This window comes from Vibrio sp. FF145 (assembly GCF_041439075.1).
GTDB lineage: Bacteria > Pseudomonadota > Gammaproteobacteria > Enterobacterales > Vibrionaceae > Vibrio > Vibrio tasmaniensis_A.
The window spans coordinates 1-90,257 of record NZ_JBGONH010000014.1; the positions used below are offsets into that span (position 1 = coordinate 1).

Annotated in this window: 91 protein-coding genes; 44 read left to right on the plus strand and 47 right to left on the minus strand. The window is 45.1% G+C overall.

Annotated elements, in window-relative coordinates; all coding sequences use genetic code 11:
- Positions 1-144: 144 nt before the first annotated feature.
- Genes hemG through ACED42_RS07245 form a run of 3 tightly spaced genes read right to left on the minus strand, consistent with a single transcriptional unit; the run spans position 145 to position 2,797 of the window.
- The gene (gene hemG / locus ACED42_RS07235) at positions 145-672 is read right to left on the minus strand and encodes a menaquinone-dependent protoporphyrinogen IX dehydrogenase (RefSeq protein ID WP_269337150.1); all 528 of its coding nucleotides are present in this window, start codon (positions 670-672) and stop codon (positions 145-147) included.
- Between the two features lie 9 nt (positions 673-681).
- Positions 682-2,139: a TrkH family potassium uptake protein gene (locus ACED42_RS07240; protein WP_009848169.1), complete on the minus strand. Its 1,458-nt coding sequence runs from the start codon at positions 2,137-2,139 to the stop codon at positions 682-684.
- Positions 2,140-2,173: 34 nt separating this feature from the next.
- Positions 2,174-2,797 carry a YigZ family protein gene (locus tag ACED42_RS07245; RefSeq protein ID WP_371702000.1) on the minus strand — a complete coding sequence of 208 codons (624 nt, stop codon included), beginning with the start codon at positions 2,795-2,797 and terminating at the stop codon, positions 2,174-2,176.
- A gap of 227 nt (positions 2,798-3,024) precedes the next feature.
- On the opposite strand from ACED42_RS07245, the gene fadB reads away from it, so the two are divergent.
- The 3 genes from fadB (at position 3,025) to ACED42_RS07260 (ending at position 7,610) form a co-directional block, all read left to right on the plus strand.
- The gene (gene fadB / locus ACED42_RS07250; RefSeq protein WP_371702002.1) at positions 3,025-5,196 is read left to right on the plus strand and encodes a fatty acid oxidation complex subunit alpha FadB; all 2,172 of its coding nucleotides are present in this window, start codon (positions 3,025-3,027) and stop codon (positions 5,194-5,196) included.
- A gap of 26 nt (positions 5,197-5,222) precedes the next feature.
- Entirely contained in the window at positions 5,223-6,386 is a 1,164-nt protein-coding gene (gene fadA / locus ACED42_RS07255) for an acetyl-CoA C-acyltransferase FadA (protein WP_009848166.1), read from the plus strand.
- Positions 6,387-6,629: 243 nt separating this feature from the next.
- Complete coding sequence (locus ACED42_RS07260) at positions 6,630-7,610, plus strand: MDR family oxidoreductase (protein WP_371702004.1); 981 nt, start codon at positions 6,630-6,632, stop codon at positions 7,608-7,610.
- Positions 7,611-7,713: 103 nt separating this feature from the next.
- On the opposite strand, the gene ACED42_RS07265 is transcribed toward ACED42_RS07260, so the two are convergent.
- A complete protein-coding gene (locus ACED42_RS07265; protein ID WP_012602956.1) occupies positions 7,714-8,655 on the minus strand; it encodes a LysR family transcriptional regulator in 942 nt (313 codons plus the stop codon).
- 156 nt (positions 8,656-8,811) lie between these two features.
- Positions 8,812-8,997: a hypothetical protein gene (locus ACED42_RS07270; RefSeq protein WP_371702006.1), complete on the minus strand. Its 186-nt coding sequence runs from the start codon at positions 8,995-8,997 to the stop codon at positions 8,812-8,814.
- A 149-nt stretch (positions 8,998-9,146) separates the two neighbouring features.
- Here ACED42_RS07270 and tusA point away from each other — a divergent pair, with 149 nt between their 5' ends.
- On the plus strand, positions 9,147-9,398 hold the full coding sequence (gene tusA, locus ACED42_RS07275) for a sulfurtransferase TusA (protein WP_017055492.1): 252 nt from the start codon (positions 9,147-9,149) through the stop codon (positions 9,396-9,398).
- An 83-nt stretch (positions 9,399-9,481) separates the two neighbouring features.
- On the opposite strand, the gene ACED42_RS07280 is transcribed toward tusA, so the two are convergent.
- Positions 9,482-9,736 (minus strand): hypothetical protein, encoded by a 255-nt coding sequence (locus tag ACED42_RS07280; protein WP_016767550.1) that lies wholly within the window; start codon positions 9,734-9,736, stop codon positions 9,482-9,484.
- A gap of 151 nt (positions 9,737-9,887) precedes the next feature.
- The gene (locus ACED42_RS07285; protein ID WP_054548330.1) at positions 9,888-10,442 is read right to left on the minus strand and encodes a TMEM165/GDT1 family protein; all 555 of its coding nucleotides are present in this window, start codon (positions 10,440-10,442) and stop codon (positions 9,888-9,890) included.
- 420 nt (positions 10,443-10,862) lie between these two features.
- Here ACED42_RS07285 and glyQ point away from each other — a divergent pair, with 420 nt between their 5' ends.
- The 4 genes from glyQ (at position 10,863) to ACED42_RS07305 (ending at position 16,021) form a co-directional block, all read left to right on the plus strand.
- Complete coding sequence (gene glyQ, locus ACED42_RS07290) at positions 10,863-11,777, plus strand: glycine--tRNA ligase subunit alpha (protein WP_009848159.1); 915 nt, start codon at positions 10,863-10,865, stop codon at positions 11,775-11,777.
- A 2-nt stretch (positions 11,778-11,779) separates the two neighbouring features.
- Entirely contained in the window at positions 11,780-13,846 is a 2,067-nt protein-coding gene (glyS, locus tag ACED42_RS07295; protein WP_371702009.1) for a glycine--tRNA ligase subunit beta, read from the plus strand.
- A gap of 110 nt (positions 13,847-13,956) precedes the next feature.
- The gene (locus tag ACED42_RS07300; protein WP_009848157.1) at positions 13,957-14,637 is read left to right on the plus strand and encodes a response regulator transcription factor; all 681 of its coding nucleotides are present in this window, start codon (positions 13,957-13,959) and stop codon (positions 14,635-14,637) included.
- 1 nt (position 14,638) lies between these two features.
- Positions 14,639-16,021, plus strand: coding sequence for a sensor histidine kinase (locus ACED42_RS07305; RefSeq protein ID WP_012602953.1), 1,383 nt, complete (start codon positions 14,639-14,641; stop codon positions 16,019-16,021).
- 15 nt (positions 16,022-16,036) lie between these two features.
- On the opposite strand, the gene ACED42_RS07310 is transcribed toward ACED42_RS07305, so the two are convergent.
- The 14 genes from ACED42_RS07310 to ACED42_RS07375 are packed head-to-tail and all read right to left on the minus strand — an operon-like array spanning position 16,037 to position 27,531.
- Positions 16,037-16,678 (minus strand): OmpA family protein, encoded by a 642-nt coding sequence (locus ACED42_RS07310; RefSeq protein WP_371702011.1) that lies wholly within the window; start codon positions 16,676-16,678, stop codon positions 16,037-16,039.
- A 49-nt stretch (positions 16,679-16,727) separates the two neighbouring features.
- On the minus strand, positions 16,728-18,035 hold the full coding sequence (locus tag ACED42_RS07315) for a TadE/TadG family type IV pilus assembly protein (protein ID WP_017096594.1): 1,308 nt from the start codon (positions 18,033-18,035) through the stop codon (positions 16,728-16,730).
- Positions 18,036-18,051: 16 nt separating this feature from the next.
- Positions 18,052-18,630, minus strand: coding sequence for a tight adherence pilus pseudopilin TadF (gene tadF, locus ACED42_RS07320; protein WP_371702013.1), 579 nt, complete (start codon positions 18,628-18,630; stop codon positions 18,052-18,054).
- Positions 18,605-19,090 carry a TadE/TadG family type IV pilus assembly protein gene (locus ACED42_RS07325; RefSeq protein WP_009848152.1) on the minus strand — a complete coding sequence of 162 codons (486 nt, stop codon included), beginning with the start codon at positions 19,088-19,090 and terminating at the stop codon, positions 18,605-18,607. The genes tadF and ACED42_RS07325 overlap by 26 nt, the downstream gene beginning before the upstream one ends.
- Positions 19,080-19,862 carry a lipopolysaccharide assembly protein LapB gene (locus ACED42_RS07330; protein WP_009848151.1) on the minus strand — a complete coding sequence of 261 codons (783 nt, stop codon included), beginning with the start codon at positions 19,860-19,862 and terminating at the stop codon, positions 19,080-19,082. The genes ACED42_RS07325 and ACED42_RS07330 overlap by 11 nt, the downstream gene beginning before the upstream one ends.
- A complete protein-coding gene (locus ACED42_RS07335) occupies positions 19,855-20,760 on the minus strand; it encodes a type II secretion system F family protein (protein ID WP_012602950.1) in 906 nt (301 codons plus the stop codon). Before ACED42_RS07335 ends, ACED42_RS07330 begins: the two co-directional genes overlap by 8 nt.
- The gene (locus tag ACED42_RS07340; protein ID WP_371702016.1) at positions 20,760-21,680 is read right to left on the minus strand and encodes a type II secretion system F family protein; all 921 of its coding nucleotides are present in this window, start codon (positions 21,678-21,680) and stop codon (positions 20,760-20,762) included. Before ACED42_RS07340 ends, ACED42_RS07335 begins: the two co-directional genes overlap by 1 nt.
- A gap of 9 nt (positions 21,681-21,689) precedes the next feature.
- Positions 21,690-22,973 (minus strand): CpaF family protein, encoded by a 1,284-nt coding sequence (locus tag ACED42_RS07345; RefSeq protein ID WP_102249193.1) that lies wholly within the window; start codon positions 22,971-22,973, stop codon positions 21,690-21,692.
- A 9-nt stretch (positions 22,974-22,982) separates the two neighbouring features.
- Positions 22,983-24,206 carry a P-loop NTPase gene (locus tag ACED42_RS07350; protein WP_371702018.1) on the minus strand — a complete coding sequence of 408 codons (1,224 nt, stop codon included), beginning with the start codon at positions 24,204-24,206 and terminating at the stop codon, positions 22,983-22,985.
- A 24-nt stretch (positions 24,207-24,230) separates the two neighbouring features.
- Complete coding sequence (locus ACED42_RS07355; RefSeq protein WP_371702019.1) at positions 24,231-24,749, minus strand: hypothetical protein; 519 nt, start codon at positions 24,747-24,749, stop codon at positions 24,231-24,233.
- Positions 24,746-26,065: a type II and III secretion system protein family protein gene (locus ACED42_RS07360; RefSeq protein ID WP_371702021.1), complete on the minus strand. Its 1,320-nt coding sequence runs from the start codon at positions 26,063-26,065 to the stop codon at positions 24,746-24,748. Before ACED42_RS07360 ends, ACED42_RS07355 begins: the two co-directional genes overlap by 4 nt.
- 10 nt (positions 26,066-26,075) lie before the next feature.
- On the minus strand, positions 26,076-26,864 hold the full coding sequence (locus ACED42_RS07365; protein WP_017103126.1) for an RcpC/CpaB family pilus assembly protein: 789 nt from the start codon (positions 26,862-26,864) through the stop codon (positions 26,076-26,078).
- A 7-nt stretch (positions 26,865-26,871) separates the two neighbouring features.
- Positions 26,872-27,309: a prepilin peptidase gene (locus tag ACED42_RS07370; RefSeq protein ID WP_017103127.1), complete on the minus strand. Its 438-nt coding sequence runs from the start codon at positions 27,307-27,309 to the stop codon at positions 26,872-26,874.
- 3 nt (positions 27,310-27,312) lie between these two features.
- A complete protein-coding gene (locus ACED42_RS07375; RefSeq protein WP_009848142.1) occupies positions 27,313-27,531 on the minus strand; it encodes a Flp family type IVb pilin in 219 nt (72 codons plus the stop codon).
- Between the two features lie 331 nt (positions 27,532-27,862).
- Here ACED42_RS07375 and ACED42_RS07380 point away from each other — a divergent pair, with 331 nt between their 5' ends.
- Positions 27,863-29,113 (plus strand): valine--pyruvate transaminase, encoded by a 1,251-nt coding sequence (locus ACED42_RS07380; protein ID WP_371702023.1) that lies wholly within the window; start codon positions 27,863-27,865, stop codon positions 29,111-29,113.
- Between the two features lie 230 nt (positions 29,114-29,343).
- On the opposite strand, the gene ACED42_RS07385 is transcribed toward ACED42_RS07380, so the two are convergent.
- From ACED42_RS07385 to dnaA, 5 genes are all read right to left on the minus strand, one after another.
- Positions 29,344-29,778 carry an Hsp20 family protein gene (locus ACED42_RS07385; protein ID WP_009848140.1) on the minus strand — a complete coding sequence of 145 codons (435 nt, stop codon included), beginning with the start codon at positions 29,776-29,778 and terminating at the stop codon, positions 29,344-29,346.
- Positions 29,779-30,282: 504 nt separating this feature from the next.
- Positions 30,283-32,700 (minus strand): DNA topoisomerase (ATP-hydrolyzing) subunit B, encoded by a 2,418-nt coding sequence (gyrB, locus tag ACED42_RS07390; RefSeq protein ID WP_371702025.1) that lies wholly within the window; start codon positions 32,698-32,700, stop codon positions 30,283-30,285.
- Between the two features lie 17 nt (positions 32,701-32,717).
- Complete coding sequence (recF, locus tag ACED42_RS07395) at positions 32,718-33,797, minus strand: DNA replication/repair protein RecF (protein ID WP_135445414.1); 1,080 nt, start codon at positions 33,795-33,797, stop codon at positions 32,718-32,720.
- A gap of 74 nt (positions 33,798-33,871) precedes the next feature.
- The gene (gene dnaN, locus ACED42_RS07400) at positions 33,872-34,972 is read right to left on the minus strand and encodes a DNA polymerase III subunit beta (RefSeq protein WP_009848137.1); all 1,101 of its coding nucleotides are present in this window, start codon (positions 34,970-34,972) and stop codon (positions 33,872-33,874) included.
- Positions 34,973-35,053: 81 nt separating this feature from the next.
- Entirely contained in the window at positions 35,054-36,475 is a 1,422-nt protein-coding gene (gene dnaA, locus ACED42_RS07405; RefSeq protein ID WP_009848136.1) for a chromosomal replication initiator protein DnaA, read from the minus strand.
- Positions 36,476-36,784: 309 nt separating this feature from the next.
- On the opposite strand from dnaA, the gene ACED42_RS07410 reads away from it, so the two are divergent.
- The 23 genes from ACED42_RS07410 to glmU all read left to right on the plus strand — a co-directional run bounded on the left by ACED42_RS07410 (position 36,785) and on the right by glmU (position 56,975).
- Positions 36,785-37,534, plus strand: a complete 750-nt coding sequence (locus ACED42_RS07410) for an amino acid ABC transporter substrate-binding protein (protein WP_029223762.1) — start codon at positions 36,785-36,787, stop codon at positions 37,532-37,534.
- Positions 37,535-37,668: 134 nt separating this feature from the next.
- A complete protein-coding gene (locus ACED42_RS07415) occupies positions 37,669-38,340 on the plus strand; it encodes an amino acid ABC transporter permease (RefSeq protein WP_009848134.1) in 672 nt (223 codons plus the stop codon).
- On the plus strand, positions 38,337-39,086 hold the full coding sequence (locus ACED42_RS07420) for an amino acid ABC transporter ATP-binding protein (protein ID WP_135445416.1): 750 nt from the start codon (positions 38,337-38,339) through the stop codon (positions 39,084-39,086). Before ACED42_RS07415 ends, ACED42_RS07420 begins: the two co-directional genes overlap by 4 nt.
- Positions 39,087-39,280: 194 nt before the next feature.
- On the plus strand, positions 39,281-39,415 hold the full coding sequence (gene rpmH / locus ACED42_RS07425; RefSeq protein ID WP_004735800.1) for a 50S ribosomal protein L34: 135 nt from the start codon (positions 39,281-39,283) through the stop codon (positions 39,413-39,415).
- A 45-nt stretch (positions 39,416-39,460) separates the two neighbouring features.
- Entirely contained in the window at positions 39,461-39,784 is a 324-nt protein-coding gene (gene rnpA / locus ACED42_RS07430) for a ribonuclease P protein component (protein WP_029223763.1), read from the plus strand.
- Complete coding sequence (gene yidD, locus ACED42_RS07435) at positions 39,751-40,008, plus strand: membrane protein insertion efficiency factor YidD (RefSeq protein ID WP_004735802.1); 258 nt, start codon at positions 39,751-39,753, stop codon at positions 40,006-40,008. Before rnpA ends, yidD begins: the two co-directional genes overlap by 34 nt.
- A gap of 2 nt (positions 40,009-40,010) precedes the next feature.
- A complete protein-coding gene (gene yidC, locus ACED42_RS07440) occupies positions 40,011-41,630 on the plus strand; it encodes a membrane protein insertase YidC (protein ID WP_371702029.1) in 1,620 nt (539 codons plus the stop codon).
- A 129-nt stretch (positions 41,631-41,759) separates the two neighbouring features.
- On the plus strand, positions 41,760-43,121 hold the full coding sequence (gene mnmE, locus ACED42_RS07445) for a tRNA uridine-5-carboxymethylaminomethyl(34) synthesis GTPase MnmE (RefSeq protein ID WP_029225326.1): 1,362 nt from the start codon (positions 41,760-41,762) through the stop codon (positions 43,119-43,121).
- 50 nt (positions 43,122-43,171) lie between these two features.
- Positions 43,172-43,606, plus strand: a complete 435-nt coding sequence (mioC, locus tag ACED42_RS07450) for an FMN-binding protein MioC (RefSeq protein ID WP_029225327.1) — start codon at positions 43,172-43,174, stop codon at positions 43,604-43,606.
- A gap of 480 nt (positions 43,607-44,086) precedes the next feature.
- Positions 44,087-45,982 (plus strand): tRNA uridine-5-carboxymethylaminomethyl(34) synthesis enzyme MnmG, encoded by a 1,896-nt coding sequence (gene mnmG / locus ACED42_RS07455; protein ID WP_012605106.1) that lies wholly within the window; start codon positions 44,087-44,089, stop codon positions 45,980-45,982.
- Positions 45,982-46,614 carry a 16S rRNA (guanine(527)-N(7))-methyltransferase RsmG gene (gene rsmG / locus ACED42_RS07460; RefSeq protein ID WP_009848127.1) on the plus strand — a complete coding sequence of 211 codons (633 nt, stop codon included), beginning with the start codon at positions 45,982-45,984 and terminating at the stop codon, positions 46,612-46,614. The genes mnmG and rsmG overlap by 1 nt, the downstream gene beginning before the upstream one ends.
- Before the next feature lie 14 nt (positions 46,615-46,628).
- Positions 46,629-47,402, plus strand: coding sequence for a ParA family protein (locus tag ACED42_RS07465; RefSeq protein WP_009848126.1), 774 nt, complete (start codon positions 46,629-46,631; stop codon positions 47,400-47,402).
- A 23-nt stretch (positions 47,403-47,425) separates the two neighbouring features.
- Positions 47,426-48,307 carry a ParB/RepB/Spo0J family partition protein gene (locus ACED42_RS07470; protein WP_012605105.1) on the plus strand — a complete coding sequence of 294 codons (882 nt, stop codon included), beginning with the start codon at positions 47,426-47,428 and terminating at the stop codon, positions 48,305-48,307.
- Between the two features lie 192 nt (positions 48,308-48,499).
- Positions 48,500-48,889 (plus strand): F0F1 ATP synthase subunit I, encoded by a 390-nt coding sequence (locus ACED42_RS07475; RefSeq protein WP_008221392.1) that lies wholly within the window; start codon positions 48,500-48,502, stop codon positions 48,887-48,889.
- A gap of 8 nt (positions 48,890-48,897) precedes the next feature.
- Entirely contained in the window at positions 48,898-49,695 is a 798-nt protein-coding gene (gene atpB / locus ACED42_RS07480) for a F0F1 ATP synthase subunit A (protein WP_009848124.1), read from the plus strand.
- A 49-nt stretch (positions 49,696-49,744) separates the two neighbouring features.
- Positions 49,745-50,002: a F0F1 ATP synthase subunit C gene (gene atpE, locus ACED42_RS07485; protein WP_004411110.1), complete on the plus strand. Its 258-nt coding sequence runs from the start codon at positions 49,745-49,747 to the stop codon at positions 50,000-50,002.
- A gap of 59 nt (positions 50,003-50,061) precedes the next feature.
- Complete coding sequence (gene atpF / locus ACED42_RS07490) at positions 50,062-50,532, plus strand: F0F1 ATP synthase subunit B (RefSeq protein WP_010433231.1); 471 nt, start codon at positions 50,062-50,064, stop codon at positions 50,530-50,532.
- A gap of 15 nt (positions 50,533-50,547) precedes the next feature.
- Positions 50,548-51,081, plus strand: coding sequence for a F0F1 ATP synthase subunit delta (gene atpH / locus ACED42_RS07495; RefSeq protein WP_009848122.1), 534 nt, complete (start codon positions 50,548-50,550; stop codon positions 51,079-51,081).
- Positions 51,082-51,094: 13 nt separating this feature from the next.
- A complete protein-coding gene (gene atpA, locus ACED42_RS07500) occupies positions 51,095-52,636 on the plus strand; it encodes a F0F1 ATP synthase subunit alpha (protein WP_009848121.1) in 1,542 nt (513 codons plus the stop codon).
- 48 nt (positions 52,637-52,684) lie between these two features.
- On the plus strand, positions 52,685-53,551 hold the full coding sequence (gene atpG, locus ACED42_RS07505; RefSeq protein WP_009848120.1) for a F0F1 ATP synthase subunit gamma: 867 nt from the start codon (positions 52,685-52,687) through the stop codon (positions 53,549-53,551).
- A gap of 34 nt (positions 53,552-53,585) precedes the next feature.
- Entirely contained in the window at positions 53,586-54,989 is a 1,404-nt protein-coding gene (gene atpD, locus ACED42_RS07510; RefSeq protein ID WP_009848119.1) for a F0F1 ATP synthase subunit beta, read from the plus strand.
- Positions 54,990-55,007: 18 nt separating this feature from the next.
- On the plus strand, positions 55,008-55,430 hold the full coding sequence (locus tag ACED42_RS07515; RefSeq protein ID WP_004735742.1) for a F0F1 ATP synthase subunit epsilon: 423 nt from the start codon (positions 55,008-55,010) through the stop codon (positions 55,428-55,430).
- 183 nt (positions 55,431-55,613) lie between these two features.
- The gene (gene glmU, locus ACED42_RS07520) at positions 55,614-56,975 is read left to right on the plus strand and encodes a bifunctional UDP-N-acetylglucosamine diphosphorylase/glucosamine-1-phosphate N-acetyltransferase GlmU (RefSeq protein ID WP_029222948.1); all 1,362 of its coding nucleotides are present in this window, start codon (positions 55,614-55,616) and stop codon (positions 56,973-56,975) included.
- Between the two features lie 123 nt (positions 56,976-57,098).
- Here the strand turns inward: glmU and punC are convergent, their stop codons facing one another.
- Positions 57,099-58,310: a purine nucleoside transporter PunC gene (punC, locus tag ACED42_RS07525; RefSeq protein ID WP_017099678.1), complete on the minus strand. Its 1,212-nt coding sequence runs from the start codon at positions 58,308-58,310 to the stop codon at positions 57,099-57,101.
- 163 nt (positions 58,311-58,473) lie between these two features.
- Between punC and punR the strand changes: the two genes are divergently transcribed.
- Positions 58,474-59,388, plus strand: a complete 915-nt coding sequence (punR, locus tag ACED42_RS07530; protein WP_012605101.1) for a DNA-binding transcriptional activator PunR — start codon at positions 58,474-58,476, stop codon at positions 59,386-59,388.
- A 96-nt stretch (positions 59,389-59,484) separates the two neighbouring features.
- On the opposite strand, the gene ilvA is transcribed toward punR, so the two are convergent.
- From ilvA to ilvG, 5 genes are read right to left on the minus strand one after another with little or no spacing between them, the layout of a single operon-like run.
- A complete protein-coding gene (gene ilvA / locus ACED42_RS07535; RefSeq protein ID WP_017099679.1) occupies positions 59,485-61,029 on the minus strand; it encodes a threonine ammonia-lyase, biosynthetic in 1,545 nt (514 codons plus the stop codon).
- A 2-nt stretch (positions 61,030-61,031) separates the two neighbouring features.
- Positions 61,032-62,873: a dihydroxy-acid dehydratase gene (ilvD, locus tag ACED42_RS07540; protein WP_009848114.1), complete on the minus strand. Its 1,842-nt coding sequence runs from the start codon at positions 62,871-62,873 to the stop codon at positions 61,032-61,034.
- A 33-nt stretch (positions 62,874-62,906) separates the two neighbouring features.
- Positions 62,907-63,875, minus strand: a complete 969-nt coding sequence (locus tag ACED42_RS07545; protein WP_017103133.1) for a branched-chain amino acid transaminase — start codon at positions 63,873-63,875, stop codon at positions 62,907-62,909.
- 12 nt (positions 63,876-63,887) lie between these two features.
- A complete protein-coding gene (gene ilvM / locus ACED42_RS07550) occupies positions 63,888-64,172 on the minus strand; it encodes an acetolactate synthase 2 small subunit (protein ID WP_009848112.1) in 285 nt (94 codons plus the stop codon).
- Position 64,173: 1 nt separating this feature from the next.
- Positions 64,174-65,820: an acetolactate synthase 2 catalytic subunit gene (gene ilvG / locus ACED42_RS07555; protein ID WP_017096608.1), complete on the minus strand. Its 1,647-nt coding sequence runs from the start codon at positions 65,818-65,820 to the stop codon at positions 64,174-64,176.
- A 471-nt stretch (positions 65,821-66,291) separates the two neighbouring features.
- Here ilvG and ACED42_RS07560 point away from each other — a divergent pair, with 471 nt between their 5' ends.
- Positions 66,292-67,815, plus strand: coding sequence for a YifB family Mg chelatase-like AAA ATPase (locus tag ACED42_RS07560; RefSeq protein ID WP_371702031.1), 1,524 nt, complete (start codon positions 66,292-66,294; stop codon positions 67,813-67,815).
- A gap of 141 nt (positions 67,816-67,956) precedes the next feature.
- Here ACED42_RS07560 and ACED42_RS07565 read toward each other — a convergent pair whose 3' ends face one another.
- From ACED42_RS07565 to ACED42_RS07590, 6 genes are all read right to left on the minus strand, one after another.
- Entirely contained in the window at positions 67,957-68,910 is a 954-nt protein-coding gene (locus ACED42_RS07565) for a DUF2860 domain-containing protein (RefSeq protein WP_371702033.1), read from the minus strand.
- 139 nt (positions 68,911-69,049) lie between these two features.
- Positions 69,050-69,649, minus strand: coding sequence for a thiol:disulfide interchange protein DsbA/DsbL (locus tag ACED42_RS07570; RefSeq protein ID WP_371702035.1), 600 nt, complete (start codon positions 69,647-69,649; stop codon positions 69,050-69,052).
- 53 nt (positions 69,650-69,702) lie between these two features.
- Complete coding sequence (locus ACED42_RS07575) at positions 69,703-70,689, minus strand: serine/threonine protein kinase (RefSeq protein ID WP_009848107.1); 987 nt, start codon at positions 70,687-70,689, stop codon at positions 69,703-69,705.
- Positions 70,690-70,763: 74 nt separating this feature from the next.
- Positions 70,764-72,182, minus strand: a complete 1,419-nt coding sequence (gene ccoG, locus ACED42_RS07580) for a cytochrome c oxidase accessory protein CcoG (protein ID WP_017098109.1) — start codon at positions 72,180-72,182, stop codon at positions 70,764-70,766.
- Positions 72,183-72,508: 326 nt separating this feature from the next.
- Complete coding sequence (locus tag ACED42_RS07585) at positions 72,509-72,772, minus strand: YihD family protein (RefSeq protein ID WP_009848104.1); 264 nt, start codon at positions 72,770-72,772, stop codon at positions 72,509-72,511.
- A 131-nt stretch (positions 72,773-72,903) separates the two neighbouring features.
- Entirely contained in the window at positions 72,904-73,071 is a 168-nt protein-coding gene (locus tag ACED42_RS07590) for a hypothetical protein (RefSeq protein WP_009848103.1), read from the minus strand.
- A 283-nt stretch (positions 73,072-73,354) separates the two neighbouring features.
- On the opposite strand from ACED42_RS07590, the gene ACED42_RS07595 reads away from it, so the two are divergent.
- Both ACED42_RS07595 and ACED42_RS07600 read left to right on the plus strand, forming a co-directional pair.
- Entirely contained in the window at positions 73,355-74,146 is a 792-nt protein-coding gene (locus tag ACED42_RS07595; RefSeq protein ID WP_371702037.1) for a sporulation protein, read from the plus strand.
- Positions 74,147-74,319: 173 nt separating this feature from the next.
- Positions 74,320-74,973, plus strand: coding sequence for a hemolysin III family protein (locus ACED42_RS07600; protein ID WP_009848101.1), 654 nt, complete (start codon positions 74,320-74,322; stop codon positions 74,971-74,973).
- Between the two features lie 22 nt (positions 74,974-74,995).
- On the opposite strand, the gene ACED42_RS07605 is transcribed toward ACED42_RS07600, so the two are convergent.
- From ACED42_RS07605 to def, 6 genes are all read right to left on the minus strand, one after another.
- Complete coding sequence (locus tag ACED42_RS07605) at positions 74,996-75,550, minus strand: DUF3157 family protein (RefSeq protein ID WP_371702039.1); 555 nt, start codon at positions 75,548-75,550, stop codon at positions 74,996-74,998.
- 26 nt (positions 75,551-75,576) lie between these two features.
- On the minus strand, positions 75,577-77,022 hold the full coding sequence (locus ACED42_RS07610; RefSeq protein WP_017077319.1) for a TrkH family potassium uptake protein: 1,446 nt from the start codon (positions 77,020-77,022) through the stop codon (positions 75,577-75,579).
- Positions 77,023-77,118: 96 nt separating this feature from the next.
- Complete coding sequence (gene trkA / locus ACED42_RS07615) at positions 77,119-78,525, minus strand: Trk system potassium transporter TrkA (RefSeq protein ID WP_371695413.1); 1,407 nt, start codon at positions 78,523-78,525, stop codon at positions 77,119-77,121.
- A gap of 80 nt (positions 78,526-78,605) precedes the next feature.
- Positions 78,606-79,886, minus strand: a complete 1,281-nt coding sequence (gene rsmB / locus ACED42_RS07620) for a 16S rRNA (cytosine(967)-C(5))-methyltransferase RsmB (protein WP_371695391.1) — start codon at positions 79,884-79,886, stop codon at positions 78,606-78,608.
- Positions 79,887-80,005: 119 nt separating this feature from the next.
- Positions 80,006-80,971, minus strand: a complete 966-nt coding sequence (gene fmt, locus ACED42_RS07625) for a methionyl-tRNA formyltransferase (protein ID WP_017103142.1) — start codon at positions 80,969-80,971, stop codon at positions 80,006-80,008.
- Between the two features lie 38 nt (positions 80,972-81,009).
- Positions 81,010-81,522, minus strand: a complete 513-nt coding sequence (def, locus tag ACED42_RS07630) for a peptide deformylase (RefSeq protein WP_004735769.1) — start codon at positions 81,520-81,522, stop codon at positions 81,010-81,012.
- 140 nt (positions 81,523-81,662) lie between these two features.
- On the opposite strand from def, the gene ACED42_RS07635 reads away from it, so the two are divergent.
- The 4 genes from ACED42_RS07635 to ACED42_RS07650 are packed head-to-tail and all read left to right on the plus strand — an operon-like array spanning position 81,663 to position 84,925.
- Positions 81,663-82,754 carry a LysM peptidoglycan-binding domain-containing protein gene (locus ACED42_RS07635; protein ID WP_371695390.1) on the plus strand — a complete coding sequence of 364 codons (1,092 nt, stop codon included), beginning with the start codon at positions 81,663-81,665 and terminating at the stop codon, positions 82,752-82,754.
- Complete coding sequence (dprA, locus tag ACED42_RS07640; RefSeq protein ID WP_004735773.1) at positions 82,751-83,863, plus strand: DNA-processing protein DprA; 1,113 nt, start codon at positions 82,751-82,753, stop codon at positions 83,861-83,863. Before ACED42_RS07635 ends, dprA begins: the two co-directional genes overlap by 4 nt.
- A gap of 3 nt (positions 83,864-83,866) precedes the next feature.
- Positions 83,867-84,343, plus strand: coding sequence for a DUF494 family protein (locus ACED42_RS07645; protein ID WP_059022081.1), 477 nt, complete (start codon positions 83,867-83,869; stop codon positions 84,341-84,343).
- Between the two features lie 12 nt (positions 84,344-84,355).
- Positions 84,356-84,925: a type I DNA topoisomerase gene (locus ACED42_RS07650; protein ID WP_371695389.1), complete on the plus strand. Its 570-nt coding sequence runs from the start codon at positions 84,356-84,358 to the stop codon at positions 84,923-84,925.
- Between the two features lie 87 nt (positions 84,926-85,012).
- Here ACED42_RS07650 and ACED42_RS07655 read toward each other — a convergent pair whose 3' ends face one another.
- Together ACED42_RS07655 and purE are read right to left on the minus strand one after the other, a co-directional pair.
- Positions 85,013-86,143 carry a 5-(carboxyamino)imidazole ribonucleotide synthase gene (locus ACED42_RS07655; protein WP_371695388.1) on the minus strand — a complete coding sequence of 377 codons (1,131 nt, stop codon included), beginning with the start codon at positions 86,141-86,143 and terminating at the stop codon, positions 85,013-85,015.
- Between the two features lie 5 nt (positions 86,144-86,148).
- Positions 86,149-86,634, minus strand: a complete 486-nt coding sequence (purE, locus tag ACED42_RS07660; RefSeq protein ID WP_004735777.1) for a 5-(carboxyamino)imidazole ribonucleotide mutase — start codon at positions 86,632-86,634, stop codon at positions 86,149-86,151.
- Positions 86,635-86,829: 195 nt separating this feature from the next.
- Between purE and ACED42_RS07665 the strand changes: the two genes are divergently transcribed.
- From ACED42_RS07665 to ACED42_RS07680, 4 genes are all read left to right on the plus strand, one after another.
- On the plus strand, positions 86,830-87,387 hold the full coding sequence (locus ACED42_RS07665) for an L-threonylcarbamoyladenylate synthase (protein ID WP_029223376.1): 558 nt from the start codon (positions 86,830-86,832) through the stop codon (positions 87,385-87,387).
- A 19-nt stretch (positions 87,388-87,406) separates the two neighbouring features.
- Positions 87,407-88,324, plus strand: coding sequence for an oxygen-dependent coproporphyrinogen oxidase (hemF, locus tag ACED42_RS07670; RefSeq protein WP_269337194.1), 918 nt, complete (start codon positions 87,407-87,409; stop codon positions 88,322-88,324).
- 77 nt (positions 88,325-88,401) lie between these two features.
- Complete coding sequence (gene aroE, locus ACED42_RS07675; protein WP_371702041.1) at positions 88,402-89,232, plus strand: shikimate dehydrogenase; 831 nt, start codon at positions 88,402-88,404, stop codon at positions 89,230-89,232.
- A 17-nt stretch (positions 89,233-89,249) separates the two neighbouring features.
- A complete protein-coding gene (locus ACED42_RS07680; protein WP_371702043.1) occupies positions 89,250-89,519 on the plus strand; it encodes a DUF1488 domain-containing protein in 270 nt (89 codons plus the stop codon).
- Here ACED42_RS07680 and ACED42_RS07685 read toward each other — a convergent pair.
- The gene (locus tag ACED42_RS07685) at positions 89,516-90,061 is read right to left on the minus strand and encodes a gamma carbonic anhydrase family protein (protein WP_371702045.1); all 546 of its coding nucleotides are present in this window, start codon (positions 90,059-90,061) and stop codon (positions 89,516-89,518) included. The two genes, ACED42_RS07680 and ACED42_RS07685, sit on opposite strands and share 4 nt — an antisense overlap.
- Positions 90,062-90,257: the final 196 nt, after the last annotated feature.

The following is a 90,257-nucleotide window of genomic DNA, read 5'->3' on the forward strand; positions in this document are numbered from 1 at the left end:
GGTTTCTTACGAAGCCATCCCGTGTCAGCGAGGTGGCATTATAGAGATTTCGATCACACTGGCAAGCCCTTTTTGAAGTTTTTCTCGTTTTTTTATTCATTCGATTAAAAAGAACTCAAAACGCCTCAAAAGTAGGCTTTTCTCTTACATCTCTTGTAGTTTCTTAGAGAATAAAGAGACTTTTTCCCAGTTTGTGTACTCAACTTCCTTGGTTGTATCCGTTTCTCCACCTGTCATATTCATAATGAATCGAATCATGGTTTTATCGAACCAGTTATAACGAGGATAATAGAGGGCTCCAGCAAACACACCGATCAAAGTGGGTTGCCACGGGGACTTAAGAAGGAACTTCTTAATATAGGCGCTACCTTCAGGAGTATCTTTGCCTTGGTCTTCTTTACGAGCCGTTAAGTTAACGCAAAAGAAAGCAACCTTATTTGATCGCAGCTGAGCAAGGTTGGCATCAATGAACTGATATAGCTTCTTATTGAGGTGCCCATAGCGAATAGATGCGCCAATCAAAACTCGGTCGTATTGAGCAAAGTCGACATTACCAATGGTGTGCAGATCTTGAAGCTCACATTCGAACTCATTCATTTCTTCTTTTATATAGTTCAAGATTTTCTTGGTCTGCCCTTCACGGCTTGAATACAAAAATAGAGCTTTTGCCACAATATGTCCTTAGCTACGCCAAAACGTAGGGGTCAATAAAATTAATAAGGTGAATATCTCTAAACGGCCAAACAGCATGGATACGATCAACACCCATTTAGCCTTGTCATTCACATCGCCGAAGTGCATTGCCACTTCACCTAAGCCTGGACCAAGGTTATTCAATGTTGCCGCTACAGCAGAGAAAGCACTCAGCTCATCCATCCCCGTAGCAATAAGAGCCAACATACAAACCACAAAAACCAATGCGTATGCAGAGAAGAAGCCCCAAACCGCATCAACGACACGTTGTGGTAGAGCCGAACCACCAACCTTGATGGTATAGACAGCACGCGGGTGGACAAGACGCTTCATTTCACGAGCACCCTGTAGAGTAAGTAGTAATATTCGAATGACTTTCATACCGCCACCCGTTGAACCTGCACACCCACCTATAAAAGAAGAGAACAGAAGCAGTACAGGTAAGAATAACGGCCATTCAGAAAAACCGGTGGTGGTGAAGCCTGCGGTTGTTGAAATTGATACTGTCTGGAACAACGCCTGATCGAAAGCATCATAATACGAATCGTAAGAGTGATGATTCAGTAGTAACAAGAAACAAACTAAGAACAGGACGACTTGAATAAAGATAAAAGCGCGGAACTCAGGATCTTTCCAGTAATACTTAGGATGCACACCACCTGAAGCAAATGCTGCAAAGTGCAGAGAATAGTTACACGCAGATATAAGAAGGAACACGACCGTAATCATATTGATAGCAGGGCTATTGAAATACCCCATACTCGCATCGTGAGTCGAGAAGCCACCAATCGCAATAGTTGAAAAGCTATGACTGATGGCATCAAAGAAACTCATGCCTGCAAGCCAAAACGCGACCGCACAAGCAATAGTTAAGCTTAAATAGATGTACCAGAGCGCTTTTGCCGTTTCAGCAATACGCGGAGTCATCTTGCTGTCTTTTACTGGACCCGGGATTTCAGCACGATATAGCTGCATACCACCGATACCCAGAACAGGAAGGATGGCTACCGCCAATACGATGATACCCATACCACCAAACCATTGCAGGAATTGGCGGTAAAATAGAATTGCTTTAGGTAAGTCATCGAGGCCAACAATTACGGTTGCACCTGTCGTTGTTAATGCAGAAAACGATTCGAAAAAGGCATCAGTAACGGAAACGCTCGGATTATCCGCGATCAAAAACGGCAGCGCACCAGCACTGCCGATTACCGTCCAGAACAACACCACAATGAGAAAGCCATCTCGCGCCTTCAATTCATGTTTATAGCGTCGGTTTGGAAACCAGCAAGTTGCTCCAAAAAATAATAGAACAAAGAAAGTCGTCACAAATGGCACACCCGCACCATCTCGATAGATCAGTGCGACGAGCGCAGGTGCGAGCATTGATACACTAAAAAGTGCTAATAATAATCCGACGATTCGAATAATTGAGCGAAATTGCATGAGCTATTGAACGAAGCGAAATGCTTCACACTTCCTAGTTGTCTTTGACTTTCGTTACCAGTGCCTTAGCACCGCTTTTATTGATCATGGTTTGGGTAAACGAATCTACCTGAAGGAGCTCTATTTCAATAATAAGCTCAACTTGCACACCATAATCCGCTTGGACTTCAACAGCCTGATGCTGAGCCATAATGGATTGCGCAATTGGCACAAAGCCATAGTCTAACTCTAGCCGTAATTTTGTGGTTATTTTTTTCTCGATAGTTTGAAGCAGCTTGAGAGCTTGTTGCACTCCACCACCGTAAGCCTTTACTAGGCCACCCGTTCCAAGCTTGATTCCGCCAGAATAACGAGTAACAACAGCTGTCAGTTCACCAACACCAGAACCAGACAGTTGCGCCAAGATAGGCTTACCCGCAGTACCAGATGGCTCTCCATCGTCACTAAAGCCCCATTGCATTGAGTCTTCAGGTCGCCCTACAGCAAAGCCCCAACAATTATGTCGCGCTGATGAATGCTCTTTTTTTACCTGTTCTACGAACTGTTTAGCAGCTTCTACACTTGGAGTATGAGCAAGATGAGTAATGAAGACGCTCTTCTTGATCTCTTCTTCAAACAGAGCCGACGCTGACGGTATTAAATAGGGCAGTTCATTCATATCGTTAACTTAATTAATAAGAGCGGCGAAGTGTATCACGCGTGAATAATAAGGGTTAGAGGATCTGTGCTATCGCACAATGTTAAACAATTGTTTAAAAAATGTATTGAAATTCACCAAGCAGAGGTACAGACTAGAACAACTGGTCTTACCAGGTATTCTACAATAATAGAAAGATAACAAGATTCTCTCAAACAATCGTGGATTGTATGTCATGGAGATAGACAATGATTTACCAAGCTAACACCTTACAGGTAAAGGAATTACAAGATGGTATTGCAGAACTTAGCTTCTGTGCTCCGGCCTCTGTAAACAAACTCGACCTTGCTACTTTAGAATCACTAGATAAAGCGTTAGATGCTCTTAATGCTCACGCTGGATTACGTGGTTTAATCTTAACTTCAAACAAAGACGCGTTCATCGTAGGCGCAGACATCACTGAATTTCTTGGCCTATTTGCTAAGCCAGAAGCAGAACTTGATGAATGGTTAAGATTCGCTAATTCAATTTTCAGCAAGCTCGAAGACCTTCCTGTCCCAACTCTTTCAATGATGCGTGGCCATGCCCTTGGCGGCGGCTGTGAATGTGTACTCGCTACCGATTTCCGTATCGGTGACAAGACCACCAGCATAGGCCTACCAGAAACCAAACTTGGCATCATGCCTGGCTTTGGTGGTTGTGTACGTCTGCCACGTGTTATCGGTGCTGACAGTGCAATGGAAATTATCACGCAAGGCAAAGCATACCGTGCAGATGAAGCACTTAAAGTTGGCTTGTTAGATGCGATTGTTGAAACAGACCAACTATTAGAATCAGCGATTAACACTGTTTCTCTAGCAGCCAATGAAAAACTCGATTGGCAGCTACGTCGTAAACAAAAAACATCAGCGCTTTCACTAAGCAAACTAGAAGCGATGATGAGCTTTACCATGGCTAAGGGCTTAGTGGCTCAAAAAGCAGGGCCTCATTACCCAGCACCAATCACTTCGGTGATTGCTATCGAAGAAGCAGCACGTAGCGATCGTGATGCTGCATTGGATATAGAGCGTAAACACTTCGTTAAGCTAGCAAAATCTGAAGAAGCGAAAGCATTGGTCGGCTTATTCCTTAATGACCAATACATCAAAGGCCTAGCGAAACAAGCTGGTAAGTCTGCGAATAAGGCAACTGAACGCGCAGCGGTGCTTGGTGCTGGCATCATGGGTGGCGGTATTGCTTACCAGTCAGCATTGAAAGGCGTGCCAGTGATGATGAAAGACATCGCACAAGCATCGCTTGATCTTGGTATGAACGAAGCTTCTAAGTTGTTGAATAAACGCTTATCACGCGGTCGCCTCGATGGATTCAAGATGGCAGGCATTCTGTCTTCTATTACTCCAAGCCTGCATTATGCAGGTGTTGAGCAATCAGATGTGATTGTGGAAGCGGTTGTAGAGAATCCTAAAGTAAAAGCAGCGGTACTGAGCGAAGTGGAAGGTTTGGTTGGTGAAGACACGGTTCTAACATCAAATACCTCAACAATTCCGATTAACCTGTTAGCGAAATCTTTGAAGCGCCCAGAGAACTTCTGTGGCATGCACTTCTTTAACCCAGTACACCGCATGCCTTTGGTTGAGATAATCCGTGGCGAGCATACTTCAGAAGAAACCATTAATCGCGTGGTTGCTTACGCAGCGAAGATGGGTAAATCTCCTATCGTTGTTAACGACTGCCCAGGCTTCTTCGTTAACCGTGTACTTTTCCCTTACTTTGGCGGTTTCAGCATGTTGCTACGTGATGGTGCTGACTTCACGAAGATCGATAAAGTCATGGAGCGTAAGTTCGGTTGGCCAATGGGCCCTGCTTACTTGCTAGACGTTGTAGGTTTAGACACAGCACACCATGCACAAGCAGTAATGGCGCAAGGTTTCCCAGAACGTATGGGTAAAGAAGGTCGTGATGCAATTGACGCACTTTACGTCGCTGAAAAATACGGCCAGAAGAACGGCAGCGGTTTCTACACATACAGCGTAGACAAACGTGGTCGCCCGAAGAAAACCTTCTCTGAAGACATTCTTCCTATTTTGGCTGACGTATGCCAACAGCCACAAGACTTTGATGACCAGACAATTATCCAACGTGTGATGATTCCTATGATCAACGAAGTGGTGCTTTGTTTAGAAGAAGGCATCATCGCGACACCGCAAGAAGCGGATATGGCACTGGTTTACGGTTTAGGCTTCCCTCCATTCAGAGGCGGCGTATTCCGCTACTTAGACAGTGTGGGTATTGGTAACTTCGTTGAAATGGCGAAGAGCTACCAAGACTTAGGTGCAATGTACCAAGTTCCTCAACTATTGCTTGATATGGCAGCGAAAGGCGAAAGCTTTTACGACGGCCAACAAGCCAGTTCTCTGTAACCCACATTTGGAAAAGGAATAGCAAAATGAATAATGTAGTTGTTGTTGATTGCCTTCGTACCCCAATGGGACGTTCCAAAGGTGGAGCTTTCCGTCACACTCGTGCTGAAGATCTATCGGCACATTTGATGAAAGGCATTTTAGAGCGCAACCCAGAAGTAAACCCTGTCGAAATTGAAGACATTTACTGGGGTTGTGTACAACAAACGCTAGAGCAAGGCTTCAACGTGGCTCGTAACGCCGCTTTGCTTGCTGGCCTACCGATTGAGATTGGTGCGGTAACGGTCAACCGTTTATGTGGTTCATCTATGCAAGCTTTGCATGATGCAACTCGCTCTATCATGGTTGGCGATGCTGAAATCTGCCTGATCGGTGGTGTCGAACACATGGGTCACGTACCAATGAACCATGGTGTTGATTTTCACCCTGGCATGTCTAAACACGTAGCGAAAGCTGCCGGTATGATGGGCCTAACCGCTGAGATGCTAGGCAAAATGCACGGTATTAGCCGTGAAGACCAAGATGCCTTCGCCGCTCGTTCACATGCTAGAGCACAAGCAGCAACAGTAGAAGGTCGTTTCAAGAACGAAATCCTACCAACCGAAGCTCACGCAGCAGACGGTTCACTGTTCACTCTGGATTACGACGAAGTCATTCGTCCAGAAACTACGGTTGAAGGCTTGTCTCAACTTCGCCCAGTATTCGACCCAGCAAACGGAACGGTAACAGCAGGTACTTCATCAGCACTGTCTGATGGTGCATCGGCAATGCTGATCATGAGCGAAGAGAAAGCCAACGCACTTGGCCTGAAGATTCGCGCTCGCGTGAAGTCGATGGCTATCGCTGGCTGCGATCCTTCAATCATGGGTTACGGCCCGGTACCAGCAACTCAAAAAGCACTGAAACGTGCAGGCCTAACCATCGAAGATATGGGTGTGATCGAGCTAAACGAAGCGTTTGCTGCTCAATCTCTTCCATGTGCTAAAGATCTCGGTCTATTGGATGTAGTTGACGAGAAAGTTAACCTTAACGGCGGTGCGATTGCTCTTGGTCACCCACTAGGCTGTTCTGGTTCTCGTATCTCGACGACGCTAATCAACCTGATGGAAGCGCAAGACGTGAAATACGGCTTGGCGACCATGTGTATTGGTTTAGGCCAAGGTATTGCAACGGTATTTGAACGCCCATAGCGATCACTGGTTGTAATACTTGTAGGGTAATCTTTTGTGCAGCTATATTTATATAGCTGCACTTTTTATTACTTGGCATCCAACAATGCATCGATTGCGTTCAGCGAACTCAGCGAGAGAAAAGCCAACACTGACATCTATGCACAAAACGCATATATTCAATGTTGATGTTTCATTATTTTTTCTCGGATGATTCAACTAAAGTTACTTCAGTTTCCTAATATTCCTCCTACGGAGCAGATCATGTTTAAAGCACTTGTACTAAACCAAGAAGACAAAAAAACTATCGCATCAGTTTATCAAATTGATGAGTCTCAATTACCAGAAGGTAACGTGAAGGTTGATGTGAGCTACTCTTCTTTGAACTACAAAGATGGTTTGGCGATAACAGGTAAAGGGCGCATTGTTCGCAACTTCCCTATGGTTCCTGGTATCGACCTTTCTGGTGTGGTTTCACAATCTGATGACCCGCGCTACAAAGCAGGCGACGAAGTTGTTCTGACGGGTTGGGGTGTTGGTGAAGGCCACTGGGGCGGTATGGCTGAGAAAGCGAGCCTAAATGGTGACTGGTTAGTGCCAATGCCTGCAGGTCTAGATGCGAAGAAAGTCATGGCGATTGGTACAGCTGGTTTCACAGCAATGCTTTGTGTGCAAGCTATCGTAGATGCAGGCATCAAACCAGAAGACGGTGAAATCCTAGTAACGGGTGCAAGTGGCGGCGTAGGTAGCGTATCTATCACTCTACTAAACCAACTGGGCTACAAAGTGGCAGCAGTGACTGGCCGTGCTTCTGTAAACGGTGAGCTACTTAAATCACTAGGCGCGACACGCATTGTAGAACGTGCAGAACTAGAAGAACCGGCGAAACCACTTGAGAAACAACTGTGGGCTGGTGCTATCGATACAGTAGGTAGCAAAGTACTTGCTAAAGTACTGGCGCAAATTGATTACAACGGCGCGGTTGCAATGTGTGGTCTAGCAGGCGGTTTTGACTTACCAACCACGGTAATGCCATTCATTCTACGTAACGTTCGCCTACAAGGTGTGGATTCAGTAATGTGTCCTCGTGAGAAACGTATTAAAGCGTGGGAACAACTGGCTGAATTACTGCCTGAGTCTTTCTACGGCCAAGCGACTAAAGAAGTGTCTTTAGATGGCGCAATTCAAGCTGCAGAAGACATCACTAACGGTCAAATCACTGGTCGCGTAGTTATTAAACTGTAATTGCGAATTAAACTTCCGTAACCCAGAATAACAAAGGGCTGATAGTAATCAGCCCTTTTGCGTTTTTGTTATTCGGGTCAAGTGAGCCCAGACTCAGTCCTAGTTAACCCAAACCGACATCCGCAATTCGTTTTTGAATCAACTCACCACACTCCTCTTTTACCACCCTTCTCAACCATTGTTGCGAGGCAGAAGAATCGCAGCGCGAGTGCCAGATCAATGAGTAATCAAACGGCATAAACTCGAATGGCAGCGGTTTAACGACTAAGTCATAACGCTCAGCCACCAAGTAAGCTAAATCAGCAGGCACTGTGATCACCAACGGCATTCTATCTACAATCGCCAATGCGGCTTCAAGGTGATAAGCACGCAGCACCATTTTTCGTGGTTGTTGATTGGCTAAGGCATTGTCTAGTAAAGCCTTAACACCATCACTGATCGCAATCATCGCGTGCGGGAGTGATACATAGTCTTCAAGGCTTAAAGGCTTATCGGCTAATGGGTGATTCTTAGACAACAGACACGACACACCGACCGGCCCCAATACCTCTTGATGAAGTGGTGCAATGCTGCCACTCGGGCGACAAATCGCCATATCCACACGTTCGGTGCTGAGTTGTTTAAACAAATGCTCATGCTGCAACGGAGCAAACTCCAAAGATATATTTGGTGCTTGCTCATAAATCTTAGGCAACGCATAAGGCAAGATGGTTTGCATCGCGTAGTCAGTAGTCGCAATTAAAAAACGCTCACTGCAATAGTAAGGATCGAAATCACTCGGACTAAGCAACTGACGGAATGATTCTAAAGGCTGATCAATGCGCTGGCTGATCTCGAGAGCTTTCTTGGTGGGAATAAGGTGCTGACCTTGGCGTGTAAACAGGGGATCGTTGAGTAGTTCTCTTAAGCGGCCTAATACTCGGCTGGTTGCCGATTGGCTTAGGTTAAGACGAAGCGCGGCTTGACTAACACTGCCCTCTTCAATCAATACCTTTAAGGCGACCAGTAAATTCAGGTCTCTACGATAGATGTCTTCTAATTCCACGCCACTTACCTAGCTGTATACAATTATCATTGGTCACTAAGTTGTTTATAGCATGCTTTAGATAAAAAAAATCCCGCAATTACGCGGGGAAGCCCAAGAAAATCTGGGGATAGTGTCGGAATGTTGTCGTATTGGAATTTGCTTGCTGTATTCGGGTTAGTTCTCTTGCTCCTCGGCTATGCCTTGCCAACGGCGCATCTCTACCCAAATACCAATAATCGTTGCTACTATGCCAAAAATTGGCATTAAAGAGGTCTCTGTCGATGAGCGTAGTACTAACGCGCAAAAAGAAATAAAACAGAGAACTGAATAAATTGTTAATCTATCTAATCCTGTCAACATCGCCACTCCTTAGCTAGTTGCCTTTGTTTCAATTTGTTATCAACTTGTTAACTAAGTTATAGGAAATGATTCTGTTTGCCAAGCACTTATTGCATATTTTTTCTGCAGACGTATTATTCACTCGTTAGATAGAAATAGAGATACAAACCATGACATTCAAACCTGAACTGGCAACCCATACTTTAGAAGCTGAAGGCCTACGTTGCCCAGAGCCAGTAATGATGGTCAGGAAGACAATTAGAAACATGCAGGATGGCGATGTGTTACTGGTAAAAGCTGACGACCCTTCGACAACTCGCGATATTCCGAGCTTTTGTCGTTTTATGGATCATCAGTTAGTCGGCCAAGCGACTGAAGCTTTGCCTTACCAATATTTGATAAGAAAAGGGTTGGAGGCATAAGCCTCACCTAAATATCAAGCATCAAAAAAGCCGCTCGTACCTTATGTTCTTCAACAGAACTCAGAGTACGAGCGGCTTTTTGTTTATTCGTTTCTAGATTTATTTTGCAGATGCTCAAGCTGATGCTGAATTTCTCGGATATCTTTTCGCATAGGAATAATATGCGCGACCCGAATCCAAGCTTCTACCGCAAGCGCAGTCATGATGATGGCACCCGCGACCATTGGCAGCCACATATCCGTCAACACCATGCCTAGTAGTGTAAGTGCAAGACCAAAGGTAAATAGATAACTTTGGCTTTGTGGAGTAATACCCATATAACGCGTCAACATAATCATGCCCTCGTGTTCTTAACTCACAAGGTTAAAATATCATGACAAGTATGACAGTTACATGTCCATTCGCTCGATAAACCCCACAATACTGTAAGAGTATGACCTACAACACATTACTCCACTGGTTGAGTATAATAAAACTCAATACTACCGCTTAATAGAAAGCCGCTGCGATAGCCAAACCTACGAATAACAAGGCCGTGATCTTGCGAATCAGATCAAGAGGCATCTTGTCTGCCGATAACTTACCAATGATCACTACAGGTACATTCGCCAGCAACATTCCGATCGTTGTGCCAAGAATTACCCACGTTAATGCATCCGAATATTGAGCCCCTAGAATGGAGGTCGCTATCTGGGTCTTATCACCAATTTCAGCAATGAAGAAAGCGATAAAACTGGCGACAAACGGCCCTCGGTTCGAGATCTGCTCATCGTCGTCTAATTTATCCGGAATGAGAATCCAACCTGCCATCGCAATGAAACTGACCACCAGCACCCACTTAAGTACTTCAGGAGATAAATAATCGGCGATCACAACACCTAACCACGCAGCAAGGGCATGGTTGGCAATAGTGGCAAAGAAAATAGCCGCAATGATAGGTAACGGTTTTCGATATCGACTGGCTAATAAAAGGGATAGCAACTGAGTCTTATCACCGATCTCGGCTAAGGCGACAGTTGTAATTGAAATTGCTAAAACGCTCACGACATGCTCATTTGGGACGGAGATTATTATATTTAACCAAAGACAAACCTCGCGCCCCATCCCGGTTCACGATGCTTGTCTAAGGTCTTGCTAAGCGCCACCAAGGTGGTGGTTGCCTCGAACGCCATGATGATTTTGCATCAATTATGTTGACGAACGAACTCATTCAATAGGATATGAATAAGCAAGCTACTCCCCAAAGACTGCGAGATTTTAATCACCCGCGCTTTCAAACACAAGTGTCAAAGTTATCAAAATATCTACTTGTACCGAAAAACAAACATTAAAGGCAAAAAAATCCACTAAACGACATTTTAGACCACTAATTAAACAAGATTACCCCTACTCGCTTTACCAATATCTCGGTATACTCAGAGGTTATTTTTATCATTCATTTAAAAGAATCGCGCGAACCTGACTATGCAAAAATACGATATCAAAACCTTCCAGGGAATGATCCTCGCGCTGCAGGATTACTGGGCACAAAACGGTTGTACCATTGTTCAACCACTAGATATGGAAGTAGGTGCTGGCACCTCTCACCCAATGACATGTCTACGTGCACTTGGCCCAGAGCCAATGTCTACGGCATACGTTCAACCTTCTCGTCGTCCGACCGATGGTCGTTACGGTGAAAACCCGAACCGCCTGCAGCACTACTATCAATTCCAAGTAGCTCTAAAACCTTCTCCAGATAACATCCAGGAGTTGTACTTAGGCTCACTTGAAGTTCTTGGTGTCGACCCACTTGTTCACGATATTCGTTTCGTAGAAGACAACTGGGAAAACCCAACGCTAGGCGCATGGGGTCTTGGTTGGGAAGTGTGGCTAAACGGTATGGAAGTGACTCAATTCACTTACTTCCAACAAGTTGGCGGTCTTGAGTGTAAGCCTGTTACGGGTGAAATCACTTACGGTATCGAACGTCTAGCAATGTACATCCAAGAAGTAGACTCTGTTTACGACCTTGTATGGAACGTAGCACCAGACGGTTCTAACGTGACTTACGGTGACATCTTCCACCAAAACGAAGTCGAGCAATCAACATACAACTTCGAGCACGCAGACGTAGATTTCCTATTCACTTTCTTCGACCAGTGCGAAAAAGAGTGTAAAGAGCTACTTGAGCTTGAGAAGCCACTGCCGCTTCCTGCTTACGAGCGCATTCTAAAAGCAGGTCATGCATTCAACATTCTTGATGCGCGCAAAGCTATCTCTGTAACAGAGCGTCAACGTTACATCCTTCGTATCCGCAACCTGACTAAAGCTGTTGCAGAGGCGTACTACGCGTCACGTGAAGCGCTTGGCTTCCCAATGTGTAAGAAGGATAAATAATCATGGCGAAGAATTTTCTAATTGAACTAGGTACGGAAGAGCTTCCACCAACAGCACTTCGTTCTCTAGCAGAAGCCTTTGCTTCTAACTTTGAAGCGGGTCTTAAAACGGCTGAGCTTTCTCACGAAGGCATCAAGTGGTACGCAGCACCTCGTCGTCTAGCACTTAAAGTGACTGCACTGGCTGAAGGCCAAGCAGACAAAGTGGTTGAGAAGCGCGGTCCTGCAATTTCTGTCGCATTCGATGCCGAAGGCAACGCGACTAAAGCTGCACAAGGTTGGGCTCGTGGTAACGGTATTACTGTTGAGCAAGCTGACCGCCTGAAAACAGACAAAGGCGAGTGGCTTCTTTTCAAACAAGAAGTGGCTGGCAAACCTGTTCAAGAATTGGTGATGGACATCGCTGCGAAAGCTCTCGCTGGCCTACCAATACCTAAAGCAATGCGCTGGGGTAACTCAGACATTCAATTTATCCGTCCAGTGAAAACACTGACAGTACTACTAGGTGATGAGCTTGTTGAAGGCAAAATCCTAGGCGTAGCTTCTGCTCGTACTATCCGTGGCCACCGTTTCATGGGCGAACAAGAGTTCACTATCGACTCTGCTGACCAATACCCTGCGATCTTAGAAGAGCGCGGTAAAGTAATGGCAGATTACGATGCGCGTAAAGCGATCATCCTTGCTGATGCTAAAAAAGCAGCTGACGCAGTTGGTGGTATTGCTGACCTAGAAGATGACCTTGTTGAAGAAGTTACCTCTTTGGTTGAATGGCCTGTGGTGCTTACTGCTAAGTTTGAGCAAGAGTTCCTAAAAGTGCCTTCTGAAGCTTTGGTTTACACCATGAAAGGCGACCAGAAGTACTTCCCAGTGTATGACGCTGATAAGAACCTTCTGCCAAACTTCATCTTCGTTTCGAACATCGAGTCTAAAGAGCCTCGTCACGTTATCGAAGGTAACGAGAAGGTTGTACGTCCACGTCTTGCTGATGCTGAGTTCTTCTTCAATACAGACCGTAAGCGTCCGCTTATCGACCGTCTTGCTGAACTAGACCAAGCTATCTTCCAGAAGCAATTAGGTACTATCAAAGACAAAACCGATCGCATCACAGAGCTTGCTGGCTACATTGCTGAGCAAATCGATGCTGACGTTGAAAAATCTAAGCGTGCAGGCCTATTGGCTAAGTGTGACCTAATGACATCTATGGTATTCGAATTTACGGATACTCAAGGTGTGATGGGCATGCACTACGCGACTCACGATGGTGAAGACGATCAAGTAGCACTAGCACTTTACGAGCAGTACATGCCTCGTTTCGCGGGTGACACACTACCAAGCACTGGTATTTCATCTGCAGTCGCAATGGCAGACAAGCTAGACACTATCGTAGGTATCTTCGGTATTGGCCAAGCTCCAAAAGGTTCTGACCCATTCGCTCTACGTCGTGCATCACTAGGTGTGCTACGTATCATCGTTGAAAACGGCTACAACCTAGACCTAACCGATCTAATCGGTAAAGCGAAAGAGCTACTAGGCGACAAGCTAACTAACGACAATGTTGAAGCTGACGTTATCGACTTCATGCTAGGTCGTTTCCGCGCATGGTACCAAGATGCTGGTTTCAGCGTTGATATCATCCAAGCGGTACTAGCACGTCGTCCAACTAAGCCAGCTGACTTTGACCAACGTGTTAAAGCGGTTTCTCACTTCCGTGAACTGGAAGCAGCAGAAGCACTAGCAGCAGCGAACAAGCGTGTAGGTAACATCCTTGCTAAATTCGATGGCGAGCTACCTGCTGAAATCGATCTTGCTCTTCTTCAAGAAGACGCAGAGAAAGCACTGGCTGAAAACGTTGAAGTAATGACAGAAGCATTAGAACCAGCATTCGCAACAGGCAACTACCAAGAAGCCCTAAGCAAGCTTGCTGATCTACGTGAACCTGTTGATGCATTCTTCGATAACGTAATGGTTATGGCTGATGACGAAACGCTTAAGAAGAACCGTCTAACGCTACTGAACAACCTACGTAACCTGTTCCTACAGATTGCTGATATTTCTTTACTACAGAAGTAAAACCAATTTGGAATAAATATTAAGGGGGAAGCTTTGGCTTCTCCCTTTTTTTTATCCAAAGCTAGTGTAAGCTCTATCTGGTTGAATATTATTGTAGATAGGGATATTACATGCTGGTTGTTTTGGTTGAAGATAATGAAATATTGAATCACCACCTATCTTCTCAGCTCAGTGAGCAAGGACATACTGTCCATGCAGATAGAACAGCTTCTGCATGTTTACAAACGATTCAAAAACAGTCCAATACAGATGTGATGATCATTGACCTTGGCCTCCCTGACTTTGATGGCATTACGCTGATCAAGCAAATACGTCGTAAAGAAATTGCAGTCCCAATATTAATCTTAACCGCACGTGGCAACTGGCAAGATAAAGTAGAAGGGCTTAACTCCGGGGCTGATGATTACCTTACCAAGCCCTTCCAATTTGAAGAGCTACACGCTCGCCTTGAGGCGCTTGTTCGTCGCAATCAAGGGTTTTCCGCTTCCCAAATCAAAGCGCAATCGCTCACCTTAGACACTCAAGCCAAACGTATCAGTTACGATGATGCTCTGATTGAACTTACAGCCTTAGAATTTCAAATATTCGAGTACTTAATTCGCCATTGCTTACAAATCGTATCTAAACAACAAATCGCAGACTCCCTTTATGCGCAGGGTGAAAATGTTCAGCTAAACAATATTGAGGTTATCGTTTCACGCTTACGTAAAAAGTTAACGCAATACACTCAAGCTAAGCTGATCAGCACCATTCGCGGGCAAGGTTATCGTTTTGAACTAGAAGCCAAGTAGTATGAAAAGACTGTACAAAACTCAGTTCAGACGTCGGACATTCGCCGTTGCTGCTTCCATTATGATTTCAATGGTACTCACTAGCGCCTGGTTCTACTACAACAGTCAAAAACACCAACTTTTTGAGTACTACTCGAAAAATACCCTTCGAGAATTGCCTGCTGTAATCAATGAACTGCTGTCTTCTGGGGAAATACCGCCATTGACGGAGTGGGATAGGTTCTATGCGAAAGAGTCTCCCAACACTAGCGTCACTCTATGTGATCACAACAATCAACAAGTATGGACATCAGTAAATATTGAAAGACGAGCTAAGCTGCTATCAGAGATAGGCGTCAGCCAATCTCAAGTCAACGAACTGTGTCATGATCTAAATTTCCCCATAGATACTATTCGTTTGGTTGAAAGACCGAATGGCGCCGCTTTTATTGTCCACACAATTCTCTGGAAAGGTTTCCAGGAAAAAAAAGATGGCAGAGTTATCTTTACCCAAAGGGTCGAAGAGAAAATAGAACCCATACATCAGTTAAAATACACCGCGGTTGGAGTGTTAGTGGTTGCGCTTGCTTTGATCAGTGCTCTACTTTTGGTTTTTTATCGTATTAGTTTTGCGCCGTTTACTCGACTAGAGAATGAACTGAATGACATAAAGCAGGGTAAACAAAACCAATTAGCCCAGTCATACCCTGAAGATTTACATAGCGTCACCAGTGCATTGAACGAATTGCTATACCAACAAAAAGAAAATCAGGAGCGTTATAAGCGTTCTCTCAATGATCTCGCCCATAGTTTGAAGACTCGCGTGACAGTTTCTCAAGCATTACTTGATGAAGACTCATCCAAAACAAAGAATGACCAAATCAACCAACAACTGTTAGAAATGGATAGCTTAATTCAGGCACAACTCAAAAGGGCTTCGCTAGGCGTTAAAGGTATAACGACTTCATCGACACCGATAAAACCAATCCTCGACAGCCTAGTAGGCATGTTTACGAAAATCCATGCCGACAAAAAGATCCAATTCATCACTCAGTTTGACGACCAACAGACAGTGCCTCTTAATAAAGATGATCTTATGGAAGTGCTCGGTAACCTATTAGAAAATACTTATCGGTTCGCACAAACCTCTATCGAATTCAAAGCCACTCAAAGCGAACAGCAGATCCTGATTGAGATCTATAATGATGGGCCAGTAATAGATAGCTCGATCAGCCAAACCTTATTTCAACGTGGCGTAAGAGCCGATCAGAAGACCCATGGTACGGGGTTAGGTTTGGCGCTATGTGATGAGATACTCCATAGCTACAAAGGGACAATCTGGTTTGAGCAATCAGATAACCCATCCGTGGGTGTCGTTTTAAAAATACTGCTCCCAACAAGTTAAATTTGTAGGGCAGGGTTAAGAGTGAATATCAACCCTGCGATTGTTATGGCGACCGGATTCAGTCTCGTTACTCTGCACTGGGGTCGCCTCACCTTGTGAACTCACTGTCAGGTCTTCAATACTTACGCCTTGCTCTTTCAAATACCTAACAACAGCATTCGAGCGCTGTAAGCCTAAGCTTAAGTTGTAACTATCACTACCTTTTGAGTCGGTATTCCCCATAACAATAAATTCGGGAGTTTGATGTTCAAGTTTAGCTATAAGTTTTAACAATAAATAACGAGATTTTTGATTCAGTTCATCGTCATCGAAATCAAAAGTCACGCGAGCCAACACCTCACGAGCCAACTTACCTTCTACAAATTTAGTTCGACTTAGTAAGTATTGTGCGCAATCAGCACTTTCTGATACTTGAGTTAACTTATCTTGAATCAGATTTTTAATCGCTTGATTAGCTGTGCTTGCGTTCACTTGCATGAACGGGCCTTGGTGATACATCACTTTCTTCCCCTGACCGATCGTTACCGTCTTCTCAAGTTCAGAGTCGCCCATATGGCAGTAATGATAAAGTAGTTCGTTGGTATCTGGTTTTAAAGGGGCTGCCAGTATAGAAAACGACAGAGTAAATAAAGACATAACAGATATAAGCGTTTTCATTTTTGCTCTCTTAATAATATTCAGTTAATAAAAAGGATGTCACATACCTCTATTGCGCTAAGTGACCCACTTCTTCCGTAATTAATCCCAAAATTTTATTGAGAATGTCTTCCTTGTTTTCAGCCTTATAAACATTATCTCGGCCAACGCAATTACGCAGACCCACGTTTTTATTAAGTTCATAATCGAAACCAATCACTGCCATGCGCGCGTTCATTCGTTCACCATCAGGTGTCATCATTCCTTGGCTTACCCCGCCAATTACCTCTATGTCATCATGCGTATTATCTGCCGAAACTTTGCCGCCGTTGACCATATTAAGAATGTTGCTACACATACCTTTCGACACAAGCTTATTGGTTTGCCCTGCGTAGTGATTCCAATCTTCCCCATCAGACAGAATAATGATCAGCTGCTTTTGGTTCTTCGACATTGAAGTCACAATTTGCCCTGCACGAATAATGCCTTGCAGTGAAGCAGTGCCTCCCCCAGCTTTGAATTTCTTGACCTTTTTAGTGAAGGATGAAAAGTCGGTGGTAAAATAGAGGTCGTAGAACCGTGCATCATCATCGCCATTAGGCACACGCGAGGCTTCTCCTTTAACGATAAATTGTTGAGCTATCGTTTTGTTAAAATTCACCGTATCGTCTTTATCGTATTCACCTTCTCTTGAAACTACCCGCTGATCGCGAACTACTAAGTTATCATTCTTATCTTTATTGATGGTTCGGCGATTAAAACCGGTAAGTGCAACCCGATGAGGGTGCTCTGGATATAGATCGTTATACGCGCCGAGTTCATCAGCCACATCTTCAATAATGTCTTTCAGATCATTTAGCTTAGAATGCCGACCACCACTCCACGAGTCATTCATAGATTCTGAAAAATCGACGATAAAAGTAATGTCTATCGGCTGGCTTTGATAGCGTCGTGCTTTCGATGATCCCGTCACATTGAAGCTATCACCAAAGCCAGAAATCACATCGTTACCAGGAAACCAGGACTTGTGCAGTGTTTGACCCGCAACACGATATTCAAAGTAGCGTGCTTCGCCTCTTTCCGTAGCAGCAATACATTCAGGTATTTCATCACACCCTAGCTTCTTAACTTCAATATCTAGGATCGAGTCCATGTCATATAGATAATGCTGAATATAGCGCTCCGCCAATTGGTGGTCTTGCTCATCTTTTGCTGATACCGCTAGAACAGCCGCTTCTGAAGCTTCCTCTAATCGAGCTTTGGTTTGTAATGCGCGGGCACCATCAGAACCAAGCATAAACACTCCAAACAAAGCTGGGATCATAATGGCAAACAGCATAGCTGCATGGCCAGACTGCTTACGCATAGCGTGTTTCATAACCTTTCTCTTCGCTCTACCTGCCGATCACGACAGAATCAGACATCACGTGAGTAAACTCACGCCCCAAAATACCACCAATCCAATTATCCGATTCATAACAAACCGTCACTCGGTACAGGGGCATTTCTCGACCTCGGTTAGTCACTACCGTCATGGACTCTAATGAATCAATGGTTTGCTTTATTCTGCAGGCAACAACACCGCGTTTTTCACTGATCGCGGGGTTGGGTGTACCCACTTGTTTGAAGCTCAACTCTTCCACCAACAACCCATAGTGTTCCCGTTCAAAATGACCAAAGGTACGCAGTAAGGAATGCTGAGCAATGATATAGATATCATCGACTTCTTTAGTTGTAAGCTGATAATCAGTATCATAAAGTTGGGTTCTCTCTTTAAGTACATTGACCAGTGAATAAGAGAGTCGATCGAGTTTTCCTTTCAATGAAAGCTTGATGATCACGTCACCACTGAAAGCAATCAATAAGCTGAAAAATACAGCGACCATGGCAAACTCAATACTAAAAACCCCCTGCTGCTTACTCTTCAAATTCCCATGCTTTAGGGTTCTAAATTTCAAATTTTGACCTTTCATATTCCTGCACAACAATCATCTCTCTGCTCATTAAATTCTGAGTCGTGAAGAAGTAGCTAAAGATAGGTGAAAAACGGTAGTTAATTCGATAAATGGCAAGCGCTGCGTTATCAGCATCACCACACTCTTTAAATTTTTGACTACCAGAAATACTGCATTGGTCTGTAATACTAGCTAACTCACTCAGGTTTTTAGAGTAGTGAATCGTGACTTGAAAATTGTCGCCATTAACAACCTGATTCCAGATACTGCCTTCTCGGTGCAAAACCTTATCTACCGTATCGAGATAATTTCCTGAGCCCTTTTTAGCTGTGCGAGCCACCTCTGAAACCGCCAAGTCGTTGATCGCCGAAATGTACGAGATATAGCTCATCTCAACCCACGCCATACACATCAACCAAAAAGCAAAAAAGCCCACCGCAAACTCTATGCTCGCGACACCCTTTTGCTTATATCGCATTACCCGCCTCCTCCGATAACGAAAGACCACTGACTGCCAGCGTTTGGCTCTCTAATGAATAAGGAGTGTGGTGGCGCAACGCCTGATAAATTTTTTGGATTTGGTGCTTGCTGTATCTTTCACTCAACACACTTTCGACAAACGGGTAGTGGCCCAACTTAGCCATACTCAACGTCAAGTTTGCCATCATCTGTTCGTTCATCTGACCGCGCTTATACAATGGTAATAAACGCTCCATAGCTGCTTGATAATGCTCTTGCGTAATATCGAGCACAGCCAAATTATTATTCACTGATACCGAGTCATAAAAATGCTCGCGCGCGCGTTCAAAATACCGACGAGATAGATCAAACTGATAGCTGTAACCATAAAACGTTCCCAGTAAATTCTCGGCTGCCGCATGTGTAGCATTTTCCACTAATACTTGTTTAGCACTACTGATCGCTGCTGGGTACTGACCTAATTCACCGTATGCTTTCGCTTGCATCAATAAACTGTTCACACTGGGTTGTGGTTTTTGAGTAACAGGGGCAATGTAAAACAGAGCCGACTCAGCATCGCCCATAGCTAAATATGTATTCGAGAGTTTTTCTCTCACTTCATCAGCGTCGTATTGCTGCAGCTGATTTTTATACAAACGGGTTAACTGAACGTAATTATGTGTTTTTTGATAGATAGCCTCTTTTGACTCATCTTTCTGCCAACTCGCTTGAGTTGAACTGCATGCCGCCAACATTAAAACTAACGTTAGCGCGATTATTTTCTTAAACATTAAGCATCATCCTCATTACCCCCGGAGCGGCAATTACGAATACAATTGGGATCAAGATAAACACGATCAGTGGAATCGACATCTTGGCAGCTAACTTCCCTATTTCTTCTTCCAGCTCTAGCATTTGCACTTCTCGAATATCGCCTGCCAACGTCGTTAACACGTTATAAATCGAGGATCCATGTTGAATGCTCTGCGTCAGCGTCATCACAAAACTACGAACTTCTGGAGATGGAACCTTGCGATACAACTCCTCTAAGGCATTTTCCATTCCGACCAAACGAGCCCGTTGGTTTGTCACCTCCAACAAGCTAGAAAGCTCTTTATCAAAGCTTTTCATTTCAATGGAGAGGTATTTCATTGATGCTTCGATTGTCATGCCGGTTTGGACGCAAATCGCCATTAGGTCAATCAGGTACGGCATTTGACGAGAGATTCGACGTTGACGGTTTTTAGCCATCGAGCTCAAGACTAGGTCAGGCATCACAATAACCACCATAGCCCACCCCGCAGCTATCGCGATCCATGATTCAGACGAAACCTCAAAAAACCAACACACGCCTGCAACAACCACTTGCCCGATAAACAACGCACTGTACTTCAGTGGCATAAACCATTGAGCCCACCGGATGTCACTCACGCCTGCATTAGCAAAGCGCACTGCAATATCACTTTCGGAGGTGACGAAAATAGTCGACATGGGCGTCAACCAACGATTCAGTTTTATTTCTGCCTCTTTTGACTGATCGGCCAATCGATGATGTTTCGCTAAGGCTGCGATACGGTGTTTTTTCTGAGTACACACGACTAACCAATAAAATATGAGCAACAAGCCAAATGCTACGCCGGCCCAGGCGAAAAATAGCCCAACGTTCGAGAAGTTTATTGAAGAAGCCATTACTTCACCTTTTTCATTAACGCCCAGATGATCAGCATGCCGATACTTTCACTTGTGATGAGGTAGTAAAGAATCGGTCTCCCTTCTGGGTGGTGCATTACGAACTCAAAATTTTCAGGACTAAGAAACTGCAAAATAAACAGAAAGAAGAATGGTGTTGCTCCTACAATTTTTGCGGAGATACGAGCCTCTGAAGTAAGAGCAAACTTTTTTCTTTCTACAGCTCTCGCTTCGAACATTTGTCGATTCAGACGTGACATCACCTCTTTTAATTGCCCCCCTCTTTGCATGTTAGCTCGCAAGGTAATGACAAAAAAATGAAACGACGGATACGGAAAGCGACGACAAGATTTACGAAACACATCATCAATCGGCTCGCCTAAATTGAGGCGCTCGCTCATCAGCTTAAACTCTTTACCTACCTCATCTTCAAGTTTCTTCCCTACATACCCAATGCCTCGCCCTATGCTTTCACCCGCACTAAGGGAACTTGCCAGCATGTTCAACGCATCAGGGAAGGTTTCTTCAAAGCGTTTTTTCTCTCGTTTCTGTAAATGGAGATAACCCAAAAACCAAGCGGTAATGAGAGTCAAAGGCAAAATTTCGAACCAAGGTAAGCGCAGTGACATTTGATTAAGAGTGCCGATCGCAAGCAGTGCTACAACAGAAAAAATGACGACCTTACCTAATGCCATTTTTCCAAGTTGGCGCTGTAAGTTATCCCAACGCACATGAAGTTTCTGTTTGAAGTTACGATCAGAAAGACTGGCAAAATTAACCGCTTGTTGCGTAAAACTCAGATCGCTTTTCAGATTACCTTTCGCTTGCTGTGATAAATACTCATCAACAGAGGGAGCTCTATTCGGCTTAAGCGCGACAATCATGAGTATTGCCCCACCCAAAATAATCAACCAATACATGTCTCACTCCTATTGATTGAGTGTCATAGACTCAATCACTTGAGTTAACTTCTGCTCTACACCAAAGAAACGGGCTTTTTCATAAAGCGCAGAACGAGCCATAACACCAGATGTCACATAACTACCTCGAATGCGACCATCAGGGCTGTGAGGTGAAGTTTGGAAAGAGAACAGCTCTTCTAACACCACGTTGCTTCCCTCAATACCGACCACTTCAGTGATATTCATGATCTTTCGAGAACCATCATGCAATCGGCTGACCTGAACGACTAAATCGACCGCGCTTACAATTGAGCGGCGGATCGCTTCTAAGGGCAAATTATTGGTCGCCATCATCACCATTGATTCGACACGAGCCAAAGCATCTCGTGGTGTATTGGCGTGCAACGTAGACATTGAACCATCGTGCCCAGTATTCATGGCTTGCAGCATTTCAAATGCTTCACCACCACGGCATTCACCCACAATAATTCGGTCTGGGCGCATTCGCAGTGAATTAATCACTAAATCTCGAGCGGTAATAGCCCCCGTCCCTTCAATGCCCTCATGACGAGTTTCCATTCGAACAACATGTGACTGCTGAAGCCTTAACTCAGCGGTATCTTCAATAGTGACGGTTCGTTCACCCTCTGATATATGCTGTGATAAAGCATTAAGTAACGTTGTTTTTCCCGATCCCGTACCACCAGATACAAGAATATTGAGTCGGCAACGTGCAGCTAATTGAAGTAAACCTGCCATCTCGGGAGTAAGAGACCCAAATTCAACTAATTCTTCAAAACCAATACTTTGCTTTTGAAACTTACGAATCGAGATTGACGTCCCTTCCAATGTGATAGGAGGAATGACAATATTCACACGGCTACCATCATCTAACCGGGCATCACAAGTAGGAGAAGACTCATCGACCCTGCGCCCAACACGACTAGCGATGCGCTTAGCAATATCAAGCAACTGCTTCTCATCGATAAATCGAACAGGTGCTTTCTCGACTAAGCCATGACGCTCAATATAAACCTGTTGTGGGCCATTGATCATGATGTCGGTGATCGAGTCATCATCCATCAACACCTGCAAAGGCCCGAGGCCAACTAACTCATGTACCATGCTGGTGACATATTCTGATTTTGCCAGTGATGAAATAGATAACTGATCTCGACTCACTAGCATATCAACTGCGCTAGCTAACTGAGCTTCTAACTCTAGACGCGGTAAGCTTTCAATAACACTGGCATCAAGTGCATCAAATATCTGCTTACGCAGTTGTAAATAAATGCGCTGTGCATGTTCCATATCGTCCCCTTACCGTTTTAACCACTGGAAGAATGAAAATGCTGTTTTTTCCGCAACTCTCTCTCCCATCAATAAGGCAACTAACGTTTGCAGTCCGTATTTCATTTCAGAACGTGATTCACTAAGCAGCTCACCTTGAAGTAGGTATTGATTAGCTTTGAAATCAAACACTAAATTCGCGTCTGCCTCTCGACCAAAATACTTAACTACATCCGCCTCACTAATTGACGCTGCGTTATGTGGTCGAGAGCGGTTCATTACCGTCAGTACGACAAGGTTGGGATAATGCACGTCGATTTCAGAACGAATTCGATTCAGCTCTCTTAATGACGATACTGTTGCATCAAATACCAAGACTAAAGCATCTAGTTTCCCCACCGCTTGTCTAAACTCTTCATTGGTTGTCGCAGTGTGAGAATAGTCTTCCACGACAAAAGCATGACTTGAAATCATCTGCTTCTTTAAAGACTGGGTGTATTGGAATAACTCATCACGGCCAAACTCATCTGATTCCACCGCAAGAAGTGACAAATTTTTTTCAATATTTTGTACCAAGCTTGTCGCGATATCATTATCCACTCCTGTAGTAAGGGTGCCTTTTTGAACACTGCGCTTAGTAAACTTCTTAAGCCCTAACATCACGTCAATATTGCTGCCAGTGTAGGTATAGTCGACTAGCAAAGTACTCGCATTTTGATGCTTGGCCAAACGGCGAGATATCTCACACGCTACAAGTGAAGTACCGACCCCACCTTTCACGCCCATGACTGCTATTTGCTTGGCTTTACGATTTGTACTCACGCCTTGTTGTGCTGCGTGGTTACGGGAAACGTTGTGATAAAAATCGATCGTTTCCGCTTCACCCGCTGGCCAAAACAAGTAATAGAAACCCAACTGTCTTAAGGCTCGAATGATGGATATGGTATCTTCACTGCCAATAATGATCACTGACACATGAGGAGGTAAGGTATGAGTCAATAACTGAGCATCAGCGACAATATCTTGGCTTTGATTTAATTCAACAAATACCACTTCAACATCTGGGTATTGCTCTAATCTAGTCACATTTGTGTCTTGGCTGGCGAACGAGCTAGGCTCAATCAACCCTTCAAATCTGAACGATTTTTGGATGAAGTCGCGGCATATCTCGGTTTGGAAAAGCATCGCACAACGATTCTGTTTCTCCGTTTTTTTAGGTTCCGCACTGTTTAGTTTATTCACTAAATCAAACATCTGAAATTCTCTAACAGTTAGTAATTAGATTGCTTTGTGCGGGTTGACCATTGACTGCCAACGGCTCGTGTCCACATTGCACCCTAAGCTTCCATTCCCATACTCGCCGACCCGTTCCTGGCGGCAAATTTCTAGTTTGGTCTTATATGTTGTGACTGAAAGACTTAAGTCAAAGCGACTCTCTAGTGGTAACGGATCTGATGCGCTTGAGTTATGCTCATTTGGGCTATAACCTATTTGACTGTATTCAATCTGACTCGACATAACACCAGCTTGGATTAACTGGCTCACAACCTCTTTATAAAGCGCCTGATTCCCGTTCCCTTTGGTACGTATTTTCCATTGCGCCACCTTTACATTTTTAGGGTAACCCAAGATAAACTCACTCACTTTTCTGGTCACCAACAGGGGTTGGTCAGAGCGAAGTTTAAGCTGATAAGTCACAGGAAAAACTTCAACTTCCGTTCCGCGAGGCTCCGATATACGGTCAACACACCCTGTAATAATGACGGCGGTAAACAAAGTAACCATCAATGATTTCATTGGCTAAACCCTCCAGCAGACAAAACTTCATCAGCCCACTTTTGTTGTGATTGTTCATAGCCACTGCCTAGTCCAAAAAAGCGCTTGAGCGTGCTAGTCTTTTTCATCGTCGGTAATTGGATCTGCTCCGCTTTGACTGGTTGAACTAAATTAACGGTCGCTACAATGACTAACTCAGTTTTACTACGTTCGGTTCCTGTATGGCGAAACAAAGCACCGATAATAGGTATATCACCAATGTAGGGAATTCGAGTCAGTGACTCTTTCTCTTCACTGTTAAGCAACCCACCAAGAACGAAGCTTTGTCCATCCCCCAGTTCCACGGTTGTCTGGGCGCGTCGTGTTCTTAATGCTGGTAAATCAAAGTTGTCACTGCTGTAACTACCATCTAGGGAGCTAACCTCTGGTGTCAGTGCTAGCTTAATTTTGTCATCTCGAAGCACCTTAGTCAGTAATTCCAGTCGCACACCGAATTCCTTATATTCAACGTTGGTTGCACCATCTATAACCGTCACAACGGGCAGTTCTCCACCCACTAAGAAACTCGCTTTCTCACCTGAAATCACCGACAAATTAGGTTCAGCTAGAACTTGACCAACGCTATCGGTACCTAAAGCTGAAATAACAGAGACAATATCGCTAGCACTAAAATGAGTAAGTTGATCCACAAATATGCCGGGCGTACCATTGCTGCCCATCTTGATGCCGAAGTCTTGCATAAAAGAGTGCGATACCTCTGCAATGGTCAACTTAACGTTCACCTGCTTAGTCGCTGATATTTCGATATTATTCACGACGCCTGCGTAATTAAGTTGAGTCATAAAACCCACATCAATGTCGTCACTCTCTTCATCACTCATTTGAAAAGAGGTTGAGTTCGCTGTTTTCCCCAAAAGCTCACCCACCAACTGGTGAATGTTATCCTTTTCCTGTTCATTAGCGACGACACCACTCAGAACAACGTTCTCACCGATGCCTGCTACAAACACTTCCGCATCGGGAAATAACACATCAATTTGTTGCTCTATTTCGCGATAACTTTTATTCACCAACAATAAGCGGTTAAATAATTCACGTCCTTTCGCATCAAATGCGATAAACGAGGCAGATCCTATATTCTTCCCAAACACCACGACCTTATTACTATCAATCACTTGGTAATCTGCAATATTCTTCCCTGAGATAAAAACAGAAGCGATTTCCCCTCGAATCGAAAAGGTTTTAGCTTCTCCCTGAGCTAAATTAGTCGAGCCTTGAGCCAAAACCTCGAATGGAAGCAGCAGAACCAATACTAAAGTCAACATTGTTGTTTTCATGGTTAACGCCCTACTCAAAACGGTATTCACGAATTCCACCAGTGCCGCCACTGCTTGGAATGATGTCTGAAGAATCAGCTTCTAGATCATCAGAAAATTCCTTACCCAATGATTTATGCACGGCCACTTCTGCAATCCGCTGTGCCACCGTGAGTTGTGCCAGTTGTTGATTGGTCACTTGTAAGATCAATGTCACCTGAGTCTCTTTTTCCAACGTTAACGTGCTCACTGCTTTTTCTGACGTCACCATGTCCAAAACCGGTATTTGGGCCAGTAATGGCACCATAGTGAGATGTTGAATATCTGACACCGTATCCTCACTTGATAAGTTCTGATCCGGCGTTGAAAGAACAGATATATCGACTAAATCTCCGACTGCGATGGTGCCACCTAGTACATCTCTTCCCGGTACCGTAACGTTATAAGGCACAAATCCAGGGCGGATCACCGCCTGTAAGTACTGACTGTCTCCGGGAGATGTCAACATATTCAAGTCCACCAGCTCATATGCGGCAATGTCATGCACTGCGAATTGAGGAGCATTCCAATCTAACTCAATGTTTCGATCGATTCCCAATAGCGCTGCACGAGCTTCAGGCAAGTACTCTATAACGAAGTCGCTACGCTTCAGCTGCTGACCTTTCACTGCCGGGTGAGTTAATTTCCATACCTTAAAAGTCACTTCTATAATGGGTTCTTCAGGCTGAACGGGGAAAGTATCCATCGGTACATTCACCACACCATAGAGGCCTATAGATATAGCGAGAAACGCTAAGCCAAGAATGATTTTGGAGTTCATGATTCACCTATAACGATGCAGCTATACCTAGTAGGCTTCCTAGACAAATAGGTACCCCATAAGGAACGCCTCTATTTATCCACTCAGAATTACCAGTTGTTTTTCCTAATACCCACTGAGTAATCGCTAGGGTTCCACCTGCAAATAAAATCACATTAACCGCCAACAACATCATATTGGGCGATACCATTAAACTGAACACAGCCAATAATTTACTGTCTCCAGCAGCTATAACATTGAAATAAAATAAAACTGCGCCGACGGCTAACACTATGAAAAAATTATAAAACTGCTCAAACTTTTCGGTTTGACAGATATAAAAAACACCCAAGAGAGCAACAGCTACCACCACTCCATTAGGTATTATTCGGTATCGGATATCTTGATAACTGACGATTGCAGCCATGGTGGCTAAGGGAATTAACCACCACAGTTTATGAGGCATTAATTAACCTACACTTGGCGACGAATTAGCGGCTTCAATATTATTAGTGATGGTTGTGATGGCACCTTCTAAAGCTTCACGAAGAGAGTCGTTAAATACAGCCAATACGATTGCTGACATACACACACCTAGGATTGCGTATTCAATCGCTGTAACACCACGTTGATCATTATTAAAAGATTGAATAAATAGCTGAGTTCTAACAAATAAATTAGTTAACATTCGTTTCTCCAAAAGATAGATAGGTTGTTTTTTCTTCGGAGGAAATAATATTCAGTGCGCTATTTTTGAGCAATCCAAGAGTGACCTTCCTCACATTGCTCTGACATTTGCCGTCGTTCTATTCAGTTTGAGTTCAGTTTAAAGTGAAAAAAGTGATTAAACGGGAGTGGTGAGAAGAGAAGTTTTTTCCGTGTGAGGGCAATTCGTGCTTTGCGCCGCAAAAACATTGCGGTATGTTCAAAGATTACCCACTGTAACCCGCCACGCTCGGGTTCATAAGATTGATCATAATCTACGAATAATAATCACAATGAATTAGGTATACGAAGCAATGCAATTCTCAAAGTTTGGTGAAAAGTTTAATCGATACTCTGGAATCACTCGTTTAATGGATGATTTAAATGATGGCCTGCGCACTCCTGGTGCAATCATGCTCGGTGGTGGTAACCCAGCCGCTATCCCAGCCATGCTCGATTACTTTAACCAAGCCAGTGCCGACATGCTCGCCAGTGGAGAACTCATCGCCGCCCTCGCCAACTACGATGGTCCGCAGGGCAAAGACAGCTTCATTAAGTCGTTAGCGGCGATGCTGAAAGAGACCTATGGTTGGGACATCAGCGAGAAGAACATCAGCCTGACTAATGGCAGTCAGAGTGGCTTCTTTTACCTATTCAACCTGTTAGCGGGTCAACAGCCAGACGGTTCACACAAGAAAATCCTACTGCCGATCGCACCGGAATACATCGGCTACGGCGATGCGGGCATTGATGACGATATTTTTATCTCTTACCACCCAGAGATCGAACTACTTGAAAACAGACAGTTCAAATACCACGTCGATTTTGAACAGCTAAAAGTTGATGACTCGGTCGCGGCTATCTGTGCCTCTCGCCCAACCAACCCAACCGGTAACGTACTGACCGACGAAGAAGTGCGTAAACTGGATAAACTAGCGCGTGAAAACAACATCCCGCTACTGATCGATAATGCTTACGGCCTGCCGTTTCCAAACATCATCTTTGAAGATGTGGAACCGTTCTGGAATGAAAACACCATTCTGTGCATGAGCTTATCTAAGCTTGGTTTGCCGGGTGTACGTTGCGGTATCGTGATTGCGAGCGAAGAAGTAACCCAAGCTCTGACTAACATGAATGGCATTATCAGCTTAGCGCCGAGCAGTGTTGGGCCGGCAATTGCCAATCATATGATTGAAAAAGGCGATTTATTGCGATTGAGCAGTGAAGTAATCAAACCTTTCTATAAAGACAAATCTCTACGTGCGGTTGAGCTTTTACAAGAAGCGATCGACGACCCTCGCTTCCGTATCCACAAGCCTGAAGGCGCGATTTTCTTATGGCTATGGTTTGATGAACTGCCGATTACCACCATGGAGCTGTACGACCGCCTCAAAGCTCGTGGCGTATTGATTGTTCCGGGTGAATACTTCTTTATCGGCCAAGAAGACGAGTGGGATCATGCTCACCAGTGCTTACGCATGAACTACGTACAAGATGATGAGGCGATGCAAAAAGGCATTTCAATCATTGCTGAAGAAGTGAAAAAGGCTTACTCAGAACAGTAATCTGAGCTTTTAGCTTACTGTAACCCAAATACAAAAAGAGCACCGACCTTCTTCAAGGTACTGGTGCTCTTTCACTTCTACTTCCCGATAATGTTTGTCACTTGAATACCCTAAATAATTGGGGGTTCAGCTAGGCGACTAGAAAATTCAGCCCTATGAGCATAGGGAACCTATGTAATTAGGGGGAATTTACGACGTCAACAACGCTGTAGCTTCAAGTATGACGGGTATTAGCCTTCTAGTAGGCTATTACCGTTGATAGCAATCTTACGTGGTTGCATCGCTTCTGGAATTTCGCGTTCTAGGTCGATGTGAAGAAGACCATTTTCCATGCTTGCCCCTACCACTTTTACGTAGTCTGCCAGTTGGAATTTACGCTCGAAATCACGCTCTGCGATACCTTGGTATACGAAGGTTTTCTCTGCTTCTGCTTTACGCTCACCTTTAACAATTAGCATGTTCTCTTTCTGAGTAAGATCTAATTGGTCATCAGCAAAACCAGCAACGGCCATAGTAATACGGTAGTTGTTCTCGTCTTTTTGCTCGATGTTGTATGGAGGGTAACCGCCAGAAGAGTTCTTCGATGTGTTCGCTTCCATCATGTTGAATAGACGATCGAAGCCGATTGCGTTGCGGTAAAGTGGAGTGAAATCTACAGTTCTCATAATGCTATCCTTTTAGTAAGCAATAGTCTTAGCTGTAATTTTTACTGAGATCGAACCTGTGAATGATTCAGTAAACAGCTAAGGGATTCAGTTCGCATTCCACGGGTTTCACCTCGTTTGATGACAACTCTGGGACATGACAATAAATCAATTTTTAAATTGTGTGCTGCCAAAGTTATCCTCTATTGAGCGATACTCTAGCAACGATTATGAAGGTTCTGTTTCTTCTCTTGTAGAGCAAGACAGTCATTCTCTTCACAACTAGATATGTGGATTGAGCAAATCAGTTTCAAGCGCTTATTTTCAATTATTTTTCCAATCCAATATTTTTCAATCACTTAAAAACAAAAAAGACCGCCATTTTTGGCAGTCTTTTTAACAACAAATTTAGTTTTTTGAGACGAAGCTATTTCGTTTTAGTTCAAAGAAGAGGCGCGGAGCATACGAATGTATGTGAGCACCTCTGACACAGAAATTAAGCGAAAGAGCGAAGTATCAAAGATACTAAACGTCTAGATTTGCTACTTTAAGTGCGTTTTCTTCGATGAAGTTACGACGCGGTTCTACTTGGTCGCCCATCAATGTTGTAAACAACAGATCAGCACCAACAGCATCTTCAATCGTTACTTGCATCATACGACGAGTTTCAGGATCCATTGTCGTTTCCCAAAGTTGATCAGGGTTCATCTCACCTAGACCTTTGTATCGTTGTAGGCTTAGACCACGACGAGACTCTTTCACTAACCAGTTCAGAGCTTCAACGAAACTAGACACTTCTTGAGTACGCTCGCCACGCTTAATGTAAGCACCTTCTTCAATCAGGCCATCAAGTGCTTCAGAAAGATCCGCTAGCTTGCCAAACTCTTTCGAGTTAATCAGATCAATGCTCAGCACGTGCTCATGAGTTACACCATGAGTACGAACCACAATCTTAGGAACGCTTAAATCTAGCTCTTCGTGCTTTTCAACTTCAAGGCTGTATTGGCTTGCACCCGCTTCTTTACCGTTTAGCTGCTCTACTAGCTGCTTACCCCAAGCTTCAACCACCGCATCATCATGACACTGCTCAGCGGTTAGGCGAGGAACGTAAATCAGTTCGTGAACCAATGCGCGTGGGTAGCGGCGGCTCATACGATCAACGAGCTTGATGCCTGCATTGTATTGCTGAACAAGCTTCTCTAAGCCTTCACCGGCAAACGCAGGTGCTTCAGGGTTTACGTGCAGTTCTGCATTGTCTAAAGCCAAAGATACTTGATACTGGTTCATCGCATCTTCATCTTTGATGTACTGCTCTTGCTTACCCTTCTTCACTTTGTAAAGTGGCGGTTGAGCAATGTAGATGTAACCACGTTCAATCAGCTCAGGCATTTGACGGTAGAAGAACGTCAGTAGCAGTGTACGGATGTGAGAACCATCGACATCGGCATCGGTCATGATGATGATGTTGTGGTAACGCAGTTTATCTGGGTTGTATTCATCACGGCCAATACCACAACCAAGGGCTGTGATTAGCGTTGCGACTTCTTGAGAAGACAGCATTTTATCGAAACGCGCTTTCTCTACGTTAAGGATTTTACCTTTAAGCGGTAGGATTGCTTGGTTCTTACGGTTACGCCCCTGCTTGGCTGATCCGCCAGCAGAGTCTCCTTCCACAATGTATAGTTCAGACTGAGCAGGATCTTTTTCCTGACAGTCAGCTAGTTTACCTGGAAGACCGGCTAAATCTAATGCGCCTTTACGACGAGTCATCTCACGAGCTTTACGCGCTGCATCACGAGCACGCGCTGCATCGATAATTTTAGAACAAACGATTTTCGCTTCACCTGGGTTCTCAATTAGGAACTCAGATAGCTTCTCACCCATCGTAGACTCAACGGCAGACTTCACTTCTGAAGAAACCAGCTTGTCTTTCGTTTGGCTTGAGAACTTAGGATCTGGCACTTTCACCGAAACAATCGCCGTCAAACCTTCACGAGCATCATCACCTGATGTTGAAGTCTTCGCTTTCTTCGAGAAGCCTTCTTTATCCATGAAGCTGTTCAGAGTACGCGTTAGTGCAGCACGGAAACCCGCTAAGTGAGCACCACCATCGCGTTGAGGGATGTTGTTAGTGAAACAGTAGATGTTTTCTTGGTAACCATCGTTCCACTGCATTGCAACTTCAACGGTAATGCCGTCATCACGCTCTGAATCAAAGTGGAAAATCTTTTGGATGATTGGTGTTTTATTGGTATTAAGGTGTTCAACAAACGCTTGGATACCGCCTTCGTATTCGAAGTGATCCATTTTGTCTTCTTCACGCTTATCAATTAGCTTAATTGATACACCTGAGTTCAAGAATGATAGCTCACGTAGACGCTTAGCTAAAATGTCGTAATGGAACTCGATGTTAGTGAAGGTTTCTTCACTCGGCCAGAAACGAATCTCTGTACCGGTTTTATCCGTATCACCGATAACCGCTAGTGGCGCTTGAGGCTCACCGTGGCTGTAAGTTTGAGTGTGGATTTTGCCACCGCGGTGGATAGTAAGAGTAACTTGCTTAGAAAGTGCGTTAACTACTGAAACACCAACACCGTGCAGACCACCAGATACCTTGTACGAGTTATCATCGAACTTACCACCAGCGTGAAGAACCGTCATGATTACTTCTGCTGCTGATACTTTTTCTTCTGGGTGCAATTCTGTTGGAATACCACGGCCGTCATCGCTTACAGACACTGAGCTATCTTCATGGATAGTTACAATGATGTCATTACAGTGACCAGCTAGCGCTTCATCAATAGAGTTATCTACCACCTCAAAAACCATGTGGTGCAGACCGGTACCATCATCCGTGTCGCCAATGTACATTCCAGGACGCTTACGTACCGCATCCAGACCCTTCAGTACTTTAATACTCGATGAATCGTAATTATCTGACATAGTTACTCTCTGACTAATTATCCTTGCTCTATTTTGCCATGTTCCACATGAAACATCCTGCTATTTTCGTCATGCATATCTGCAATCTGATCAGCGGTAATAGAGCTTACAAAAACTTGAGCCTGGGTCGCCTTTAAACACTCAGCAAGACGTGCTCGGCGTTGGCTATCTAATTCGGAAGCAAAGTCATCTATCAAATAGATGCACTGCTTACCTGTCATTTGAGTGAGGTGTTGCCCTTGTGCTACTCGCAGCGCGCACACCATCAACTTCAATTGACCTCGTGACAAGACATCTTCCACTGGAGTGCCGTTCACTTTTATCTTCAGATCCGCTTTGTTTGGCCCACTAAAGGTGTAACCAAGCTGCTGATCCCTTTCAAAATTCTTTTCTAAAATATCGGCATATGGGGTGTCTTTGTCCCAACCACGATAATAGTTAATCTTTATCTCAAACTCAGGAAGGAAGGTCGCACAGATTTCTTCGGCGACTTCTTTAAGCTGTTCAACGTAAGTGGCACGCCACTGGCTGATACTTTCCGCTAAACGGGCCAACTCTTGGTCCCAATAGCTCAGTTCTCGATAGTTTGTTGCCGTTTTCAATAAGGCGTTTCGCTGCTTATTGAGGCGCTTTACCCTGCCCCATGCATCATAAAAGCCGGACTCACTGTGGAAGACTCCCCAATCAATAAATGCGCGGCGATGCTTAGGTCCATCGGTTAGTAAATCAAACCCTTCCGGGTGAATCAACTGCAAAGGTAAAACCTGAGCTAACTGAGCCAATTTTTGCCCAGTTTGACCGCTTATTTTAACCTCTGTTGTGCCATCGCGCTGCTTATTAATGCCAATTGGCAGCTCAAATTGATCCGAGGTCATAAAACGGCCATGTACAAACAGCTCACTGCACTCGTTTTGTATGATACGGCCGGTGAGTGAACTCTTAAATGAGCGACCATGTCCGAGCAGATATACCGCTTCAAGGACACTGGTTTTTCCGCTCCCGTTAGCCCCTATAAGAAAGTTAAAGCCTGATGACGGTTGAATGTCACAGGCTTCTATATTTCTAAACTGCTTAACGATTAAGCGCGATAAAGGCATAACGTCTTCATATTAATCTTCAATCACGACTCGATAGGTAAACGTTGTTGATCAGTAAACATCACAAACAACGCTTATAAGCGAATAGGCATAACAACGTACATCGCGCTGTCGTCTTGTGCGTTCTCGATAAGAGCACTCGCATTGGCGTCTGACATTGAGATGCGAACTTGCTCACAACGTAGTGTGTTCAGAACATCCAACACGTAGCTTACGTTGAAACCAATCTCTAGTGCATCACCATCAAAGGTTACGTCTAGCACTTCTTCCGCTTCTTCTTGCTCTGGGTTGTTCGCGGTAATACGCATCTCGCTATCTACAAGATTAACGCGAACACCACGGAATTTTTCATTCGACAGAATCGCAGCACGAGAAAATGCTGAACGTAATTCATCACAACCAGCTTCAAGTGTCTTGGTAGTATTTTGCGGCATTACGCGGCGATAATCAGGGAAACGACCATCAACCAGCTTAGAAGTGAAGACATAGTTGTTCACTTCAGCACGCACATTAGAGTTACCAATCTGCAGCGTTACCGGTTGCTCTGGTGCATCCAGTAGCTTCACTAACTCTTGCACACCTTTACGAGGAACAATGATCTGCTTCTGAGCAAAATCGGCACCCAATTGTGCTTGAGATACCGCCATACGGTGACCATCAGTTGCGACACTTCGTAGGATTGAACCTTCAATCTCAAACAACATACCGTTGAGGTAATAACGAACATCTTGGTTCGCCATTGAGAATTGGGTTTTCTCGATAAGACCGCGTAGCTCAGCTTGTGTCACTGACACTTCAACTTCACTGCTCCAGTCTTCAATGTTTGGAAAATCTGCCGCAGGTAATGTTGCTAATGAGAAGCGGCTACGACCAGAACGAACCTGAATACGGTCGCCATCCAATACCACAGTGATCACTGAGCTGTCTGGCAAGCCACGACAGATATCTAGGAATTTACGTGAAGGTACAGTAATGCTGCCCGCTTCGAAATCACCTTCAAGCGTTACACGGCTGATCAGTTCAACTTCTAGATCCGTTGCTGTCATCGACAACACGTTATCTTCTACTTTAATCAGTAGATTTCCTAGAATTGGAAGCGTTGGCCTGCCACCGAGTGCGCCAGATACTTGTTGTAATGGCTTAATCAGGTGACTACGTTCAATGGTAAATTTCATATCTTGCTCTTACGGTCTAAATGGCACTGCGTAATAGTACGTGGCCAAGATTCTGCTTATTAAGGTTAAGAATACTGTGTATTAAGAAGAAAGGGTACGAATCAAGTTCGAATAATCTTCTTTAATGTCGTGGCTCTCTTCACGCAACTGAGCAATCTTACGACAAGCATGCAGTACGGTCGTGTGGTCACGGCCACCGAATGCATCGCCAATCTCAGGCAAGCTGTGGTTAGTTAATTCTTTAGCCAGTGCCATCGCCAGTTGGCGTGGACGAGCAACAGAACGAGAACGACGTTTAGATAATAGATCAGCAACTTTGATTTTGTAGTATTCAGCGACTGTCTTTTGAATATTATCAATAGTGACCAGTTTTTCTTGCAAGGCAAGTAAGTCACGCAGTGCTTCACGCACGAAATCGATCGTGATCGGACGGCCAGTGAAGTTTGCATTCGCAATAACACGGTTCAATGCGCCTTCTAGCTCACGAACGTTAGAGCGTAAACGCTTAGCAATAAAGAATGCCACTTCATCCGCAAGGTGAATTTGGTGGTCTTCGGCTTTCTTCATTAAGATCGCAACACGAGTCTCAAGCTCAGGAGGCTCAATCGCTACCGTCAAACCCCAGCCGAAGCGAGATTTAAGACGATCCTCTACCCCGTTGATCTCTTTTGGATAACGGTCAGAGGTTAGGATGATCTGTTGGTTGCCTTCAAGCAGCGCATTAAAGGTATGGAAGAACTCTTCTTGAGAGCGCTCTTTATTTGCGAAAAATTGGATATCATCGATAAGCAAAGCATCAACACTACGGTAGTAGCGCTTAAATTCTTCAATCGCGTTATTTTGTAACGCCTTCACCATATCCTGAACAAAACGCTCAGAATGCATGTAAACCACTTTCGCATTCGGCTTATTATCAACAATGGCATTACCCACCGCATGCAACAAGTGTGTCTTACCTAAACCGGTGCCACCGTATAAAAACAACGGGTTATAGGCTGTTCCTGGATTATCAGAAACCTGACGTGCCGCCGCTAAACCCAATTGGTTTGATTTACCCTCAACAAAGTTATTGAACTTATGTTTTGGGTTTACGTTTGAACGGTGGTTAAGATCAACCGCTACAGGCTCTTCATCACGCCAGATATTGTGAACAGGCTTACGAGCTTGTAACTGCGCAGGTGCTGACGATTCAGCGGCCACATCAGCGGCTGTGCGGGTACGAGCTGGGGCGATAGTCTCAGATTTTGGAGCCGTAACTCGTTTGTTCCCAATTTCAAAATGAAGATGCGGGATATCATTACCACAATATTCTTGTAGCAAACGGTTAATGCTATTTAGGTACTTATCGCGCACCCAATCGAGTACAAATCGGTTTGGTGCAAATAGAGTTAGAGTATTACCATTGAGCTCCGCTTGTAACGGACGTACCCACATACTGAACTCTGTAGCTGGTAACTCTTCTTGAAGCTGTTGCAAGCATTGCAACCAAAGCGAAGATGACACGGTGCCCCACTCTATTTAAGTTATATGAAATGACCGTTAATTTTACCTGTTGATAAGTCAGATCACCAGCAATTGATCACAGATCCAGTGAATAAGATCCAAGTTATTCACAATAAATTTGTAAATAATCGGTGGATCCACACATCTTGCCCCAAATTTACTCACACAATGATCCACTTATGCCCGGATCCTTGCTAGTTATCCCCAAATCGAGAATGCGATCTGGTTATGGTTAATAACATCTGGTTATTTATTCTATTGAGCATTTTCCCAGTAACATCCAACCCTATAAATATAAGGAGTTACCAAATGAATAACTGGATTAAGGCTGCAATTGCGGCTATCGCACTCTCTGCTGCTACTGTTCAAGCCGCGACTGAAGTTAAAGTCGGCATGTCTGGTCGCTACTTCCCGTTTACGTTCGTTAAACAAGACCAACTACAAGGTTTTGAAGTGGATTTATGGGATGAGATCGGTAAGCGTAACGATTACAAGGTTGAATACGTAACGGCAAACTTCTCTGGTCTGTTTGGTCTTCTTGAAACGGGTCGTATCGATACCATTTCAAACCAAATTACAATGACGGATGCACGTAAAGCGAAATACCTATTCGCAGACCCATACGTAGTAGACGGTGCACAAATTACCGTTCGTAAAGGTAATGACAGCATTAAGGGTATCGAAGACCTTGATGGCAAGACGGTTGCGGTAAACCTAGGTTCAAACTTTGAACAACTGCTTCGCAGCTACGATAAAGATGGCAAGATCAATGTTAAAACCTACGATACAGGTATTGAGCATGATGTCGCTCTTGGTCGTGCCGATGCATTCGTAATGGATCGCCTATCAGCACTAGAGCTTATCAAGAAGACGGGTCTACCATTACAGCTAGCAGGTCAGCCATTCGAAACCATTGAAAACGCTTGGCCTTTCGTGGACAACGACAACGGTAAAAAACTGCAAGCAGAAGTAAACCAAGCATTAGCAGCAATGCGCGCAGATGGTACGCTAGAAAGTATCTCTCAGAAATGGTTTGGTGCGGACATTACTCAGAAGTAATCACTCACTATCTCCATTCGAGGCCCACTGCTTTACACGGCGGTGGGCTTTTTGCTTTTGTGCACTGATTAAAAGCCTGATAGAACAGTATTTCCAAATAGAACAACACTTCCAATATTAATACGAGATAGATTATGGGATTTGACTTTAATTACATGCTAGAGCTGTTGCCAATACTACTGAAGTATTTAGGCACCACGATGGAGATGGCGACTTGGGGCTTGTTCTTTGCTCTGATCCTGTCTCTGATACTGGCGAATATTCGTGTATTCAAAATCCCAGTACTCGACCAACTGAGCCAGCTGTACATTAGCTTCTTTCGAGGCACACCTCTGTTGGTACAGCTTTTCCTCCTTTATTACGGCTTACCACAAGTATTCCCTTGGATGGTTGGGTTGGATGCTTTCAGCGCCGCTGTAATTGGCTTAACCCTGCACTTTGCCGCGTATATGGCAGAAAGTATTCGTGCCGCGATTATCGGTATTGATCGTAGCCAGATGGAAGCCAGCCTCTCAGTCGGTATGACAACCAGTCAAGCGATGCGCCGAGTGATCTTGCCGCAAGCAACCCGCGTAGCACTGCCTTCTTTAATGAACTATTTCATCGACATGATCAAGTCGACTTCACTTGCATTCACCTTAGGTGTCGCCGAAATCATGGCTAAAGCTCAGATGGAAGCTTCTTCAAGTTTCCGCTTCTTCGAGGCTTTCTTAGCAGTCGCGCTGATTTACTGGGGTGTAGTGGTTATCCTCACTCGTATTCAAATTTGGGCCGAAGTGAAACTGAATAAGGCGTATGTACGATGATCAAATTACAAAATATCCACAAGCAGTTTGGTGACACCGAAGTTTTGAAAGGGATCGACCTAGAAATCAAACAAGGTGAGATAATTGTCATCATAGGTTCAAGTGGTACGGGTAAGTCTACCCTGCTGCGTTGTGTGAATTTTCTAGAGCAAGCCGATCAAGGCATTATTTCGATTGATGATATTAAGGTTGATGCTCAGAAACACACCAAAGCAGAGGTGCTTGCACTGCGTCGTAAGACTGGTTTTGTATTCCAAAACTATGCACTATTTGCTCACCAAACCGCGAGACAGAATATAGCTGAAGGTTTGATTACCGTTCGTGGTTGGAAAAAGAAGCAAGCCCATGAAAAAGCACAACAAATACTCGACGACATTGGCTTAGGAGAGAAAGCTGATAGCTACCCAGCCGCGCTCTCTGGTGGCCAGCAGCAACGGGTTGGTATTGGCCGTGCAATGGCTCTACAACCAGAGCTTTTACTGTTTGATGAGCCGACTTCAGCGCTTGATCCTGAATGGGTTGGCGAAGTGCTTAACCTAATGAAAAAACTAGCAAATCAGCATCAAACCATGCTGGTGGTTACTCACGAAATGCAGTTCGCTAGAGAGGTCGCAGACCGAGTGATCTTCATGGCTGATGGCCACATTGTCGAACAGGGATCTCCACAGGATATTTTTGGTAATCCACAGGATCCTAAATTAAAGAAATTCTTAAATAAGGTCGGGATCGACGAAGGATCCTTGTGATTTTAGTTATTCTACGTATAATCCCCCGACCGGAATTTTAGTTAACCCAATCATTGACACTTTTTGTGACAGTGATTACAATTCCGCCTCTTTGTTGAGAGGCGTCGGTTTTCCTTTCTTATATAAAGAAGAGAAAAAATGCCCACGCCGGGTTTAACAAAAACCTAAAACTACTGATCAGTAAGGTAATTACAATGAAACGCACTTTTCAACCTACAGTTCTAAAGCGTAAGCGTACACACGGTTTCCGTGCTCGCATGGCTACTAAGAACGGTCGCGCAACAATCAATGCACGTCGTGCAAAAGGCCGTAAGCGTCTTTCTAAGTAATCTTTGATTATTTTGAATAAGCTAGCCTTCGGTCGGGAGTTACGCTTGTTAACTCCCGAACATTATCAGAATGTCTTCAAGCAAGCTCATCGAGCAGGCTCCCCTCATTTCACCATCATTGCCCGAAATAACTCTCTTTCAAATCCTCGCCTTGGATTAGCCGTTCCGAAAAAGCAGATTAAAACCGCCGTGGGTCGTAATCGATTCAAGCGTCTTACTCGTGAAAGCTTTCGTAACACTCAACACAAACTTCCTAACAAAGATTATGTTGTAATCGCTAAGAAGAGCGCGCAAGATTTAAGCAATGAAGAAATGTTCAAGCTACTCGACAAATTATGGCTTCGCCTGTCTCGCCCTTCGCGTGGATAGCGCTAATACCCATCTATTTTTATAGATGGTTTATTAGTCCACTCATCGGCCCACGCTGCCGATTTACTCCAACCTGCTCTTTATATGCGATAGAAGCGTTGAAAGCTCACGGTTTTGTAAAAGGGTGTTGGTTATCAGGCAAACGTCTATTAAAATGCCATCCTTTGAACGAAGGGGGCTTTGACCCCGTTCCACCAGTCCAAAAACAAGACAGAGATAAATAACGATGGATTCTCAACGTAATATCCTGTTAATCGCATTGGCTTTGGTTTCTTTCCTACTGTTCCAACAATGGAACGTAGCTCAGAACCCAGCTCCACAAGCGGTTGAGCAGGCACAATCTGGCAGCACCCTACCAGCGCCATCTTATGCAGATGATCTAGACCCGGCTCCTGGTCAAGTTGCTTCTGCTAAAACTATCACAGTAACAACTGATGTTCTGACTCTGTCAATTGATACGGTTGGTGGTGATGTCGTTACAGCAAACCTAAACGATTACTCTGCTGAGTTCGATTCTGAAGATACTTTTGTTCTTCTTAAAAACGAGCCTGGTCACCAATTTATCGCTCAAAGCGGTCTAGTGGGTCCTCAAGGTATCGATTTAAGCAGCACTAACCGCCCTAGCTACACGGTTTCAGCAGACAGCTTCACGTTGGCTGAAGGTCAAGATGAACTACGCATCCCAATGACTTACCAAGCAAACGGCCTGGATTACACAAAAACATTCGTCCTTAAGCGCGACAGCTACGCGATTGACGTTGAATACGATGTAGTCAACAACTCTGGCAATAACGCAACATTCGGCATGTACGCTCACCTACGTCAAAACGTTATGGATGACGGTGGTAGCCTAACAATGCCAACTTACCGTGGTGGTGCTTACTCTACGGAAGATACGCGTTACAAAAAATACAGCTTCGACGACATGCAAGATCGCAACCTTTCTCTTAACCTAGCAAACGGTCAAGGTTGGGCAGCGATGATTCAACACTACTTTGCAAGTGCTTGGATTCCACGCGACGAAGCAGGCAGCAACCTTTACACTCGTGTAATTGGTAACCTTGGCGACATCGGTGTTCGCATGCCGAACAAAACCATCGCTACTGGCGACGAAGCAAGCTTCAAAGCAACGCTTTGGGTTGGTCCTAAACTTCAAGACCAAATGGCTGCTGTTGCACCAAACCTAGACCTAGTAGTTGACTACGGTTGGTTATGGTTCATTGCTAAACCACTTCATACTCTGCTTTCATTTATTCAAGGCATCGTTGTGAACTGGGGTCTGGCAATCATCTGTCTAACTTTCATCGTTCGTGGTGCTATGTACCCACTAACGAAAGCTCAGTACACGTCTATGGCGAAAATGCGTATGCTTCAGCCTAAGCTGACTGCAATGCGTGAGCGTATTGGCGACGACCGTCAACGCATGAGTCAAGAAATGATGGAGCTTTACAAGAAAGAGAAAGTAAACCCACTAGGTGGCTGTTTACCTATCCTTCTTCAAATGCCTATCTTCATTTCGCTATACTGGGCACTAATGGAGTCTGTTGAACTGCGTCACTCACCGTTCTTCGGTTGGATTACTGACCTTTCAGCACAAGACCCATACTACATCTTGCCACTTCTGATGGGTGCTTCAATGTTCCTAATCCAGAAGATGAGCCCGACAACTGTAACGGATCCAATGCAGCAGAAGATCATGACCTTTATGCCGGTTATGTTCACATTCTTCTTCCTGTTCTTCCCTTCAGGTCTGGTTCTTTACTGGCTAGTATCGAACATCGTAACTCTAATTCAGCAAACGCTTATCTACCGCGCACTGGAAAAGAAAGGCTTACATTCTAAGTAAGTTCGATAATAGAAAGAGATAAAGAAAGGCGACCAAAAGGTCGCCTTTTTGTTTTTAGCTGATTACAATTCAGCTAATTGATTAATCGTGAATGCCCTCTTTGGCTTTCACATGCTAGCAGGCACACCTATGACTACAGATACGATTGTTGCTCAAGCGACCGCGCCAGGCCGTGGTGGCGTCGGTATTATCCGCGTTTCCGGCCCATTGGCGACTCAGGTTGCCCTAGAAGTAACAGGAAAAACACTTAAGCCTCGCTACGCTGAGTACCTGCCGTTTAAATCTCACGATGGCATCGAACTCGACCAAGGTATCGCGCTTTTCTTCCCTAACCCACATTCGTTTACTGGCGAAGACGTGTTAGAGCTGCAAGGCCACGGCGGTCCGGTGGTGATGGATATGCTAATCAAACGAATCCTCGCGATCTCAGGCGTGCGTGCTGCGCGTCCAGGTGAGTTTTCAGAGCGTGCCTTCTTAAACGACAAGATGGATTTAACTCAAGCCGAAGCGATTGCTGACCTGATTGACGCAAGCTCAGAAGAAGCGGCGAAATCTGCACTACAATCCCTGCAAGGTGAATTCTCAAAGCGTATTAATACACTGGTAGATTCCCTGATTTACCTAAGAATCTACGTTGAAGCGGCTATCGACTTCCCTGAAGAAGAAATTGATTTCCTTGCTGACGGTAAAGTAAGTGCTGACTTACAGGCTATCATGGACAATCTCGAAGCTGTGCGCCAAGAAGCCAATCAAGGTGCCATCATGCGTGAAGGTATGAAAGTCGTGATTGCAGGTCGCCCAAATGCGGGTAAATCGAGCCTATTAAATGCATTGTCAGGCAAAGAATCTGCCATTGTGACTGATATTGCCGGCACTACGCGTGATGTACTGCGTGAACATATCCATATTGATGGCATGCCACTGCATATTATTGATACCGCAGGCCTACGTGAGGCCTCTGATGAAGTAGAAAAGATAGGTATTGAACGTGCTTGGGAAGAAATAGCTCAGGCAGACCGAGTTTTATTTATGGTTGATGGCACAACAACAGACGCAACCGACCCGAAAGATATCTGGCCAGATTTCGTTGATCGTCTACCAGACAACATCGGAATGACAGTAATTCGTAATAAAGCGGATCAAACCAGTGAAGAGTTAGGCATTTGTCATGTTAACGATCCAACCCTGATTCGCTTATCAGCCAAAACAGGCCAAGGTGTCGACGCTCTGCGTAGTCATCTAAAGGATTGTATGGGCTTTGCTGGTGGTCATGAAGGTGGCTTTATGGCACGTCGTCGTCACTTAGATGCCCTAGAACGAGCATCAGAACACCTAGATATCGGCCAACAGCAGCTTGAAGGCTACATGGCGGGTGAGATTTTAGCGGAAGAGCTTCGAATTACTCAGCAGCACCTCAATGAGATCACGGGTGAGTTCAGTTCAGACGATCTTTTAGGTCGCATCTTCTCTTCATTCTGTATTGGTAAATAACCTTAAAAGGCCGGCTCATGCTGGCCTTCTTCTTTAGTAAGGACAGCTTAATGATCCACATTATTACAGGTAGCACCTTAGGTGGTGCAGAGTACGTTGGCGATCACCTTAATGATCTTCTTGAAGAGCAAGGTCATGAAATAACCCTTCATAATCAACCTGAATACGATGATATCCCCCAACAAGGCTTTTGGTTGTTGGTCACTTCAACTCATGGTGCCGGTGAATTTCCAGATAATATTAAGCCGTTTATCGACGCATTGACCCAGCAATCTCCAGATTTAAGCCGGGTTCGCTTTGCTGTAGTGGCGCTTGGAGATTCGAGCTACGATACCTTCTGTTTGGCAGGTAAATCAGTCCACAGCCAACTAAACGAGCTCGGTGCTCAAGCTATTTCTGGCTGTTTTACCATCGATGTTCTTGAAACACCGGTCCCAGAAGATGCTGCAGAGGAATGGTTTAACGATCATAGTGACCAGTTTTAACACCTCAATCTTCTAAAAAGCGGCTTATGCCGCTTTTTTTGTCTCTGAAAATCGTGATTGTGAATAACTTTTTTGAAAATAAATCGAAATACATGTCCTTTTTTTCAATTTTCTCTGTGGATAAGATCATACATATACGGTGATCAACCTATAGTTATCCAAATAACAACTTTCTAGGTAATTTCTCCTTGTGTATAAGTAGCCATTTTGATCCCAGCTAATCCTCATTGTGATCAAAGTTAGATCACACCCTTTGATCCAAAAAAGATCCATGATCTTGTTGATCATTTTCTACTTATCCACAGACACCCTCGATCCTAATAATAGATCTAATAAAAGATCTCTCTAAAGATCTTATCTATATTAATTAAAAACAGCTTTTTCGAAAAATTCCAAAAACGTTTTCTCAAGCTATGAAAACAGGTAGAATATCGCTCCTTTTTATCAATCTAGAAACGTTTGAGTACCTGAGGTCGGTTCATGCTTTATCACGAAAAATTTGACGTCATCGTTGTTGGTGGTGGCCATGCAGGAACGGAAGCCGCACTCGCATCTGCACGTACTGGTCAAAGTACGTTATTACTAACTCATAATATCGATACGTTGGGACAGATGTCTTGTAACCCAGCCATTGGTGGGATCGGTAAGGGCCACTTGGTAAAAGAGGTCGATGCTATGGGTGGATTAATGGCGCAAGCTATTGATCATGCAGGTATTCAGTTCAGAACATTAAACGCATCAAAAGGCCCTGCGGTACGTGCAACTCGTGCACAAGCTGACCGCGCACTTTACAAAGCCTTTGTCCGTAATGTTCTTGAAAACACACCAAACCTAACTCTGTTCCAACAGTCGGTTGATGACTTGATCGTTGAACAAGATCAAGTGGTGGGTGTGGTTACACAAATGGGCCTCAAATTCCGCGCTAATGCTGTGGTCTTAACGGTAGGCACATTCCTAGGCGGTAAGATTCATATTGGTATGGAAAGTTCATCGGGTGGACGTGCTGGTGATCCACCATCGATCGCGCTCGCTGACCGTCTTCGTGATCTTCCATTTCGTGTTGATCGCCTGAAAACGGGTACACCTCCTCGCATCGATGCACGCAGCGTTGATTTTTCTGAGCTTGAGGTTCAACACGGCGATAATCCGACTCCGGTTTTCTCATTCATGGGTAACCGAGCTCAGCAGCCGCGTCAGATTCCATGTTACATCACACACACTAACGAAAATACGCATGACGTTATTCGTGCCAATCTCGATCGCAGCCCGATGTACGCAGGTGTGATTGAAGGTATTGGCCCTCGTTACTGTCCGTCGATTGAAGATAAAGTGATGCGCTTTGCTGATAAAAACAGTCACCAAATTTTCATTGAGCCTGAAGGCCTAACGACGCACGAGTTATACCCGAATGGTATTTCAACCAGTTTGCCGTTTGATGTTCAGGTAAAAATCGTTCACTCAATGAAAGGTTTTGAGAACGCACACATCGTCCGTCCTGGCTACGCGATTGAGTACGACTTCTTTGACCCTCGCGATCTTAAACTGACTTACGAGACCAAGTTTATTAAGGGTCTGTTCTTTGCGGGGCAAATCAATGGCACCACCGGCTACGAAGAAGCTGCAGCACAAGGCTTAATGGCCGGTTTGAATGCGAGTTTGTTTACGCAAGGCAAAGAGGGCTGGAGCCCACGCCGCGATCAAGCTTACATGGGTGTACTTATCGATGACTTGTCGACGATGGGTACTAAAGAACCGTACCGAATGTTTACATCTCGCGCGGAGTACCGCTTGTTGCTTCGTGAAGACAACGCTGATATCCGTTTGACTGAAAAGTCACGTGAACTTGGCTTGGTCGACGATGCTCGTTGGACGCGATTCAACGAGAAGATGGAAAACATGGAGAAAGAGCGTCAACGTCTTAAAGAAACATGGATTAATCCAAAATCTGAAGATATTGATCAATTGAACCAGATCCTGAAAACACCAATGTCTCGTGAAGCGAGTGGTGAAGATCTTCTTCGTCGTCCTGAAATGACTTATTCACAGCTAACGTCGTTGGATCGTTTTGGTCCTGCACTGGAAGATCAACAAGCGTCTGAGCAAGTTGAGATCCAAGTGAAGTACGATGGCTATATCCAACGTCAACAAGATGAAATTGAAAAATCACTGCGTCATGAAAACACCAAACTGCCGGCTGACATCGATTACAGTAAGGTAAAAGGGCTTTCTAACGAAGTGGTTCTTAAACTAACTACCGCTAAACCAGACTCAATTGGTATTGCATCGCGAATCTCAGGTATCACACCTGCTGCAATTTCAATTCTGTTGGTTTACTTGAAAAAACACGGCCTGTTGAAAAAAGGTGAGGAAGCATAATGAGCGCATTACGCGAAAAACTGGATCACCTGATTGGCCAGACTGAACTTGAAGTATCTGAAAAGCAACGCAGCCAATTGGTTGGCTACGTTGAGTTACTAAACAAGTGGAACAAAGCATACAATCTGACGTCAGTTCGTGATCCGCAAGAAATGATGGTGAAACATATCTTAGATAGCATCATTGTTAGCACTCACTTACAAGGCAAGCGCTTTATTGACGTTGGCACAGGCCCTGGTCTTCCTGGGATTCCGCTCTCAATCATGAATCCTGACTGCGAGTTTTACTTGCTAGACAGCTTGGGTAAGCGTATTCGTTTTATCAAGCAAGTGATTCATGAGCTGGGTATCGACAACGTGGTGCCGATTCAAAGTCGCGTTGAAGAATTTCAACCAGAAGAAAAGTTTGATGCCGTGCTCAGTCGCGCATTTGCATCAATGACAGACATGGTAGAGTGGTGTCATCATTTACCTAAAGAGCAATCCGGTGTATTTTTGGCTCTTAAGGGACAACATCCTAGAGACGAAATCGACCTGTTACCTGAATGGTGTTCAGTGACAGACATTAAAGCTTTGCAAGTGCCAGAGCTTGATGGAGAGCGTCATCTAGTTACTTTATCGCGTCAGGGATAATCAGCGAGGCCATAGTGGGTAAAATCGTAGCAATTGCCAACCAGAAGGGTGGCGTAGGAAAAACAACAACTTGCATTAACTTAGCAGCATCAATGGCGGCAACAAAGCGCAAGATATTGGTTGTTGACCTCGATCCTCAAGGTAATGCCACGATGGCGAGCGGTGTTGACAAGTATCAGGTTGAAGCAACTGCTTACGATTTGCTAGTTGAAGACACCCCATTTGATGAGGTAGTTTGCCGAAGTACATCTGGCAATTATGACCTTATCGCCGCAAATGGTGATGTTACAGCGGCAGAAATCAAATTGATGGAAGTGTTTGCTCGTGAAGTTCGCCTAAAGAACGCGTTGGCATCCATTCGTAATAACTATGATTTCATCTTTATCGATTGCCCACCGTCATTAAATCTTCTTACAATTAATGCGATGGCTGCGGCCGATTCCGTATTGGTTCCTATGCAATGTGAATACTTTGCTCTGGAAGGTTTGACTGCGTTGATGGATACCATTAGCAAGCTCGCTGCGGTGGTCAATGAGAATCTGAAGATTGAAGGTCTTCTGCGTACTATGTACGACCCTCGTAACCGCTTATCGAACGAAGTATCTGATCAACTCAAAAAGCACTTCGGTAGCAAAGTCTATCGAACTGTGATCCCTAGAAATGTGCGTCTGGCAGAAGCGCCGAGTCATGGCAAGCCAGCAATGTACTACGACAAATATTCTGCAGGAGCTAAGGCATATCTTGCTCTTGCTGGCGAAATGTTACGTCGTGAAGAAGTCCCAGTATAGGTCCAACCAAAGGAATTCGCTCAATGTCTAAGCGTGGTTTAGGAAAGGGGCTAGATGCATTGCTTGCAACTAGCTCATTAGCTCGTGAAAAGCAGCAAGTTGCTTCTTATAGTCAGGCGTTGTCGGCTGATGGTGAGCTTATCGAATTGGCTGTTGGTTGCTTAAAGCCAGGTGTATATCAACCGCGTAAGGATATTGCGCCGGAAGCGCTAGAAGAGCTGGCAGCATCAATCCAATCTCAAGGTATTATTCAGCCAATCGTTGTACGCCCCTTAGCACACGACCAGTTTGAGATTATTGCTGGCGAACGTCGTTGGAGAGCTGCTCGTCAAGCTGGCCTTAAGCAAGTGCCATGTCTAATTAAGAGAGTCGAAGACAAGGCCGCGATTGCGATGGCGTTGATCGAGAACATTCAGCGTGAAGACTTGAATGCTATAGAAGAAGCACAAGCGTTAGAGCGCTTGCAGAACGAATTTGAGCTGACACATCAACAAGTTGCTGAAGTGATCGGTAAATCGAGAGCAACGGTTAGTAACTTATTACGTCTAAATCAGCTCGAAAATGAAGTAAAAGGTTTAGTTTCCAACAAACACCTGGAAATGGGGCATGCTAGAGCATTGCTTGCGCTCGAAGGCGATACCCAGGTTGAGGCAGCAAACACTGCGGCAACCAAAAAAATGACCGTGCGTCAAACTGAGCAGCTTGTTAAAAAGTGCTTAAAGCCAGACGTTGAATCAGAATCGAAGCAAGAAGACACTGAAGCTATCGAACTTTCACGAAGACTCACGGAAAAATTGCAAGCAAACGTTTCAGTTACTCGTTCTGTTAGTGGGAAGTCAAAAGTGACAATTACTCTTGATGAGCCTCACAAATTAGATCAACTTATTGCTAAATTAGAGTACTAAGTGAGATAATTGATTTAGGTCAATTATGTAATGAACAAGTGATTTCGTACAAAAGTTGTCGGTTTGTATACAAAAATGTAAATGATTGCTGCATTCTTATTGCAATCAATTTGGCTGAACGTATAATTTTCGCCAATTTATCAGCACGCTTTTAAGCGAGTATCAAAGTAGGCTTAAAAGAGGAACGAATACATGGTAGCGGCGTTAGCAAGACCAGGACGAGTGCTTGCAAAGCAAATGTTATTGATCGAGCTTAGCGCGGTTATATTAGTGGCGATAGGGTTAGGTTTAGCTGTTAATCCTGATTGGGGTTTTGCTGCATTAATCGGTGGCGGTATTTTTGTCATCGCGAATGTAGTTTTTTGTGTGTGTGCTTTTCTATTTTGTGGAGCTCGCGCAACTAAGTTAGTTGCGGCGTCGTTCTATGCAGGTGAAGCGCTCAAAATCTTAATCACAGTTCTACTATTCTCTATCGTCTACATGTATATGCAGGTGGAATTAATTCCCCTCAAACTGACCTATTTACTGGTTCTAGGTATTAATATCTTTGCGCCAGTGCTTTTCATTAACAATAAAAAATAGGATGAGTTATGGCTGCGCCAACAGCATCCGGATACATTGAACACCATTTACAAAACCTTTCTTTAGCTAAGTTTGGTCTTGTAGAGGAGACAAGTTTCTGGAACGTACATATAGACAGTCTGTTTTTTTCGGTGTTGACAGGGATGTTATTCCTTTGGGTTTTTCGCTCAGTCGCTAAGAAAGCAACAGTAGGTGTACCTGGTAAGCTTCAGTGTTTTGTTGAAATGGTAGTGGAATTCGTTGGTGACAACGTTAAAGAAACTTTCCATGGCCGCAACCCTCTGATTGCCCCACTAGCACTGACTATATTCTGCTGGATTATCATTATGAACTTGATGGACTTAGTGCCTATCGATTTCTTACCATATCCTGCAGAGCATTGGCTAGGTATCCCTTACTTGAAAGTGGTTCCTACAGCTGATGTTAATATAACAATGGCAATGGCTTTAGGTGTTTTTGCTCTGATGATCTACTACAGCATCAAAGTGAAAGGTCTAGGCGGATTTGCTAAAGAATTGGCACTGCATCCATTTAATCACCCAATCATGATTCCATTTAACTTGGTACTTGAGGTAATTTCGTTATTAGCGAAGCCACTATCTCTAGGTATGCGTTTATTTGGTAATATGTTTGCGGGTGAGGTGGTGTTTATTCTTATCGCGGCAATGCTACCGTGGTACTTACAATGGGTAGGTGCACTACCTTGGGCTATCTTCCATATCTTGGTTATTTTGATTCAAGCGTTTGTTTTCATGATGTTGACAATCGTTTACTTATCAATGGCTCATGAAGATAGTGATCACTAAAAAATTTTTAAGCTTTATTCTAACTATTAATGTTAATCGGAGAACGTAAATGGAAACTGTACTAAGTTTTTCAGCAATCGCTGTTGCTATCATTGTTGGTCTTTGTGCCGTAGGTACTGCAATTGGTTTTGCTATTCTTGGTGGTAAATTCCTAGAAGGCGCTGCGCGTCAACCTGAAATGGCTCCAATGCTACAAGTTAAGATGTTCATCATCGCTGGTCTATTGGATGCTGTTCCAATGATCGGTATCGTAATCGCACTACTATTCACGTTTGCTAACCCATTTGTTGGTCAACTAGCAGGCTAATTAACTTCTAAATAGTTAATTAAATTTTTGTAGTTGATTCTTAACGAGGGGTAGCTGTTGTGAATATGAACGCAACTCTGCTAGGTCAAGCAATTGCTTTTTCACTGTTTGTTTGGTTCTGCATGAAATATGTATGGCCACCAATCATGCAAGCAATTGAAGAACGTCAGAAAAAAATTGCTGACGGTCTGGTAGCCGCTGAACGCGCTGCTAAAGACTTGAACCTGGCACAAGCCAACGCTTCTGAGCAAATGAAAGAAGCAAAGCGCACTGCAACTGAGGTTATTGATCAGGCAAACAAACGTAAAGCTCAAATTATTGATGAAGCACGCGAAGAGGCTCAGGCAGAACGCCAGAAGATCTTAGCGCAAGCTGAAGCAGAAATTGAAGCAGAGCGTACACGTGCCCGTGATGACCTGCGCAAACAAGTCGCAACTCTGGCTATAGCTGGTGCTGAGAAAATCCTTGAACGTACAATCGATAAAGATGTACACGATGATCTTCTTAACAACATTACTGCAAAACTTTAAAGCAAGGGGCTGTATATGTCTGATTTGACTACAATCGCACGCCCCTATGCTAAAGCAGCGTTTGACTTTGCGGTAGATAAAGGTGAGCTAGACCAATGGGGTCAAATGCTTACTTTTGCTGCCGAAGTGGCACAAAATGATGATGTTCACAATTTATTAAGCGGTTCTATGACTGCTGAAAAATTAGCTGAAGTATTCATTGTAATTTGTGGCGAACAATTTGATGAATTCGGTCAGAACTTAATTAAAGTGATGGCAGAGAATGGCCGCTTAATGGCTTTTCCTGATGTTTGTAAAGAGTTCTTTATACTCAAAAAAGAGTATGAGAAAGAGATCGACGTTGAAGTAACTTCAGCGGTAGAACTTTCTGAAGAGCAACGTGCAGAGATTAGCAGCAAATTGGAACAGCGCTTAGCGCGCAAAGTTCAGCTGAATTGCAGTATAGATGAGACTCTACTTAGTGGAGTTATTATTCGAGCCGGAGACCTAGTCATCGATAACTCAGCGCGCAGTCGTTTAGACCGCCTGAGCGATGCATTGCAGTCTTAATGGGGATTGGAGCATGCAACTTAATTCCACTGAAATTAGCGATCTAATTAAACAACGTATTGAATCTTTCGACGTTGTTAGTGAAGCTCGCAATGAAGGTACTATCGTTTCTGTAAGCGATGGCATCCTTAGCATCCACGGCCTAGCGGACGTGATGCAAGGTGAAATGATCGAACTACCGGGTGGCCGTTACGCGCTAGCACTAAACTTGAACCGTGATTCGGTTGGTGCTGTTGTAATGGGCCCGTATGCTGACCTACAGGAAGGCATGAAAGTTACAGGTACTGGTCGTATTCTAGAAGTACCAGTAGGTCCTGAAATGCTTGGTCGTGTTGTAAACACACTAGGTGAGCCAATTGATGGTAAAGGTCCAATCGAAGCTAAATTGACTTCGCCTGTAGAAATTATCGCACCAGGTGTAATCGACCGTAAATCGGTAGATCAACCTGTTCAAACTGGTTACAAGTCTGTTGACTCAATGATCCCTATCGGTCGTGGTCAACGTGAACTAGTAATCGGTGACCGTCAGACTGGTAAAACAGCAATGGCGATCGATGCGATTATTAACCAAAAAGATTCTGGTATTTTCTCTATCTATGTAGCTATCGGCCAAAAAGCGTCGACTATTGCTAACGTAGTTCGCAAACTAGAAGAGCACGGCGCACTAGCAAACACTGTTGTTGTTGTTGCATCGGCTTCTGAATCTGCAGCGCTGCAATACCTTGCACCGTATGCTGGTTGTGCGATGGGCGAATACTTCCGTGATCGCGGTGAAGATGCACTGATTGTTTATGATGATCTATCTAAGCAAGCTGTCGCTTACCGTCAAATCTCGCTACTACTTAAGCGTCCACCAGGTCGTGAAGCGTTCCCAGGTGATGTTTTCTACCTTCACTCTCGTCTACTAGAGCGTGCAGCTCGTGTAAGCGAAGCATACGTAGAAAAATTCACTAACGGCGAAGTGACAGGCAAGACTGGTTCTTTAACAGCTCTTCCTATCATCGAAACGCAAGCTGGTGACGTATCTGCATTCGTACCAACGAACGTAATCTCGATTACTGATGGTCAGATCTTCCTACAAACTGAGCTATTCAACGCGGGCGTACGTCCAGCTGTTGACCCAGGTATCTCAGTTTCTCGTGTAGGTGGTTCGGCGCAGACTAAAATCATCAAGAAGCTATCTGGCGGTATCCGTACTGCTCTAGCTCAATACCGTGAACTTGCAGCATTTGCTCAGTTCTCTTCGGATCTTGATGAAGCGACTAAGAAGCAGCTAGACCACGGTCAAAAAGTTACAGAACTGATGAAGCAGAAGCAATACGCTCCTATGTCTGTATTTGACCAAGCTCTAGTAATCTTCGCTGCAGAGCGTGGATACCTTCAAGACGTTGAACTTTCTAAAGTTCTAGACTTTGAAGCTGCTTTACTGTCGTTTGCTCGTGGTCAATACGCTGATCTAGTAACACAGATCGACGCAACGGGTGCTTTCAACAAAGAAATCGAAGCTGAGCTGAAGAAGCTTGTTGACGATTTCAAGGCAACCCAGACCTGGTAATTGGTAGGTGGTCTTAGGGCCACCTCATACCATTAACGGAGAGTAACGATGGCCGGCGCAAAAGAGATACGTAATAAAATCGGTAGTGTTAAAAGCACACAGAAGATTACGAAAGCAATGGAAATGGTAGCAGCTTCAAAAATGCGTCGTTCTCAAGACGCAATGGAAGCTACTCGTCCATATGCAGAAACAATGCGTAAAGTGATCGGTCATTTGGCTAATGGTAGCCTCGAGTATAAGCATCCTTATCTTGAGGAACGTGAAGCCAAACGTGTTGGTTACATCATCGTTTCTACAGACCGTGGTCTTTGTGGTGGTTTGAACATTAACTTGTTCAAGAAAGCCATGAACGACATGAAAGATTGGTCTGAGAAAGGTGCTGATGTTGAGCTTGCAATTGTAGGCTCTAAAGCAACAGCATTTTTCAACAACAGCGGCGCGAAAGTAGCAGCTCAAGTTTCTGGTCTGGGCGATCGTCCAAGCCTTGAAGACTTGATTGGCTCTGTGAGCGTTATGCTGAAGAAATATGATGAAGGCGAACTAGATCGCCTGTTCGTAGTGTTCAACAAGTTTGAAAACACTATGGTTCAAGAACCAACGATCGATCAATTACTTCCTTTGCCTAAATCAGACAGCGAAGAAATGAAACGCAGTCATTCTTGGGACTACATTTATGAGCCCGAGCCAAAGCCACTACTAGATGCACTATTGGTTCGCTATGTCGAATCTCAAGTGTACCAAGGTGTGGTCGAGAACCTTGCTTGTGAGCAAGCGGCTCGAATGATTGCAATGAAATCAGCAACAGATAATGCTGGTGACATTATTGATGACTTAGAACTTGTGTATAACAAAGCCCGTCAATCGGCGATTACACAAGAACTTTCTGAGATCGTTTCAGGCGCAGCTGCGGTTTAAGCTTAGGTAAAACTAAATAGTTAGAGGATTAACGATGGCTACAGGTAAGATCGTACAGATCATCGGTGCGGTAGTCGACGTAGAGTTCCCACAGGGCGAAGTACCTCGTGTATACGATGCTCTGAATGTTAATGAAGTGAAAGAGCGTCTAGTTCTTGAAGTTCAGCAACAACTTGGCGGTGGCGTAGTTCGCGCAATCGTAATGGGTAGCTCTGATGGTTTACGTCGTGGTTTGACAGTTGAAAATACTGGCGCTCCAATCTCAGTACCAGTAGGTACTAAGACATTGGGTCGTATCATGAATGTCCTAGGTGACGCGATTGATGAGTGTGGCGAGATTGGTGCTGAAGAGCATTACGCCATTCACCGTGAAGCTCCAAGCTACGAAGAGCAGTCTAACGAGACAGCTCTTCTAGAAACTGGTGTTAAAGTAATCGACTTGATTTGTCCATTCGCTAAGGGTGGTAAAATCGGTCTATTCGGTGGTGCTGGTGTAGGTAAGACCGTTAACATGATGGAACTTATCAACAACATCGCACTTCAACACTCAGGCCTATCTGTATTTGCAGGTGTAGGTGAGCGTACTCGTGAAGGTAACGATTTCTACTTTGAGATGCAGGAAGCAGGTGTTGTAAACATCGAAAAACCTGAAGAATCAAAAGTAGCGATGGTTTACGGCCAGATGAACGAGCCACCAGGTAACCGTCTACGTGTTGCACTGACTGGTCTAACAATGGCAGAGCGTTTCCGTGACGAAGGTCGTGACGTTCTACTGTTCGTTGATAACATCTACCGTTACACACTAGCAGGTACTGAAGTATCAGCACTTCTAGGTCGTATGCCTTCTGCGGTAGGTTACCAACCTACACTAGCTGAAGAAATGGGTGTTCTACAAGAGCGTATCACGTCAACTAAAGCTGGTTCTATCACGTCTGTACAGGCGGTATACGTACCTGCGGATGACTTGACTGACCCGTCTCCAGCAACAACGTTCGCTCACTTGGATGCAACGGTTGTACTTAACCGTAACATCGCATCTATGGGTCTATACCCAGCGATCGACCCGCTAGATTCTACTTCACGTCAACTGGATCCATTGGTAGTTGGACAAGAACACTACGACATCGCTCGTGGCGTTCAGTCTACTCTTCAGCGCTATAAAGAGCTGAAAGATATCATTGCTATCCTAGGTATGGACGAGCTATCTGAAGAAGATAAGCAAGTTGTATCTCGTGCTCGTAAGATTGAGAAGTTCCTAACTCAGCCTTACCACGTAGCGGAAGTATTTACAGGTGACCCAGGCGTTTACGTACCTCTTAAAGAGACTCTACGTGGCTTCCAAGGTCTTCTATCTGGTGAATACGATGACATTCCAGAGCAAGCGTTCATGTACTGTGGTGCAATTGACGAAGCTATCGAGAATGCTAAGAAGCTATAAGGCTAACTAGGAGGCGATATGGCAGCAATAACCTTTCACCTAGACGTTGTAAGTGCCGAGAAACAAATTTTCTCTGGTCTTGTTGAGACGTTTCAGGTGACCGGTAGTGAGGGTGAGCTTGGTATTTTCCATGGTCACACTCCACTGCTGACCGCTATCAAGCCTGGTATGGTGCGTATTGTTAAGCAGCACGGCCACGAAGAAATTATTTATGTTTCTGGTGGTATGGTAGAAGTTCAGCCTGGTACAGCGACTGTACTGGCTGATACAGCTATCCGTGGTGAAGAGCTAGACGCAGCAAAGGCGGAAGAAGCTAAACGCAAGGCTGTGGAGAATATCCAAAATCAGCATGGCGACATAGACTTCGCACAAGCGGCCGGTGAACTGGCTAAAGCCATTGCTCAGTTACGAGTTATCGAACTGACAAAACAGCGTCGTTAATCTTTTTTAAGATTATAGACTCTGAGATAAAGGCGACCTAAGGGTCGCCTTTTTGCATTTTTAGGTTCTGAAAAATGCATCTTTTAAGCATCACTACTGGTTAAATGGTTATTGTGATTTAATTTTTCGGCCAAAAACGGTTACAATATCGGCTTAATAAAAATACTGTTGGATAGGTTTACAATGAAGTTTAGCGCAGTGATTCTCGCGGCGGGCAAAGGCACTCGCATGTATTCAAACACACCAAAGGTTCTGCACACGCTTGCGGGTAAGCCAATGGTGAAGCATGTTATCGATACATGTAATGGTTTAGGCGCTCAAAATATCAACCTGGTTTACGGCCACGGTGGTGATCAGATGAAGGCTACTCTAGCTGAAGAGTCTGTAAATTGGGCACTGCAAGCTGAGCAGTTGGGTACTGGCCACGCTGTGGATCAGGCATCTGCACATTTCGCTGATGATGAAAAAGTACTAGTGCTATACGGTGATGTTCCGCTTATCTCGCCAGAAACCATTGAAAACCTATTAGACGCTCAACCAAACGGTGGTATCGCATTACTAACGGTCGTGTTAGACAACCCGATGGGCTACGGTCGTATCATTCGTCGCAATGGCCCGGTTGTCGCTATCGTTGAGCAAAAAGATGCAACCGATGAGCAGAAGCTTATCAAAGAGATTAACACTGGTGTTATGGTGGCTACTGGTGGCGATCTGAAGCGTTGGTTGTCTGGCCTAAGCAACGATAACGCACAGGGTGAATACTACCTGACTGACGTTATTGCAGCGGCTCACGATGAAGGTCGTGCGGTTGAGGCTGTACATCCAGTAAGCCCCATTGAAGTTGAAGGCGTGAACGACCGCTCACAACTGGCTCGTCTAGAGCGCGCTTACCAAGCTGAACAAGCAGACAAGCTATTGAAGCAAGGCGTAATGTTACGTGACCCAAGCCGCTTTGACCTACGTGGTGAGCTTCAATGTGGTATGGATGTTGAGATTGATACCAACGTAATCATTGAAGGCAGCGTAAGCATTGGTGATAACGTGGTTATCGGCACTGGTTGTGTACTTAAAGACTGTGAGATTGATGACAACACTATCGTTCGCCCATACAGCGTAATCGAAGGTGCGACAATTGGTGAAGACTGTACGGTTGGTCCTTTCACTCGCTTACGTCCAGGAGCTGACATGCGTAACAATTCGCATGTAGGTAACTTTGTTGAAGTGAAGAACACTCGTCTTGGTGAGGGTTCTAAAGCGAATCACCTTACTTACCTAGGTGATGCTGAGATCGGTCAACGTGTAAATGTGGGTGCGGGTGCTATCACTTGTAACTACGATGGCGCGAACAAGTTTAAGACCATCATTGGCGATGACGTATTTGTTGGCTCAGACAGCCAATTAATCGCACCTGTTACTATTGGCAACGGCGCAACTGTCGGTGCGGGCTCTACAGTAACGCGCGATGTTTCTGAAAATGAGCTAGTTATCAGCCGTGCGAAAGAGCGCAAGATTGCCAACTGGCAGCGTCCGACTAAGAAAAAGTAGTCTCAACTATAAATCAGATGACTGCGATAGAGCTAATAGCACTGCTATTGGTTTTTCTTAGATATCTAGATATAAAAAAAGAGCGATTAATCTCGCTCTTTTTTGTTTTCTTTAACCTAGAAACTAGTCTTGTTTCTCGTCAGCGACCACTCGAGAGTTGTCTGGTGTCGCGAAGTGTTCAGAAAGCTCTTTGTTCGAAACAATATAGCCAACCCACAATGCACCCAAACAAATCACAACCGCGATACCCGTTGCGCTTAGTGCTTGGCTAGCCATTGCCGCGACCAATGCACTTGATAGGCCACTGATACTGATTTGCAGGCTGTTTTGTAGGCCAGCAGCTGTTGCTGGGCTTTGCTTAGCACTTGATAGAGCACGGTTTACTACTATTGGGTAAAGTGCACCGTTTGCTACAGCAATCAAACAGAAAGGCGCAAGCAGAGGCCAGATTGACGTCAGCTCCCACTGTGACGCAATGAAGATAAGCATCGCTGCAACGCTGAACAAACCGATAAGATTTCTTAGTACAACGCCATCGCCATATTTCTTCACCGCTTGCTTACCGAAATAACCACCCGCCATGAACGCGATTGTCTGTGGGATAAAGCTCAAACCGATGTCTTTTGCTTCATAACCTAGCTGAGCCATTATCTCTGGCATACCCGTTAGGTAAGCGAAGAACGCTGCAGATGCCGAAGCAAACATTAAAACATTACCCATGTAAGGTTTTGATTTTATCAACATCTTGATGTCTGTCTTAATCGATGTCTGTTTTACTTCAGGCGCTTCTTTTGGTTGAGCCATTGTTGTTGCAATTAGTAGTGCGCCCATCAAAGTCAATGTAATGAAGATACTGTGCCAGCCAAAGCTGTCTGCTAGCAACACACCCAGTTGAGGTGCTAATGCTGGAGATAGCGCTACTAGAGGCATGATAGTAGCAAAAATTTGCTGGCTACTGCTCTGAGAGTAACGCTTGATAACCATGGCTTGCCAAATTACCGCAGGCGCACATACACCGATCGCTTGAATGAAGCGCAGTGTCAGTAGATGCCATACTTCGGTACTGAATGCTAAGCCAAATGAAGCTGCGGTGAATATTACTAGACCGACTGCCAGCGTGTTGCGGTGACCATACTTGTCACTTGCGAGACCCCAAAGAAGCTGACCTAGTGCCATACCACCAAGGAATACAGTTAGAGACAGAGCAATTTGCTCTGGGCCAGTTGCGAAATCAACTTCCATTGCCTTAAATGCAGGAAGGTACATATCAGTCGCAATAAAGCCAAGCATTGAAAGAACTGCAAGGTAGACTAATTGAAATTTAGAAATATTCATAAGATGCCATTAAACTAAAGGTAATGATGTTTTTATCATCAAAAAAATTGTTTGATATACAGAAGTGAAAGCCCCTGTTTATTTATGCTGACATTCTATTTTTCAGACCTGATAAAATAAAACGCTAAAATATGTGGTTATCAATCAAAAAATTTGAAGGCTTATGTTCTCTAAATCCTCGTTAGAAATGCTCGACACTGTGGCGCGCTTGGGTAGTTTTACCGCAGCTGCTGAACAGTTGCACAAAGTGCCCTCAGCGATCAGCTATGGGGTTAGGCAGGTAGAGCAAGAGCTTGATGTTCTACTTTTCAGACGCTTACCAAGAAAAGTAGAGCTGACACCTGCAGGAGAGCTGTTTATTGAAGAGGCTCGTCAACTGCTGAGACAGATGGAAGAACTCAGTGCCCAGACTCGCCGAGCAGCGCGTGGTTGGAAGAAAACCTTGCGCCTAACGCTTGATAACGTGGTTAAGCTCGACAAGATGAAGCCTATGATTGAAGAGTTTTATCAAACCTTTGAGTTCGCTGAGCTGCAGATTAACATGGAAGTGTTTAACGGCTCTTGGGAAGCCATTGCACAGGGCAGGGCGGATGTCGTGATTGGTGCAACCTCGGCGATTCCGGTTGGTGGTGACTTTGAAGTTAAGGATATGGGGCGGTTAGATTGGGCATTTGTGATGTCACCCAGTCACCCGTGTGTGCGAGAGCAAAACCTTAATGAAGCCTTTGTCAGTCAATACCCAGCAATATGTTTGGATGATACCTCCAGCGTGCTGCCTAAGCGTCACACTGGCCATTATGCAAGTCAGAGACGTCTACTATTGCCTAATTGGTACAGCGCAATAGAATGCCTTAAAAATGGTGTAGGGGTGGGTTACATGCCAAGGCATATCGCCGCACCTATTATTGAGCAAGGTTTGCTGGTAGAAAAAATATTACCTGAGCCAAGCCCGCAGAGTCATTGCTGCTTAGTGTGGCGTAAAGACGACAACCATAAGTTGATCGAGTGGATGGTTAAGTATTTAGGATCGAGTGAACAGCTTCACCAAGATTGGTTGGATCATCGCAAAGCGATCTAATGATGTGATCCGTTGAAGATCATTCGGGTTAGGTTTTAGTCTCGCCCATAAAAAGAGCGAGTAAATACTCGCTCTTTTTGATTCGGTCGTTAACTCTTATGACAAGAAGAACTTGTAGGAAGGGTTATCGGTTTCATCTTTGCATTGGTAGCCGAGTTCTTCTAAGTGCGTAGAGAACTGAGCCAAATCGTCATCACCAAGCTCAAAACCACACAGCACGCGACCGTAATCAGCACCATGGTTACGATAGTTGAACAAGCTGATATTCCAGTGAGTCCCTAAGGTATCAAGGAATTTAATCAATGCCCCTGGGTATTCAGGGAACTCAAAGCTGTAAAGACGTTCTTTCAATGGCTTCGATGGTTTACCGCCAATCATGTAACGAATGTGCAGCTTTGCCATCTCGTCATCAGACAAGTCGACAACTGGGTAGCCGCCCTCACGTAGGTCATTGATGATGTGTTCGAGTTCTTCTTGTCCACCTTGTAGACGTACACCAACGAAGATATTCGCGAGGCTTTCGTCGTTGTGGCGGTAGTTAAACTCAGTCACCGCTCGACCACCAATAATGTTACAGAACTCTAGGAACGCACCTTGTCGTTCTGGAATAGTCACCGCAAGTAGACCTTCTCGCTTCTCACCCAATTCACAACGCTCAGAGACATAACGCAGACCGTGGAAGTTGGTGTTCGCACCAGAAAGTACCGTTGCTAGTTGCTTATTTTGCAGTTGGTTTTGTTCTGCAAACTTCTTAAGGCCTGCCAGAGCAAGCGCTCCTGAAGGCTCAGCAATTGCACGGGTGTCTTCAAATATGTCCTTTACCGCAGAGCAGATTTCATCGCTAGAGACTGTAATATGACCATCAATGTACTGTTGGCAAAGACGGAAGGTTTCTTCACCAATGCGTTTAACCGCAACACCATCAGCAAACATGCTGACCTGATCCAGTACCACTGGTTCACCCGCATCCAGTGCTGCTTTCAAGCAAGCTGAGTCTTCAGGCTCTACCGCAATCACTTTAATCTCTGGCATCAGTTGTTTGATAAGCACTGCAACACCAGCGGCTAAGCCACCACCACCAACCGGCACAAAGATATAATCCATGTGACCGTTTTGCTGCAGCATCTCCATGCCCATAGTACCTTGCCCTGCAATCACCAGTGGGTGATCGAAAGGAGGTACAAAGGTGAAGCCATGTTCAGCCGATAGGCGTTCCGCTTCCGCTTTTGCTTCATCGAAATTACTGCCGTGCAGAACCACGTTACCACCAAATCCGCGTACCGCATCAACCTTGATATCCGGCGTCGTTTTTGGCATCACAATCGTGGTCTGAATACCAAGCTTAGAACCGGACAGCGCCATACCTTGAGCATGGTTACCTGCCGATGCAGCAATCACACCTGCGGCTTTCTGTTGTTCAGAAAGGCTTGATACCATGTTGTAGGCACCACGTAGCTTGAACGAGTGCACCGGCTGACGGTCTTCTCGTTTAAGCTGAACCTGATTACCAATGCGCGCGCTTAAACGTGGCATATCCTGCAGAGGTGTCACGATTGCCGCTTCGTAAACCGGCGCTCTCAGGATCTGACGCAGATAATCTGCGCCAGTTTGTTTTTGGGGGCTGGAGGTGTCATCACTCATAGTTAGCCCTCAAGTTTAGACTTATCACGTACAGCGCCTTTGTCGGCACTGGTCGCCATGCTTGCATAAGCTTTCAGTGCGAAAGACACTTCACGCTGACGGTTTTCTGGTTTCCAGCCTAGTGCATCTTGTTTAACGCGACGTGCTTCAAGCTCTGCTTCTGGCACATCAAGTGTGATTGAGCGGCTAGGGATGTCGATAGTGATGATATCGCCAGTGTTTACTAGACCTATCACACCGCCACTTGCAGCTTCTGGAGATGCGTGACCGATAGACAGGCCTGATGTACCACCAGAGAAACGTCCGTCAGTTAGAAGCGCACACGACTTTCCTAGCCCCATAGATTTTAGGTAAGTCGTTGGGTAGAGCATCTCTTGCATACCCGGACCACCTTTAGGACCTTCGTAACGAATAACAACCACTTCGCCGGCTTTTACTTTACCCGCTAAGATGCCGTCTACTGCCGTATCTTGGCTTTCGAATACGATAGCAGGGCCTTGGAATTTAAGGTTTTCTTCATCAACACCCGCGGTCTTAACGATACAACCATCAACCGCGATGTTACCTGAAAGTACCGCTAGGCCGCCTTCTTGGCTGAATGCGTTTTCTTTAGTGCGAATACAACCTTCTTTGCGATCGTCATCAAGGCGATCCCAACGGCAATCTTGTGAGAAAGCTTTAGTTGTACGGATGCCCGCAGGGCCAGCACGGAAGAACTTAAGCACGGCTTCGTCTTCTGTCTGCATGATGTCGTACTGAGCAAGTTGCTCTTGCATGCTTAGACCAAGCACAGTGCGAGTTTGGTTGTTCAATAGACCTGCACGGTCAAGTTCACCAAGGATAGCCATTACGCCACCAGCACGGTGAACGTCTTCCATGTGGTACTTCGGTGTTGAAGGTGCCACTTTACATAGGTGTGGTACACGGCGAGACATCGCATCGATATCATCCATATCGAAATCAATGTCGCCTTCTTGAGCGGCTGCTAAAAGGTGAAGAACGGTGTTACTAGAACCACCCATTGCGATATCAAGCGCCATCGCATTATCGAAAGCAGCGCGGTTTGCGATGTTGCGTGGCAGTGCTGACTCGTCGTCTTGCTCGTAGTAACGCTTGGTTAGATCAACGATGCGCTTACCGGCATTGATGAACAGTTCTTCGCGGTCTGCGTGCGTCGCCAGCATTGAACCGTTACCCGGCTGAGATAGGCCAAGTGCTTCTGTTAGACAGTTCATTGAGTTTGCTGTGAACATACCTGAACATGAACCACAGGTTGGACATGCAGAACGTTCTACTTGCTCACTTTGCTCGTCTGAAATCGTTGGATCGGCGCCTTGAATCATCGCATCAACAAGGTCGAGCTTGATGATTTGATCTGAAAGCTTGGTTTTACCTGCTTCCATTGGACCGCCTGATACAAAGATCACTGGGATGTTAAGGCGCATTGCTGCCATCATCATTCCCGGAGTGATTTTGTCACAGTTAGAGATACACACCATCGCATCTGCACAGTGTGCATTGACCATGTACTCTACCGAGTCTGCGATAAGCTCACGTGATGGCAGTGAGTACAGCATACCGCCGTGGCCCATTGCGATACCATCATCGACTGCGATGGTGTTGAATTCTTTAGCGATACCGCCGGCTTTCTCGATTTCACCCGCAACCAGTTGACCCATGTCTTTAAGGTGAACGTGGCCTGGTACAAATTGAGTGAACGAGTTTACAACCGCGATGATCGGCTTACCGAAGTCATCATCTTTAACGCCAGTTGCACGCCATAAAGCGCGCGCACCAGCCATGTTGCGTCCGTGGGTAGTCGTTGCTGAACGATAGATTGGCATTGCTTAAATCCTTATAAAATATTTGGCTGTTGCTTACTTAGTTGTTTGCGTTTGGTTTGCTGAAGTTTGGTCTGCTGGGTAAACATAATCTAACCAGCCCCACTTATCTTCAGTCGTGCCATTGAATAAACCAAAGTAAGCCGCTTGAACTTTTTCAGTGATAGGACCGCGTTTGCCTTCACCTACTGTAATTTTGTCTACGCTGCGAACCGGAACGATTTCGGCAGCTGTGCCTGTCATGAATACTTCATCGGCAAGGTATAGTGCTTCACGAGCAATGTTCTCCTCACGGATCTCATAACCCATGTCTTTTGCTAGTGTCATGATCGAATCACGAGTGATACCCGGCAGAATTGCGCTGGTCGCTGGTGGCGTTGATAGTACGCCGTTACGTACCACAAAGATGTTCTCACCTGCACCCTCTGAAAGGTAACCATCAACACTCAGTGCGATGCCTTCATCGTAACCATGACGGCGAGCTTCACCACCAACCAGTAGTGAAGATAGGTAGTTACCACCGGCTTTTGCTGCGGTTGGGATAGTGTTTGGAGCGGCACGGTTCCAGCTAGAAATCATCGCATCAACGCCGTTTTCTAGCGCTTCTTCGCCTAGGTAAGAACCCCAAGGGAAAGCAGCGATGATCAGATCCATCTCTGTGTTTTCAGGCGGGCAAACACCTAAGCCAACGTTACCGACAAAGCCGAGAGGGCGGATGTACGCTGACTCTAGCTTATTTTGGCGTAGCGTTTCGCGAGTCGCATCCATAATTTCTTCCTCAGTGTAAGGAATAGGGAAGCGGTAGATTTTTGCTGAGTCTTTTAGGCGCTTAGCATGCTCTGGGTGACGGAAGATAACCGGACCCTTTGGTGTGTTGTAGCAACGAACACCTTCAAACACAGAAGTACCGTAGTGCATTGCGTGAGTCAGGACGTGAACGTTCGCCTCTGCCCAAGGAACCATCTCACCATTAAACCAAATATAGTCTGCTGTTTTAGCTGTCATGTTAGCGGTTCCTTATGCGTTTATCTTTTGTTGTAAGTTGTTGTTTGGCAATTCATTACGGCTGATCGAGATAACGTCAACGGTACGCACATCCCACAGTTTTTCGATTTGGTTTACCAAGAAAGAGATCGGACGCTCACTGTCGACAATGATCTCAACACTCGCCACTTTGCTTTCGTGGTTTTGAGTGCCAGCTACTTGCTTAACAATAAAGCCACGGTGGCGGATAACACGAAGAACACGCTCTAGTAGTACAGGCTTATCATCGGCTTTGATGTCTAATAGGTATCTTTTCATGTTATGTGTTCTCCAACATCTCACTGTTTGAAGCACCTGGCGGTACTAGTGGCCATACGTTCTCTTCTTCATCGATAAGAACATGAAGTAGGTAAGCGGTTTTGCTCTCTAGCATCTCTTTCAGTGCTGGTTCTACTTCTTCTTTACGCGTGATGGTTTTGCCCGGGATATCAAATGCTTTCGCTAGCATGACGAAATCCGGGTTGTCATCCAAGATGGTTTCACTGTGTCGGCCATCAAAGAACAGCGATTGCCATTGGCGAACCATGCCTAAGCGCGAGTTGTTAAGCAGCACCATTTTTACTGGGATTTGGCGACGCTTCAGCGTACCAAGCTCTTGAATGTTCATCATGAACGAGCCGTCACCTGAGATAAGTATAGATTGGTCATTAGGACGACCAACCGATGCACCCATGGCTGCAGGTAGGCCAAAGCCCATAGTGCCTAAGCCCGCTGAAGTGATGAAGTTTTGTGGATCGCGTGGCTGAATGTGTTGAGCTGCCCACATCTGATGTTGGCCAACATCGGTCGAAACCATAGAACTCGCAGGCATCATGTCTGACAGTTGTTTCAACAACAGAGGTGCGAAGATAAGGTCGCCAGGGTGGTCGTAACGCCATTTGAATGAGCTACGAAGGCCTTCGGAGTGATGAACCCAAGAAGAGATGTCTTGGCTTAGCTCCAGTTGAGGCATGATCTTGTTGATGTCACCACGAATTGGTGCATCGGCAAGACGTAGTTTACTGAACTCTGCCGCATCGATATCAATATGGATAACTTTAGCGTGCGGTGCAAAGGTGTCGAGCTTGCCGGTTACTCGGTCATCAAAACGAGCGCCAACAACAATCAACAGGTCACTTTCTTGAACCACTAGGTTAGCGGCTTTGGTGCCGTGCATACCCAGCATACCCAAGTAGTGTGGGTCGTCACGTTCAATGGTGCCTAAGCCTTTTAGTGTGCTTACTGCAGGCATTGGGTTTAGACGTAAAAACTCACGAACAGCATCGGTTGCTTTCGCCAGTTGAACGCCACCACCTACGTATAAAACAGGACGAGTCGCTTGAGACAAGAAGTACTGAGCTTGCTCAATAGCATCCGTTGTCACTACAGGAATTGCGGGGGGTGTAAATTCAGGAAGAATTTTTACAGGGGACTCTGCTAGTTGAACATCTTTAGCGATATCGACAATAACCGGACCGGGACGCCCTGCTTTTGCAACGATAAATGCTTCAGCCAATGTCGGCGCAAGATCTTCAATATCGGTAACAAGGTAGCTGTGTTTAGTACATGACAGAGACATACCAATCACATCCATTTCTTGGAATGCATCGGTACCAATGTGGGAACTAGCAACTTGACCAGTGATCGCTACGAGTGGGATGGAATCCATAAAAGCATCAGCAAGACCTGTGACTAGGTTAGTTGCACCCGGGCCTGAGGTTGCCATACAAACAGCGACGTCTTGCGTTGCTCGAGCCATACCGATAGCGGCCATTGCAGCGCCTTGCTCATGGCGACATAGGATATGTTCAACCCCGCCGTCATAGAGTGCATCGTAGATTGGCATGATGGCACCGCCAGGGTAACCAAATACGGTCTCAATGCCTTGTTGCTTGAGTGCGGATACGACCAGTTCTGCGCCTTTCATCGTAATTCCTCCGTATTACCTTTGTTTTGGTAATTGTTTCCATTGTCTCTGCACATCTTGTGCTCCCATTCTTCCTGTAAATCGGCAAAGCCGAAAATGTTTCAAAATATAAAATCGAATGTCTAAATTAGAAAAAACCCCCGGACTTTTCAGTGCGGGGGTTTTTTCTAATTCGTGGTTACTTTTTTCCCACTCGCCCCCGCGCAGTCTCAATAATGACTACGATAATCAGGTTAATCAGTGCGTAAATGCGAGCGTTAAATGTCATAAAGTTCGAGTTTTCTCGTTTATTGTCTTAAGTAAATGTCTACATCTCTAGTGTTATCACACAAATCTGCTGCATGACAAGGAAAATGTCATTCTTTTTTCACATTAAAACACCATTCCACCACGCTATATAACAACCTTATGGCTTTGGTGAGCAATGAATATCCAGAGTGAATACTTTTAAATCAAAGACAAAGGAAAGTTATGGGACTCGCAATAATTCATAGCCGAGCTAGTGTGGGTGTAGAGGCACCAGAAGTGACTGTGGAAGTGCATATTAGCAACGGAATGCCCGGTTTTACGCTGGTGGGTCTACCTGAAACGACGGTCAAGGAATCTAAAGATCGAGTAAGGAGTGCCATCATCAATTCTCGCTTTGAATTTCCATCGAAAAGAATCACGGTCAACCTTGCACCTGCAGATTTACCCAAAGAGGGAGGACGTTTCGATCTGCCAATTGCGCTTGGGATTTTGGTGGCGTCCGATCAGCTTCCTACATCAAAAATAGTTCAACATGAATTTATCGGTGAGTTGGCGTTGTCCGGAGAGTTGCGTTCAGTAAAGGGCGTGTTGCCAGCGACGTTAGCCGCCGATAGCGTTGAACGATGCTTAGTGGTTCCGCACCATAACGGTGATCAGGCGGCCTTAGTTGGCAAGGGAGCGCATAAATCTGCACAAACCTTGTTGGAGGTTTGCGCTGATATGTGTGGCCAGGCTCAGCTTGGTTTATATCGAACCGAGCATCATCATGTAGATGTGTCTGATAATCGTGACTTACAAGATATTATTGGCCAGCAACAAGGTAAGCGAGCACTGGAGATCGCCGCAGCGGGCAACCATAACCTGCTTTTTCTCGGCCCGCCCGGAACTGGAAAAACCATGTTGGCGTCTCGATTGCGCGATTTGTTGCCCGAAATGAGTGACGGCGAGGCGATGGAAACCGCGTCGGTAGCCTCTTTAACGCAGCAAGAGATCAATCAATACAACTGGAAGCAACGACCTTTCCGTTCCCCACACCATTCGAGTTCGATGGCAGCATTGGTCGGTGGTGGCTCGATACCTCGCCCCGGAGAGATCTCTTTGGCGCATAACGGCTTATTGTTTCTTGATGAGATGCCAGAGTTTGAGCGTAAGGTGCTTGATTCACTGCGAGAGCCACTAGAGTCGGGTGAAATCATTATCTCCCGTGTTGCGGGTAAAACTCGCTTTCCTGCTCGCTTTCAATTAGTTGGTGCACTTAACCCTAGCCCAACAGGTTATTACGAAGGCAATCAAGCGCGAGCTAATTCGCAGATCATATTGCGCTATCTCAATCGATTATCGGGGCCATTACTGGATAGGTTCGATATGTCATTAGAGATCCCTCTGTTGCCTAAAGGGATGTTAGCCGAAGGTGGTGACCGTGGTGAAACCACTCAAGTCGTTAAGCAAAGGGTTAAGCAGGCTCGCGAGTTGATGTTATCTCGAAACCATAAATCGAATGCACTGTTAGGTAGCCGAGAAATTGAAAAGTACTGCCCATTGAGGCGTGAGGATGCAGAATTTCTGGAAACGGCTCTGCATCGATTAGGTTTATCAATTCGTGCTTATCATCGAATCATCAAGGTAGCGCGAACCATTGCAGACCTAGACGGTAACGAACAGATTGAAAAGAAGCACTTATCGGAAGCGCTTGGCTACCGAGCAATGGATCGATTGTTGAAGCAACTTACGGCTCAAGCGGTGTAGTCATACCAATCGTAGTAAACAACGGGTCATTTATTTACTGTGATTGGTATAGAAACAAGAAAGCCTGCTTTTTACGTAGGCTTTCGTTGTTATGAACCAGTTGTTATGAACTAATGGTTATTAGCGATCAGTGATGCCTAACTAGAACTTGTAGTTCAGGCCGACTGAGACGATGTATTGCGACTCATCGTAGAAAGTAATGTTCGAATCGCTGACACCATAACCGGCTAGAGAAATAAACGACCAGTTTTCCCAATCCATGAATTGCTCATACTCATAGGCGGCAAAAAGGTTGATATTATCGTCGCTGCGTTTTTTATTATAGATTGGGTTACTTGCGTCGTAAGAACGTTGATTATAACCCGCTGTCAGAGCGTACTGGTGGCGGCCTATGCCACCAAATAGACTCACTTCACCACCAAACTGTTCGTAAGACTCAGCGTTACCGTCGGCATCCCTTGATTGGTAAATCAATGATGGTACTAACATCATGGTGCGATTGATTGGTTGACGGTACTGACCTTTCAGGTAGAAAGTATTGGCATCACGCTGTAATTCTTCTCTAACCCGATCATCTTCCACATCTTTGGTGGCGTAGGCCATGTCTAACGAGAAAGCAGACCCCGCAATGCTACTTAGTTTCACACGAAAGGCATTGCCTGTTTCATCCGTTTTGGTGCGACCTGAAGTGGTGTTGTACGGATCGGCCCAAGTCTCACCAGACATGACAGTCGGCAGAAGTGAAGCGTCGATGGTCATGCCTGACTCTAGTTGGTATTTATAACCCAATTCAAGCACCACAGTACCTGTTGCTACGTCATCACGAGTTGTACCTGTGTATACCTGGTGATTTAATTTTTCGCCAAAGGTGTAAGCAATACTACCCAAAGGAGCGATAAGAAATGAGCTCTCAGATGAGGCTTTCTGGTTAATGGACGAAATGGTGCTATCTGCATCGGTATTAAAGTTTGAGGTGGAAGAGGTAACCCCTGTATTAATCGATATTTCACCACTGAAACCTTGTTCGTCTGCAAGCTTGGCAAAAGCAGGAGAGGCTGCAATGCTCAGTGCCAAAAGCGTTATTTTTATTTTCATTCAAAGGCTCCTTGCCTACCAGTTCTTAGGACTGGATATTAATATCAGTAAAGCACAACGTTTTCAGGATGATTGTTTATCTATGAATATTTTTGAACTAGTGCAAAAAAGGAAGCCGAAGCTTCCTTTAATCAATACGTTACTTCTTAAGTAGGAAGTTAACGAGCTCGAAGTATTCATCGAGAGAGCTGATACCTTGAGCGTCGACTAGGTAGCGGTTGTTAACGACGACCGCAGGAACACCAGAAAGACCGCTGTCTTTGAATGCTTTGTCGAAGCGGCGAACCATAGAGTCGACTGCAAAGCCGTTGTATGCCGCATCGAATTTCTTAGCATCAACGCCTTCGTCTAGGAAGATTTGACGCAATTCTTCTTCATCGCGTGGTGGCTTGTTCATGGTGTGGATGCGGTTAAACATCACTGGCACCATTTTATCTTCAACTTTCAGGGCAATCATGGTTGCGTAAGCTTTGCTCATTGGCAGACCCATGTTGCCACCCATGAATGAAACATGGTTCTTCTGTAGCTTAGCGTTTTTTGGTAGCTGTTGTTTTAGCTGCTGGATGATTGGTTCAAAGCTATTACAGTGTGGGCAGTAGAAAGAGAAGAACTCTGTCACCATTGGTTTTTTTGATGCTTCTAGATCGAGAACTTTGTAGTGTTCACCTTCGTTAAATTTCGCAGCGTGAGCTGAAAGGCTCAACATGATCAATGAGAAAAATGCGAATAGCTTTTTCATTTATCCAATCTCCATTATGTTTGAATTTTTATCTAGTTGTGTTGCGATTGCTGTTACCACTGAGGCATTAACGAAAGTGGTGGCTCTTGCAGGGTAGCAATTTGCTCTTTACAAGCAAGTACTTGTTGCTCCCAATATTTTGGATCATTAAACCATGGGAAGGCTAGAGGAAATGCAGGATCGTTCCATCGTTTCGCCAACCATGCCATGTAATGCACCATACGTAGACCGCGTAGTGGTTCGATTAGTTTCAGTTGCGCGGTATTAAAATCGCAAAATTCTTGATAGCTCTCTAGCAGAATATCCAGTTGCATTAGCTTATCTTGACGCTCGCCGTTAAGCAGCATCCACAAATCTTGTATCGCAGGGCCGTTACGTGCGTCATCAAGATCGACGAACATTGGCCCGTCACGCCATAAGATATTGCCAGGGTGGCAGTCACCATGCAGGCGGATATTTTCAATATTGCTTGGCCACTGGCTCTCTAGCTCTTTGATCAGAAGGTCGACATCATTGAAGAACGCGTTCTCTAGGTGTGTCGGGATAAACTGAGAGTTCTCTAGAATTTTACGTGGTTGATAAAGGTATTCGTCTAAGCTGATGGTCGGGCGATGCTGGAATGTTCTTCCTGCGCTGGCTTTATGAATACGCCCAAGAAAACGTCCAACGCCTTCCAATTGGTCTAGATTGTCGACTTCGTACTGTCTGCCACCAACACTTTCAAATAAGGCAAATAGGTAGCCTTGATATTCATGTAAGGTTGCGCCATTGATTCGCATTGGAGGTGCAACTGGCATCTCTTGTTCGATAAGCTCGAGTGCGAAGTCATGCTCTTCTTGGATCTGTGCTTTGTTCCAGCGCTGCGGACGATAAAACTTAACGACGTAGCGTTTACGGTCTTCATCGGTGAATTGATACACTCGATTTTCGTAACTGTTGAGAGCGAGAAGCCCGGATTCAGCACGGACTCCAATACTCTCCAGTGCGTACCACATGAAGTCAGGAGTCAGGTTATCAAAGTTAAAGGCTTGCATCGTCATAGAATAAAAAAGGCTCATTACTGAGCCTTTTTCCATTTATTGGGTTGTTATACCTAGCACTAAGGTGACTGGTATCAGAGCTTTTTGATAAAGCGGCTTTCGACTTTCATCGTAAACTCTTCATTATCCGAGAGTATAAACTGAATTGTCGAAACTGGTGAGCTCAGTTTTTCTGGATCGACGCCCAAACTGATAGGAAGGTTTAAAACCTCACCTGGGTCTACGGTAATCGTTTGTTTACCGTACCAGATAGAATCCGGCAGCCCGCTGACATCAAGTTTGTACTCTTGCTCTTGCTGAGTCTTGTTGATGACTTTTAAGTTGTAAGTATTTTCGACAAGCCCTTGGCTATTGATTCTAAATAGTTGGTTTCTATCGCGCAGAACGCTTAAGCCTGCAGGATCAACACTCGCGATTTGTGCGAAAAACAGCCCCAACATAACGATCAGTATTACGCCATAGCCCAAGAGCTTAGGACGCATCACCTTGGTTGAGTGCCCCTCAAGCCTATGTTCGGTGGTGTAGTTGATCAGACCTTTCTCATAACCCATACGTTCCATGGTGTTGTCACAAGCATCAATACACGCGCCACAGTTAATACACTCGTATTGCAGACCGTCACGAATATCGATACCCGTTGGGCACACTTGAACGCATAAATTACAGTCAATACAGTCGCCTAGACCAAGTTCTTTTGGATCGGCTTTACGAGAGCGAGGGCCGCGGCTTTCACCTCGTTCAGTGTCGTAACCCACGATGAAGGTATCTTTATCGAACATTGCCGATTGGAAACGCGCGTAAGGACACATGTGCAGACAAACAATAGAACGCATCCATCCGGCATTCGCATAAGTACACCCAGCAAAGAACAATACCCAAAACACTGGCCAGAAAGTCGAGTTAAAGGTAAAGAAGCCAACCACCAGCTCTTTGATTGGGATGAAATAACCGACAAAGGTTAAGCCCGTCGCAATCGCAATCGCCCACCACGCGATGTGCTTGATAGTTTTTCTGAGAATTAAATTGCTCGTCAGTTTGCCTGAGTCTTGTTTTCTTCGCTTATTGGCAGCACCTTCCAGTTTCTCTTCGAACCAGATGTACATGAAGGTCCAGACGGTTTGCGGGCATAAATAACCACACCAGACTCGCCCTAAGAAGGTGGTTATGAAGAACAAGCCAAACGCCGCAATCATGAAGAGGATAGCGAGTAGCGTTAGATCTTGTGGGTATAGCGTGGTGCCAAAGAAGTTGAACTGCTGGCTACCTATATCGAGCAAGATCGCTTGTCGTTCACCAAATGGGATCCATGGGATAAGCGCAAAAAGTAAAAGTAAGAACCAACCTCCGTAACGACGAAGTTGTTGGAATTTACCTTTGCTTTCTCGAACATAGATTCGGTTACTTGGGTTAAATCGATCTCCATTACCTTTATGTGTTTTTGGGTTAAAGGTTTTAGGAGTCACATCTTTGATATCGATTTTATCCTGACTCATGGACTATCCTTTTTGTGGCTTGTTTGCCCGGTTAACTCGAGCATGACGACATTACTTGAAAGTATGGTTTAGAGAACCTGTAGAAATTGAGCTTGGTGCATTTGTTGGTATCGCACTCACTCTTATTATTTTAGAAGATTCTTATGGATGGCGATTATAGCGACAATCTTGTTCTCATTTCTTTAACGCTATCAACCTTTAACAACAAAAGTCATAACAGTTGTGACGAAAAAATAGCGAACAGAAACAAAAAAGCGACCGAGTGGTCGCTTTTAAACATTGAGTGTTTTATCTATACGGCAATTGAGCCCTAAATAAATAGGCGACTAAAGAAGGCCACGCGCTTTTAGAATTGCGGTTTTGAAATCATCTTCTTGGTCTTTTTTAAGGCCTGGGATCATTTCATCTTTTTCGCTATTACGCATTTTTAGATGGTAGATAAGAACATCGTCAGTTAGCTCTTCAAGCTTACCTTGGTAGCCCGCTTCTTTTGATAGCTTAATGATGAACTCTAATAGGTTAAGCTCTTGATCTTTCTGCCACTCAGGCTCCATCAGTTCAAGCAGTTCTTCAATGCGGTGGCACTTCATACTTTATTTCTCCACAAATTTTATAATGATTTGTGGCTAAGGTATCAAATCGGGTAGGGAATACCAATGTGTAAACACATTTCAAGATGGGAGCGGGCAAGAAAAAAGCGCAGTAAAAACTGCGCTTTTTGTTAAGCGGCTTTAATTACTTTTGTTGCAGTCGGTGCTAATAAAGCAGCCTTCTCAACGAGAGTCATTGTAGGAGCCAATTTCTTAGCCGTTGGAGCAGCAACAAAGCCACTACGACGACGCATCGCACTACGGTTGGTGTGCGAGAACCTGACAGCTGTTGGGCGCATTAATTTACCTAACGGTCAGGCATATCCATTGCCAATCTAATGGCCTGATTTATCATGAGCTCCGCCTCAATTGCTTGAAGAGTCACTCGTCTGGCTTTCGCCAATCCGAAAAATAAATCAGGATAATGATATGCATGCATATCAAGGGTTAGATTATCACTATCTAAGTTATCGATCGACGCCTGAGTGATAATTAAACGATATTAGAGCTAAAATAGTGTGAGCAGTATATTTGAGTTTGAACCTCTTTCAGGCTTAAGATGATGCTTTAAAGGAGGTGCATATGTCGTTCTTAAAGAAAACGTTAGCAAGTTTTGGAATTGGATCTGCCAAGGTGGATTCTGTATTGCAACAGGAAGTGCTTTATCCAGGTAAGAAGGCGAGCATTATTGTACATGTCTACGGAGGCGCTCAGCCGCAGGAGATCGATAACATTGATCTCAACTTATGCTGTCGCTACGTCAAAGAAGTTACCGCGAACTCGCAAGGGCAAGAGGGCGGTCATAAACGCCGAATGCACCAGACATACTCGCTGGCAAAATGGAGCTTGCCGTATGCCTTTGTGATTCAACCGGGTGAAACCCGTGACTTTGAATGTGAGTTTGATGTGCCACTGAACACACCGGTTACGATTGGTGATTCAAAGGTATGGCTGGAAACCGGGTTGGATATTGCGATGGCGATTGACCCATCGGATAAAGACACCTTAACGGTTCGTCCCGACCCACTGCTCGATGGTATTTTTGACGAGCTTGAAGCTCAAGGCCTGCGTATTCGTCAAGTGGAATGTGAAGCGGTCAAAGGCTTTGAACTGCCGTTTGTACAAGAGTTTGAGTTTGTGCCGACGACGGGTCCTTATCATGGCCGTTGGCGTGAATTGGAAGTGGTGGCTCATCGTGATGAAACAGAGCTGAAGTTGTGGTTCGAGATTGATAGAAATCGCGATGGTGCAAAAGGCATGTTAGCTAGCTTGCTAGGCGTTGGTAAGCTACAGCGTCAATTGAGTGTGCCACTGGATACCTCACCACAAGATGCTGGCAAGATGGTACTTGAATATCTAGATAACGCCTCTTAGTTCCTATAATCCTTTATTTAACTCTTTGGTTATTTAGTTTTGGATCTTTTAGCCTCATTTCATATTTCAGGCGTTATTAGTGTCATAAAAGGTGTCATAAAAATTTAAGCTTACACGTGTAAGCTTAATGTGCAATACTGGGTCAATCGAACATTTACTCTAGTAGGATATTCATGTCTGCATCATCAGCCAGCGAATACAGTGACATCGAAGAACGCGCTAATGCAATAACCCATGGCTTGGGCGTTGTGCTCGGCGTGGTTGGTCTGATCTTGCTGCTTATTCGTGCGTTTGATTACCAAGCCGACATGCTAACTGTTGCTAGTATGGCGGTGTATGGCAGCAGTATTATTCTGCTCTTTATCGCCTCCACGTTATACCACTCGATCACCACTGAGAAAACCAAGCGCTTACTCAAAACCCTTGACCACTGTGCGATTTATTTGTTGATTGCAGGCAGTTACACGCCGTTTCTCTTAGTGGGCTTAAGAACCCCATTGGCTATGGGTTTGATGGCGGTGATCTGGGGGATTGCGCTGGTGGGCATCATCATGAAGATAGCCTTCGTTTATCGATTCAAGCGTTTATCGCTGTTCATTTACCTAGCGATGGGTTGGCTATCTTTGATAGTTGTTTATCAATTAGCGATGAATATCGATATAGGTGGTTTGGTGTTACTGGCAGTTGGCGGAGTGATTTACTCGCTGGGTGTGATTTTCTATGTGGCAAAACGCATCCCTTATAACCATGCCATCTGGCACTTGTTTGTATTGGCGGGCTGCGCTTGCCATTTCTTCGCTATCTATCTGTTTGTGACACCAGTTTAGTTTTGATTGAACCGGTATGCCCCTAACGGGTAGAAACGTCAGTGATCTCCACGTCTATTTTATATTCAGGATACTTATCAACATCGATCGCTAAGTATTTACCTTCTGCCGAAGTTTGTGGTCGAAGGTAGGTATCAGCAAGGCGCTTAATGGATTGCCAAGTGTTGATACTGCCTTGATGCAGCAGTTCACCCGTTGGTGAGTAGACTGTGATATTTAGCGTAACTAGCACAACGGCTTCTGTGCTTTGGTTAGTGACTGAAATAGGTAAGATTAGCTGTTCATTCTCGTAGAGTCCTGCCCCAATCAAAACGTCCACACCTGATTTGGAAAGCTGCAAGCTTGGCTTGGTGTCTCCAATCTTGATTGTGGTACCGCGTGTGTTTTTGGCTACAGGAATACTCGTCAATGCTGACTCTGCATTCGATGATGCGTTACTCACATACTGCCAAGTAAAATCGTCTTTTAGTAACACTTGCTTACCATCAGACAATGTGACCATTTGATCAGCAAAGGCAGAACTTGCGAATACTGAGTTTGCGAGCAATGCGCTAGCGAGAAGTACGTATGATTTCATCTGTGTTTCCTTAAATATTCGCGGAATTAGCGTCGCCAAAAGGCTGGGAAAAATAGAACAATGAGCGTCAGTATCTCGAGTCGTCCCATTAGCATGCCTAAACTTAGCAACCATTTAGCGGCGTCTGGCAGTGGAGCAAAATTCCCGGTTGGACCGATCACGCTGCCCATACCAGGACCAACGTTGGCAACGGCTGTGATAGCGCCAGATATACTGGTCACGGGATCAAGCCCCATTGCGCTCAAGCCACCTGCAATTAAGATAATCGTAATAAAGAACATCAAACCAAATGCGACCAGTGAACGCACAATGTCGTCATTTACGGGTCTTTGGTTATAGCGTTGAACAAACACACCCGACGGGTGGATCAGTTTCATCATTTGCTTATGAAGCATGGTCATCGCAATCTGGAAACGGAAGATTTTAATACCGCCAGAGGTTGAACCCGAGCAAGCTCCCGCCATCATTAGGAATGCAAACAAGGTGGTTGGCAGCGCACCCCAGGCGGTGAAGTCTTCTAGGCCAAAACCGGTTGTGGTGACGACTGATACGATGTTGAACATCGAAACACGCATCGCATCCATAACAGTGTAGCCATCTCTAACCACCAACCATGTTGATATTACGGCGCTGGTGACCAAGAACAGGTACGTGAAACCTCTCACTTGCGCGTCTTTGTAGAGGATTGAGAGTTTTCGGCCTCGCAGTGCGCTAACAAACAGTAAGAACGGCAGGCCGCCAAGGAACATGAACAGGGTTCCCACCCAGTGAGCACTGTTGGAGAAGTGGTTCATCGATCCATCTGAGGTTGAGTAACCCCCCGTCGACAGTGTTGTGAACGCGTGATTGATCGCGTCAAAGATGCCCATGCCTGCAAACAAATAGCTAATGATGCATAAACCAGTCAGAACCAGATAAACCGCCACGATGTTCTTCGCGACTGTTTTCGCTCGTGGGCTACTTTTATCTGACCAATCGGATGATTCAGTTTGGAACAGGCGCATACCACCAACGTTGAGCATTGGTAGAACCGCTACCGCCATCACGATAAAGCCGATACCGCCTAACCATTGCAGTATAGAACGCCACAACAGAATACTTGGTGCCATGCTGTCTAAGCCGCTTAATACGGTTGAACCCGTCGTGGTGATACCAGACATGGTTTCGAAGTAGGCGTCCGTAAAGCTGATGTGGTTGATGAAGACAAACGGCAGTGCAGCAAAGGCACTGGCAATGGTCCAAACCAAAGAGGTGATAAGGAACATGTCCCGCACCCCAAGTCGGAACTTAGCGGAGCGGCCCAAGCTCAAGCAGATGAACGCCACAATGTGCGTGATCACTACCGATTGACCAAACTCGAGAAAGCCACCGGTGCCAGTAAAGAAGGCAACCAATGTGGGGATGTACATGAAAAGGGCGAGTTTTGATAACACTAACCCTATCACTAATAATATCGGACGAAAGTTGACCATAGCTTAATAGACCATAGCTTAAATAGATTACAGCTTTGTGCTGGAGCGTCGTTCTCACAAAAAGAAAGTTGCGAGAAGAAGCTTACGAGAACAAGGCTATAAGAAGAACGGGCTCGGTTGGAATAGAGACTCAACATCAGGTACGTATTTCTTGTCCACTAGGAACATCACTACGTGGTCATCTTGTTCGATTACGGTTCTATCGTGCGCGATAAGCACTTCTTCTCCGCGAACAATCGCACCAATAGTGGTACCCGGTGGTAGTTTGATATCGCCAATCGCTCGGCCAACAACTTTAGAGGTGGTTTCGTCACCGTGAGCAATCGCTTCGATCGCCTCTGCAGCGCCGCGACGTAGAGATGATACGTTTACGATATCAGCACGACGAACGTGAGTAAGCAGCGCAGAAATCGTCGCTTGCTGTGGAGATATCGCAATATCAATCACGCCACCCTGAACAAGGTCGACATAAGCGCCACGTTGAATCAGCACCATTACTTTCTTGGCACCCATTCGCTTCGCCAGCATGGCTGACATGATGTTGGTTTCATCTTCATTGGTTAGGGCAATGAATACGTCTACTTGATCGATGTTCTCTTCGGTCAGCAGCTCTTGGTCGGCTGCATCACCACAGAATACGATGGTGTTTTCTAATTCTTCAGATAGCTTCTCGGCGCGAGTGTAGCTGCGCTCGATAAGTTTAATGCTGTAGCTCTGTTCAAGGCGTTTTGCCAAGCTTGCACCAATGTTACCACCACCAACAATCATGATGCGACGATACGGTTTCTCTAAGCGCTGAAGCTCACTCATCACTGAGCGGATATGGTTACTCGCAGCCACAAAGAAAACCTCATCATCGGCTTCAATGATGGTCGTGCCTTGTGGGCGAATAGGGCGACCTTGACGAAAGATAGCGGCTACACGAGTATCAATGTGCGGCATGTGCTCACGCAAAGCAGACAGTGCGTTACCGACCAGTGGGCCACCGTAGTAAGCTTTTACTGCTACTAGGCTAACCTTCTGTTCAGCAAAGCTCACAACCTGCAATGCACCTGGATATTGAATCAGACGCTCGATGTAACTGGTTACGAGTTCTTCGGGTGCAATCAGGTGATCGACAGGAATAGCGCCTGATTTGAAGAGCGCTTCTTTCTCTTCCAGATATTCTGGAGAACGAATACGTGCAATTCGGTTTGGCGTATTAAACAGAGAGAAGGCAACCTGACATGCGGCCATGTTGGTTTCATCCATGTTGGTTACGGCAACCAACATGTCGGCATCTTGCGCGCCCGCTTCACGTAGTGTGTTCGGGTGGCTGGCATAACCGTTTACAACCCTAAGGTCGTATTTGTCTTGAAGTTCACGCAGTCGGTCGGCATTACGGTCGACGATCGTGATGTCATTGTTTTCACCCACTAGGTTTTCAGCAAGGGTACCGCCAACTTGTCCAGCACCTAGAATAATGATCTTCATAGCCTTTCTCTTATTTTTTGCCGTTGTAATTCTAGTGCTCTCATTTCGCTTTGATAATGCACTAGAAAGAAACAGCGGCTAAGAAATAAATTCTTAGCCGCTGTTAGTTGTTATGCCTGTTTTACTAGAACTGCGTAGTAGAAGCCATCCATATCTTCTTCACCAGGTAGTATTTGACGACCCGGTTTTTCGATATCAGACCCAACTAGCGTTGCGTTCTCGGTGCGCTCTAAGAATGCTTTCACTTGCAGCACGTTTTCTTGCGGCGTGATAGAACATGTCGCATAAACCATGGTGCCGCCTTCTTTTAGCTGGCGCCACATTGCATCCAAAATCTCACTTTGCAGCTCTGCTAGTGCATCGATATCAGAGGCACGGCGTAGCCACTTAATGTCAGGGTGACGGCGGATTACACCCGTCGCTGAACACGGAGCATCAAGTAGGATGCGGTCAAACTGACTGCCTGTCCACCACTCTTCAGGGTAGCGAGCATCACCACAGATTACGTCGGCACGCAGTTGTAGGCGTTCAAGGTTATCGTAAACGCGGTCTAGGCGTTTAATATCACTGTCGATTGCAACCACTTCAGTGTCTTGAGTATGTTCAAGAATGTGTGCAGTTTTGCCACCAGGTGCTGCGCAGCAATCTAGGATTAGCTCACCATCTTTTGGTGTTAGGAAATCAACGGAAAGCTGAGCTGCAGCATCTTGCACCGATACCCAGCCTCTGTCGAAGCCAGGAAGCAAAGTAACGTCACAAGGTGAGGCTAATTTTATGGCATCAGCTGCTTCAGGGTGCAGTGTGTATTCAATGTTTTCGTTTTTAAGCAGTTCAATATACTCGTCACGAGTGTGGTGTTGGCGGTTTACGCGCAGCCACATTGGTGCCTTGCTGTTGTTTGCTTCAACCAATTGCTCCCACTGATCTGGGTAGCTTTCTTGAAGCATTTTTAGGATCCAGCTTGGATGGCTGTATTTGCCCGCATTGTGGCTAACGGCTTTCTCATCTAGCTCTTCTTGATCGCGCAGGTAGCTGCGAAGCACTGCGTTGATCAAACCACTCAGGCTTGGGCCGCGCAGTGTTTTGGTTGCTTCAACTGTTTCAGCAACGGCAGCATGCGAAGGAATGCGCATAAAGCTCAACTGGTAAATGCCTACTAAGATCAGGTGGTGGAATACGCGCTTTTTACCTTTAAGCGAGTTTTCCATCAGTTCGTTAGCGATTGACTCCAAGCGAGGCAGGTAACGAAGTGCGCCGTAGCAAATCTCTTGCAGTAGAGCATGGTCTCGCGGACGGATCGTTTTTTGAGCCGCAGGGAGAGCGTGTGAAAGAGAGTGGCCTTTATCGACAACTTGGAATAGGACATTTGCAGCAGCAGCGCGAACATTCATGAGGGGTACCGAATATTTATTTGAATACATGAGGGCATCTCTGCCCTCGTAAAGGTTTTCTAAACTGTGTTTTTACAAGCTACACGTTTTTAAGTGCCTATTGAGTAGCTTTAAAGCGGTTAAGAGAGTTGAGTACCAACTTCAAACCAGCTTGCACGTGAGTTCAAGATGTCTTGAACTGACATAGCTTTTTTGCCTGGAACTTGTAGCTGTTCCAATACTAGTACTTTGTCGCCAGTCGCAACATAAATACCAGTCTTATCTGCTTTGATGATTGAGCCAGCTGGCGCAGATGTCGATTCTTCATCAACACGCGTCTGCCAAACTTTAATGCTTTTTTCATCATTAGAGCTGCTATCAACAATCGCAAAGTGACTCATTGGCCACGGGTTGAAAGCGCGCACACAACGTTCGATGTGTTCTGCACTGTCATTCCAATCAATTTTAGCTTCTTCTTTGCTCAGCTTCTTCGCGTAGTTAGCAAGTTCGTCGTCTTGCTTCTCAGCAACAGCCTTACCAGAAGCGATGTCAGCTAAACACTCAACAAGCGCATCAGGACCAAGACCAGCTAACTTTTCGTACATTGACGCACTGGTATCTGTAGATTCGATTGGTAGCGTTGCGATGCTTAGCATATCCCCGGTATCTAGGCCGATATCCATCTGCATGATCGTTACGCCAGTCTCTTTATCGCCCGCCCAGATAGAGCGTTGGATCGGAGCAGCACCACGCCAGCGCGGTAGGATAGAACCATGCACGTTGATACAACCCAAGCGAGGCGTATCTAATACAGCTTGTGGAAGAAGCAAGCCGTAAGCGACAACAACCATGATGTCAGCATTCAAATCTGCTAGCTCTTGCTTAGCTTCATCTGACTTGAAGTTTTCTGGTTGGTAAACCGGAATATTGTTTTCAAGTGCGATGTTTTTTACTGGGCTCGCAGTCAGTTTTTTACCGCGGCCTGCTGGACGATCTGGCTGTGTGTAAACAGCAATAACTTCATGCTCCGAAGACAACAACGCCGCCAAGTGACGGGCGGCGAAATCCGGAGTACCTGCGAAGACAATTCTTAAAGATTGACCCAAGGTAGACTTCCTTCTTAATTTAGTAATAGCAGCGGTTATTAACCTTGTTTCTCGTTGAAACGTTTAATCTTCGCTAGCTTATCTTGAATACGTTTGCGCTTTAGTGGCGATAGGTAATCAACAAACAACTTGCCTTCTAGGTGGTCAAGTTCGTGCTGAACACAGATAGCCAGAAGGTCGTCAGCGTCGAATGTGAATTCGTTGCCTTCACGGTCTAATGCTTTAACCGTTACTTCTGCAGCGCGAGGGACTAGAGCTCGAGCGCCTGGTACAGATAGACAGCCTTCTTCGATACCATCTTCGCCACGTTTGTCGGTAATTTCAGGGTTGATCAGAACCATAGGCTCGTCACGTGTTTCTGAAATATCGATAACAACGATGCGCTGGTGGAAATCTACTTGCGTTGCAGCAAGGCCGATACCTTCTTCGTCGTACATGGTTTCAATCATGTCATCAACGAACTTTTGAATCTCTGGGGTAACTTCTTTTACCGGTTTCGCCACGGTACGTAGACGATCATCTGGTAATGTTAATACTTGTAATACAGACATATACACTCGAAATATTGAACTGTGCCGAAACAGCTTAAACCTTGTTGGCTCAATTCTAGACATTTTAGAGGTCAAATGACAGCATCCTGAAGTTAATTCTCTAATCAGATGTCATATATTCAGACCAAGGAACCTAGGTCATGCGTCATTTTTCTCCCACTTTTTCTCTTATTTGTGCCTCGCTTTCGTTCGCCGTTATGGCTAAAAATAGTGAGCAACCTTTAACCATTAAACAAGGCGCACCCGAGGCATATGTGGTGGTTAAGGGGGATACCTTATGGGATATTTCCGCGATGTATCTCGATAGCCCTTGGTTGTGGCCAAGGCTATGGCAGGTAAACCCTGAAATAGAAAACCCTCACCTTATTTACCCTGGAGATAAATTGTCTCTAGTTTGGATTAATGGCGAGCCTGTGTTGAGCCTCAAACCCGTCATAAAGCTAAGCCCTAAGATTCGTGTATCAGAGAAGAAAGCAGTACCTACCGTGAATGAGGGGCTTGTTCTACCGTATCTACAATCTGACCGCTTGGTTGAGCAGCAAGATATCCAGTCAGCGCAACGAGTGTTAGGGACCAGTGATGGCAAACGCTTCTTATCGGGTGAAGACCGATTGTTTATTTCGGGAAACCAGCAGCATCAAAAATGGGGTATCTACCGTGCCGTCGAGACTTATCAAAGGCAACAACATCAAGCGAGTATTACCTCTTTGCGTTTGGTCGCCACGGCGCGCTTGAAAGAGGTGGATGCTGAGTTCAGTAGTTTACAGATAGAGACTCAACTGCAAGAGGTGTTACTTAATGACCTCGTGTTACCAGAACTTGGCGTTGCTCAGGTGAAGCTCTCAACCACATTTTATCCAGCGCCTAGTGCTGCGGGGCAGTTTGCTAATATCTTGGGTTCATTAGATGGCAGCCAATACAGTGCAAAGAATCAAGTGGTCGTTATTAATAGAGGCTCACAGGACAATCTTCGCCAAGGCTCTATGTTTACGCTCAGTGAAAGCGGCGCTGTGGTGTTTGGTAAGCAAGGCGAATACAGCTACAAAGAGTCTGCTGCGAGCGATAAGGTGCAGTTGCCAAGTACCTCACTTGGTAGTTTGATGGTCATTCGTCCTTATGAGTATTTTAGCTTGGCCTTGATCACTCAGAGCTCAAAACCGGTTAGTAATGATATTCTGGCGGTATCGCCTTTGGATCTGGCTTTGAAGGAAGAAGCTAAGGGCACCGAGTGAATGAGCAACAACTGAGTGCTTGGTTAACTCTAAGTTTTGTTCCGCAATTGGGTGGCAAGCGCCTTTCTCGACTGCTGAGTATTGATTCCCCTTCGAATATTGTTGGTTACTCAAGTCAGCAACTGCAAGCGCTTGGTTTGTCTGCCAAGCAAATTGCCTATCTAAGAGAGCAAGCCCCAAGAGAAGTGGAGGCTTGCCTAGAGTGGCAAGCAAGACAACCCAACCATCACATCATTACCCCGAATTGCTCGCATTATCCCAAACTGCTGAATGAGACCGCCTCCGCGCCAAGCGTGCTTTTCGTTAAAGGTCACGTTGAAAAACTGATTGAGCCTCAAATCGCTATGGTCGGCAGTCGCAATGCCAGTCTCGAAGGGTTGCAAACCGCGAAGTCGTTCGCCAAAGAGTTCGTCCAAAACGGTTTGATTGTCACCAGTGGCTTAGCGCTCGGTATCGATGGCTATGCTCATGATGGTGCTCTAGATAAAGGAGGGGAAACTTTTGCTGTATTGGGTTCTGGATTGGATTCCATTTATCCTGCGCGACACAGAAATTTAGCCGATAGGATCTGTGAAAATGGCGCATTGATTTCAGAGTTTCGCCCAAGTGCCAAACCACGACCTGAACATTTCCCTCGCCGTAACCGTATTATAAGTGGGTTATCGCTCGGAACCTTGGTGGTTGAAGCGGCTGAGAAGAGTGGTTCTTTGATTACAGCTCGCTATGCCATGGAGCAAGGCCGAGAGGTGTTTGCGCTTCCTGGCTCTATTCATAACCCAACCAGCCGTGGAGGTAATAGCTTAATCAAAGCTGGAGCATGCTTGGTACAGAGTGCACAAGATGTTCTGATTGAAATAAAGAGTCTGTTAGACTGGTCTATCGATCAGCAACCCAGCTTGTTCGAACCTACGCCCAGTATGGGGGAAAATGAACAATTGCCATTTCCACAGCTGTTAGCTAACGTAGGGTTAGAGGCGACACCCGTTGATATTTTGGCACAGAGAACCCATATACCTGTGCATGAGGTCATGATGCAGCTTTTAGAGCTTGAGCTCTCAGGGCATGTTGTTGCAGTTTCCGGTGGCTATATTCGAAAGGGGAGAGGCTAAGCTATGATGATGGACATACTGATGTACTTGTTTGAAACCTACATCCATAGCGATTCTGAATTGCAGGTGGATCAAGATGAGCTGGAAGATGAGCTTCTTCGAGCAGGGTTTCACCAAGATGATATTTATAAGGCCCTCCATTGGTTAGAAGATCTTGCGGCATTGCAAGATACCGAGAACCAAGCGGCAATTACTATGTGTTCCAATACCTCGATGCGTATTTATACCAGTCGAGAGATTTCACGTATTAATATGGAATGCCGAGGTTTCTTATTGTTCCTTGAACAGATCAACGTACTCACGACAGAGATTCGTGAAATGGTGATTGATCGTGTGATGGGGCTTGAGACAAACGAATTTGAATTGGATGATCTGAAATGGATTATCTTAATGGTGCTATTTAATGTGCCGGGTAATGAAAGTGCTTACACGCAAATGGAAGAGCTGTTGTACACCAAAGAGCAAGGTATCTTGCATTAATACAGGCTTGTCATGAGTAGTAAGATTGATAATCAGCTTTTTTCAGCACATGGACATGCATTAGAGCATGAACCATGTCCACAGTGCGGTGGAGAGCTTCAGCTTCGCCATGGTAAGCACGGCCCATTTTTAGGCTGTAAGCAGTATCCTAGCTGTGATTACATCAAGCCTCTGCATCAGAACGATGGCCACGTAGTGAAAGAGCTGGGTGTGCCGTGTCCTAAATGCCAAAACGAACTGGTATTAAGGCAAGGTCGCTTTGGGATGTTCATTGGTTGTAGTAGCTACCCAAAGTGTAATCACATCGAATCTTTGGACCAACCAAAAGAACAACCTGAAGAGCAGCCACTTGTTGCTTGCCCTGAGTGTGGCAGAGGCCATTTGGTTGAGCGTAAATCTCGCTATGGCAAAACCTTTTATGCGTGCGATAACTATCCTAAGTGTAAGTTCGCCGTTAATCAGCCACCTGTTATTGGTCGTTGTGAACAGTGTCAGTTCCCGCTGTTGCTGGAGAAGAAAACGGCCAGTGGCACTAAGAAGCAATGTGCTGATCGCAAGTGTCATCACATTCAATCTCAATAACCTGATGTTATAGACAAAAAAAACGGCGCTCACTGAGCGCCATTTTTATATCCAATGAACTTTTTATATCAATAAGCCAATGTAGGCTTACTGCATTTGCTCAGCAAACTCATGCACAGCAGGGTAGGCTTGCTTATCGAGAATGTCTGCCAGTGAGCATAACGCTCTTTGCAGCTCTGCGTTGTAGTCAGCGCTCACGTTAATGTGGCCCATCTTACGACCTGCACGCTTCTCTTTGCCATACCAATGAACATGACAGCCACCTTGAGCCAGAATAGCCTCAGGTAGGGTATCTTCACCAAGAATGTTGATCATTGCGGTTGGGCGAATCAGTTTAGTACTGCCTAGTGGCATACCGCACACAGCACGTAGGTGGTTCTCAAACTGACAAGTTTCAGCGCCTTGCTGTGTCCAGTGGCCAGAGTTATGAACACGTGGTGCAATTTCGTTAACCAGCAGTGAACCTTTAACATCAAAGAACTCTAACGCTAGCACGCCAACGTAATCCAAACGTTCTGCAACAGCGGTGAACATGGTTTTCGCTTGCTCTTGCAGTTCAATGTCATCAATGGCTGTTGATAAGCTCAACACGCCGTCGGTGTGAACATTCTCAGCCAGTGGATACACTTGAATCTCGCCATTGGTACCACGAGCACCAACCAGTGATACTTCGCGGTCAAACGGAACGAATTCTTCAGCCACAATGGCTTGGTTGTCTGTTGCGGCAATGCACTCGGCCATTTCTGTCCAAGTCGCATCAACATTGTCTAATGTCTTTAAGCGCCATTGACCTTTGCCATCGTAGCCGCCAAGTGTGCTCTTCAAGACCATTGGCAAGCCTACGTGAGCAATCGCAGCGTCAAAGTCTTCGTGAGAGTTAATCACGTAGTACTTAGCATTTTTCACGCTTGCTTCGCCTAATAGGGCTTTTTCGAGGCGACGGTCACCGCCAGCTTTGATTGCTTCTGTTGTCGGTAAGAACTTACCGCTGCGCTCACACACCTCAAGTACATCATGAGGGATATGCTCGAATTCAGCAGTAATGACGTCCGCACGCTCAATCGCATTGTCTAAGCCGCTGCCTAGAATCGCTTGCGTTAATGGGTGAACAATATTTTTGCTGCCAACATCAAAAGCAGAAATTTCAATATTCAGCGGTGCCCCAGCTAGGGACATCATGCGAGCAAGTTGGCCTGCGCCTAACACAAGAACATGCATGGGAATTAGTCCTCTGCAGGGTTTGGATTAGCAAGAACCGTTTCTGTTTGCTCAGAGCGGAACGCTTCTACTTTCGCCATCACTTCTTCATTGTGTGTACCAATGATTTGAGCGGCTAGGATGCCAGCGTTAGCAGCACCAGCTTCACCGATAGCCAGAGTACCTACCGCGATACCTTTTGGCATTTGTACGATAGAAAGCAGTGAGTCCATGCCTTTCAGTGCTTTAGACTGAACAGGAACACCTAAAACAGGTACGCTTGTGAAAGCTGCAGCCATGCCCGGAAGATGCGCAGCACCGCCAGCACCAGCAATAATCACTTTAATACCGCGCTCTTTCGCACTGGTTGCGTAGTCAGCAAGCAACTGAGGTGTGCGGTGAGCAGAAACCACTTTTGTTTCGTACGCCACGCCAAACTGATCCAACATTTCTGCAGCTAGCTTCATTGTTGGCCAATCAGATTTAGAACCCATGATAATACCGACAGTCATCTCAAACTCCTTCAGGTACGATTTAATTAGTGATTAGATATTTTGCGCGCATTATACGGGTAAAACTGCCCAAGGAAAACGTTTGCGTCAGTCTAAGTTGTTAATTGATACATTTTATAAACAAATAGCTTTAGTCACAGTGAATGATAATTTGTACACTTAGTGAGTTCGATAACAGAATTAATGAGGCAACCCTTGGATAACTTTCAACATACTTTGCAGGCATTACAACAAGGTGAAGTCATTGCTTACCCGACAGAAGGCGTTTTTGGGGTCGGTTGTGATCCCGATAATCCACAAGCCATCAAGAAATTGCTCGATTTAAAACAGCGACCGATGGAGAAAGGGTTGATCCTAATTGCTGCGAGTTACGAGCAGTTGCTGCCCTATATTGACGAAAGCCAGTTGACGGAAGCGCAGTTAGCGACTGTAAAAGCAACATGGCCAGGTCCAGTCACTTGGATCATGCCAACCAGCAGCAAAGTGACTGACTGGGTCAGCGGCCAGTTCGATTCTATCGCGGTACGAGTGACGGATCACCCTTTGGTTCAAAGAATGTGTAATGAATTCGGTAAGCCGTTAACCTCGACCAGTGCTAACCTGACAGGTGAACCACCTTGTATGACGACTGAAGAAGTTCAACAGCAACTGGGTCAACATTTGGTGGCCATTCTCGAAGGTCAAACGGGTGGTCGTGAGAAGCCAAGCGAAATTAGAGATGCAAAAACGTCGAAAATATTAAGACAGGGTTAAACCCTGCAAAGGAAGAAAGATGTCAGCAATTGATAAAGAAGCAGTAAAACAGTTTTTACTGAGCCTACAAGATTCGATTTGCCAACAGCTTGAGCAAGCTGATGGCACAGCACTGTTTGAAGAAGATGCATGGGAGCGTGAATCTGGCGAACGCCTTGGTGGCGGTGGTCGAACTCGCGTGATGACCAACGGTGCGGTCTTTGAGCAAGGTGGGGTTAACTTCTCTCACGTAGCGGGTAAGGCTATGCCTGCCTCAGCTACAGCTCATCGCCCTGAATTAGCCGGACGTAAGTTTGAGGCGATGGGGGTTTCATTAGTTATCCACCCTAAAAACCCATATATCCCTACCTCACACGCGAATGTTCGATTCTTCATAGCAGAAAAAGAAGGGGAAGATCCGATTTGGTGGTTTGGTGGTGGTTTTGACTTAACGCCATTTTATCCTGTCGACGAAGACTGCCAATCTTGGCATCAAACAGCCAAAGATCTTTGTGCGCCATTTGGTGACGATGTTTATCAAGAGCACAAAGAATGGTGTGATAAGTACTTCTATCTTCCACATAGAGATGAAACACGTGGTGTGGGTGGTCTGTTCTTTGATGATCTGAATGAGTGGGGTTTCGATAAGAGCTTTGCTTATATGCAGGCGGTCGGTGAAGGTTTTGCAGCCGCTTATTTACCCATTGTAGAACGACGCAAAGAGACGTCTTACGGTGAGCGCGAGCGTGACTTCCAACTTTATCGTCGTGGTCGCTATGTTGAATTTAACCTAGTTTACGACCGTGGCACCTTATTTGGTCTGCAAAGCGGTGGTCGCACAGAGTCTATATTGATGTCTATGCCGCCGTTGGCTCGTTGGGAATATCGCTATGAACCACAAGCAGGCTCACCAGAAGCTCTGCTTTATAGTGACTACCTAAAACCTCGAGTTTGGTAGTTCTTCCTTCCTTATAGGGATAGTGATAGGGTCATCTATATAGATGACCCTTTTTATTATTTCTGTTAGGTAAGGATATGACACAGCAAGTAGATCGTTATGCCGTTTTCGGTAATCCTATTGGGCAAAGCAAATCGCCATTCATTCATACACTATTTGCTCGCCAAACCAGCCAACAACTTACCTATACAGCACTCCAGCCAGAACAAGGTGAATTCATCACTGCTGCTCAAGCTTTTTTTAGTGACGGTGGTAGAGGGTGTAATGTCACAGCGCCATTTAAAGAAGATGCTTATCAGTTCGCTAATCGCCTGACTGAAAGAGCTGAACTAGCAGGTGCTGTAAACACACTTAAGAAGCTCGATGATGGAGAGATCATTGGTGATAACACCGATGGTGAGGGTTTAGTTCAAGACCTTCTTCAACATCAAGTTATGCTCGAAGGGGCTCGCGTTCTTCTGCTTGGCGCTGGTGGTGCTGCTCGAGGAGTGATTCAACCTCTTCTCGACCAAAAGCCACAACAGTTGGTAGTCGCTAATCGAACCAGTTCAAAGGCTGAACTTCTGGCCGAGATGTTTTCTTCACATGGAAACATCAAAGGAATGGGGTTAAGCGATGTTAATGAAGGGTTTGATGTCATCATTAACTCGACCTCGTCTGGTCTAAGTGGCCAACTTCCTGAAGTTTCTGAGATTATCTTCAATTCGAATAGCGCCGTTTATGACATGGTTTACGGATCGGGCACCACGGTATTCAATCAGTGGGCATTAGATAATGGTGTTCATGCTGCTTATGATGGCTTGGGTATGTTAGTGGGGCAGGCAGCAGAGAGCTTTATGCTTTGGCGTGGCCTTCGTCCGGGAACAAAACAGATTTTAAGAGAACTACGTAAAAACCTAGAGATGTAATGAGGTATTTATAAAAAATGAATCAATCAATTCTATTTCCTGATATCCAAGATTGGGATAAAGAAAATCAATCAATCATCTTCCCAGCACAGCAGTCTGGCGCACTGATTGAGTGTGTTATGTCTATTGAAGAGTTGTCTCGATTGGCAGGTAAAGAGATAGAAGAAGGCGATCAAGCTTTAGTTATCTTTTCAGAGTTACGTTTTGATATTGAAGAGCTAGCGGAAGAATTAATAGAAGAAGAGGAGTATGACTCCTCTAATCGGATTCAGATCAAAGTACTTTAGACTGGCAACACAGAATCTAGATAGTCGTTTTTATTCTGAACATAGTTGTCAGCTGACTTCTGTAAAAAGGCACGCTCTTTATCATTTAATGGGCGTGCTTGTTTTACTGGGCTTCCTACATAGAGATAACCGCTTTCAAGTACCTTGTTCGGTGGCACTAAGCTACCAGCACCAATCATCACTTCTTCTTTAATAATCACGCCATCAAGCACGATAGCTCCCATACCAACAAGTACACGATCTTGAATCGTGCAGCCATGCAGCATTACTTTATGTCCGATAGTGACATCATTACCTATTAGTAGAGGATAACCTTCAGGGTTGTCAGCATTCTTATGGGTGACGTGCAAAACGCTGCCGTCTTGGATATTCGTTCTATCTCCAATATGAATGTGGTTCACATCTCCTCGAGCTGCAACCAAAGGCCACACGCTAGAGTCGTCACCGATTTTGATATCACCAACCAGTACCGAACTTGTATCTATATAGACACCTTGTCCAATCTGAGGGGATACTCCTTTATAACTGCGCATTGAACTCATAAATCCTCCTTTATATAGGCACCTTAAGCCCTTAATTAAGGGGAATACTAGTGAAAATGGGGTGTTTTGAACAAAAAACGCTCGAACAATCAAAAAAGTAAGAAAAACTTCAAAAAGGGCTTGCCAGTGTGATCGAAATCTCTATAATGCGACCTCGTTGACACGGGATGGCTTCGAAGCTTAGGTTTCAAAAGCG

What these genes read in the sequence shown, in the direction of transcription:
- ACED42_RS07605 (WP_371702039.1), bottom strand. Translation starts at nt 75,550, where the DNA reads ATGAAATCATACGTACTTCTCGCTAGCGCATTGCTCGCAAACTCAGTA.
- ACED42_RS07575 (WP_009848107.1), bottom strand. Translation starts at nt 70,689, where the DNA reads ATGACGATGCAAGCCTTTAACTTTGATAACCTGACTCCTGACTTCATG.
- ACED42_RS07325 (WP_009848152.1), bottom strand. Translation starts at nt 19,090, where the DNA reads ATGCGATATAAGCAAAAGGGTGTCGCGAGCATAGAGTTTGCGGTGGGC.
- fadB (WP_371702002.1), top strand. Translation starts at nt 3,025, where the DNA reads ATGATTTACCAAGCTAACACCTTACAGGTAAAGGAATTACAAGATGGT.
- aroE (WP_371702041.1), top strand. Translation starts at nt 88,402, where the DNA reads ATGACACAGCAAGTAGATCGTTATGCCGTTTTCGGTAATCCTATTGGG.
- glyS (WP_371702009.1), top strand. Translation starts at nt 11,780, where the DNA reads ATGGCGAAGAATTTTCTAATTGAACTAGGTACGGAAGAGCTTCCACCA.
- hemF (WP_269337194.1), top strand. Translation starts at nt 87,407, where the DNA reads ATGTCAGCAATTGATAAAGAAGCAGTAAAACAGTTTTTACTGAGCCTA.
- ACED42_RS07680 (WP_371702043.1), top strand. Translation starts at nt 89,250, where the DNA reads ATGAATCAATCAATTCTATTTCCTGATATCCAAGATTGGGATAAAGAA.
- ACED42_RS07335 (WP_012602950.1), bottom strand. Translation starts at nt 20,760, where the DNA reads ATGGCTTCTTCAATAAACTTCTCGAACGTTGGGCTATTTTTCGCCTGG.
- ACED42_RS07260 (WP_371702004.1), top strand. Translation starts at nt 6,630, where the DNA reads ATGTTTAAAGCACTTGTACTAAACCAAGAAGACAAAAAAACTATCGCA.
- glmU (WP_029222948.1), top strand. Translation starts at nt 55,614, where the DNA reads ATGAAGTTTAGCGCAGTGATTCTCGCGGCGGGCAAAGGCACTCGCATG.
- ACED42_RS07655 (WP_371695388.1), bottom strand. Translation starts at nt 86,143, where the DNA reads ATGCATGTTCTTGTGTTAGGCGCAGGCCAACTTGCTCGCATGATGTCC.
- ACED42_RS07240 (WP_009848169.1), bottom strand. Translation starts at nt 2,139, where the DNA reads ATGCAATTTCGCTCAATTATTCGAATCGTCGGATTATTATTAGCACTT.
- ACED42_RS07380 (WP_371702023.1), top strand. Translation starts at nt 27,863, where the DNA reads ATGCAATTCTCAAAGTTTGGTGAAAAGTTTAATCGATACTCTGGAATC.
- gyrB (WP_371702025.1), bottom strand. Translation starts at nt 32,700, where the DNA reads ATGTCAGATAATTACGATTCATCGAGTATTAAAGTACTGAAGGGTCTG.
- ACED42_RS07565 (WP_371702033.1), bottom strand. Translation starts at nt 68,910, where the DNA reads ATGAAAATAAAAATAACGCTTTTGGCACTGAGCATTGCAGCCTCTCCT.
- ACED42_RS07280 (WP_016767550.1), bottom strand. Translation starts at nt 9,736, where the DNA reads ATGATTATGTTGACGCGTTATATGGGTATTACTCCACAAAGCCAAAGT.
- ACED42_RS07355 (WP_371702019.1), bottom strand. Translation starts at nt 24,749, where the DNA reads ATGAAATCATTGATGGTTACTTTGTTTACCGCCGTCATTATTACAGGG.
- ilvA (WP_017099679.1), bottom strand. Translation starts at nt 61,029, where the DNA reads ATGAGTGATGACACCTCCAGCCCCCAAAAACAAACTGGCGCAGATTAT.
- punR (WP_012605101.1), top strand. Translation starts at nt 58,474, where the DNA reads ATGTTCTCTAAATCCTCGTTAGAAATGCTCGACACTGTGGCGCGCTTG.
- ACED42_RS07410 (WP_029223762.1), top strand. Translation starts at nt 36,785, where the DNA reads ATGAATAACTGGATTAAGGCTGCAATTGCGGCTATCGCACTCTCTGCT.
- ACED42_RS07310 (WP_371702011.1), bottom strand. Translation starts at nt 16,678, where the DNA reads ATGAAAACGCTTATATCTGTTATGTCTTTATTTACTCTGTCGTTTTCT.
- ACED42_RS07585 (WP_009848104.1), bottom strand. Translation starts at nt 72,772, where the DNA reads ATGAAGTGCCACCGCATTGAAGAACTGCTTGAACTGATGGAGCCTGAG.
- ACED42_RS07300 (WP_009848157.1), top strand. Translation starts at nt 13,957, where the DNA reads ATGCTGGTTGTTTTGGTTGAAGATAATGAAATATTGAATCACCACCTA.
- atpA (WP_009848121.1), top strand. Translation starts at nt 51,095, where the DNA reads ATGCAACTTAATTCCACTGAAATTAGCGATCTAATTAAACAACGTATT.
- ACED42_RS07600 (WP_009848101.1), top strand. Translation starts at nt 74,320, where the DNA reads ATGTCTGCATCATCAGCCAGCGAATACAGTGACATCGAAGAACGCGCT.
- rsmB (WP_371695391.1), bottom strand. Translation starts at nt 79,886, where the DNA reads ATGAATGTTCGCGCTGCTGCTGCAAATGTCCTATTCCAAGTTGTCGAT.
- yidD (WP_004735802.1), top strand. Translation starts at nt 39,751, where the DNA reads ATGGCTTCGCCTGTCTCGCCCTTCGCGTGGATAGCGCTAATACCCATC.
- ACED42_RS07470 (WP_012605105.1), top strand. Translation starts at nt 47,426, where the DNA reads ATGTCTAAGCGTGGTTTAGGAAAGGGGCTAGATGCATTGCTTGCAACT.
- purE (WP_004735777.1), bottom strand. Translation starts at nt 86,634, where the DNA reads ATGACTGTCGGTATTATCATGGGTTCTAAATCTGATTGGCCAACAATG.
- ACED42_RS07570 (WP_371702035.1), bottom strand. Translation starts at nt 69,649, where the DNA reads ATGAAAAAGCTATTCGCATTTTTCTCATTGATCATGTTGAGCCTTTCA.
- atpG (WP_009848120.1), top strand. Translation starts at nt 52,685, where the DNA reads ATGGCCGGCGCAAAAGAGATACGTAATAAAATCGGTAGTGTTAAAAGC.
- atpD (WP_009848119.1), top strand. Translation starts at nt 53,586, where the DNA reads ATGGCTACAGGTAAGATCGTACAGATCATCGGTGCGGTAGTCGACGTA.
- atpB (WP_009848124.1), top strand. Translation starts at nt 48,898, where the DNA reads ATGGCTGCGCCAACAGCATCCGGATACATTGAACACCATTTACAAAAC.
- ACED42_RS07635 (WP_371695390.1), top strand. Translation starts at nt 81,663, where the DNA reads ATGCGTCATTTTTCTCCCACTTTTTCTCTTATTTGTGCCTCGCTTTCG.
- ACED42_RS07385 (WP_009848140.1), bottom strand. Translation starts at nt 29,778, where the DNA reads ATGAGAACTGTAGATTTCACTCCACTTTACCGCAACGCAATCGGCTTC.
- ACED42_RS07420 (WP_135445416.1), top strand. Translation starts at nt 38,337, where the DNA reads ATGATCAAATTACAAAATATCCACAAGCAGTTTGGTGACACCGAAGTT.
- ACED42_RS07610 (WP_017077319.1), bottom strand. Translation starts at nt 77,022, where the DNA reads ATGGTCAACTTTCGTCCGATATTATTAGTGATAGGGTTAGTGTTATCA.
- ACED42_RS07545 (WP_017103133.1), bottom strand. Translation starts at nt 63,875, where the DNA reads ATGACAGCTAAAACAGCAGACTATATTTGGTTTAATGGTGAGATGGTT.
- ACED42_RS07270 (WP_371702006.1), bottom strand. Translation starts at nt 8,997, where the DNA reads ATGTTGACAGGATTAGATAGATTAACAATTTATTCAGTTCTCTGTTTT.
- mioC (WP_029225327.1), top strand. Translation starts at nt 43,172, where the DNA reads ATGATCCACATTATTACAGGTAGCACCTTAGGTGGTGCAGAGTACGTT.
- tusA (WP_017055492.1), top strand. Translation starts at nt 9,147, where the DNA reads ATGACATTCAAACCTGAACTGGCAACCCATACTTTAGAAGCTGAAGGC.
- ACED42_RS07475 (WP_008221392.1), top strand. Translation starts at nt 48,500, where the DNA reads ATGGTAGCGGCGTTAGCAAGACCAGGACGAGTGCTTGCAAAGCAAATG.
- yidC (WP_371702029.1), top strand. Translation starts at nt 40,011, where the DNA reads ATGGATTCTCAACGTAATATCCTGTTAATCGCATTGGCTTTGGTTTCT.
- def (WP_004735769.1), bottom strand. Translation starts at nt 81,522, where the DNA reads ATGTCTGTATTACAAGTATTAACATTACCAGATGATCGTCTACGTACC.
- ACED42_RS07590 (WP_009848103.1), bottom strand. Translation starts at nt 73,071, where the DNA reads ATGCGCCCAACAGCTGTCAGGTTCTCGCACACCAACCGTAGTGCGATG.
- mnmG (WP_012605106.1), top strand. Translation starts at nt 44,087, where the DNA reads ATGCTTTATCACGAAAAATTTGACGTCATCGTTGTTGGTGGTGGCCAT.
- recF (WP_135445414.1), bottom strand. Translation starts at nt 33,797, where the DNA reads ATGCCTTTATCGCGCTTAATCGTTAAGCAGTTTAGAAATATAGAAGCC.
- atpE (WP_004411110.1), top strand. Translation starts at nt 49,745, where the DNA reads ATGGAAACTGTACTAAGTTTTTCAGCAATCGCTGTTGCTATCATTGTT.
- rsmG (WP_009848127.1), top strand. Translation starts at nt 45,982, where the DNA reads ATGAGCGCATTACGCGAAAAACTGGATCACCTGATTGGCCAGACTGAA.
- fadA (WP_009848166.1), top strand. Translation starts at nt 5,223, where the DNA reads ATGAATAATGTAGTTGTTGTTGATTGCCTTCGTACCCCAATGGGACGT.
- ACED42_RS07330 (WP_009848151.1), bottom strand. Translation starts at nt 19,862, where the DNA reads ATGTTTAAGAAAATAATCGCGCTAACGTTAGTTTTAATGTTGGCGGCA.
- punC (WP_017099678.1), bottom strand. Translation starts at nt 58,310, where the DNA reads ATGAATATTTCTAAATTTCAATTAGTCTACCTTGCAGTTCTTTCAATG.
- ACED42_RS07515 (WP_004735742.1), top strand. Translation starts at nt 55,008, where the DNA reads ATGGCAGCAATAACCTTTCACCTAGACGTTGTAAGTGCCGAGAAACAA.
- ACED42_RS07685 (WP_371702045.1), bottom strand. Translation starts at nt 90,061, where the DNA reads ATGAGTTCAATGCGCAGTTATAAAGGAGTATCCCCTCAGATTGGACAA.
- ACED42_RS07415 (WP_009848134.1), top strand. Translation starts at nt 37,669, where the DNA reads ATGGGATTTGACTTTAATTACATGCTAGAGCTGTTGCCAATACTACTG.
- glyQ (WP_009848159.1), top strand. Translation starts at nt 10,863, where the DNA reads ATGCAAAAATACGATATCAAAACCTTCCAGGGAATGATCCTCGCGCTG.
- ACED42_RS07595 (WP_371702037.1), top strand. Translation starts at nt 73,355, where the DNA reads ATGTCGTTCTTAAAGAAAACGTTAGCAAGTTTTGGAATTGGATCTGCC.
- rpmH (WP_004735800.1), top strand. Translation starts at nt 39,281, where the DNA reads ATGAAACGCACTTTTCAACCTACAGTTCTAAAGCGTAAGCGTACACAC.
- ACED42_RS07350 (WP_371702018.1), bottom strand. Translation starts at nt 24,206, where the DNA reads ATGTTTGATTTAGTGAATAAACTAAACAGTGCGGAACCTAAAAAAACG.
- ACED42_RS07245 (WP_371702000.1), bottom strand. Translation starts at nt 2,797, where the DNA reads ATGAATGAACTGCCCTATTTAATACCGTCAGCGTCGGCTCTGTTTGAA.
- mnmE (WP_029225326.1), top strand. Translation starts at nt 41,760, where the DNA reads ATGACTACAGATACGATTGTTGCTCAAGCGACCGCGCCAGGCCGTGGT.
- ACED42_RS07560 (WP_371702031.1), top strand. Translation starts at nt 66,292, where the DNA reads ATGGGACTCGCAATAATTCATAGCCGAGCTAGTGTGGGTGTAGAGGCA.
- ACED42_RS07645 (WP_059022081.1), top strand. Translation starts at nt 83,867, where the DNA reads ATGATGATGGACATACTGATGTACTTGTTTGAAACCTACATCCATAGC.
- ccoG (WP_017098109.1), bottom strand. Translation starts at nt 72,182, where the DNA reads ATGAGTCAGGATAAAATCGATATCAAAGATGTGACTCCTAAAACCTTT.
- ACED42_RS07365 (WP_017103126.1), bottom strand. Translation starts at nt 26,864, where the DNA reads ATGAACTCCAAAATCATTCTTGGCTTAGCGTTTCTCGCTATATCTATA.
- ACED42_RS07650 (WP_371695389.1), top strand. Translation starts at nt 84,356, where the DNA reads ATGAGTAGTAAGATTGATAATCAGCTTTTTTCAGCACATGGACATGCA.
- ilvM (WP_009848112.1), bottom strand. Translation starts at nt 64,172, where the DNA reads ATGAAAAGATACCTATTAGACATCAAAGCCGATGATAAGCCTGTACTA.
- ACED42_RS07345 (WP_102249193.1), bottom strand. Translation starts at nt 22,973, where the DNA reads ATGGAACATGCACAGCGCATTTATTTACAACTGCGTAAGCAGATATTT.
- atpH (WP_009848122.1), top strand. Translation starts at nt 50,548, where the DNA reads ATGTCTGATTTGACTACAATCGCACGCCCCTATGCTAAAGCAGCGTTT.
- ilvG (WP_017096608.1), bottom strand. Translation starts at nt 65,820, where the DNA reads ATGAAAGGCGCAGAACTGGTCGTATCCGCACTCAAGCAACAAGGCATT.
- dnaN (WP_009848137.1), bottom strand. Translation starts at nt 34,972, where the DNA reads ATGAAATTTACCATTGAACGTAGTCACCTGATTAAGCCATTACAACAA.
- ACED42_RS07315 (WP_017096594.1), bottom strand. Translation starts at nt 18,035, where the DNA reads ATGAAACACGCTATGCGTAAGCAGTCTGGCCATGCAGCTATGCTGTTT.
- ACED42_RS07340 (WP_371702016.1), bottom strand. Translation starts at nt 21,680, where the DNA reads ATGTATTGGTTGATTATTTTGGGTGGGGCAATACTCATGATTGTCGCG.
- ACED42_RS07375 (WP_009848142.1), bottom strand. Translation starts at nt 27,531, where the DNA reads ATGTTAACTAATTTATTTGTTAGAACTCAGCTATTTATTCAATCTTTT.
- tadF (WP_371702013.1), bottom strand. Translation starts at nt 18,630, where the DNA reads ATGAAAGGTCAAAATTTGAAATTTAGAACCCTAAAGCATGGGAATTTG.
- ilvD (WP_009848114.1), bottom strand. Translation starts at nt 62,873, where the DNA reads ATGCCAATCTATCGTTCAGCAACGACTACCCACGGACGCAACATGGCT.
- ACED42_RS07305 (WP_012602953.1), top strand. Translation starts at nt 14,639, where the DNA reads ATGAAAAGACTGTACAAAACTCAGTTCAGACGTCGGACATTCGCCGTT.
- ACED42_RS07370 (WP_017103127.1), bottom strand. Translation starts at nt 27,309, where the DNA reads ATGCCTCATAAACTGTGGTGGTTAATTCCCTTAGCCACCATGGCTGCA.
- ACED42_RS07360 (WP_371702021.1), bottom strand. Translation starts at nt 26,065, where the DNA reads ATGAAAACAACAATGTTGACTTTAGTATTGGTTCTGCTGCTTCCATTC.